This window comes from Streptomyces sp. NPDC026673 (genome assembly GCF_040638135.1).
Classification (GTDB): Bacteria; Actinomycetota; Actinomycetes; order Streptomycetales; family Streptomycetaceae; genus Actinacidiphila.
This window is the reverse complement of the sequence record NZ_JBEZXR010000004.1, coordinates 1-112,364: the sequence shown is the minus strand read 5'-3', so window position 1 is coordinate 112,364 and position 112,364 is coordinate 1. Positions and strand designations below refer to the sequence as shown.

General features: G+C 71.4%; 102 protein-coding genes and 2 pseudogenes (1 of these 104 running past the window's edge). 46 read left to right on the top strand and 58 right to left on the bottom strand.

The features are described 5' to 3' along the window. A protein-coding gene (locus tag AB0F62_RS04935; protein ID WP_361792485.1) for an IS5 family transposase occupies window positions 1–622 on the top strand; the annotation gives its coding sequence in 2 pieces (ribosomal slippage) (window positions 1–84 and window positions 84–622; 885 coding nt in all) (it extends 262 nt beyond the left edge of the window). A 9-nt stretch (window positions 623–631) separates the two neighbouring features. Here AB0F62_RS04935 and AB0F62_RS04930 read toward each other — a convergent pair. Then, window positions 632–1,060, bottom strand: coding sequence for a DUF6210 family protein (locus AB0F62_RS04930; RefSeq protein ID WP_361792242.1), 429 nt, complete (start codon window positions 1,058–1,060; stop codon window positions 632–634). A 75-nt stretch (window positions 1,061–1,135) separates the two neighbouring features. Continuing rightward, window positions 1,136–1,855, bottom strand: coding sequence for a hypothetical protein (locus AB0F62_RS04925; protein WP_361792240.1), 720 nt, complete (start codon window positions 1,853–1,855; stop codon window positions 1,136–1,138). 673 nt (window positions 1,856–2,528) lie between these two features. Here AB0F62_RS04925 and AB0F62_RS04920 point away from each other — a divergent pair. Continuing rightward, window positions 2,529–2,936 (top strand): YciI family protein, encoded by a 408-nt coding sequence (locus AB0F62_RS04920; protein WP_361792238.1) that lies wholly within the window; start codon window positions 2,529–2,531, stop codon window positions 2,934–2,936. Between the two features lie 8 nt (window positions 2,937–2,944). Then, the gene (locus tag AB0F62_RS04915) at window positions 2,945–4,099 is read left to right on the top strand and encodes a DUF6596 domain-containing protein (RefSeq protein WP_361792483.1); all 1,155 of its coding nucleotides are present in this window, start codon (window positions 2,945–2,947) and stop codon (window positions 4,097–4,099) included. Between the two features lie 165 nt (window positions 4,100–4,264). Here AB0F62_RS04915 and AB0F62_RS04910 read toward each other — a convergent pair whose 3' ends face one another. Beyond that, window positions 4,265–4,942 (bottom strand): hemerythrin domain-containing protein, encoded by a 678-nt coding sequence (locus tag AB0F62_RS04910; RefSeq protein WP_361792236.1) that lies wholly within the window; start codon window positions 4,940–4,942, stop codon window positions 4,265–4,267. Between the two features lie 72 nt (window positions 4,943–5,014). Here AB0F62_RS04910 and AB0F62_RS04905 point away from each other — a divergent pair, with 72 nt between their 5' ends. Beyond that, the gene (locus AB0F62_RS04905) at window positions 5,015–5,650 is read left to right on the top strand and encodes a TetR/AcrR family transcriptional regulator (RefSeq protein ID WP_361792234.1); all 636 of its coding nucleotides are present in this window, start codon (window positions 5,015–5,017) and stop codon (window positions 5,648–5,650) included. A 185-nt stretch (window positions 5,651–5,835) separates the two neighbouring features. Here the strand turns inward: AB0F62_RS04905 and AB0F62_RS04900 are convergent, their stop codons facing one another. After that, window positions 5,836–6,342 (bottom strand): signal peptidase II, encoded by a 507-nt coding sequence (locus tag AB0F62_RS04900; RefSeq protein WP_361792232.1) that lies wholly within the window; start codon window positions 6,340–6,342, stop codon window positions 5,836–5,838. Window positions 6,343–6,616: 274 nt separating this feature from the next. On the opposite strand from AB0F62_RS04900, the gene AB0F62_RS04895 reads away from it, so the two are divergent. Further along, window positions 6,617–7,723: a hypothetical protein gene (locus AB0F62_RS04895; RefSeq protein ID WP_361792230.1), complete on the top strand. Its 1,107-nt coding sequence runs from the start codon at window positions 6,617–6,619 to the stop codon at window positions 7,721–7,723. A 114-nt stretch (window positions 7,724–7,837) separates the two neighbouring features. Continuing rightward, the gene (locus tag AB0F62_RS04890; RefSeq protein WP_361792228.1) at window positions 7,838–9,037 is read left to right on the top strand and encodes an MFS transporter; all 1,200 of its coding nucleotides are present in this window, start codon (window positions 7,838–7,840) and stop codon (window positions 9,035–9,037) included. Window positions 9,038–9,146: 109 nt separating this feature from the next. Here AB0F62_RS04890 and ligA read toward each other — a convergent pair whose 3' ends face one another. Beyond that, window positions 9,147–11,168, bottom strand: coding sequence for an NAD-dependent DNA ligase LigA (gene ligA / locus AB0F62_RS04885; protein ID WP_361792226.1), 2,022 nt, complete (start codon window positions 11,166–11,168; stop codon window positions 9,147–9,149). Between the two features lie 225 nt (window positions 11,169–11,393). On the opposite strand from ligA, the gene AB0F62_RS04880 reads away from it, so the two are divergent. The 5 genes from AB0F62_RS04880 to AB0F62_RS04860 all read left to right on the top strand — a co-directional run bounded on the left by AB0F62_RS04880 (window position 11,394) and on the right by AB0F62_RS04860 (window position 16,678). Beyond that, a complete protein-coding gene (locus AB0F62_RS04880) occupies window positions 11,394–11,876 on the top strand; it encodes a hypothetical protein (protein ID WP_361792224.1) in 483 nt (160 codons plus the stop codon). 342 nt (window positions 11,877–12,218) lie between these two features. Beyond that, the gene (locus AB0F62_RS04875) at window positions 12,219–13,190 is read left to right on the top strand and encodes a helix-turn-helix domain-containing protein (RefSeq protein ID WP_361792222.1); all 972 of its coding nucleotides are present in this window, start codon (window positions 12,219–12,221) and stop codon (window positions 13,188–13,190) included. A gap of 210 nt (window positions 13,191–13,400) precedes the next feature. Beyond that, window positions 13,401–13,826: a hypothetical protein gene (locus AB0F62_RS04870; RefSeq protein WP_361792220.1), complete on the top strand. Its 426-nt coding sequence runs from the start codon at window positions 13,401–13,403 to the stop codon at window positions 13,824–13,826. Window positions 13,827–13,900: 74 nt separating this feature from the next. Next, a complete protein-coding gene (locus tag AB0F62_RS04865; RefSeq protein ID WP_361792218.1) occupies window positions 13,901–14,800 on the top strand; it encodes a hypothetical protein in 900 nt (299 codons plus the stop codon). Between the two features lie 237 nt (window positions 14,801–15,037). Further along, the gene (locus AB0F62_RS04860; protein ID WP_361792216.1) at window positions 15,038–16,678 is read left to right on the top strand and encodes a peptidoglycan-binding protein; all 1,641 of its coding nucleotides are present in this window, start codon (window positions 15,038–15,040) and stop codon (window positions 16,676–16,678) included. Window positions 16,679–16,759: 81 nt separating this feature from the next. On the opposite strand, the gene AB0F62_RS04855 is transcribed toward AB0F62_RS04860, so the two are convergent. Next, window positions 16,760–19,555, bottom strand: coding sequence for an FtsX-like permease family protein (locus AB0F62_RS04855; protein ID WP_361792481.1), 2,796 nt, complete (start codon window positions 19,553–19,555; stop codon window positions 16,760–16,762). A gap of 5 nt (window positions 19,556–19,560) precedes the next feature. Beyond that, entirely contained in the window at window positions 19,561–20,259 is a 699-nt protein-coding gene (locus AB0F62_RS04850) for an ABC transporter ATP-binding protein (protein ID WP_361792215.1), read from the bottom strand. A 69-nt stretch (window positions 20,260–20,328) separates the two neighbouring features. On the opposite strand from AB0F62_RS04850, the gene AB0F62_RS04845 reads away from it, so the two are divergent. Continuing rightward, window positions 20,329–20,913, top strand: coding sequence for a PadR family transcriptional regulator (locus AB0F62_RS04845; protein ID WP_361792213.1), 585 nt, complete (start codon window positions 20,329–20,331; stop codon window positions 20,911–20,913). A gap of 33 nt (window positions 20,914–20,946) precedes the next feature. On the opposite strand, the gene AB0F62_RS04840 is transcribed toward AB0F62_RS04845, so the two are convergent. Next, the gene (locus tag AB0F62_RS04840) at window positions 20,947–22,206 is read right to left on the bottom strand and encodes a hypothetical protein (protein WP_361792211.1); all 1,260 of its coding nucleotides are present in this window, start codon (window positions 22,204–22,206) and stop codon (window positions 20,947–20,949) included. 61 nt (window positions 22,207–22,267) lie between these two features. Next, on the bottom strand, window positions 22,268–22,597 hold the full coding sequence (locus AB0F62_RS04835; RefSeq protein ID WP_361792209.1) for a PadR family transcriptional regulator: 330 nt from the start codon (window positions 22,595–22,597) through the stop codon (window positions 22,268–22,270). A 213-nt stretch (window positions 22,598–22,810) separates the two neighbouring features. Here AB0F62_RS04835 and AB0F62_RS04830 point away from each other — a divergent pair, with 213 nt between their 5' ends. Both AB0F62_RS04830 and AB0F62_RS04825 read left to right on the top strand, forming a co-directional pair. Continuing rightward, on the top strand, window positions 22,811–24,043 hold the full coding sequence (locus AB0F62_RS04830; protein ID WP_361792207.1) for a HEAT repeat domain-containing protein: 1,233 nt from the start codon (window positions 22,811–22,813) through the stop codon (window positions 24,041–24,043). 847 nt (window positions 24,044–24,890) lie between these two features. Continuing rightward, entirely contained in the window at window positions 24,891–28,565 is a 3,675-nt protein-coding gene (locus AB0F62_RS04825) for a S8 family serine peptidase (protein ID WP_361792205.1), read from the top strand. Window positions 28,566–28,682: 117 nt separating this feature from the next. Here AB0F62_RS04825 and AB0F62_RS04820 read toward each other — a convergent pair whose 3' ends face one another. The 9 genes and pseudogenes from AB0F62_RS04820 to AB0F62_RS04780 all read right to left on the bottom strand — a co-directional run bounded on the left by AB0F62_RS04820 (window position 28,683) and on the right by AB0F62_RS04780 (window position 37,179). Beyond that, window positions 28,683–29,327, bottom strand: a complete 645-nt coding sequence (locus tag AB0F62_RS04820; protein ID WP_361792203.1) for a TetR family transcriptional regulator — start codon at window positions 29,325–29,327, stop codon at window positions 28,683–28,685. After that, window positions 29,324–30,271, bottom strand: coding sequence for a hypothetical protein (locus AB0F62_RS04815; protein ID WP_361792201.1), 948 nt, complete (start codon window positions 30,269–30,271; stop codon window positions 29,324–29,326). The genes AB0F62_RS04820 and AB0F62_RS04815 overlap by 4 nt, the downstream gene beginning before the upstream one ends. Then, complete coding sequence (locus AB0F62_RS04810; RefSeq protein WP_361792199.1) at window positions 30,268–30,756, bottom strand: hypothetical protein; 489 nt, start codon at window positions 30,754–30,756, stop codon at window positions 30,268–30,270. Before AB0F62_RS04810 ends, AB0F62_RS04815 begins: the two co-directional genes overlap by 4 nt. Window positions 30,757–30,759: 3 nt before the next feature. Beyond that, window positions 30,760–31,980, bottom strand: coding sequence for a macrolide family glycosyltransferase (locus AB0F62_RS04805; RefSeq protein ID WP_361792197.1), 1,221 nt, complete (start codon window positions 31,978–31,980; stop codon window positions 30,760–30,762). After that, a pseudogene (locus tag AB0F62_RS04800) lies at window positions 31,977–32,831 on the bottom strand (patatin-like phospholipase family protein); the annotation flags it as partial. The pseudogene AB0F62_RS04800 and the gene AB0F62_RS04805, both read right to left, overlap by 4 nt. 126 nt (window positions 32,832–32,957) lie before the next feature. Then, a pseudogene (locus tag AB0F62_RS04795) lies at window positions 32,958–33,854 on the bottom strand (sigma-70 family RNA polymerase sigma factor); the annotation flags it as partial. Window positions 33,855–33,946: 92 nt separating this feature from the next. Then, a complete protein-coding gene (locus tag AB0F62_RS04790; protein ID WP_361792195.1) occupies window positions 33,947–34,282 on the bottom strand; it encodes a hypothetical protein in 336 nt (111 codons plus the stop codon). 825 nt (window positions 34,283–35,107) lie between these two features. Next, window positions 35,108–35,599 (bottom strand): MarR family winged helix-turn-helix transcriptional regulator, encoded by a 492-nt coding sequence (locus AB0F62_RS04785; RefSeq protein ID WP_361792193.1) that lies wholly within the window; start codon window positions 35,597–35,599, stop codon window positions 35,108–35,110. 134 nt (window positions 35,600–35,733) lie between these two features. Further along, window positions 35,734–37,179 (bottom strand): SulP family inorganic anion transporter, encoded by a 1,446-nt coding sequence (locus AB0F62_RS04780; protein WP_361792480.1) that lies wholly within the window; start codon window positions 37,177–37,179, stop codon window positions 35,734–35,736. Between the two features lie 502 nt (window positions 37,180–37,681). Here AB0F62_RS04780 and AB0F62_RS04775 point away from each other — a divergent pair. After that, window positions 37,682–38,128: a MerR family transcriptional regulator gene (locus tag AB0F62_RS04775; RefSeq protein WP_361792191.1), complete on the top strand. Its 447-nt coding sequence runs from the start codon at window positions 37,682–37,684 to the stop codon at window positions 38,126–38,128. A 181-nt stretch (window positions 38,129–38,309) separates the two neighbouring features. Beyond that, the gene (locus AB0F62_RS04770) at window positions 38,310–40,490 is read left to right on the top strand and encodes a SpoIIE family protein phosphatase (protein ID WP_361792189.1); all 2,181 of its coding nucleotides are present in this window, start codon (window positions 38,310–38,312) and stop codon (window positions 40,488–40,490) included. Between the two features lie 152 nt (window positions 40,491–40,642). Here the strand turns inward: AB0F62_RS04770 and AB0F62_RS04765 are convergent, their stop codons facing one another. Further along, complete coding sequence (locus AB0F62_RS04765; protein ID WP_361792187.1) at window positions 40,643–42,157, bottom strand: GMC family oxidoreductase N-terminal domain-containing protein; 1,515 nt, start codon at window positions 42,155–42,157, stop codon at window positions 40,643–40,645. Between the two features lie 541 nt (window positions 42,158–42,698). Then, on the bottom strand, window positions 42,699–44,018 hold the full coding sequence (locus AB0F62_RS04760) for an epoxide hydrolase family protein (protein ID WP_361792185.1): 1,320 nt from the start codon (window positions 44,016–44,018) through the stop codon (window positions 42,699–42,701). Between the two features lie 439 nt (window positions 44,019–44,457). On the opposite strand from AB0F62_RS04760, the gene AB0F62_RS04755 reads away from it, so the two are divergent. After that, the gene (locus tag AB0F62_RS04755) at window positions 44,458–45,345 is read left to right on the top strand and encodes a DUF3626 domain-containing protein (RefSeq protein ID WP_361792183.1); all 888 of its coding nucleotides are present in this window, start codon (window positions 44,458–44,460) and stop codon (window positions 45,343–45,345) included. Between the two features lie 204 nt (window positions 45,346–45,549). On the opposite strand, the gene AB0F62_RS04750 is transcribed toward AB0F62_RS04755, so the two are convergent. The 3 genes from AB0F62_RS04750 to AB0F62_RS04740 all read right to left on the bottom strand — a co-directional run bounded on the left by AB0F62_RS04750 (window position 45,550) and on the right by AB0F62_RS04740 (window position 48,428). After that, window positions 45,550–46,083: a GNAT family N-acetyltransferase gene (locus AB0F62_RS04750; protein ID WP_361792181.1), complete on the bottom strand. Its 534-nt coding sequence runs from the start codon at window positions 46,081–46,083 to the stop codon at window positions 45,550–45,552. 105 nt (window positions 46,084–46,188) lie between these two features. After that, window positions 46,189–47,631: an NADP-dependent phosphogluconate dehydrogenase gene (gene gndA, locus AB0F62_RS04745; protein ID WP_361792179.1), complete on the bottom strand. Its 1,443-nt coding sequence runs from the start codon at window positions 47,629–47,631 to the stop codon at window positions 46,189–46,191. Window positions 47,632–48,005: 374 nt separating this feature from the next. After that, the gene (locus AB0F62_RS04740) at window positions 48,006–48,428 is read right to left on the bottom strand and encodes a hypothetical protein (RefSeq protein ID WP_361792177.1); all 423 of its coding nucleotides are present in this window, start codon (window positions 48,426–48,428) and stop codon (window positions 48,006–48,008) included. A 675-nt stretch (window positions 48,429–49,103) separates the two neighbouring features. Between AB0F62_RS04740 and AB0F62_RS04735 the strand changes: the two genes are divergently transcribed. The 4 genes from AB0F62_RS04735 to AB0F62_RS04720 all read left to right on the top strand — a co-directional run bounded on the left by AB0F62_RS04735 (window position 49,104) and on the right by AB0F62_RS04720 (window position 53,739). After that, on the top strand, window positions 49,104–50,402 hold the full coding sequence (locus tag AB0F62_RS04735; RefSeq protein ID WP_361792175.1) for an epoxide hydrolase family protein: 1,299 nt from the start codon (window positions 49,104–49,106) through the stop codon (window positions 50,400–50,402). A 218-nt stretch (window positions 50,403–50,620) separates the two neighbouring features. Continuing rightward, entirely contained in the window at window positions 50,621–51,373 is a 753-nt protein-coding gene (locus AB0F62_RS04730; protein WP_361792173.1) for an SDR family oxidoreductase, read from the top strand. 373 nt (window positions 51,374–51,746) lie between these two features. Next, window positions 51,747–52,433: a TetR/AcrR family transcriptional regulator C-terminal domain-containing protein gene (locus AB0F62_RS04725; protein WP_361792171.1), complete on the top strand. Its 687-nt coding sequence runs from the start codon at window positions 51,747–51,749 to the stop codon at window positions 52,431–52,433. A 316-nt stretch (window positions 52,434–52,749) separates the two neighbouring features. Continuing rightward, a complete protein-coding gene (locus AB0F62_RS04720) occupies window positions 52,750–53,739 on the top strand; it encodes an NAD(P)-dependent alcohol dehydrogenase (RefSeq protein ID WP_361792169.1) in 990 nt (329 codons plus the stop codon). Window positions 53,740–53,964: 225 nt separating this feature from the next. Here the strand turns inward: AB0F62_RS04720 and AB0F62_RS04715 are convergent, their stop codons facing one another. Next, on the bottom strand, window positions 53,965–54,402 hold the full coding sequence (locus AB0F62_RS04715) for a GNAT family N-acetyltransferase (RefSeq protein ID WP_361792167.1): 438 nt from the start codon (window positions 54,400–54,402) through the stop codon (window positions 53,965–53,967). A 182-nt stretch (window positions 54,403–54,584) separates the two neighbouring features. After that, entirely contained in the window at window positions 54,585–55,154 is a 570-nt protein-coding gene (locus AB0F62_RS04710) for a WHG domain-containing protein (protein ID WP_361792165.1), read from the bottom strand. A gap of 71 nt (window positions 55,155–55,225) precedes the next feature. Here AB0F62_RS04710 and AB0F62_RS04705 point away from each other — a divergent pair, with 71 nt between their 5' ends. Then, window positions 55,226–55,717 carry an FBP domain-containing protein gene (locus AB0F62_RS04705; RefSeq protein ID WP_361792163.1) on the top strand — a complete coding sequence of 164 codons (492 nt, stop codon included), beginning with the start codon at window positions 55,226–55,228 and terminating at the stop codon, window positions 55,715–55,717. A 141-nt stretch (window positions 55,718–55,858) separates the two neighbouring features. Here the strand turns inward: AB0F62_RS04705 and AB0F62_RS04700 are convergent, their stop codons facing one another. From AB0F62_RS04700 to AB0F62_RS04690, 3 genes are all read right to left on the bottom strand, one after another. Continuing rightward, window positions 55,859–59,263, bottom strand: coding sequence for a S8 family serine peptidase (locus AB0F62_RS04700; protein ID WP_361792161.1), 3,405 nt, complete (start codon window positions 59,261–59,263; stop codon window positions 55,859–55,861). A gap of 693 nt (window positions 59,264–59,956) precedes the next feature. Beyond that, entirely contained in the window at window positions 59,957–60,682 is a 726-nt protein-coding gene (locus AB0F62_RS04695; RefSeq protein WP_361792159.1) for a flavodoxin family protein, read from the bottom strand. 238 nt (window positions 60,683–60,920) lie between these two features. Next, window positions 60,921–61,565 carry an RraA family protein gene (locus AB0F62_RS04690; RefSeq protein WP_361792157.1) on the bottom strand — a complete coding sequence of 215 codons (645 nt, stop codon included), beginning with the start codon at window positions 61,563–61,565 and terminating at the stop codon, window positions 60,921–60,923. Between the two features lie 456 nt (window positions 61,566–62,021). Here AB0F62_RS04690 and AB0F62_RS04685 point away from each other — a divergent pair, with 456 nt between their 5' ends. After that, entirely contained in the window at window positions 62,022–62,504 is a 483-nt protein-coding gene (locus AB0F62_RS04685; RefSeq protein ID WP_361792155.1) for a hypothetical protein, read from the top strand. Between the two features lie 86 nt (window positions 62,505–62,590). Here the strand turns inward: AB0F62_RS04685 and AB0F62_RS04680 are convergent, their stop codons facing one another. Next, window positions 62,591–63,187 carry a hypothetical protein gene (locus AB0F62_RS04680; RefSeq protein ID WP_361792153.1) on the bottom strand — a complete coding sequence of 199 codons (597 nt, stop codon included), beginning with the start codon at window positions 63,185–63,187 and terminating at the stop codon, window positions 62,591–62,593. A 344-nt stretch (window positions 63,188–63,531) separates the two neighbouring features. Here AB0F62_RS04680 and AB0F62_RS04675 point away from each other — a divergent pair, with 344 nt between their 5' ends. After that, window positions 63,532–63,705, top strand: a complete 174-nt coding sequence (locus AB0F62_RS04675) for a hypothetical protein (protein ID WP_361792151.1) — start codon at window positions 63,532–63,534, stop codon at window positions 63,703–63,705. A gap of 163 nt (window positions 63,706–63,868) precedes the next feature. After that, window positions 63,869–64,258 carry a hypothetical protein gene (locus AB0F62_RS04670; RefSeq protein WP_361792149.1) on the top strand — a complete coding sequence of 130 codons (390 nt, stop codon included), beginning with the start codon at window positions 63,869–63,871 and terminating at the stop codon, window positions 64,256–64,258. Between the two features lie 91 nt (window positions 64,259–64,349). Here the strand turns inward: AB0F62_RS04670 and AB0F62_RS04665 are convergent, their stop codons facing one another. The 3 genes from AB0F62_RS04665 to AB0F62_RS04655 form a co-directional block, all read right to left on the bottom strand. After that, window positions 64,350–65,138, bottom strand: a complete 789-nt coding sequence (locus tag AB0F62_RS04665) for an alpha/beta hydrolase (RefSeq protein WP_361792147.1) — start codon at window positions 65,136–65,138, stop codon at window positions 64,350–64,352. Between the two features lie 80 nt (window positions 65,139–65,218). After that, window positions 65,219–67,537: an AAA family ATPase gene (locus tag AB0F62_RS04660; protein ID WP_361792145.1), complete on the bottom strand. Its 2,319-nt coding sequence runs from the start codon at window positions 67,535–67,537 to the stop codon at window positions 65,219–65,221. A 430-nt stretch (window positions 67,538–67,967) separates the two neighbouring features. Then, complete coding sequence (locus AB0F62_RS04655) at window positions 67,968–68,090, bottom strand: hypothetical protein (protein ID WP_361792143.1); 123 nt, start codon at window positions 68,088–68,090, stop codon at window positions 67,968–67,970. A 368-nt stretch (window positions 68,091–68,458) separates the two neighbouring features. On the opposite strand from AB0F62_RS04655, the gene AB0F62_RS04650 reads away from it, so the two are divergent. Further along, window positions 68,459–70,261, top strand: coding sequence for a serine hydrolase (locus tag AB0F62_RS04650; protein ID WP_361792141.1), 1,803 nt, complete (start codon window positions 68,459–68,461; stop codon window positions 70,259–70,261). 62 nt (window positions 70,262–70,323) lie between these two features. Further along, on the top strand, window positions 70,324–71,244 hold the full coding sequence (locus AB0F62_RS04645; protein WP_361792139.1) for a MurR/RpiR family transcriptional regulator: 921 nt from the start codon (window positions 70,324–70,326) through the stop codon (window positions 71,242–71,244). A 43-nt stretch (window positions 71,245–71,287) separates the two neighbouring features. On the opposite strand, the gene AB0F62_RS04640 is transcribed toward AB0F62_RS04645, so the two are convergent. Then, window positions 71,288–72,322, bottom strand: a complete 1,035-nt coding sequence (locus AB0F62_RS04640; protein WP_361792137.1) for a saccharopine dehydrogenase NADP-binding domain-containing protein — start codon at window positions 72,320–72,322, stop codon at window positions 71,288–71,290. A gap of 109 nt (window positions 72,323–72,431) precedes the next feature. Between AB0F62_RS04640 and AB0F62_RS04635 the strand changes: the two genes are divergently transcribed. Next, complete coding sequence (locus tag AB0F62_RS04635) at window positions 72,432–73,427, top strand: helix-turn-helix domain-containing protein (RefSeq protein ID WP_361792135.1); 996 nt, start codon at window positions 72,432–72,434, stop codon at window positions 73,425–73,427. Window positions 73,428–73,434: 7 nt separating this feature from the next. Here AB0F62_RS04635 and AB0F62_RS04630 read toward each other — a convergent pair whose 3' ends face one another. Further along, window positions 73,435–74,085 (bottom strand): isochorismatase family cysteine hydrolase, encoded by a 651-nt coding sequence (locus AB0F62_RS04630; protein ID WP_361792133.1) that lies wholly within the window; start codon window positions 74,083–74,085, stop codon window positions 73,435–73,437. 349 nt (window positions 74,086–74,434) lie between these two features. Here AB0F62_RS04630 and AB0F62_RS04625 point away from each other — a divergent pair, with 349 nt between their 5' ends. After that, the gene (locus AB0F62_RS04625; protein WP_361792131.1) at window positions 74,435–74,788 is read left to right on the top strand and encodes a DUF6188 family protein; all 354 of its coding nucleotides are present in this window, start codon (window positions 74,435–74,437) and stop codon (window positions 74,786–74,788) included. Between the two features lie 166 nt (window positions 74,789–74,954). Beyond that, window positions 74,955–75,392 (top strand): cytidine deaminase, encoded by a 438-nt coding sequence (locus tag AB0F62_RS04620; RefSeq protein WP_361792129.1) that lies wholly within the window; start codon window positions 74,955–74,957, stop codon window positions 75,390–75,392. Between the two features lie 170 nt (window positions 75,393–75,562). Here the strand turns inward: AB0F62_RS04620 and AB0F62_RS04615 are convergent, their stop codons facing one another. Both AB0F62_RS04615 and AB0F62_RS04610 read right to left on the bottom strand, forming a co-directional pair. Further along, on the bottom strand, window positions 75,563–75,808 hold the full coding sequence (locus AB0F62_RS04615) for a DUF2283 domain-containing protein (protein WP_361792127.1): 246 nt from the start codon (window positions 75,806–75,808) through the stop codon (window positions 75,563–75,565). A gap of 83 nt (window positions 75,809–75,891) precedes the next feature. Then, complete coding sequence (locus AB0F62_RS04610; RefSeq protein ID WP_361792125.1) at window positions 75,892–76,368, bottom strand: MarR family winged helix-turn-helix transcriptional regulator; 477 nt, start codon at window positions 76,366–76,368, stop codon at window positions 75,892–75,894. Window positions 76,369–76,646: 278 nt separating this feature from the next. Between AB0F62_RS04610 and AB0F62_RS04605 the strand changes: the two genes are divergently transcribed. Continuing rightward, window positions 76,647–77,825, top strand: a complete 1,179-nt coding sequence (locus AB0F62_RS04605; protein WP_361792123.1) for an alpha/beta hydrolase — start codon at window positions 76,647–76,649, stop codon at window positions 77,823–77,825. Between the two features lie 62 nt (window positions 77,826–77,887). On the opposite strand, the gene AB0F62_RS04600 is transcribed toward AB0F62_RS04605, so the two are convergent. Genes AB0F62_RS04600 through AB0F62_RS04550 form a run of 11 tightly spaced genes read right to left on the bottom strand, consistent with a single transcriptional unit; the run spans window position 77,888 to window position 87,944 of the window. Beyond that, a complete protein-coding gene (locus AB0F62_RS04600) occupies window positions 77,888–78,670 on the bottom strand; it encodes a helix-turn-helix domain-containing protein (protein ID WP_361792121.1) in 783 nt (260 codons plus the stop codon). Window positions 78,671–78,729: 59 nt separating this feature from the next. Beyond that, window positions 78,730–79,674 carry a DUF6282 family protein gene (locus tag AB0F62_RS04595; protein ID WP_361792119.1) on the bottom strand — a complete coding sequence of 315 codons (945 nt, stop codon included), beginning with the start codon at window positions 79,672–79,674 and terminating at the stop codon, window positions 78,730–78,732. A gap of 32 nt (window positions 79,675–79,706) precedes the next feature. Continuing rightward, the gene (locus tag AB0F62_RS04590; RefSeq protein ID WP_361792117.1) at window positions 79,707–80,705 is read right to left on the bottom strand and encodes a cyclase family protein; all 999 of its coding nucleotides are present in this window, start codon (window positions 80,703–80,705) and stop codon (window positions 79,707–79,709) included. Next, window positions 80,671–81,882 carry an MFS transporter gene (locus AB0F62_RS04585; protein ID WP_361792115.1) on the bottom strand — a complete coding sequence of 404 codons (1,212 nt, stop codon included), beginning with the start codon at window positions 81,880–81,882 and terminating at the stop codon, window positions 80,671–80,673. The genes AB0F62_RS04590 and AB0F62_RS04585 overlap by 35 nt, the downstream gene beginning before the upstream one ends. A gap of 21 nt (window positions 81,883–81,903) precedes the next feature. Further along, window positions 81,904–83,259, bottom strand: coding sequence for an MFS transporter (locus tag AB0F62_RS04580; protein ID WP_361792113.1), 1,356 nt, complete (start codon window positions 83,257–83,259; stop codon window positions 81,904–81,906). Between the two features lie 49 nt (window positions 83,260–83,308). Beyond that, a complete protein-coding gene (locus tag AB0F62_RS04575) occupies window positions 83,309–84,247 on the bottom strand; it encodes a hypothetical protein (RefSeq protein ID WP_361792111.1) in 939 nt (312 codons plus the stop codon). Further along, complete coding sequence (locus AB0F62_RS04570; protein ID WP_361792109.1) at window positions 84,244–84,636, bottom strand: Zn-ribbon domain-containing OB-fold protein; 393 nt, start codon at window positions 84,634–84,636, stop codon at window positions 84,244–84,246. The genes AB0F62_RS04575 and AB0F62_RS04570 overlap by 4 nt, the downstream gene beginning before the upstream one ends. Next, window positions 84,633–85,787, bottom strand: coding sequence for a thiolase domain-containing protein (locus tag AB0F62_RS04565; RefSeq protein ID WP_361792107.1), 1,155 nt, complete (start codon window positions 85,785–85,787; stop codon window positions 84,633–84,635). Before AB0F62_RS04565 ends, AB0F62_RS04570 begins: the two co-directional genes overlap by 4 nt. Continuing rightward, a complete protein-coding gene (locus tag AB0F62_RS04560; RefSeq protein WP_361792105.1) occupies window positions 85,784–86,443 on the bottom strand; it encodes a 3-oxoacid CoA-transferase subunit B in 660 nt (219 codons plus the stop codon). Before AB0F62_RS04560 ends, AB0F62_RS04565 begins: the two co-directional genes overlap by 4 nt. Next, the gene (locus AB0F62_RS04555) at window positions 86,440–87,171 is read right to left on the bottom strand and encodes a 3-oxoacid CoA-transferase subunit A (RefSeq protein ID WP_361792103.1); all 732 of its coding nucleotides are present in this window, start codon (window positions 87,169–87,171) and stop codon (window positions 86,440–86,442) included. Before AB0F62_RS04555 ends, AB0F62_RS04560 begins: the two co-directional genes overlap by 4 nt. Further along, on the bottom strand, window positions 87,168–87,944 hold the full coding sequence (locus tag AB0F62_RS04550; RefSeq protein WP_361792101.1) for an aldolase/citrate lyase family protein: 777 nt from the start codon (window positions 87,942–87,944) through the stop codon (window positions 87,168–87,170). The genes AB0F62_RS04555 and AB0F62_RS04550 overlap by 4 nt, the downstream gene beginning before the upstream one ends. 309 nt (window positions 87,945–88,253) lie before the next feature. Between AB0F62_RS04550 and AB0F62_RS04545 the strand changes: the two genes are divergently transcribed. Further along, window positions 88,254–88,736, top strand: coding sequence for a contact-dependent growth inhibition system immunity protein (locus AB0F62_RS04545; protein ID WP_361792099.1), 483 nt, complete (start codon window positions 88,254–88,256; stop codon window positions 88,734–88,736). 103 nt (window positions 88,737–88,839) lie between these two features. Beyond that, entirely contained in the window at window positions 88,840–89,043 is a 204-nt protein-coding gene (locus AB0F62_RS04540) for a hypothetical protein (RefSeq protein ID WP_361792097.1), read from the top strand. A gap of 82 nt (window positions 89,044–89,125) precedes the next feature. Here the strand turns inward: AB0F62_RS04540 and AB0F62_RS04535 are convergent, their stop codons facing one another. Then, window positions 89,126–89,593: a cupin domain-containing protein gene (locus AB0F62_RS04535; RefSeq protein WP_361792478.1), complete on the bottom strand. Its 468-nt coding sequence runs from the start codon at window positions 89,591–89,593 to the stop codon at window positions 89,126–89,128. A 406-nt stretch (window positions 89,594–89,999) separates the two neighbouring features. Here AB0F62_RS04535 and AB0F62_RS04530 point away from each other — a divergent pair, with 406 nt between their 5' ends. The 3 genes from AB0F62_RS04530 to AB0F62_RS04520 all read left to right on the top strand — a co-directional run bounded on the left by AB0F62_RS04530 (window position 90,000) and on the right by AB0F62_RS04520 (window position 91,647). Further along, complete coding sequence (locus AB0F62_RS04530) at window positions 90,000–90,365, top strand: S26 family signal peptidase (RefSeq protein WP_361792095.1); 366 nt, start codon at window positions 90,000–90,002, stop codon at window positions 90,363–90,365. A 148-nt stretch (window positions 90,366–90,513) separates the two neighbouring features. Beyond that, on the top strand, window positions 90,514–91,191 hold the full coding sequence (locus AB0F62_RS04525) for a VC0807 family protein (protein WP_361792093.1): 678 nt from the start codon (window positions 90,514–90,516) through the stop codon (window positions 91,189–91,191). Window positions 91,192–91,329: 138 nt separating this feature from the next. Continuing rightward, window positions 91,330–91,647 carry a DUF6221 family protein gene (locus tag AB0F62_RS04520; protein WP_361792091.1) on the top strand — a complete coding sequence of 106 codons (318 nt, stop codon included), beginning with the start codon at window positions 91,330–91,332 and terminating at the stop codon, window positions 91,645–91,647. A gap of 188 nt (window positions 91,648–91,835) precedes the next feature. Here the strand turns inward: AB0F62_RS04520 and AB0F62_RS04515 are convergent, their stop codons facing one another. Beyond that, window positions 91,836–94,199 carry a glycoside hydrolase N-terminal domain-containing protein gene (locus AB0F62_RS04515; RefSeq protein WP_361792089.1) on the bottom strand — a complete coding sequence of 788 codons (2,364 nt, stop codon included), beginning with the start codon at window positions 94,197–94,199 and terminating at the stop codon, window positions 91,836–91,838. A 548-nt stretch (window positions 94,200–94,747) separates the two neighbouring features. Between AB0F62_RS04515 and AB0F62_RS04510 the strand changes: the two genes are divergently transcribed. After that, entirely contained in the window at window positions 94,748–95,650 is a 903-nt protein-coding gene (locus tag AB0F62_RS04510) for an NAD-dependent protein deacetylase (protein WP_361792087.1), read from the top strand. 53 nt (window positions 95,651–95,703) lie between these two features. Here the strand turns inward: AB0F62_RS04510 and AB0F62_RS04505 are convergent, their stop codons facing one another. Next, a complete protein-coding gene (locus AB0F62_RS04505) occupies window positions 95,704–96,519 on the bottom strand; it encodes an alpha/beta hydrolase (protein WP_361792085.1) in 816 nt (271 codons plus the stop codon). A 157-nt stretch (window positions 96,520–96,676) separates the two neighbouring features. Further along, the gene (locus tag AB0F62_RS04500) at window positions 96,677–97,342 is read right to left on the bottom strand and encodes a DUF4097 family beta strand repeat-containing protein (RefSeq protein ID WP_361792083.1); all 666 of its coding nucleotides are present in this window, start codon (window positions 97,340–97,342) and stop codon (window positions 96,677–96,679) included. A 243-nt stretch (window positions 97,343–97,585) separates the two neighbouring features. Between AB0F62_RS04500 and AB0F62_RS04495 the strand changes: the two genes are divergently transcribed. Both AB0F62_RS04495 and AB0F62_RS04490 read left to right on the top strand, forming a co-directional pair. Further along, window positions 97,586–98,341, top strand: coding sequence for a helix-turn-helix domain-containing protein (locus AB0F62_RS04495; RefSeq protein ID WP_361792081.1), 756 nt, complete (start codon window positions 97,586–97,588; stop codon window positions 98,339–98,341). A gap of 117 nt (window positions 98,342–98,458) precedes the next feature. Further along, window positions 98,459–99,106 (top strand): nucleotidyltransferase family protein, encoded by a 648-nt coding sequence (locus AB0F62_RS04490; protein ID WP_361792079.1) that lies wholly within the window; start codon window positions 98,459–98,461, stop codon window positions 99,104–99,106. Here AB0F62_RS04490 and AB0F62_RS04485 read toward each other — a convergent pair. From AB0F62_RS04485 to AB0F62_RS04470, 4 genes are all read right to left on the bottom strand, one after another. Beyond that, the gene (locus tag AB0F62_RS04485; protein WP_361792077.1) at window positions 99,078–100,148 is read right to left on the bottom strand and encodes a HAMP domain-containing sensor histidine kinase; all 1,071 of its coding nucleotides are present in this window, start codon (window positions 100,146–100,148) and stop codon (window positions 99,078–99,080) included. The genes AB0F62_RS04490 and AB0F62_RS04485 overlap by 29 nt on opposite strands. Further along, window positions 100,141–100,857 (bottom strand): response regulator transcription factor, encoded by a 717-nt coding sequence (locus AB0F62_RS04480; RefSeq protein WP_361792075.1) that lies wholly within the window; start codon window positions 100,855–100,857, stop codon window positions 100,141–100,143. The genes AB0F62_RS04485 and AB0F62_RS04480 overlap by 8 nt, the downstream gene beginning before the upstream one ends. Window positions 100,858–100,927: 70 nt before the next feature. Then, window positions 100,928–101,635, bottom strand: coding sequence for a VanZ family protein (locus tag AB0F62_RS04475; protein ID WP_361792073.1), 708 nt, complete (start codon window positions 101,633–101,635; stop codon window positions 100,928–100,930). Between the two features lie 164 nt (window positions 101,636–101,799). Next, the gene (locus AB0F62_RS04470; protein WP_361792071.1) at window positions 101,800–102,522 is read right to left on the bottom strand and encodes a VOC family protein; all 723 of its coding nucleotides are present in this window, start codon (window positions 102,520–102,522) and stop codon (window positions 101,800–101,802) included. 262 nt (window positions 102,523–102,784) lie between these two features. Between AB0F62_RS04470 and AB0F62_RS04465 the strand changes: the two genes are divergently transcribed. From AB0F62_RS04465 to AB0F62_RS04455, 3 genes are all read left to right on the top strand, one after another. Then, window positions 102,785–102,946, top strand: a complete 162-nt coding sequence (locus tag AB0F62_RS04465) for a hypothetical protein (RefSeq protein WP_361792069.1) — start codon at window positions 102,785–102,787, stop codon at window positions 102,944–102,946. A gap of 413 nt (window positions 102,947–103,359) precedes the next feature. Then, window positions 103,360–104,853, top strand: a complete 1,494-nt coding sequence (locus AB0F62_RS04460; RefSeq protein ID WP_361792067.1) for an IMP dehydrogenase — start codon at window positions 103,360–103,362, stop codon at window positions 104,851–104,853. Between the two features lie 171 nt (window positions 104,854–105,024). Next, window positions 105,025–105,300, top strand: a complete 276-nt coding sequence (locus AB0F62_RS04455; protein WP_361792065.1) for a hypothetical protein — start codon at window positions 105,025–105,027, stop codon at window positions 105,298–105,300. A gap of 285 nt (window positions 105,301–105,585) precedes the next feature. Here the strand turns inward: AB0F62_RS04455 and legP are convergent, their stop codons facing one another. Next, window positions 105,586–107,448, bottom strand: a complete 1,863-nt coding sequence (gene legP, locus AB0F62_RS04450) for a Dot/Icm T4SS effector Zinc-dependent metalloprotease LegP (protein ID WP_361792063.1) — start codon at window positions 107,446–107,448, stop codon at window positions 105,586–105,588. Window positions 107,449–107,545: 97 nt separating this feature from the next. On the opposite strand from legP, the gene AB0F62_RS04445 reads away from it, so the two are divergent. Then, entirely contained in the window at window positions 107,546–107,902 is a 357-nt protein-coding gene (locus AB0F62_RS04445) for a hypothetical protein (protein WP_361792061.1), read from the top strand. A 102-nt stretch (window positions 107,903–108,004) separates the two neighbouring features. Here AB0F62_RS04445 and AB0F62_RS04440 read toward each other — a convergent pair whose 3' ends face one another. Beyond that, a complete protein-coding gene (locus tag AB0F62_RS04440) occupies window positions 108,005–108,439 on the bottom strand; it encodes a nuclear transport factor 2 family protein (RefSeq protein WP_361792059.1) in 435 nt (144 codons plus the stop codon). 212 nt (window positions 108,440–108,651) lie between these two features. Between AB0F62_RS04440 and AB0F62_RS04435 the strand changes: the two genes are divergently transcribed. The 3 genes from AB0F62_RS04435 (at window position 108,652) to AB0F62_RS04425 (ending at window position 111,558) form a co-directional block, all read left to right on the top strand. Further along, window positions 108,652–109,509: a helix-turn-helix transcriptional regulator gene (locus tag AB0F62_RS04435; protein ID WP_361792057.1), complete on the top strand. Its 858-nt coding sequence runs from the start codon at window positions 108,652–108,654 to the stop codon at window positions 109,507–109,509. Window positions 109,510–109,767: 258 nt separating this feature from the next. Further along, window positions 109,768–110,214, top strand: a complete 447-nt coding sequence (locus tag AB0F62_RS04430) for a DUF6174 domain-containing protein (protein WP_361792055.1) — start codon at window positions 109,768–109,770, stop codon at window positions 110,212–110,214. A gap of 99 nt (window positions 110,215–110,313) precedes the next feature. Further along, entirely contained in the window at window positions 110,314–111,558 is a 1,245-nt protein-coding gene (locus AB0F62_RS04425) for a hypothetical protein (RefSeq protein ID WP_361792053.1), read from the top strand. A 252-nt stretch (window positions 111,559–111,810) separates the two neighbouring features. Here the strand turns inward: AB0F62_RS04425 and AB0F62_RS04420 are convergent. Then, window positions 111,811–112,364 (bottom strand): tRNA-dihydrouridine synthase (locus tag AB0F62_RS04420; protein WP_361792051.1); only part of this gene is annotated, 554 nt, incomplete at its 5' end.

Sequence of the window (112,364 nt, the reverse complement as noted above, 5' to 3'; positions counted from 1 at the left end):
CGGGCGCCGTGGAGTGGACGGTCTCGATCGACTCCACGGTCGCCCGGGCGCATCAGCATGCAGCGGGCGCCCGCAAAAAGGGGCTGAAGGTGGGGACGAATCAGAAGATCCGGCAGCTGTCGCGCGTCGCGAGGCGCTCGGCCGGTCCCGGGGCGGGCTGACGACCAAGGTCCACATGGCGGTGGACGGCCGGGGGCTGCCTCTGTCGATCGTGCTCAGCACCGGGAACACGGCAGAGTGCACCATGTTCCCCGCTGTGCTGGAGGCAATCCGCATTCCGCGGACCGGCCTCGGATGCCCGCGCACGAAGCCCGACCGGGTGGTGGCGGACAAAGCATATTCGTCCCGGAAGATTCGCCACCTGTTGCGGCGCCGCGGCATCAAGGCGACCATCCCCGAGCGCCGGGACCAGGTCGCCAACCGAGCTCGCCGTGCGGGCAGGGGTGGCCGGCCACCGGCCTTCGACAGGACCGCCTACCGGGGGCGGAACGTCGTCGAGCGGTGCTTCGCCCGGTTGAAGCAGTTCCGTGCCGTGGCAACCCGGTTCGACAAATTGGCGGCCCGTTACCAGGCCGGGGTCGTCATCGCGGCACTGGTCCTCTGGCTCAGGGCAGACGGCTGATCACCGTGTTCAGTCCGAGTTGAACCACACCAGCACTCCCGGGCCGTCCGGGGTGATCACCCGCACCCAGGCCTCATCGGCCTCACGGATACGGCTCTCATCCAGTCGGAGAGCATGTGGCTCCTCGGTGGCCCCATCAGATGCCCAGTAGCGAATGGCTTCGATGATCTCGCGGAGCTTGTCCAGCTCGTCATCTGGCCACGCGTAGTTCCAGGTGCCGGCACCACGGAAGTCCTTCTCAAACAGCTGACGCAAGGCGTCCAGCTCATCAGGGCCGAACAACGGCACCAGGAAACCTTCGACCTGCCCCTGCCGACAAGCCGTTCCGCCGTACTGCTGCTGATAGACAACCCCGGTCTTCGCCTCGACAACCACATGCAGCCAGTCGCCGGCACTGATGCCGTCAGGGTCGAGGAAGACGAAGCGTCGAGAGCTCATGGCGACAGTCTTCCGGGCTGTCGACCACGAGCTCAACGACATATCACCCCTGCAAGATCAATTACGAGACACGACCTAGCACGGCGGGCGGCGGCCGGTGAGGCACTGCCATTGGTCCCGGGCGGCGTCGAGTCGGGCGAGCGCCGCGGCGAGTACCGTGTCGCGGCTCTGACGGGCCGTCACCGTGTTCAGTCGGCGGCGGGCTTGTTCCGTGGAGCGGGTGTCCGCCTGCACCGAGGTGAGTTCGTCCTCGGCCTTCTTGACCGACGCGGTGAGCTCCGTGCGGAACCCGTCCTCTTTGGCGACCTGGTTCTCGATGCGGACACTGAAGCCGCGCACGCTCTCCTCGGTGTGCCGGGCCGTCGCATAGGACTCCAGATGCACCCCGTCCGGCCGCCTGAGGTAGATGTGGTGGCCCACCGGGCTGTGCTCGAACCGCACCTGCATCCCGTCCAGGGGCAGTGCCTTCGGCTTCGGCCCGGATATGACGATCGCGTGCTCGTACAGGGATACCTTCCCCAGCAGCGAGATGAAGCGGCCGTTGCCGGGCTGCCGCAGCCGCGCGATTCTCCGCGCGGCGTTGTCCACCCTGCGCCGATGGGAACGATCGGCTCGCGCCACGTGCCTCCGGGCCGTCGCCAGTTCCCGTCGCGCCTGGCCCCGCAGGTGCCGAACGGCCCGCCGCGCGCGGTCCAGGGCCTCCCTGTCCTCGTGGTGACGGTCGGAGAACGCGAAGCTCCAGCCGCCGGGATACCGGCGGAGCCGCCACCCCACCCCCGCGAGGGAGAGGGCCACGACGATCAAGATCGCCTGAACTATGCCCACATGCCCACCCCACCCAGTGACAACCGCCACGGCGCCGATGCGCACGAGGCGGCGGAACCAGCCGAAGGTGCCGACCATGCCTAATATGCGTAGATATGCCCAGCCTGGTCGCCCTGGATGCGTCAGGGGCGGCACGAATGTGCGCACCGCGCCCGGCGGCATCAACGCGCCTCCGGGGAACCGCGGCGCGACTGGTTCGCCGCGTACCCCGACCCGTGGCGGCCCGGGCCGCCACGGGTCGCGGTACGGACCGCGGGAGACCGGACCGCGCAAGGGCCCGGCGGCAACGGGTTCGCCCCGGCCGTCCACCGTGCTCACCTCGTGAACCCTCGTGAGGAGCGCGGCCGGAGCGGTGGTGGTGCTGGTGGAGGTGCCCGTGGGGGCGGCCGGCACCGCTGACGGGCCTCGCGCCGGCGCGTACCGGCGGGGCGCCCGCCGGCAGCCGGACCCGCCGGGTCAGGCGGGGCCCACGTCACGCGGCAGGCTCTCCACGACCGGCGGCGACCGCCGGGCGGCGGCTCGTCCGGGCCCCTCCACGAGAACCGGGAAGAATCTTCGCCGACGATGTCGAGAACCCGTGGCCGGCTCCGTCCCCGTGGTGAACGCGACCACAATGGGCGCACCAGCACCGAGGAGACACACCATGGCCAAGTACCTGCTGCTCAAGCACTACCGCGGGGCTCCCGCCGCGGTCAACGACGTGCCGATGGACCAGTGGACGCCGGAGGAGATCTCGGACCACATGCGGTACATGCACGAGTTCGCGGCCCGGCTCGAGCAGACCGGCGAGTTCGTCGACGGTCAGGCGCTCGCCCCCGAGGGGACGTTCGTCCGGTACGACGGCGAGGGCCGGCCCCCGGTCACCGACGGCCCGTTCGCCGAGACCAAGGACCTCATCGCCGGGTGGATGGTGATCGACGTGGACAGCTACGAGCGCGCCGTCGAACTGGCCGGGGAGCTGTCGGCCGCCCCCGGCGCGGGCGGGAAGCCGATCCACGAGTGGCTGGAGCTGCGCCCGTTCCTCGCGGCGCCGCCCACCATCACCGAGTGACCTGCTCCATGGACGAGGCACTGCTCCGGAGCCTCACACCGGGCGTGCTCGGGATCCTCGTCCGCCGCGGAGCCGACTTCGCGGCGGCCGAGGACGCCGTTCAGGACGCGCTGGTCGAGGCGGTCCGTGTCTGGCCGGCCGACCCTCCGCGGGATCCGAAGGCCTGGCTGGTCACCGTGGCCTGGCGCCGGTTCCTCGACGCGACCCGGGCGGACGCCGCCCGCCGCCGGCGTGAGGACCTCGTCGAGGAGGAGCCCACACCCGGACCCGCGCCCGCGATGGACGACACGCTCCGGCTCTACTTCCTGTGCGCCCACCCGTCGCTGACCCCGTCGTCCGCGGTCGCGCTCACCCTGCGCGCCGTCGGCGGATTGACCACCCGGCAGATCGCCCGGGCCTACCTGGTGCCCGAGGCGACCATGGCGCAGCGCATCAGCCGGGCCAAGCGCACGGTCTCCGGCGTACGGTTCGACCAGCCCGGCGACGTCGCCACCGTGCTGCGCGTCCTCTACCTGGTCTTCAACGAGGGCTACTCCGGCGACGTCGACCTCGCCACCGAGGCCATTCGGCTCACCCGGCAGCTCGCCGCCGCGATCGACCACCCGGAGGCGGCGGGGCTGCTCGCCCTCATGCTGCTCCACCACGCCCGGCGCGGCGCCCGGACCGCGCCCGACGGCAGCCTGGTGCCGCTCGCCGAGCAGGACCGCGGCCGGTGGGACACCGGGGCGATCGCCGAAGGCGTCGGGATCCTGCAGGCGGCCCTCGCCCGCGACCGGCTGGGCGAGTTCCAGGCCCAGGCCGCCATCGCGGCGCTGCACGCCGACGCGCCCGCCGCCGAGGAGACCGACTGGGTGCAGATCGTCGAATGGTACGACGAGCTGACGCGCCTGACCGACAGCCCGGTCGTCCGGCTCAACCGGGCGGTGGCCGTCGGCGAGGCCGACGGAGCGCGCGCCGGTCTGGCGGCGCTTGCCGAGGTGGACGATTCGCTGCCGCGCCACGCCGCGGTGGCGGCATACCTCCACGAGCGCGACGGGGACCTGGCGACGGCGGCACGGCTGTACGCCGAGGCGGCCCGCAAGGCGTCCAACCTCGCCGAGCGCGACCACCTGACGCGCCAGGCCGCCCGGCTCAACGCCCGACGGCTCCGGCGCGACAGGTGACACCGTCATCGGCGCCCGTGCCGTTGATCGGGCGGCGACCGCCGGGGTCTTCGGAGGAGTCGCGCGAGAGCACGGATCTCCCGGGGCGCGGCGGCGGCCGTCAGGGCGCCGCCGCTGCCGACCGGCGCGACCCCGATCGCCACCGGACGGCGGCGGTGGCGCCGGTCAGGAGCCGGACCCGCGCAGGACGCGCAGGTCCTCGGCGGCCTGCAGGCGCAGGGCGGGGATGAGCGGGTGCAGCGGCTCGGGCAGCGCCGCGAGCATCTGTGCCACCTCCGCCGGGGTGCCGACCTCATCGAGGAAGCCGATCATGAGGTGCCCGGCCACGGGCGGGGTGGTGGCGATGACCTTCTGCGAGAAGTCCTGCCACTGCTCGGGGCTGACGTGGTCGCGCAGCGCGGGGAAGAGGATCGGCTCCTCGTGGCCGAGGTGGTCGTGGATCGCGTCGCGTACGGCGGCGGCCGCACCGTGCAGCGCCGCGCGGACCTCGTCATCCGCGGTGCCCGCGCCCGCGGGCGTGCTGTCGTCGCCGATGGCCACGGCGGCGAGCCGGTCCAGCGCGGCGTCGAGTCGCACGTGTTCCTCGCTGAGGGCGTCCAGGCCCTGGGCGGCGGCCGGTGACGCCGCCACGATCCGCGGCCACAGGTCGTGGTCCTCGGTTTCGTGGTGATGACGCAGGTTCTCCACCAGGAAGTCACGGAGCTGCGCCAGGGCCCCCAGCGGGACCGAGGGGCGCGGTGCGGCCTCGGCCAGCAACGTCGTGGCCGTCCGGTGGACGCCGTGGGCGAGCCGGGTCTCGAGGACGGCCATGGGCTCGTCGGCGTGGGGAAGTGCAGTGGTCATGTATTCGAACGTATTCATTAGAACTCTTTATTGTCAATATAGTGACTTACCGTGGCGGGCTACAATGCGTCGGTGACCACCCGGAAGTACCACTCGCCCCGCCGCGCCCATTCGGCGGCCGCCACCCGCGAAGCGATCCTGAGCAGCGCGCACACGCTCTTCCTGGCCCGCGGATACGCCGGGGTGACCATCGGGGACATCGCCGAGGCGGCGAGCGTGGCCGTCCCCACCGTCTACAGCAGCGTGGGGAACAAGCCCGGCATCCTCACCGCCCTGCTCGAGCCGGCCCTCACGGACCCCGCCATCGACGACACCCTGACCGCGGTCCAGGCGAGCGACGACCCGTGCGCCGTCATCGAACTGACCGCCCAGGGCACCCGGCTGACCCACGAACGCCACTGGGATCTCGTCTACGGCCTGTTCTACCGCGACCCGCCGGGGGAACCCGCCGTCAAGGCCGTGCTCGACAAGGGGACGGACGGCTACGTCCAGCAGCTCACGGGCGTGGCCGACCGTCTCGTGGCACTCGACGCACTCCGACCGGACCTCAGCCGTACCGATGCCACCGACCTGCTGTGGTTCCACCTCGGCCCGCACGCCTGGATCACCCTGGTCGGCGAACGCGCCTGGTCGTTCGACCGCGCCCAGGACTGGATCACCCACGCGGCCCGCCGCGCCCTGCTCAAGGAGCCCGGCGCCCGGGCGTAGGCACACGGCGGACGGTCACCGACGGCACTCCGGCAGGCTCAGCGGTGCCCGCCACGCGGCGGGGTCGGGTGGTCGGGGGGAGCCGCGGAAGGTCCGGGTGCCGGCCTGGCGGCGCGGGCGGTCGTCGTCGTACGGAGGAGGGGGAAGGACGAGCGTTCCGGGCCGGGCGGCACGGACGTCGCGCGTCACCGCTCCAGGGCGCGACTTCCGATGCCGCCCGTGACGGCGGCGCGCATGGGGACACCGCGGAAGGTCTGGATGAGGACGACCGCCGCACCCGCTGTCACGCACTGGTCGGCGAGGTTGAAGATCCCCGAGTCCCCGATCTGGATGAAGTCCAGCACGGCGCCACGGCCGAATCCCGGGGTGCGGAAGATGCGGTCGGTGAGGTTGCCGCCGGCGCCCGCGAAGATCAGTCCGAGGCCGATCGCCCAGCCCGTGGACCGTATGGAGCGGGAGACCCGCGCGATGAGGAAGAGGACGACGATCGCCACGAGGGTGAAGGCCAGGGTCGCGCGGGGCGCGAAGGAGCCGGCGGCCCCGGAGTTCCGGAAGGCGACGAAGGTCACCGCGCCGCCCAGGACGTCACGGGGTTCGTGCCCCTCGACGGCAACCGCGGCGATCGCCTTGGTGATCTGGTCCACGGCGAGTCCTGCCGCCGCGATGGTCCACAGCAGATGCGTTCGCCGCACCGCCCACCTCCTGATCGCCGACCGTTCCGCACCGAGCGTACGCGCAGCTCCCGGCGGCTGAGCAGGCGCCCGGAGCGTCGGCGCACGCCGCGCGCGAGGGCCGGGGCACGGCCGCGGTCGGCCCCGCGCGGCGCTCCGATCGCCGTCCGGTCACCGACGTCTCCGGACACGCGGGTGGAGTGACGGGTGACCGGCTTTCCCGGCCCCTTCCGGAAACCGATGGGCGGGCCGCCGCCGAACTGCGATGATGTCCCCGTTTCCCAGCGGAGGACGTTTGTTCGTTTTCGTGTGTGCGGGGTGCGGCGCCGAGCTGACCGTCCCGTTGTCCCAGGTCGCCCTGCCGGTCCACGCCCGCCACAAGTACGGGAACGGGCTCCAGCTCCCGGTGCTCATGGAACCGGGCACGTTCGCCGTCGATCCCGAGCCCTGGGGGCCGCCGTGGCGGCGATGGGACGAGATCGATCCGGACGAGGCGGCCGCCCGCGGTGTCCATGGACCCGTCCACGCCCTGTCCGATGGCGCGCCCGGTGCGGTCGTCATCGCCCCCGGAGACGCTCGCGGCACTGTGCTGATCCCGGAGATGGGCGGTGGTTACTGCTGCGGACTCGACGGGGGTGACGGCCCCAACATGGCCTGCGAGGCGTGCGGCCTGCCCGTGGCGAGCCGGATCGACGACTGCTCCCTCTGGCAGGCGGTGTGGCTCGCCCCGGACGCCGTTCGCCGTCACCCCGTCGGTGGTGCCGGCACCGAACCGCTCTCCTGGGCGCAGGTGATGGCGGAGGGGAAGGCGACGCGCCCGGTCGCGCCGATGACCAGGTGGGGGGCGTGGGGTGACGGTGACTATCGGTGGTCCTGGAGTCCCGAGTGGGAGGTCGCGGCCGGCCGGGCGCTCGCCCACCTGCTGGTGGCCTCGGAGGGCCGGTGGGTGACGGTGCCGGACGGCCTGGTCGCGGAAGTCTTCCAACGTGCCCTGGACGCCCTCCTGCCCGCGGGTCCACCGGTGCGGCGCGCCGTGGTGGCCGGCCCGGGGTTGCCCGCTCCCGACGAGGACGCCGCCATCCTCCTCGTACCGGCCCATCCGCAGACGGGGGAGGCCTGGGCCCCGGCCGGTCGGGCCGCCTCGGCGTACCCGGTGCCGCTGCCGTTCGGGGTGTGGCTCTGGCTGGTCTCGCCCGAGCCGGACCTGCCCGTCCCCACGTCGGGCGGCCTGCCCGACGGAGCCCTCCGCGACGATCCTCCCGTGCGGCGCCCCCATCGCCCGTTCTGGATCGACCTGGAAGCGTTCCGGTACGCCCTGGTCCGGCTGCCGGCCGTCCGCAGCCCGTGGCTGCGCGAGATGCTCGACACCATCCTGGAGCACCGCCGGGGCGGCCTTCTCTAGTCCCGCCGTCACGCCGTGGGCGGGAGCGCCGAGGTCCGGTCCGGGCCCTGGGGACACGCCCGGTGGGCTCCGCGGGCGATCGGGCTGATGGGGCGTCAGGCTAGATTTGTGGATGTGATCAAGCCGGCCGCCGGGAATCGTGGTGCCCGGGGCGCGTACATCGCGGCTGCGGCCGTCTTCGCGGTCGGCATGGCGGGGACGACGCTGCCGACACCGCTGTACGGGCTCTACCGGGAGGAGATCGGGTTCTCCGAACTGGTCGTCACCGTGGTCTTCGCGGTCTACGCGATCGGCGTGATCGCCGCGCTGCTGATCGCCGGCGACTTCTCCGACGTACTCGGCCGGAAGCCGGTGCTGCTGTCCGCACTGGGACTGTCGCTGCTGAGCGCGGTGTGCTTCCTCTTCCAGAACGGGCTGCCGCTGCTGTTCGTCGGACGGCTGCTCTCGGGATTCTCCGCGGGTCTGCTCAGCGGGGCCGCGACGGCCGCCGTACTCGAGCTGGCGCCCCCCGCCCTGCGCGCACGGGCGGGACTCGCGGCCACCGCCGCGAACATGGGCGGCCTCGGATGCGGACCGCTGCTGTCGGGACTGCTGGCGCAGTACGCACCATGGCCCCTTCGGCTGCCGTTCCTGGTGCACATCGTCCTCCTGGTGGCGGCCTTCGCCGTCACCCGTGTGCTGCCCGAGACGGTGGCGGCCGGTACTCCGCGCCCCCCGTTGCGCCCTCAGGGCATGGTCGTGCCGCCGCAGACGCGCTCGGCGTTCGTGCCGGCCGGGCTGGCGGCGTTCGCCGGCTTCTCCCTGCTCGGACTGTTCACCGCGGTGGCGCCGAGCTTCCTCGCGCAGACACTGGGGGAGCACAACCTGGCCGCCACCGGCCTGGTCGTCTTCTCCGTGTTCTGCTCCTCCACCGCGGGGCAGATGGTGATGGGCCGTCTGGGCGTGCGGCGGGCGCTGCCGTTCGGCTGCCTGGTCCTGACGGCCGGTATGGCCGTCGTGGCGTTCTCGCTGGTGGTCGAGTCCCTCCCGGTGCTGGTCGTGGGCGCCCTGGTCGGCGGCCTCGGCCAGGGCATGTCGTTCCGCGCGGGCCTCACCAGCGTGAGCGCGGTGGCTCCCGACGAGCACCGCGGCGCGACGATCTCGGCCTTCTTCGTCGTCGCCTACGTCGGGATCTCCGTGCCGGTGGTCGGCGTCGGCGCTCTCACCCTCGTTCTGGGGCTGCGGGGCGCCGGCGTGGTCTTCGCGATGTACGTGATCCTGGTGTCGGCCGCCGTAGGGGCGTTCCTCCTGCGCCGGCCCCCGCGCGCGGACTGAGCACGGCGGTGGCGGGGCCCGACCCGCCCCCGGAGAGACGGTGCCGCCTGTCCGACCCGGCCGCGGCCCCCGCCCCGGTGACGAGGACCGAGGGCCGGCTCCCGGACGTTCAGGCCGGCTGGTCGGCGATCAGATCCGCGAACTCGTTCTCGGTGAGGACCCTGGTGCCCAGTTCCCGGGCCTTGGCGAGCTTGGAACCGGCACCCTCGCCCGCGACCAGGATGGTGGTCTTCTTCGACACGCTGCCCGAGGAGGATCCGCCGGCCCGCGTGACGAGCTCGTTCATCTCGGTGCGGTTCCGGCCGGCGAGCGGGCCGTGCATGCCGCCGGTGATCACCACGATCTCCCCCGACAGGGGACCGCCCTCGACCGCCGCGGGAAGCGAGGGTTCGCTCATGTTCACGCCCGCGGCGACCAGCTTGTCGATGACCGGGCCGAGTGCGGCGATGTGCGCGCCGATCCTCGGGGCGTTGGCACCGGGGAGCTTCGGGACCGCTGTCAGGGCATCGGCGTCGGCGGCCCGGATGGCGTCCATGGTGCCGAAGTGGCGGGCGATCTCCCGGGAGAGCGTGCGGCCGGTGCGGACGATTCCGAGGGCGCAGAAGACCCGGTTGAGGGGCTTGGCCCTGGCCGCCGTTATCTGCGCGAGGACGGTGTCCGCCCGCTTCTCGCTCCGCGTCGCGTCGACCAGTTGCTCACGGGTGAGGGAGAACAGGTCGCCGACGTCGGCGACCGCGCCGCTGTCGACCAGGGCCTCCAGGTAGGTGACACCGAGGCCGTCGATGTCGAGCTGGTCGCGGCCGACCGCGTAGCGCAGGGCCGCGAGCAGCCCGCATCCGCCGCCGGTGCCGCCCGCGCACTCCCATCGCTCACCGGAGGTGTCGATCTCACCGCCGCACTTCGGGCAGGCCTCGGGCAGCGCGATCGGCGTCTCGGCGCCGGTGCGGAGCTCCACGACCGGGGCTTCCACGCGGGGGATGATGTCTCCCGCCTTGAAGACGCCGACGGTGTCGCCGATCATCAGGCCGCTGTCGCGGATGAACCTCGGGTTGTGCAGGGTCGCGTACCGCACGACGCTGCCGTCGACCTCCACCGGCTCCAGCACGGCCCGCGGGGCGACCACGCCGGTGCGGCCGACGTTCCACTCCACCGCGAGGAGCTGCGTCCGCCGGACGGACGCGGGCAGCTTGTACGCAGTCGCCCAGTGCGGGTGGCGCGTCGCGAAGCCGGCCTCCTCCTGCTCGGCGACCGCGTTCGCCTTGATGACCACACCGTCGATGCCGAACGGCAGTTCCGCTCGCAAGGCGGCGATCTCCTCGACCCGGCGCCGGACCTCCTCCACCGTGGCATACACGCGCAGGCCCGCCGGTGTGGCGGCCGTGGTCTGCACCCCGGCAGCGGCGACCGCGGCCATCATCTCCTCGTGCGTCGCACCGGGCAGACCGATCACGCCGTACGCGAAGAAGGTCGTCTCGATCACATACGGGCGGTCCTTGGCGCGCAGCGTCCCGGCGGTGCCGTTGCGCGGGTTGGAGAAGACCTTCGCGCCGTGGGCCTGCCGGATCGCGTTGGCCCGCTCGAACTGGTCCCGGGTGAGGAGGACTTCACCGCGCACTTCGAACGTCGCCGGCGTGGCCAGCCGCAGGGGGAGACCGGCGATCGATCCGATCGCGTGGGAGATGTCCTCGCCCAGGACGCCGTCGCCCCGGGTGACGAGCTGCGCCAGGCGTCCGTCGACGTAGCGGGCCGCGATGGCCGCCCCGTCGAGTTTGGGCTCGGCGACGTATCCGCCCTCCACCGGCCCGCCCAGCCGGCGGGCCAAGGACGCGTCCCACTTGGCGAGTTCCTCGGCACTGAAGACGTTGTCGAGCGACAGCATGGGAACGCTGTGCGCGACGTCGCCCGTCGGGGCCGCGCCACCGCCCACCTTGCCGGTGGGGGAGTCGGGTCTCACGTCCTCCGGATGCGCCAGCTCGTAGCCGCGGATCCGGTCGGCCAGCAGGTCGTAGGAGGCGTCGTCGAGCGCGCTCGTCCCGTCACCGTAGTAGGCGGCGCACGCGGCCAGGGCCGTGTCCACGGCGGAGTGGTAGTCCTCGCGGGAGGCCGGCGTGTCAGCGGTAACTGTCGTCATGTGCCGCATCTTGGACCACGGGTCTGACACTGCCGCCTGGGCGCCGCACAGCGCGGTGGGGCCGGCACGCGTGACGGACGGCGTGTTCGTCCGCATGACGGGTGCCGGACGACGGACGTCGAACCGCCGTCGGCCGCCCACTGAACGGACTTCGCGATTCCCGTCGCGGGACGGGGCGCGACTGTGTGAAGATCACCGCGGCCGTTTCAAGGTGGGGTGGTACTGATGCGCAAGCGCACGCTCGTGATCGGCGGGTTGCTGGTGGCCGTCGCAGGCATCGCGTTCGGGATCCGGACGGTGTTCTTCCCGGCGCCCTACGCGCTCGCCGACTCGCCGGCGGTCGACGTGACGGTCCGGGCCGAGCGATCGGAGTATCCGGACGTGGCGGAGACGGCCGACGAGGTGGAACCCCTCATCAAGGTGTACGTACAGCGGCTCAAGGCGGGAGATGCCCGGGCGCTGGAGGAGTTGTCGGGTCCGGCGTACCAACAGCCGCGCGAGGACGCCGAGAAGTTCGTACGCGAGTACTCCGACGGGGCCGGTGGCCATGTCGAGGCCACGGTGCTCGAAGGCTCGGTCCCGTACTTCAACGACATCGTCCTGAGCTACGACAAGACCGGGCAGAAGCAGGAACTGGTCCTGGTCAAGGTCGACGGGACCTGGTGGGTGGGGCTTGGCGACGGCGATCCGGCCGCGGGCAACGCATAGCCGATCCGGTCGGGGGAGCACGCTGCCCCCGCTCGGGAAAGCATCCGCCGGCCGGAGGCCCGCGTTCCGCCGCTTGCGCGAGAAGTGCGTGTGCCGTGCGCGGCGATGGACGGTGATGGACGGCCCTCCGCGCATGCGCCCGCGGCGTCCCAGGGCGGTCACGGATGCCCAGATCAGAGGCGCGGAATCGTTCCGGTGTCCCGGAATCCCCGGATGCGGTTGTGGCCGCGGGCGGGGTGCGTGAAAGCTGTCCCCGTCCTCGGCCGGGGCGGCCGCCTACGGGAGGACTTGACATGCACATGATTTTCCGCCATGACCGGATCGTTCCTTGGGGGCAGGGGAATGGAAACCAGGCTCAGCACACGTGTCTTACCGTGCCACGAACGCTTCGACCTCTGGCAGGACATGGTCGAGCGGATCGTGGCACCCTTCGAGATCCACACCGACCACACAGCCGACTTCGACGCGACCATCCACGCGGTCGAGGCAGGTCCCCTGCAGGTGGCGTTCTTCGACCAGCCCGCCCTCGAGGCCCGGCGCACCGCGCGGCTGATCCGCCGGTCTGACCCCGACGTCCACCACCTGGGGCTGGTCACACGGGGGACGGCCTGCCTGACGCTGGGAGACCGTTCCGCCGTGGTGCCGGCCGGGACCATGGTGCTCGTCGACTCCTCGCGTCCGCACACCAACGTGCTCCGGGCCGAGTCCGGCAACGCGCAGGGCCTGACCCTGACCATCCCGCGCGGGCTGCTGCCGCTGCCGGCGGCGGACGTGGGGTCCCTGCTGGCCACGCCGATGTGCGGGCGGACGGGGACCGGCGCGCTGGTCGCGGCCCACCTGCGCGGCCTCCTCGCCCACGCGGGGCAGTACGGCCCCCTGGACGCCGCCCGTCTGGCCACCGTCACCCTGGACCTGGTCACGGCCCTCCTCGCCCAGCGCCTGGACCCCGGCCGAACCGCTCGGGCCGAGGACTCCGGGGTGCTCTTCGAACGCGTCCTCGCCTTCGTCCAGCACCACCTCGCCGACCCCGGCCTCACCCCCGGGTACATCGCCGCGGCACATCACATCTCCCCGCGTACGCTGGAGCGTCTCTTCCGGCCCCACGGCACCGCCCCCGCCGCGTGGATCCGCGCCCGCCGGCTCGACCGCTGCCGACGCGACCTCGCCGACCCCCGGTTGCGGGAACGGCCCATCCACGCCACGGCCGCCCGTTGGGGGTTCGCCAGCCCGGCCCACTTCACGCGCACCTTCCGCGCCGCCTACGGCATCAGCCCCCGGGAGCTTCAGGAGCTCACAGCGGCCCCCGAGGCATGACGCGAACCGTCAAGCCCCTGCCGCCACAGGGCAATGCCTCCGCGCTCCGCACCGGGCAGGGTTGAACCCGCCACCGCACCTCGGGGACACGCCAGGGCACGCCGGACACCGGCGGCCACGGTTGAGGGGCAGCCGTCCCGGAGGCGCATCACAGCCCACCGGTGTGGGCGGACGACGCCCACCGAAGACAGCACTCGATTTGGGGGATCCATGAACCGAGCCATCGTCTCCGGCGCGCTTGCGCTGGTCTCCGCCGCGACCGGCCTTGCCCTCGCTCCCGCGGCATCGGCCGCCCCGCAGGCCTGTGTGACCTCGACGCTCAACACCGGATACGAGACCCAGGGCAGCATCACCGCCGTGAAGTCGTCGTCGAGTTCGTGCGGCGACCTCAACCTCACCTACTCCGACGACACGACGTCGTCCGGCTACGACTACTACGCCGGCCGTCTGCGCCGCTCCTCGGACGGCAGCTGGTTCACCTGCTCCCGGGGGTACAAGACCGACTTCCCGATCTACGACGGAAACCACAGCATCAACGACTCCAGGTACTGGCTGTGCACCGATGTCTCGGGCGGCACCCGGTTCGGGGTCGCGAGCTGGCTGGACGGCGGCGACACGGTCAAGATCACCCACTGACCCCGATCCCGCGTTCCACCGGGGGCCGTCGCGAGGCGGCGGCCCCCGGCCGCGGGAGGAGAGGAGCGATCCGGATGATCCGTCCGGCGAACCCGTACCGATGCGTGGTCGGCGTCGCCGCCGCGGCGGCCGTCGGCCTGTCGGCCGTCGCCTGCTCGGCCGGCCCCGGCCCGTCGAACAGCGCTCCGGTCGCCCACGCGGCCCCCGCCGGCCTCACTCACACCCTGCCGGACGATCCCGTGCGCATGCTCTTCCCCGCGACCGGCGCCGAAACCCGCTGGATCCAGGGCCTGGACGTCCTCCGGCAGCAGGTGTCGCGCTCCGTCACGGCCTCCTGCGCGCGCGCCGCCGGGATCGGCCTGCCCGAACAGGTTCCGGTCGCCTTCATCCCGTTCTCCGACATCCCTGACCTGGACTTCATCGACCGGCACGGCTTCGGCCGGAGTGCCGAGGTTCCCGACCCCGCGGCCAGCCCTCTTCGGGCCCGCTCCGGCGACCCCGCACCCACCCGGTCCGCCGACCCCGCGGACGTACGCCGCTGTGCCGACGAGGGCGCCTCGGCCGCCCGCCGGAGCCGCGGCGCCTACGCCCCGCTCCAGGGGCAGTGGTTCCGCGCACTGGCCACGCTGCGCCGCGATCCCGCCGTGGTGCGCGCCCTGGGCACCCTGCCCGACTGCTTCGCCGGACACGGCTTCCACGTCCGCGACGAGGACGCGTTCTTCGGGCTCGCCGACTCCCGGCTGCTCTCCGCCGGCACCGCCGAGCTCCCACGCGTCAACCGCGAACTCGGCCATGCCTACGCCTCCTGCATGCGCCCGGTCGAGGCCGTCCGCGAACCGGCGCGTCTGCGGCTGCGCACACGCTTCGTCGACGAGCACGCCGACCGGATCCGTGAACTGCGAAGGACGTTGGTTCCCGCACTCCACCGCACCGAGGAAGAGTACGGACTGCGCCTGTCCTTTCCCGCGCCCTGATCGCGCCCGCCGTGCGCGCGGCCCGCGCGTGTCCGACTACGGGCCGCCCGGCGCCCATCGAATCCGGCCAGTTGTGCGGCACGGCATTGTGCGCACGCGCGCGAGATGTCACCGTCGTGCGCGCCTGGCACGCCCGATCCTCCGTGCACGAAGCAGCCCGGCGCCCCGCGCGGCCCGGGTTGCCCGATCAGTCCGACCGGAGTTCCGGAAATCCGTCCAAGGAGATTCTTCGCAGTCATGAGAAGCGCATTACGTGTTCCCGCCGGCGAATCCCACGCGCGGCGCCGGGGCGTCATGGACGCGAGGCCGGGCCGGAGCGCCCGGATCGTGGTGTTCGCCGCGATCACGGCGGTCCTGTCGGCGGCCACGCTGATCGGGGCCGGTCCTGCGGCGGCGGCCCCGGCACCGATCAGGCTGACCTCCACGTCCTGTCCCGCGGAGATCGTGCAGGGTCAGGTGAGCGGCTGCGTCACCGAACTGCAGAACCTGCTCAACGCCCACGGCGCCGGCCTGACGGTCGACGGCGAGTTCGGGCCGGGCACGCTGTACGCGGTCCGCACGTACCAGTCCGCCACCGCGATCGCCGTGGACGGGCGGGTGGGGCCCCAGACCAAGGCCAAGCTGTACGCGACCGGGGGCTCGGCACCGGCGCCGATCACCCTCACGTCCTCCTCGTGCCCCGCGAACATCGTCCAGGGCGACAAGGGCGGATGCGTCACCGAACTCCAGCGCCTGCTCCGCCACCACGGGTACGCGGTCGACGTCGACGGCGATTTCGGTCCGGGGACGGCGAGTGCGGTTCGGAGCTTCCAGTCCGCGCACGGGCTGTCGGTCGACGGCCAGGTCGGATCGAACACCAAGCGGGAGCTCTACGACACCGACGAGTCCCCGTCCACGGGCCTGGACCTGCGGTCGTCGTCCTGCCCGTCGGAGATCGTGGAGGGGCAGAGCGGCGGCTGCGTCGCGACGCTGCAGGCCCTGCTCAACGGCAAGGGTCAGCATCTGAGCGTCGACGCGGAGTTCGGGCCCCTGACGCTGGCGGCGGTGAAGTCGTTCCAGTCCGCGAGCGGCCTGTCGGCCGACGGCCGGGTCGGCCCGAACACCAAGGCCGCGCTGTACGCCAACATCGGCGGCGGCGGTGGCAGCGGCGCACCGGCGCCGGTCAACCTGAACTCCGGCGCGTGCCCGAACGAGATCGTGCAGGGCCAGCGCAGCGGCTGCGTCACCGAGTTGCAGAGCCTGCTCAACCACCACGGCGCCGACCTCGCGGTCGACGGCGAGTTCGGGCCGCTGACGGACAGCGCGGTGCGGGACTTCCAGGCCGAGAAGGGCCTCACGGCAGACGGCAGGGTCGGCCCGAACACCAAGGCCGCCCTGTACGGCGTGGTCACCCCGCCGACGTCACCTCCGCCCGGCGGCGGGTACGGCAAGATCCTCGAGGTGGCCGCGGCCGAGGTCGGCACGGTCGAGGGCAGCGCCCGGGCGAACAGCTACGGGGCGTCCGTGGGCCTCTCCCTGTCCACCGACAACTACGCCTGGTGCGCGGTCTTCGTGAGCTGGGTGGCCAAGCAGACCGGGGCCACCTCCTACCGCAACAGCTACGTCTCGGGCTGGGTCAGGCAGGCACGGGCCGGCAACTACCACCTCTCGGTGACGTCCAGCCCGCAGCCCGGCGACATCGTGGCCTTCGACTGGAACGGCGGCAGCGACTTCGACGACGGGCAGGAGCACATCGGCATCGTCAGAACGGTGAGCGGCTCCACCTTCACCACCGTCGAGGGCAACACCGGCAACCCCAACGGAGGGAAGGACGGCGTCTACATCAAGAACCGCGGCACGAACAACGGATACGACGTGGTCTTCATCCGGGTCCGCTGACCGGTCGCCGCACGGCCGGTCAGCGCCTCCGCCACCGGGGACGCCGCGATTCGGCGGCGTCCCCACCGGACCCGGCCCCCGTCAGCCCACCGCCAGCAGGTGGGCGGGGGCGATGCGGGACTGGACGCGGACCGGGAAGGCCAACGCGGCGCAGACGAGGGCCATGGCGGCCAGGGTGGCGAGCAGCGCGGCCCCGGCCACGGCCGGAAGGCGTCCGTCCAGGGTGCCCCACCCGATCGCCAGGACCGTCGCGAGCCCGGCGACCGCGCCGGTGAGGCCGCCCAGGAGGGCGAGCAGAGCGCCCTCGTGGTAGCTGAGCCGGGCGAGTTCGCGCGTCGTCCAGCCGGTGGCGCGCAGGACGGCGAGATCGGCGGCGCGTTCGCGCATGGACAGGACCAGGACGTCCACGGCGCCGGCCGCTCCGAGCAGCAGCGACAGGGCGACGCTCAGGTAGTCCGCGGTGCGGGCCTGTGCCACGACGGCGTTGCCCAGCAGCGAGCCGGCCACCTCGCCGCGGAAGCCCAGGGTGAGGGCGAGCAGGACGGTGAAGGCCGCCACCGCGAGCGCCAGTCCCGCCGCGCCGAGCGCGGTACGGCCGGGCACCCGCAGCAGGTTGCGTACGGCGAGTCCGAGCACCGAGCGGACGGGCGCCGCGCGTCCGGTGGCGGTCACCGGGGGCGTGATCGCGTCCAGTGGCCGCAGCCGGGTGGCGCGCCAGGCCGGGAACAGCCCGGCGGTGACCGCGAGCAGCAGCGCGACGGGCGGTACGAGTGCCGCCCTGGCGCCCGCGTCGGGCAGTTTCAGCACCAGGCCCAGGACGTAGGCGAGCGCGGCGCCCGCGGCGCCCGCGCCCAGGCCGATGGCCACGAGTTCGCCGAGGATGAGCCGGAGGATCTCCGGCGGGCTCCAGCCCAGGCAGCGGAGGGTGCCGATCTCGGTGCGGCGTGAACGCACCGAGGCGAGGGCGGCCTGGGCGAGGAAGAGCGCGCAGACGACGAGGACCAGCACGAACAGCACGGCGCTCTTGGCGTCGACGGCCTTGAGGATACGCAGGGCCACGCCCTTGGCGGTCCAGTTCTCGACGACGTCGGCGCCGGGCAGCGCGATGGTCTGCGGTGCCGGGGAGCTGCCGATGGTGATGTCGACCTGGAGACCGGGGTACGCGGTGCGGATCCGGCCCGCGACGGCGTTGACCCGGGCCTGGGAGGCGGGGTCGACTCCGGTGACGCCGGCGACCCGGATGCGGATGGCGCTGATGGGGGCCTTGTCCTGTGCGGTCGGCTGCCTGCGGCTCTTGGTGAGGACGGAGAGCGAGTCCAGGGAGGTGAGCATGGTGGGCGGCGCGGTGAGGTATCCGCCCAGGTTGCGGTCGGGACGCAGCGGGTGGTCGCGCAGTGCCTTCCGTCCGGCCTCGTCGGCGCCGGTGACCTGGGGCGCGCGGTAGGTCTCCAGCGGCACCTCGGAGAGCGAGGAGAAACCGGTGAGCTTGGTGGCGTCGTAGCGGCCGACCGGGTTGAGATACGGGACCGGTGTCCTGCCGTAGTCCGCGTCCGTGCACGTCCGGGTGCCCCAGCAGGCGGTTCCGGGATGGCTGACGACCTCGCGGAACTGGGTGCCGGTGTTCTCCTCGGGCACGAACTCGACGAACTGGCGGTCCGCGTTGGTGCGCCACACCTCGGGGGACTGGTCCGCGTGGGTGCGCGGGGCCAGGGCGGCCTCGGCGCGGCGGTAGTCGACGGGGCCGACCGTCCAGTAGCTGTCGGCCTGCGGGGCGAAGAGGGACTTACCGGGGAAGCCCCGCTCCAGGTCGGCGCCGACTCGTCCCACCGGTGTTCCGCGCAGGTTGTTGACGAAGTCGTGGGCGGCGGGGCTGCCGAGCTTCGCACGCAGGGTCGCGGGGTCGCCGGTGTCCAGCCGTTCCACGGTGGCGTTCACGGTCCCGGAGGTCAGGGTCTGGTCGCTCAGCACCATCGGGACCGTCCAGTAGGACTCGTTCGACCAGCCCTCCTTGCGGCCCCAGACGGGCTGGTCCCGGCCGGTGAGCATACGGCCGGAGGTGACGGCGCGTCCGAGACCGACGAGCCGGTCCTCGGCGGCGGGGTCCACCGCGGACAGGAGCACCGGGTAGGAGACCGGGATCTCGGCGACCGCCTTGTCCCGTCCCGACCGGCAGGTGAGCCAGGTGTTCATGTCGGGGTCGAACGGCGACTCCTCGCGGCGGTCCTCACGGATGAGATTGGGCTTGAGGGGCCCGAATCCGCCGTCGTCGGTGTGCTCGATGTGGACGTCGGTCTTGTTGTGGTTGTAGTACCAGCACACCGGATAGGTCCGATGGTCCGCGTGCTCCTCGAGCAGGCCCGGGAACGTGGAGTCGGAGAGGGTCGTGGACGGCTCGATGGGGTTGCGGCTCAGGTACACATACTGGTCGGCGGTGCGATAGCGGCCCAGCCCGGCGGTCAGGGTCGGCTTGATGCGCAGCATCTGGGCGGGAGCGTCGCCGTCGAGGAAGGACGACACGTCGACCTTCAGCGTGCCCGGCACCATCAGATAGCCGACGTTGGCGACCGGCGCGGCGACCTCCACCCCGGGCATCGTCTTGATGCGGCCGTACTGGCCCAGGTCGATGCCGCCGAAGATCCCGGACAGGAAGTTCGCCTCGACCAGTCCGTCGCCGCGCTCGACGGCGGTCCGGCTTCCGTGCGGGCGCACCAGGACGTCGTACGCCGAGCGGGCGTTCTTCCGCACGGTCTCGGTGGTCCGCGCCTGACTGGTGGTCACCGTCGAGGTGAGCAGGGTGAAGCTGGTGGCGGCCACGAGGATCCCGGCGGCCAGCGCCAGCGCGCGGGCCCGATGGCGCCGCAGCTGGGAGAGGATCATGGCGATCACGGGCGGAGTCCCCCGAGCCGGTCGAGTACGTCGGCGGCGGGCGTGACCCGTTCGTCGGCCACGATCCGGCCGTCGTGCAGGCGCACGATCCGGTCGCAGCTCGCGGCGACCTCCACGTCGTGCGTGGCGACGAGCAGTGTCATCCCGTACTGCTCGGTCAGCGAGAGCAGCAGGTCGATGATCTCCCGGCCGGTCGCGCTGTCCAGGTTGCCGGTCGGCTCGTCCGCGAGCAGCAGACCGGGCCGGTTGATCAGCGCCCGGGCGACCGCCACTCGCTGCTGCTGACCACCCGACAGCTCCGAGGGCAGCGCCCCGGCCCGCTGCGCCAGGCCCACGGCGTCCAGCAGTTCCATGGCGCGGGCCCGCCGGTCGAAGTCCACCCGACGGGGGAGCACCGGCGCGAGGACGTTGTCCAGCACGGTCAGGGCGGGCAGGAGGTGGAAGCGCTGGAAGACGAAGCCGATCCGGCGGCGATGGGCGTCCAGGCCACCCGGTGTCAGGGCGGTGCCGTCGACCTCCACCGTGCCGGAGTCCGGCAGGTCCATGCCGCCGACCACGTGCAGCACGGTCGACTTGCCGGCGCCGGACGGGCCGGTGAGGGCGACGGATTCGCCGTCCCCGATCTCCAGGTCGACGCCGTCCAGCGCCACGACCCCCGGGTGCCGGCGGGTCACGTCCCGCAAGGCCACGCTCATGGTTCTGACCACCCCTCCTGCATTGCGGCAATGCAGGGGTACATTGTCACAACACAGAGGGGACGCCAAATGCCACTGCACCACGCGGTGCTCGCGCTGCTGTCCGAGGGGCCGAGTCACGGCTACGAGCTCAAGAGCCGTTTCGAGGAGGCGATCGGCCCGCAGTGGGGCGGCCTCAACATCGGGCACCTCTACCAGATCCTGGACCGGCTGGTGCGCGACGGCCATGTCACCCGGTCCCAAGTGGCGCAGTCCGACCGCCCCGACAAGACGCGCTACACCCTCACGCCGCACGGGCAGGACGAGTTGCGCACCTGGGCGACGACGGCGTGGGTCCGCACCGGCGGCTTCCGCGACGAGTTGTTCCTCAAGCTGTTCGGCGCCGCCTCACTCGGCTCCGATGCCGTGCGGGCCCTGGCGGAGAGCCAGCGCCAGACCTACCTCTCCGAACTCGCCGGCCTCACCCGTCTGCGGCGCGGCCATACGGACGACCCGCTGGTGGCCCTGCTCATTGACGCGGCCATCGCCCACACCAAGGCGGATCTGGAACTGGTGGACAGTGCCGCCCAACGGCTCGAGCCGCTCGCGCGACGCGGTGTCACATCACATGAAGCGCCGGAGGAACCCGAAGCCCGCGAGCGCGGGGCGATGTAGGCGGCCGCGCGATGATGTCCCGGCGGAGCACCGTCAGCGGTGCGCCGCCGTGGGAAGACCGCCGGAGGCGCGGGTGCGATGACGTGCGAGCACCGCGCCCAGGGCCGCGCCGCCGGCCGTGGCCGTCGCCCAGAAGACGATCATGCCGACGATGAACTCCGGGCGCAGCACATCGAGTACCGCCGACTGCCACGTCGGGGGCACGGCGTCACCGGTGCTCAGATAACCGGCCTGCCGGTTCGTCCAGACCACGGCCTCGGGAACACCCACGGCGACCACCGCCACCAGGGCGGCGAGCCCCGCCAGGGCTGCCGCGCGCAGCCCCGCGCCGAAGGAACGGGTACGCCAGGCGGCGGCCAGCGCGACCGCGAACAGCAGGAGGCTCGGGAAGGCCATCCAGAAGTCGAGCACGCCGCCCCGGTCGTGCGTCAGCGACCAGCGAGACGCCGCGTACGATCCGCCCGCCACGATGAGCGCCACTCCGCCCGCCCCGACCCACGTGCCGCGCGGCGGCGCCGACCGTAGCGCGGTCCACACCCCGCCGAGTGCGAATCCGCGACGCTCCGCGGGCGGTTCGATGGCGGCGAGCTCGGACCGCAGCGCCACGCCCCAGGCCGCCCGGTGCTCGGGCAGGTCGGCGGTGGCCAGGTCGAGCAGGAGCTGCCAGATGTCGCGTGGCGCGTGCCGGTCCCCCGCGGTCGCGCCGCGGCTGCCGAGCGCCGCTCCCAGGACGGGCCATGGCAGGGCCCAGATCAGCGCGGCGAGGAACACCTCGAACGGCACCAGAAGGTCGCCGTCGGCGATGTTCGCGACGGCGGGGAACCTGCCGGGATCGGCCAGATAGCCGGCGCGCAACGGCAGATGGGCGGACGCGGTGCCGGCGGCGACCGCGACCAGGGTGAGCAGCCCGGCGACGGTTCCCGCCCCGAATCCGCGCGCACGGGTCACGGCGGCCGCGGCCAGGCCGCACAGCGCGGCGCACATCACCGCCGCGAGCAGTCCGAGCACGATCGCCAGCAGGACCACGTCGAAGCCCCAGCCGGGGCCCTTCGTGACCGTGGCGAGATACCCGCGTTCCAGGCCGAAGGTGAGCAGGGCGGCGCCCACCAGGACAGCGATCAGCCCCGGCCACACAGGGCGTGCGGTGCCGTACCGCCACGCGGCGCCGGTACGCGTGGCGAGGGTGCGCACACCGCCCCGGCGCGCGGCGTCACGTACGCGGCCCGCGAGCACCACCGTGGCGAGCAGGGGCGCCGGTGCGAGCACCACCACGAAGAGGAGGAATCCGAGCATCGAGGGCCTCCGAAGGCAGGGCGGGCCGGGGTCGGGCGGTCGAGGGACAGGCGGTCGAGGGTCAGGCGGTGCCGGGCGAGAGCCGGGCCGAACCGGGCGCGGCCGCGGGCGCGCCGGCGCGCCCCGGGACGGCGACGGTGCGCGCGAGTTCGGCACCCGCGCTGGTGAGCCGGTACAGGTGCCGGGCCGGTCGCCCGCGCGGCGGGTCGGACTCCCAGGAGGTCTCCACCTGCCCCCGCTCGGCGAGGCGGATGAGGATCGGGTAGACCGTGCCCGCCCTCAGGCCGAGGGCGCGGCACAGGTCGTAGCCGTGACACCAGCCCGCACCTGCCTCGGCGAGGGCGATGAGCACGGCCGCGGTCTGCGGTGAGGGACGTCGTGCACGAGGCATGCCGTCAATATCTACCTAGATAGAGTTAGTGCGCAAGCCCCTCCGCGGTCACGAGCGCGGCCATGTCGCCTCGTTGTTGGGCCCAGTTGGGTGGTCGCCGGTCGCCGGTCGCCGGTCGCCGGTCGCCGGTCCCCCGGAACCCGGTTGTCGGCCACAGTGTCGGTGCCCGCCGCTACCGTTCGGCCGTCAACGATCTCCAGGGAGGACGGCTCGATGAGTGCCAGCGGGTGGAACGACGTCGGTGACGACCCTCTGACCGGCTTGGACGATGTGCCCTGGGCCGAGCTGCAGCACTCCTACGGCATGGCCGACGACGTTCCCGGACACCTCCGGGCGATGCGGTCGGGGGCGTGGGAGGGCCGGTACCCGCCGGATGTGCGGCTCGCGGACCACATCGTGCACCAGGGGACACGATCGCAGGCCGCGGTGTACACCGTTCCGTTCCTTGTGCGGATGGCACTCGACCCGAGACTGGTCAACAGGCATCGGTTCGTCGGTCTGCTGGTCGCCATCGCGATCGGTCTGGACAACAACCATCTGCCGAACGGCTATGACCCTCGGGAAGACCGTGCCTACCTGGCGAATCTACGCGGCGAAGCCGACAAGTGGGCTCAGTGGATCGGCGAAGCGGCGGACGATGAGCAGCGCAAACAGCGCGAGGAGAGCTGGGCGCAGGTGCTCATCGACGCTGAAGCGGTGGTGCGTTGCCATGACGCCGTCCGGGAAGCACTTCCCGAACTCGCCGTCCTGCTGACCTCGGACAGCCCCGAACTGCGCGCCGGGACGGCGAACTTGCTGGCGTGGTTCCCCGAGTCCTCGGGGACGTCGATTCCGCTCCTGAAGGCGTTTGTCGCCGATGAGGAATCGCCTGGCGCCGCCGCGACGGGAGTGGTCACGCTCGGTCTGCTCGGCGATCCGGCGACCGTGCCCTTTGTCGCGCGCTACCTGGACAGCCCCATCGTCGAACTGCGCTGGGCCTCCGCCTTCGCGTTGACCCGGTTCGGCATCGCCGGTCCGGCCGTCGTCGACGTGCTGACGGAGGTCGTCGCCCACCCGCCCGCAAAGACCGGGACCATGTCGTTTCTGAGCGGCTCGTACAGCGGCCTCGCGGCGATGGCCCTGGCCGGAACGTCCGAGGCCACGACGCTCCGGGCGGTCGATGCCATGCTGGCCGGCCTGGCCGACTGCACGGGCGTCGAAGGGTTTGACGACGGGTACTACATGGCGCAAACACTGTTCACGCTGATTTTCCCTGGCGATCCTGACGAACCGCCCCAGTCCTTCGCCGACCTGAACAGCGCGCAGCAGTGTGTTGTGCGCTTCGTCGCCGACCGGGAAGAGGCTGCCTGGCCATCCGACGCGATGGACGCTCTCCAGCGATGGAAGGTCCCGACCCGGCATGCAGACCTGCGCGTCTACACCGGGATCGCCGAGGCCGGCCAATAGGCCGGCAGTGACGCCCCGCCACATCTTGGCGGACCCGGCCGAGGGCGAGTGGTGACGGCCGGAGCGTCCGCCGAGGGCAAGGCGGCCGAGATCCGCGCGGCCGCGCGCTGGCGGCGGCGGCGCCGCTCGGACGTGCGGATCAGAGGGCCGGTGGCGGTGAGCCGCGTTGGGGCAGGGAGAGAGAGATCCCGCCAGGCCTCGGATACGGCGTTTCGGCGGCTTCACCGCATTGCCCGAATACGTGCCGGGAGCCGGGTGCGGCCGGCCGCTGCCATTTTCCGCGGCGGAGGATCTCGCGGTCCGGCTTCGGGCGCTTCCGCTTTCCGTCTCCTCGGACCGTACGGAATCGCGGATCGCTGTGCTGTTTCCCGCGTGTAAAAACCTCGTGATTCCGTCCGAATGCCAGAACAGGCGGACGGGTGGGCGCGGGCGTTTCGGCGAGCCTGGCCGGTTACCGGTGGCTGCGCGTTGTTCGGTGTGTGACGCGGCAGTTGGGGTCGGAAGGTGAAGACATGTCCACTCTTGGGATGTTCATGGGGGAGTGCCTTCCTTTCCGGAAGGAGGGCAAACGGGCTGCACGCTACAGTCGGGAAGTAATTAGTTCAAGTACTTTACATTTCCTCTCCGGGGGTGGTCGGATTCGCTCAATCGCGAATCTGGAGGCAATGTGTCACGGCCCTTCGTCCGAAGATCTGCAGCGTCGGTCGCCGCAGCTCTTGTCGCCACCCTGATCACCCCTGCGGCGGCCCACGGTGACGGTCCCTCCGCACCTCACCCGTTCGCCTCGGCCGGACACGGGACCGCTCAGCGGGCGCCCGTGACGGTGACACTCATTACCGGTGACAAGGTGACGATCAGTCAGGGAAGCGCCACGGTCCCCTCGGTGGACGTCGAGCGCGCGCCCGGAGCCAAGGGATCGGTGCGCGTCGCCACCGAGGGCGGTGACACCTTCGTGTACCCCGACGAGGCCATGGCCTACATCGCGACCGGACGGCTCGACAAACAACTCTTCAACGTCACGCAGCTCGTGGCCCAGGGCTACGACGACGCGCACACCAGCGCGCTCCCGTTGATCGTCACCTACTCCGGGAGTTCGTCCCCGTTCGAACCCGGCGCCTCGAAGACCTCGGCCGTCCGGCCGTCCGCCACCGCGCTGCCGGGGGCGGAGACCGCTTTGGATCTCCCGTCCGTCCGCGGGGGAGCCGTTCGCGCCAAGCGGTCGAAGGCCGCCGCGTTCTGGGCCGCCCTCACCGGCGCCGGTCGGCAGGACTCCCGGCGGTCCCGGGCGCAGTCCGACGCGGCCCCGGATGACGCGGCGGCACCCTCCTTCGCCGCCGGTGTCGACAAGGTGTGGCTGGACGGCAAGGCGAAGGCGGCACTCGCCGACACCACGGCGCAGATCGGCGCCCCCGCGGCCTGGGCCGCGGGAGGCACCGGCACCGGGGTCCGGGTCGCGGTACTGGACTCCGGAGTGGACACCACCCATCCCGACCTCGCCCAACGCATCGTGGCGACCCGCAGTTTCGTCCCGGGCGAGGACGTCGTCGACCGGAACGGCCACGGGACCCACACCGCCTCCACCGTGGCCGGGACGGGCGCCGCCTCCGGCGGCAAGGAGCGGGGAGTCGCCCCCGGTGCCGACCTCCTGGTCGGCAAGGTCCTCGGCGACAACGGCTCGGGCCCGATATCCGGGATCATCGCGGGCATGGAGTGGGCGGCACGGACCGAACACGCCAAGGTGGTCAACATGAGCCTGGGCACGCCGGCGTGGCACACCCAGGACGATCCGCTGAGCCAGGCGGTCAACCGGCTGAGCGCCGAGACGGGTGCCCTCTTCGTCATCGCCGCGGGCAACACCGGCAACACCCCCTACAGCGTGACCGCGCCGGGAACCGCGGACGCCGCGCTCACCGTCGGCGCGGTGGACGGTTCGGACCACCTCGCCGACTTCTCCAGCGCCGGGCCCCGCCTGAACGACGACGCCCTCAAGCCGGACCTGACCGCTCCCGGTGTGGACGTACTGGCGGCGCGCTCCCAGCACATGAACGACGGGGGCGAGGGCTACTACCGCTCGGACAGCGGCACCTCCATGGCGGCGCCCCACGTCGCCGGTGCGGCGGTCCTGCTGGCCCAGAAGCACCCGAAGTGGACCGGGCGGCAGATCAAGGACGCGTTGATGAGCACCAGCGCGCCCACCCCCGACTACAGTCCCTACCAGGCCGGCGCCGGCCGGCTGAACGTCGCCGCCGCCTACCGTCAGGACCAGGTCGTCGCGACCGGATCCGTGGACGCGGGACTCGTGCGCTGGTCGCCCGGCACGCGGCGAACGCCGATCAAGCGGGAGATCACCTACTCCAACACCACCGACCGGCCCATCACCCTGGACCTCTCCGCCGACCCCGGCGACTCACCCGCCGGAGTGTTCACGCCGGCCGCCCGCCGCGTCACCGTGCCGGCGCGAGGCACCGCGCGGGTCGGCGTCGTGATCGACCCGAAGGGGCTGGCCCCGGGCCGGTACGCCGCCCAGGTCACCGCGCGCCACGGGGCCGGCACGGTGCACACGGCCCTGGGGGTCTCCGTCGAGTCGGAGAAGTACGACCTCACCATCCGCCTGAAGGACCAGGCAGGCAGGCCCGTGAGCGGCGAGGCCGAGATCACGGGCGCCGACGGGAAGACCACCGTCATGTGGGTCCCGGACGGCAAGCTCACCAGCCGCTGGGCCCCCGGTTCCTACACGGTCGTCTCCACGGCGGACGTGGCAGGCCGCCACGGCCCCCACTCCCTCGGATTCGCGGTGCTGACCCTTCCCGAGATCGACCTCAGGGCCGACCGGGAGGTTGAGCTCGACGCCTCGCGCGTGCGCCGGGTCAAGGTGGCGACGGCCAAGCCGACCACCGTCGCCACGGCCAGGATCGACCTCTACCGCTCCTTCACCTCGAGCGAGCCCACACCGGACGACGACCGCGCCCTGCACCAGATCATGATGCCCTCCCCCGCCTACGACAGCCTGTGGGCCCTGCCCACCAAGGGCAAGGTGAAGAAGGGCAGTTTCGTCTTCACCACCCGGATCCGCGCGAAGCAGGCTCCGCTGAGGATCACCTTCGGCGGACGCAGCCTGGACGACACCCTGCTGGTGCAGCCCGGTTCCCGGCTGCTCCCGGACGGCACGACCCGCGTGAACGCCGTCTTCGCCGGCAACGGCGCGCGTGCCGACTACACCGGCCTATCCGTACGCGGCAAGGCCGTGGTCGTGCGCAGCGCCGCCGCGGTGGCGCCCACCGATCAGGCGGCCGCGGCGCGCGCCGCGGGTGCGGCGATGCTCCTGGTCGTCAACGACGGCGACGGCCGCAAGAGCGACTGGTACGGCGACCCGGACGGCCTGACGACCGGGCCGGTCCCGGTGGCCTCGCTCACCATGGACGAGGGAGAGGCGCTGATCCGGTCGATCAAGAGCGCGGGCAGGAGCGGGGCGAAGCTGGCGGTCGAGGCGCACCCCGCGCCGAAGTACCTCTACGACCTCGTCGACTACCACCGCGGAGGGGTGCCCGCCGATCCCTCCGCGGCGACGGACCCCGGCAGTCTCGCCCGCATCGACCTGGACTTCGCCCCGCCCGCGGGCAAGCGGGTCGTGGAGAGCCGGGAGGACAGCCCGTCGTACGAGCACTGGCCGGCCGCCTACCCGTACGCCGGGTACGGGATGGTGCGGGTCCCGCCGTTCCCGAAGGAACTGGTCGCTCCGGGGCGGCGTACCGACTGGGTCTCCGCCGGACCCGGCGTCAAGTGGCAGCAGTACGCGAGCATCGAGGGCTGGGCCACCTTCACCGACGTCGTGGGTTACCGGCCGGGCAGTGTGCAGAAGGACCGCTGGTTCGGTCCCATCACACGGCCGCGCATGGTCGGCGCCGAGATCCCGTTCCGGGTCGAGAACGGGATGGGCGGGATCGTGGCGGGATTCGGCGACGGGGGGTCGGCGCACAGCGGTGACACCGGGCTGATGTCGCGGAGGTTCGCGCTCTACCAGGGCGACAAACTGCTGGTGCAGAACGGGCCCTGGCCCCAGTACGGGGTGGGCGACCTGGCTCCGGAGAAGCTCCCGTACCGGCTGGTGGTCGACACGGAGGGGAACAGCGAGCTGACCCCCTACTCGGCCATCACGCACACCGAGTGGAGGTTCGTCTCCGGCGCCGCCGAGGGCCTGCAGGCCGTCCCGCTGGTCCAACTCGACTACGGAACCGAACTCGACCTCGCGGGGCGGGCGAAGCGCACGTCGGCCTTCTCCGTCACGCCCGCCGTGCTCGGCGGGGACTCCGCCCGGGACGCGGTCTCCGCGCTGAAGCTGGAGGTCTCCTACGACGACGGGGCGTCCTGGCGGCGGCTGGGGCTGAAGGAGCGGAAGGGCACCTGGCAGGCGTCGCTGAACGCCCCGTCACGGGCACGGTACGTCTCCATCCGGGTCACCGCCGAGCAGCGCAACGGCGGCGGCGTCACCCAGACCGTCACCCGGGCCTTCGGCCTCAAGTGACCTCTCGAGCGGCCGGTGTCCCGCGCTTCCGGCGTGCGGGGCACCGGCCGTTCCGTGCGGTGGCGCCCCAGCAGCGGTCCGGTACCGCAGGCCTGCGCGTCGAGGTCGTGAAAGGCCTCACCATCCCTCGGGTCCGGTCCGTGCGCAGCGTGCGCACGGGCCGCCCCCGATGGCGAGGGCCGGCGACCGCATCAGTTCCTCGAAGTCGAGCGAGGCCAGCGGCTCCACCGGGAAGACATAGCGCAGCATGACGATCCCGGTCAGCTGCGCGAACGCCAGGGAAGTGAACGCCGCCGTCCGGTCGGTCTCCTCACGGACGGCGTGGCCCAGGTACGACGTGAAGGCCTCCTCGACGCGGTCACGGAGCCTCTTGCCGATCGCCTCCTGCGACAGGCCGGATCGATAGACGGCGACCAGCGCCGGGCGGGTCCACTCGTTCTCCCAGACGGAGAGGAACGTCCGCGCGATCCACTTCCCGCGGTTCCCCCGCCCGGGTTCGGGTTCCTCGTCCGCGGGGGAACCGAAGAGGGTGGAGGGGTCGATCCGGGAGGAGACCGCGAGCTGGAAGAGCCCGCTCTTGTTGCCGAAGAAGTGGTAGATCATCGCCGGGTCCACTTGCGCCTGTTCTGCGATGCCGCGCGTCGTGGTGCCGGAATAGCCGTTGGCGGCGAAGAGTTCGAGCGCCGCGGTGAGGATCCGGGTCCTGGTGCTGCTCGGTCCGCGGGCGGCCGGGTGGTTCGGGTGGTCGGTTCCGTCGGTCATCGCACGCCCTCCTCGGTCGCTCCGGCGATAACGGTCGCGCCGTGGTGGGCGCGGATGAGTGCGATCACGGTGTCGGCTGTGCGGTCGAGGTGGCTGCGGCCGTCCGGCAGCTCGGCCGTCGGGCTGATGTAGCTGCGCGGCCCCACGTGCGTGGCCGGGTCCAGGCGATGGGTGGTGATCTTCCCCGCTCGGTCGGCCCGGTTCCATGCGCTGCCGCGGAACAGCCGCCAGCGCTGAGGGAAGATCCACGTGCCGAGTCGTTCGATCCGGTCGCTCGTACTGGTCAGCCGATGCAGGTGATCGGCATGGGTGAGGTCGTTGGCGCCGTTGTGGAACCCGCCCAGCGTGATCAGCAGCAGCGGGGAACGCAGTTGGCGGTGCAGCTCGGCGACCGCGCCGCCGGCGACCTGGGCGCCGCCGCTGTAGCTGAGCAGCACCACGGGGACACCGCTGTCGGGCCGGTAGCCGGCGAGCCGCAGCTGGGTGGCGATCTGGGAGCCGACGGCCCGGTTGTACAGGGGCCGGTACCTGTGGTCGGCGGCGACGAAGATCTGCACGACATTGTGGAGGAACAGCAGCAGTCCGATGCGGCGGCGCAGCCACTTCCACACGGGACGGTCGGCCAGTGGGTCGGCCAGGGGCGAGTAGGGCTGCACCTGACCGAGCACGCGCAGCTCCGGCGCTCCGGCGAGCAGGGCCTTGACCAGTTGGCCGCCGTCCCGGCTGTCGCGGACGCGGCGTTTGCCGATGCCGTCCAGGTAGACGAGATAGGCGGCCGGGGGGCTGTCGGGGGCCGCGCCCCGGGCGTAGGGCACACCCGGCGGGAGGTCGGTGAGGGGGGTCCGCCAGCGCGCGCCGTAGGCCAGTACCTCGTAGCGCGCGAGCAGGGCTTCGGCGAGCAGCACCGGCCCGACCGCGAAGGCCCAGAGCAGGAAGTCGTTCATGCGATCGCCTCCCGTACCTCGGTCGCGCTGAGCCGCACGACCAGACGACGGATGGCCTCGACGGCCAGACCCAGCCCGGTCCCGGCGAGGGCCACGCAACCGGCGGCGGCCCACCAGCCCAGACCGGTCGCCGTGGCGAGCGGACCGGCCAGACCGGCCCCGACCCCCAGGAAGAGCACCAGGTGGAGCAGGGGCCCGAGCCAGGGGAACGCGAGGACACCGGCGAGCAGGAGCGGCGCGGCCAGGCCCGGCGTCCACACCAACTGCGCGCCTGCCGGCGGAGCGGACAGCACCAGCTCGGCCAGGGTCCAGGTGGTCAGCGGCCACAGGGCGAACACGGTGCCCTCGACGAGGCCACCGGTCAGCAGCAATCCGGCCACCGCGGTCCGCGACATGCCGGGTCGTTGTGCCGCCATGGGCACGATGCGTCCGGCCGCCTCCGACACCCCGGCGAACATCAGAAGGACGACGACGATGGGTGACATCACTCAGCCTCGCAGTGAGGAGTCGACGGGAGCGGGTGGCGCGGTGGAGTCGCCGCGCAGGTAGTGCTCGAGTTCGTCGGCGGCACGCCGGTATCCGCCCGCGTCGCGCTGGGCGGCCTGCAGGATGGCGGCGTTCACACGGAACCGGGGGTCGTCGAGCAGCCGCCGGGCGAGGGCGTGCACGGAGTCGGCGGTGACGTCCTGCGTGCGGATCGACAGGCCGGTGCCGAGCTCGGTGACGCGGTGCGCCACCATCGGCTGGTCGGCGCCCTGGGGGACCACCAGCATCGGGACCCCGGCGTACATGGCCTCATTGACGCTGTTCATCCCGCCGTGGGTCACGAACAGCGCCGCGCGGGACAGCACTTCCGGTTGCGGGACGAAACGGCGGGCGATCACGTTGGCCGGCAGCGGACCCAGCGCGGCGGGATCGGTCTGCCCGGTGGAGACGATCACGGTGCCGCCCAGCGGGGCGAGCGCGGTGACGAACGTGCGCAGCAACCGCGGATCGGCGTTGAACACCGTGCCCAGTGACGCGTACAGCACCGGGTCGGGCAGCCGGTCGGCGGGGAACGACGGGTCGGCCGGGCGGGCGCCGATGCTCGGACCGACGAACCGGTAGGACCCGTCGAAGTCCCCGACGGCGGGCTGGAACGCGCTTGAGGTGTAGACGAGATTGAGCGGCTGGCGGATGTTCCCCACGTCGACCAGGGGCAGTCCGCTGGTGTCGAAGCGGCGGCGCAGCCCCCAGCGCGACCGCAGGTAGCCCCGGAGGCTGCTCGGTCGGGCCGCCGCCGCGGCCAGCAGCTCCCACGAGCCACGGGTGGGGCTCGGTACCTGCCGGTTGAACGCGAACGTCGTGACCGAAGCCGCTGCCCGCACCTTGAGCTCGGCGGCGGCGACCGCGCCCCACGGACAGGCGTTGTCGTGGACGATCAGCTCGGGCCGGGTGCGGCGCAGATCGGTGAGCACGCTGGGCAGCAAGTGCTCGGCCGTGCGCGCGAGTCCCTCCATCAGCGTGATCGGCGTCGGCGGGTCGGGGAGCGGCTGGTCGCCCCCCGGGTAGAGGTATACCGTCGCGCCGGCCGCTTCGATCTCCTCACGGAACGCGGGCGAGGTGTGGTACGTGACGGAGTGGCCGCGCCGGACGAGCTCGGCCACCACCGGAAGCGTCGGATTGACGCGCCCGTGCATGGCGATGTTGAGGAAGGCGATGGTGCTCATCGGGCCACCCCCCACACGGGGGTGCCCGGTGTCCCGAACACGGCCGATGGCGTCGCAGGACCGTCGGCCCGGTACAGCCCCGGCCCGTTGACGCGCATTCCGTCGAGGAAGCGCCCGGCCGACTTGTGCGCGGTGCTGATCAGCCGTTGGGCGTGGCGGAAGTTCCACGGGGAGGGCCAGTTCTCGATGCCGGTCGGCAGCACGACGGTGGGTATCTGCCGGGACACCTCGTGCAGATCCCGTTCGATCTGATGACGCATCAGGAGTTGTCCCGCCCTGGCGGCGATCGCGCCGGCCCGTCGACGGGGGACGGCCGGACGCAACGGCGAACCCTCCGGCCCCGTCGACAGCACGACCACGCTCGCCGCTCCGGCCTGCAGGGCCGCCAGCACCGGGACATAGGCGATCACGCCGCCGTCGACGAGCGTCCTGCCGTCACGGTCCACGGGGGGCAGGATTCCGGGCACGGCGGAGCTGGCCAGCAGTGCGGACTCGAGGTCCCCGTGGTCGAGCAACGCAGGGTCGCCGGTGTCCAGGTCCATGGCCACCGCGGTGAACGGCACGGCGAGCTCCTCGATCCGCGACGGCAGGCCGGAGCGGGCGACCAGCCGCCGCAGGCCGCTGTTGGTGAAGATGCTGGCCCGTGAGGACGGGTAGCCGATCGGATACACCTCACGGCGGCGCAATCGGGTCCACACATCGTCAAGCCACGCCGCGGAGCCGCCGGGGTGCGCGGCGGCGATGGCCCCCATGAGGGCGCCCACCGAGGTCCCGACGATCATGTCCGGGACGAAACCGCGCTCCTCCAGCGCGTACCCGGCACCGACATGGGCCGCTCCGAGCACGCCACCGGCGCCCACGACCACTGCCACGGGGCGGGGCAGGCCGCGCAGGCCCGCCGCGACACCGTCCCCGGAAGGCCGCCTCGACGGCAGGAGGCGCGTCGGCCGGTCGCCCGTCGTGTGGAAGGCGGTGCAGCGGGAACGCGAATCGAGGAACGCGGCGATCTTGCTCGGGGTGAACACCCACATCAACTGGTGGACGCCCTTCTTGGTGGCGGCGATCACCAGGAGCACGGCGGGTTCGCCGTCGCGATGGATCAGCAGGCCGGTACGGCCGTTGGCCTCGACCGGACGGGGGTCCGCCTCCCGCCAGAACCGCCGAGTGGCGGTCGCGAGGTTGGCCACCCGCGCCCGGCCCCGTACCGGTACGCGAGCGGCGCCCCGGAGCCCGTTGCCGTCGGACAGACTGACGGCGTCCTCGGTGAGCAGGGCCTCCAGCGAGGCCACATCCCCCGTCCGGGCAGCCGAGACGAAGACGTCCACCAGGCGCCGGTGTTCCGCCGGATCCACGCTCTCCCGGTGTTCGGCCGACACGCGCTTGCGGGCGCGACTCACGATCTTGCGCGCATTGCCGGGCGTGACCTGAAGGATCTCGGCGATCTCGGGATAGCTGTAGTCGAACGCCTCACGCAGCACGTACGCGGCGCGTTCGGTGGGGCCGAGCTTCTCCAGCACCAGCAGCAGGGCCAGTTCCAGAGCCTCCGCGCGCTGCGCGCCCACCTGCGGGTCCGCACTCGTGTCGATCGGTTCGGGCAGCCAGGGTCCGACGTAGGTCTCCCGGCGCAGGCGCGCGGACTGGGAGACGTTGATGGCCAAGCGGGTCGTGGCGGTCGCGAGAAAGGCCACCGGGTTCAGCACGGCGGAGCGGTCGGTCTTCTGCCACCGCAGCCATACTTCCTGGACCACGTCCTCCGCCTCGACCACGCTGCCGAGCACGCGATAGGCGATTCCGAAGAGGCACGGCCGATGCTCCGTAAAGACGGAAACGGCTTCTTCAAGGCCACTTGTCGTGGGGGACGGCTCGAAATGCATGTTTCTCCGGTCTCCTTCCTCCGTTTGCGGCTGTCCGGTGATGTGGCGCCGGCCGGCGCCTGGAATCGGGCGATTCCGATGAGCGGTCTTCGCTAACGACTGGCGAATGCGACCGTCTCGTCGAGCTGCGCCCGGCCCGTGCGGGTGGGACGCACCGTGTCGTCCTCGGACCGGATCGACATGCCGCGGAAGAGGATGAGCTCGCTCGGGGGCGACGCGACCTTCGCGACGTTCTTGTGGTGGGTCGCGGCAGCGGCCCTCTCGCGCGCCTGGTGCTCCGGCTCGTCGCCGGAGTCGCCCGAGGTCAGGCGTTCGCCGACGCGCTCGCCGAGCTCGGCCGGCGGCCCGCCGGCAGGCGCGTGGGCGTGCCCCGGCTGAAGGTTCGACGCGGACGGCGCCCCGGCGGCGGGGAGCGAACGCTCCGGCACCTCGCCCGGGACATACCGGTCGGTGCATCCGCGCACCGCCCGTCGGCTTGTGGCCGTCTGGGAGACGTCCAAGATCCGTTACCGCCTGTCCTCTCGGCGCGCCGAACATCGTTACATCCGAGATGGTATCACTCAATACCATCTCGAGTGCAACTACCACGGAGTCCGAATCCTGAATTCCGTGGTTCTCCGTGCCAGACATCACCAGGTGGGGAATGCCCCTGCCGCGGTACTCCGCGCCGACTCGTCCGCATATTCCGGGGAGGCGGCCCTTGTGTCGCCGGTTCGCCCGCCGCGTTCCTCGCGTATCGGGCCCGAGAGGACCCTGAGCCCATGGGTGCCGACCCCATCGGGGACCCGGTGTGAACCTTGGTCCCGTCCGCCCTCGGGGCGTGGCCGGACCGGGTGGCCGTGTTCGGCCGCGGCGTCCGGCATCGGTGGCAGCGGTGGCGATGGCCGCCCCGGGCGGAGGGGGCCGCGCGGCGCCGGTGCGGACCGCGTGGTGGTGGTGAGTCCCGGATCTCGTCTTGTCCGTCCCGGAACGTGCGGCGGCCGCGCAATCCGTTCCCGCCGGACGGCCGTCCTGTGGCGCCGTCCGCGGGCGCGCGCCTGTGCGCAGGCCGACGAGGGTGGGATCACGCACGGCCCCGGAATGCCGTGCGACGTCCGGCCACCGGTTTCAGCCGTGGCTCTGGGATCTGAGCGGTGACGGTGGTGCGCCGGCCTCGGGGCCGGTGCGCGGGGCCCGGAGGGCGGGCCCGCCCAGGCCGCAGGCCCGAGTGGGCCCGCCCGGGGGCCGTTCGTGCCGCGCGGGCGCGGGGGTGCCTACGCCTCGCCGTCCGCGGGATAGGCGAACCGGGTCAGCAGATCCGTCAGCTGCTCGGCCTCGCCGGGTCCCAAGTCGGCGACCAGACGCTCGGCCAGGGGCTCCGCCGCCAGGTGGGCCGCGTCGAAGAGCTCGACGCCCTTGGGCGTGATCTCCACCGCCCGCACCCGCCGGTCTCCCGGAACGGTCTTCCGTACCGCCAGCCCCTTGCGCTCCAGGTCGTCCACGACCCGCATGATCCCCGCCTTGTCGGACCCGGTCGCGGCGGCCAGGTCCCGCTGCACCGTGGGTCCGCGTTCGACCAGCACGATCATCACCGCGAAGTGCCGAATCTCGATGCCGAGCGGGCGCAGCGCCTCCGTCATCACCGTGACCGCGCGCCAATGCGCCTGGCGCAGCAGGAGCCCGAGGGCGAAAGGCGAGGTGTCCCCGGGGTGTTCGGTCGCCCGTGCGGTGGCGGTGGCGGTGGGGAGTGGAGCGTCGGCGGTCATGAGCGCATATTACAGCGTTCCATTCATTCGAGACAGTATCGTTTGAAACCAAATGGGGCGATGTCTGCGGCTGTCCCGAGGATCACGCGGGGAGGGGGCCGAGACCCGCAGTCCCCGGTGTGGTCACGATGTGGTCAGCGGCCGGTGAGTTCGCCGCTGAGCTTGCCGTGGAGAGCGGCGCTGGGCTGGTTCAGTCCGATGATCTCGACGGTCTTGCCGCGTTGGGCGTACTTGTTCTCGATGGCGTCGAGTGCGGCGACGGAGGAGGCGTCCCAGACGTGGGCGGCGGACAGGTCGATGACGACCTTGTCGGGGTCGGTGGCGTAGTGGAAACGCGTGATCAGGTCGTTGGACGAGGCGAAGAACAGCTCCCCGGTGACCGCGTAGACGACGCTGCTGCCGTCGGGATCGGTGACCGCGGTGACGTCGGCGAGGCGGGCGACGCGCCTGGCGAAGATGACCATCGCGGTGACGGAGCCGACGACCACCCCGATGGCCAGGTTGGAGGTGGCGACCACGACCGCGACGGTGACGGCCATCACGGCGATCTCCCCGGCGGGCATGCGCCGGAGAGTCCTCGGGGCGATGGAGTGCCAGTCGAAGGTCGCGAACGACACCATCACCATCACCGCGACCAGGGCGGCCATCGGGATGTCGGAGACGACCGGACCGAAGACGATGCACAGGACCATCAGGAACACGCCGGCCAGGAAGGTCGACAGGCGAGTGCGGGCACCGGACACCTTGACGTTGATCATCGTCTGGCCGATCATCGCGCAGCCGCCCATGCCTCCGAAGAAGCCGGTGACGATGTTGGCGATGCCCTGCCCGATGGACTCGCGGGTCTTGGAGGAGCGGGTGTCGGTGATGTCGTCGACCAGTTTGGCGGTCATGAGCGACTCCATCAGCCCGACCAGCGCCATCGCGAGCGCGTAGGGGGCGATGGTGGTCAGGGTGTCCAGGGTGAACGGCACGTCCGGCAGTCCGGGGACGGGAAGCGAGGACGGCAGCGCGCCCTTGTCCCCGACCGTCGGCACCGCGATGCCGGCGGCGACAGTGATCACGGTCAGGACGACGATGGAGACCAGCGGTGCCGGGACCACGGTGGTCAACTTCGGGAAGAACACCATCAACACCAGGCCCGCGGTGATGAGCGGGTAGACCGCCCACGGCACGTCGTGCATCTCCGGGATCTGGGCCATGAAGATCAGGATGGCGAGGGCGTTGACGAAGCCCACCATCACCGAGCGCGGCACGAACCGCATCAGCTTCGCAACGCCGAGCGCGCCGAGAACGATTTGGAAGACGCCTGCCAGGATGACCGCGGCGATCAGGTAGGCCAGGCCGTGCTCACGGTTGAGTGGGCCGGTGACCAGCGCGACCGCGCCGGTGGCCGCCGAGATCATCGCCCGGCGTCCGCCGACGACGGAGATGGTCACGGCCATCGTGAAGGAGGCGAACAGTCCGATCGCAGGATCGACCCCGGCGATGATCGAGAACGAGATCGCCTCGGGGATCAGCGCGAGGGCGACCACCAGGCCGGCCAGCACCTCGGTCCGCCACACCTTCGGATCGGACATCCAGTCGGGGCGCAGGCCGCGCAGCCGAGCGGCGGGGGACAGGGCGGCGGGGGACAGGGCGGAGGAAGGCAAGAGAACGGGAACCTGTCGTGCTCGGGCACAGTCCCGCCGACAGGCGGGACGTGCGAGAAGGGTGCGGGGTCCGGAGCGGCGCCTCGCGGACGGCCGCCGGGCGGGCGGGAGTCGCGGACGGGAACAGGGGCGGTACGTGGGTACGGCCCGGTTCGCGTCAGAGGCGGCGCCTCATGGCGGACAGACGGCGGTGCCGGGCGCCGTGGACTCGCGCACGGGGTTCTCCTGCGAGGATCGGAAGCGTTGCCGGGAGCGGCATCGGCCCCGGTGTGGCAGCGGGGGACTGTGAGGTCCACACCGCACGCGGCTGAGGAGGGCCGTAGGCCCTACGCTCGGCACCGGCAACTCTACCCTAACGTTAGAGTAGGTATAGGCAGGGCGGCCGGCCTGGGAGGCGCGGCGGCAAGCCTCGGAAGAAGGGCCAAGGGGCGTGGAGAGCGGGCACATGCAGATCGGCGAGGTCGCCGCGCGGACCGAGCTGTCCCTGCGCACCATCCGGCACTACGAGGAAACCGGCCTGGTCACGCCGTCCGCCCGCTCGCAGGGCGGATTCCGGCTCTATACAGAGGCGGACGTCGCACGCCTCATGGCCATCCGCAGGATGAAACCGCTCGGCTTCACCCTCGACCAGATGCGCGACCTGCTCGACGCGACCGACCGCCTCGACGCCGCGGACCTGCCGGAAGGCGAGGAGCGCGACGCGCTTCTGGAGCGCGTGCGCACCTACGAGCGGGATGCCGCCCGCAAGATCGAGGACCTGCGCGTCCAGCTGGCCCGCGCCGAAGATTTCGCCGCCACCCTCCGCACCCACCTGGGACCCGTCGACGGGATCGGCCCGGCGGCCGGCGAGCCGGGCGGCGAGGCCCGTCCGCGCTAGAGCCTGTCGTCACATGGCTGCCGAGCACTCCGCGGAGCGGGTCTCGGCCGGCGCCCGGTCGGCGAGACCGCTGCGTGCGTTCCACCGTGCTGTGGTCACCGGCCGGTACGGACCGTCGGCACCTGAGCCGCTGGTCCGGTCCGGCGGGCAGCGCGGACCGGACCGGACGTACGGTGGTCCTATGCGCGCCACACCGGACTACGGTGCTGCTCAGCCGTACGGGAGCGCTCCATCCGACGCCGCGGGGTCGGCATGGCGGGCGGAACTGGACCGGTTGCTGGACCTCGCCGTGCGCGACGTGGGCGCGCATGCGGGCGCGGTCTTCCTGGTGGCGCCCGAGGGCCGCGCGCTGCGGCTCGAGGTGACCACGGGGATGCCGGCGGAGTACTTGGCGCCCTGGTTCGGGGTGGGGCTGTCGACCCATGTACCGGTGGCCGACGCGGTGCGCGAGCGACGGCTGGTGTGGCTCGGCAAGCCCCAGGAACTCGCCTGTCGCTATCCCCGCACGGCGATCGCCATGCCGTACCGGTTCGCGGTGGCGGCGGCCCCGATCCTCGCCGGCTCCACGGCCTGGGGCGCGCTGCTGCTGTTCTGGCCCTGCTGTGACGTCGCCGAACCCGTGGGCGCGGGCCGGGAGCGGATCCGTGCCGCCTGCCGGAGCATCGGGCGATGCCTCCAGGACGCCGCCGACACCGGGCGCCCGGTCACTCCCACGGCGGCCCCGCGCACCCTGAGTCCTTCGCCCACCCCGGACTTGGAGCCGTCCGAGGCGCTCGCCGCGGCGCAATTCGCCGCACGTCTTCCGGGGGGCAGTTGCACCCTCGACCTCGACGGCAGATTCACCTACGTCAGCGTCGCCGCCGCCGACCTGATGGGCGGCAGCGTTCCCGCTCTTCTCGGCAGACGGCCCTGGCAGGCCCTGTCCTGGTCCACGGACCCCGCCTTCGAGGACCGCTTCCGCGCCGCCGTGGTCAGCCGGATGCCGGAATTCTTCACCGCCGTCGTCCCGCCGGGACGGTGGCTCGCCTTCGAGCTCTACCCCGACGCCTCGGGGGTGAGCGTCCGCATCTCGCCCACCCGTCCGGGCGGGACCCCGAAAACCGTGCCCGCCGGGACGGTGGCGCCCCGGGGCAGGCCGATCGCCCTGGGTGAGCTCTACCAGGTGCTGCACGTGGCCGCCGCCCTCTCCGAAGCCGTCGGCGTGGGCGACGTGGTCGACATCGTCGCGGAGGAGATGCTCCCCACCTTCAGAGCCCAGACCCTCGCCCTGGCCCTGTTCGCATCCGAGGACGGCGCCCTGCGGCTCATCGGTTGCCGGGGCCACAACCCCCGTCCGGCGGAGATCGTCAAGGGAGCGAGGTTCGTCTCCCCGGCCGCGGTCGGGACCCTCGCCGACGGCGCGCCGAGCTTCTTTCCCACCGTCGAGGAACTGCTGCGCGCGTACCCGAACGCCCTTCGCCACGACGAGCTCCACGCCTGGGCCTATCTGCCGCTGATCGTCTCGGGGCGGCCGATTGGCGTCTGCGCGCTCGCCTTCGATCGGCCGCAGTCCTTCCCGGACAATCAGCGGACCGTCCTCACCGCGCTGGCCGGGTTGATCGCGCAGGCGCTGGAACGGGCGCGGCTGTACGACACCAACAAGGAGCTCGCACAGACCCTGCAAGCGGCCATGCTGCCCGACTCGCTGCCCGACCTTCCCGGACTGGATGTGGCCGCCCGCTACCTGCCCAGCGTCCACGGCATGGACATCGGCGGCGACTTCTACGACCTGGTCCGCGTGGACGACACCACCGCGGCCGCCGTCATCGGCGACGTCCAGGGCCACAATGTCACCGCCGCCGGGCTCATGGGCCGGATCCGCCCCGCCATCCGCTCCCACGCGGCTGCCGGAGCCACACCGGCCCAAGCGCTCGCCCAGGCCAATCGCCAACTGGTCGACCTGGACCCGGGACGCTTCGTCAGCTGCCTCTACATCCGCCTCGATCTCGCCCGGCGCCGGGCCGTTCTGGCCACCGCGGGACACCCTCCGCCGGTCCTGTGCCATCCGAGCGGGCACACGGAAGTCCTCGACGTGCCGCCAGGGCTGCTGCTCGGTATCGACCCCGACGCGGACTACCCCTCCATGGAGATCCCGATCGAGCCCGGTATGGTCCTCGCCCTGTACACCGACGGTCTGGTCGAGACCCCCGGGGTCGACCTGGACGAGGCCATGGCCGGGCTCGCCGACCGGCTCACCGGGGCCCGGCCCCGGTCCCGGTCCATGGACCGGCTCGCCACGGACCTGATCGACCACGCACGGCAGACCGCCCCGCGCACGGACGACATCGCGCTGCTCCTGATCAGATTCGTCTGCGCCCTGTAGTGCGCGAGCGGCCGGCCGTACGGTGGCGGGCTCTTGTCGTCCCGTCACGGCCTTCGCCATCGACCCCGTTTCCCACGATCGGGGGCAGAACCCCTGTCCTGCAGGCGTGTTCGGTAAGCCTGGGCCCTGGTGGGGTCAAGGGGGGAGCCCCATCAGGGCCGCAGCAGCTCGGCGGCCCTTTCGGCGATGGCGTAGACGGTGGCGTTGGTGTTGGCCGAGGGGATCGACGGGATGACGGAGCCGTCGGCGACGCGCAGGCCGCCGACGCCGCGCACGCGCAGGGTGGCGTCGACGACCGACAGCGCGTCGTCGCCCATCCGGCAGGTGCCGACGGGGTGGTGGTACGCGGCCAGGGTTTTGAGCGCGTACTCCCGCAGGGCGGAGTCGTCCGTCGCCTTCGGACCCGGCTGGGACTCGCGCCCGCACCATTCGCGGAGCGCCGGCGCCCGCCCGATCTCCCGTGCCAGGACCAGCCCCCGGACGACCGCGGTGACGTCCCGCTCGTCGCCGTAGTAGTTCGGGTCCACGAGCGGCGGGACGCCGGGGTCCGCGCTCGCGAGGCGGACGCTCCCGCGGCTGTGGGGCCGTATCGGGGAGACGCCGATGGTGTAGCCGTGCCCCATGTCGGGCACGTCGGCCGCGGGTATGTGGCCCGGGGCGTCGACGAAGAGCAATTGGAGGTCGGGGCCGTCGAGCCCGGGTTCGCTGCGCACCAGGCCGAAGGCCTCGCCGTGGTTGTTCGCTCCCGCCGGGACCGGACGCGCCGCCTGGTAGACGAGGTTGGCGATCGGATGGTCGTGCAGATTCGCCCCGACACCCGGCAGGTCCACCAGGACGTCGACACCCGTGCGGCGCAGCTGTTCCTCGGGGCCGACACCGGAGAGCATCAGCAGCTGGGCCGAACCGATGGTGCCCGCGGCGAGGACCACTTCGCCGGTGCAGCCGACCGAGAAGGCGCCGGTCGCGGTGGTGTACTCCACTCCGGTGCACCGTTCGCCGCGGATGTGCAGCCGGTGCACGAGGGCGCCGGTCACCACGGTCAGATGGGGGCGGTGCAGGGCGGGGGCCAGATAGGCGTCGGCGGCGCTCTGCCGCCTGCCGTCGACGATGTTCAGGTCGGACCACCCGAACCCCTCCTCCACTCCGCCGCTGATGTCCGCCGCGCGCGGATGCCCGGTCTGGGCCGCCGCCTCGAGCAGTGCCGCCACGACGGGATGCGGGGGGTCGGCGGGTCCCACGGCAAGGGGACCGTCGACTCCGCGCAGCGCGGGATCGCGTCCGGTGGTGTGCTCGCTGCGCTTGAAGTAGGGCAGTAGGCCGTCGAATCCCCACTCCCTGAGGCCGTCCCTCGCCCACGCGTCGTAGCTGGAGCGGTGGCCGCGAACGAAGTTCATCGCGTTGATCGCGGATCCTCCGCCGAGTGCGCGTCCGCGCGCGAGAGGGACGGTGGTGCCGGTGGCACGCTGCGGGACCGTGACGTCCCCCCAGTTCGCCGCCGTGTGCAGCAGGGTCGGCCAGGCTGGGGGGGTGGTCATGGCGGTCGAGGTCTCCGCCGTGCCGGCCTCCAGCAGCAGGACGCGCGGGCCGTCGTGCTCGGACAGCCGTGCGGCGATCACGCTGCCGGCCGTCCCGCCTCCGACGACGATGTAGTCATAGCTGTCGGTCATCGATTTCATGGCTGTTCCGAATCCGTTGATCGGTTCGAGGTTCCGCCGCTGGCACCCGCGCGGGCACTGCGGCTCGCGCCGTCAGGGGGTGACGGGGCACGCGGCGCCCTGTGTCGCGCGGGTGTGGCGGCCTACGAAAAGAAGCGTAGCGCCGATAACGGAAAATGTGCAATAGGTGATAACGTTCCGGCATTGAAGGTATTAGCGGTTGATATGGGCTGATGTCCCGCATGCGACGACCCCGGTGCCGGAGCGCATGCTCGCGTGCGGTGCCGGAGTCGCGCCGGACCGGCGCCGCTGGGGCGGTGCAGCCGAAGTGGCGCCCGGACAGTCGGCCCGGGCGCCACGTGTCGTCGCCGCAGGAGCCGACGCGACCGTTCACCGCCACGCCGAGGGGCAGGCAGAGGCCGGGCACGCCCGCGACGTGCCCGGCCGGCGCCGTCGCAGCGGGGTGCCGCAGGGCGGGGCGCGACGGGTCCCGGATCGAGGGCCGGGGCGGGCCGGTACCGCGCCCGCCCCGGCCGGGTGAGGGCCAGCGCCGCTACTTGCCGGGGGTTCCGGGGTTGCGCAGCGCGGAGAACGCGGCCCGGAGTTCCTTGGTGAAGATGTCCGGGACTTCCCAGGCCGCGAAGTGACCGCCGCGGGGTGCCTTGTTGTAGTAGATGAGATCGTGGTAGCTCTGCTTGGCCCAGCTCAGCGGCGCTTGGTAGATCTCGCCGGGGAACACGGTGATGGCGGCGGGGAGGGAGATCGACACGGCGTTGAAGTTGTTGGCGTTGTTCTCCCAGTACAGACGGGAGGAGGAGACCGCGGTGTTGGTGAGCCAGTAGAGGCTGATGTCGTTGAGGATCTCGTCCTTGGTGAGCACCCGCTGCGGGTCGCCGTCGCTGTCGGTCCAGGCGGCGATCTTGTCGTACATCCAGGCGGCGAGCCCGGCGGGGGAGTCCGTCAGCCCGTATCCCTCGGTCTGCGGGCGGGTGACCATCATCGCGGAGTAGCCCGAGCCGGTCTTGTAGAAGGCGTTCAGCTTGTCGTAGGCGGCCTTCTCGTCGGGGGACAGGCCGGGCGGGGTCGGGTCGCCGCAGGCGAGCTTCTTCGCGATGTCCGGTGGCACGGTCGCCGGCATGTTGACGTGGATGCCGATCAGACCGGGGGGCTTCTGCGCCGCCATCTTGTCCGAGACCACCGCGCCCCAGTCGCCGCCCTGGGATACGTAGCGCGTGTACCCCAGACGCTGCATCAGCACGGCCCAGGCGCGCGCGATGCGGCTGGGGTTCCAGCCGGTGGTGGTGGGCCTCTCCGAGAAGCCGTAACCGGGCATCGACGGGATGACGAGGTGGAACGCGTCCTGAGCGCGGCCGCCGTGCGCGGTGGGGTTGGTGAGCGGGTCGATCACCTTGAGGAATTCCAGGACCGAGCCCGGCCAGCCGTGGGTCAGGATCATCGGCAGAGCGTCCTGGTGGCGGGACCGGACGTGGATGAAGTGGATGTCGAGCCCGTCGATCCTGGTCTTGAACTGCGGCAGGGAGTTGAGTTTCCCCTCGATCTTCCGCCAGTCGTAGTCGTTCCCCCAGTAGCGCGCGAGCGCCTGCATCGTCGCCAGCTGGACTCCCTGGGACTGGTCGGGGACGGTCTCGCGGTCGGGCCACCGCGTCGCCTTGACACGCCGGCGGAGCTCGGCGAGATCCGCTTCCGGGATGTCGACGCGGAAAGGACGGATGCCCGCGGCTTCCTCCCCCTTGCCCGGCGCCTCCGGTGTCCGGGAGATCACGCCGAAGGCCCCCGTGGTCGCCGCGGTCATCGCGACGCCGGAGCTGAGGAGGAGCTTGCGCCGGGACAGCAGATGGGAAATATCGGGCATGGCAGATCTCCGGTCGTCCCGTGTTTTCCGGGAGGGAATCGTCGGTTCGCGTGCACATTCCTCATCGGTGGCGGCCGGAATGCGTGGCGGGAATTCCGCGAGCCGGCGGTGCCGATGTCCATGGGTAAGGCATTGCAGTGAAATGAGACGTTATGTGACGTTCCATCACCTCGCAACCGGGGGTCCGTCCCCGGGACCCCGATGCCGTTCGTGCCGTCGCCTGCCGCCCGCCCCGGCGATCCCGCCACCGGCCCGCTCGGCGTTCCCGGAGCAGGTCGCGGGTCCGAATTGCTCCCCGGCGATGGTCATCCGCCGTCCGAAGGCGAACGTGCCGCCGAACGCGGAGGAAGACACCCGCCGACCTGACGATCACCGCGCGCCGCGCGCCGACCGGCAAAATCGGATGCCCCGATCGAGGTGGCTCCAGCACACTGCGAGGATGTTCGCTGGCACCCCTGATACACCTCAGCGCGCGGCCCTGGAGCACGTGGCGGCCCTGTCGTCCGGCTGCCCACTGGCTCCCGGGCTCAAGCTCACGATGAACTTCCACCCCGACCGCCTGGCGGGCGACCGGCTCCTTCTGCTCCGGATGGCGGAAGACGGCGCGTATTACTCGCAGTTCGCGACCGGAACCGGCAACGGCGGATTGACCGCCTATCCGGGCGGAGACCGGTGGCGCTGGGAGAGCCGCATTTTCGGCGGCGCATATGATCACGTCAGCGCTCACGAGCGCCCGGTCTACGCCGCCCTGAACTACCGCGACTCACCCGTCGGCGGGGCGCCCAGGTTCGGTTCCTCGTACTTCCGCCTCACCGATGACACCCTCGGGCGCGCGACCTTCTGCTATCCGGACAGCTCGGCGGAGCCCACGGCCTTTGCCGTGGCCGCCCGATTCGGTCTCATCGACGTGGCCGAGGCCGACGGTCTCGACGCCCTGGACGGTCACATCGAGGCCCAGGTGCATGGGACCGTCAGATTCGACCGGGATGTCGAGGCCCTGGTCCTGGATCCCAGCTACCGGGGTACGTGCGTGGAGGAGGCGGCCCGCCTGCTCCCGTGCCCGGTGGAGTGGCACGCGGGATTCCGGCTGACGGTGGAGCGGCTGCGGCGGCACCCCGGCTATCGCGGCCCGGAATACGTCGACCTGGGTGCCGAGATCGCGGTCGACGGACGGCTTGACCCATGGATCATCGGCAAGGCCGCTCGCACGGGACGTTACGACGCGCAGGCGCTCAAGAAGGTCTGGCATTGCCTGGCACGCTTCGGCGCCCCGACCCCGGCCGAGGGCCCGCCGCCCGGGAACGCGCGTGGTCAGCGGATCTCGTAGGGGCGGACCTCACCACGCTGCCCTGGTCGGCCCGGTCCGCCGAGTGGTGCACCGCATGCACCGCATGCGGCGGAGGGGCGCGGGAGAGGTGCCCCCGGTGCGTGAGCACCGGATCGCGGTCGCGACGATGAACGGCTACCGGTCGCGGGCGGTGCCGTCGGCCGGTCGCGAGCGACCACGGTCACGGCCGTTCCGTGACCCTCGCTACGCGCACCGGACGCCGAACCACTGCTCGGCGCCGTACTCCTCGAACCGCTCCACTTCGGTGAACCCCAGCTTCGCGGCGAGGCGCATCGAGCGGTCGTTGGCCGTCCGGGTGCAGAGCACCACCGGCTCGCCGGGAAGCACTTCGGCGAACCAGCCGAGTGCCGCCGCGCACGCCTCGGCGGCGTATCCGCGTCCCCACGCGACGGGCAGGAACAGGTAGCCGAGTTCGGCCTCCCCGGCATCCGGACGGACGTGACCCGGGCGGTCCGCGTCGCGCCGATCGAGCGTGATCATGCCGATCATCACTCCGTCCAGATCGACCACGAAACGGCCGGGGCGTCGCCCGGGCACCTCGGGCACCGCGTGCTCGAGCTCTTCACGCGGTCGAGGGCCACCGATGTAGGCGCCCACCTCCGGCGAGGCGAACAGTTCGATGAACGCCGAGCGGTCCCGGGCCTGGGACTCGCGGAGCACGAGTCGCTCGGTCCTGATCGGGGCGGGTGGCCAGGGGACGGAGCCGAACTCGGTCATGGCGTGCAACGTATCGCACGCCTGCCGGGCGGGAGCCGCGGAGGGCCGATGGCGGCAGCGGCTTCCGGTCCGGCGGCTCCGTCCCCGCCGATCGGCGACACCGTGTCAGGCGGTGGGTTCCTCGGTGCGGTCGGTGTCCCAACGGGTGTGGTAGGTGCCGGGGCGGTCGGTGCGGCGGTAGGTGTGGGCGCCGAAGTAGTCGCGCTGGGCCTGGGTGAGGGCCGCGGGCAGGCGGGGAGTGCGCAGGGTGTCGTAGTGGGCGAGGGCGGCGGCGAACGCGGGGACGGGGACGCCGTCGCGGGTGGCGTGGGAGACGACCAGGCGCCAGGGCAGTTGGGCGTCGCCGACCTCATGGGCGAAGCCGGGGTCGGCCAGGAGGCTGGGAAGGGCGGGGTCGGCGGTGTAGGCGTCGCGGACGCGGTCGAGAAAGGCGGCGCGGATGATGCAGCCGGCGCGCCACACCGAGGCGACGGTGGCGAGGTCGGTGTTCCAGTCGTAGGTGTCGGCGGCGGCCTGGATCTGGTGGAGGCCCTGGGCGTAGGAGACGACCTTGGAGGCGTACAGGGCCTGTTCGACCTGGTCGGTGAAGCGTGCGGCGTCGCGTTCGCCGAGGAGGGTGGGGGTGGGGCCCGGCAGGGCGGCGCCGGTGGCGCGCAGGGCGTGGTGTCCGGACAGGGAGCGGGCGAAGACGGCTTCCGCGATGCCGGAGATGGGGATGCCGAGGTCGAGGGCGGTCTGCACGGTCCAGCGTCCGGTGCCCTTCTGCTCGGCGGCGTCGGCGATGACGTCGACGAAGGGCAGGCCGGTGTCGGGGTCGTGGTGGGCGAGCACTTCGGCGGTGATCTCGATGAGGTAGGAGTTCAGGCGGCCGGTGTTCCAGTGGCGGAAGACCTCGGCGATCCGCGCGGGTTCCCATCCGGTGGCGTGCCGGAGCAGGTGGTAGGCCTCGGCGATGAGTTGCATGTCGGCGTACTCGATGCCGTTGTGGACCATCTTGACGAAGTGGCCGGCGCCGTCGGGTCCGAGGTGGGCGACGGCGGGGGTGCCGTCGGGGGTGGTGGCGGCGATGTCGGTGAGCACGGGGGCCAGGAGCCGGTAGGCCTCTCGGGAGCCGCCGGGCATGATGCTGGGTCCGTTCAGGGCGCCTTCCTCGCCGCCGGAGATGCCGGTGCCGAGGAAGTGGATGCCGCGTTCTCGCAGGGTGGCTTCGCGGCGGCGGGTGTCGGCGAAGTGCGCGTTGCCGCCGTCGACGATCACGTCGCCGGGGTCGAGCAGCGGCGCGTACTCGGCGATCACATCGTCGGTGGGCCGGCCGGCCTGCACCATGATGATCAGGCGCCGGGGGCGTTTCAGGGCGGCGACCATCTCCTTCGCGGAGTCCGCCGCGATGAAGGTGCCCTCGTGGCCGAAGTCGGTGACCAGGGCCCGGGTGCGGGCGGGGGTGCGGTTGTGGACGGCGACGGTGTGGCCGTGCCGGGCCAGATTCCGGGCGAGGTTGCGTCCCATGACGGCGAGGCCGGTGACGCCGATGTGTGCGGTGAGGGACATGGGTCGTCCTTAAGGTGTCTACTCGAGAGTGTGCCGGTGGTACGGGGCGAGGCGATCGGCCGCCGCGGGTCGGCGGCAGGTACGGGCCCTGCGGGGAGTTGTCGTTGACGTCACGCATCTCGTCCGGCACGCGGTGCCGGCACGGGCGCGGGGCATCGGGGCCGACCGGAGAGTGTGGCCGGCCGCCGGCGCACGTGGTGACCGGTGGCGGTCACAGCCGGTGCCGAACGCGAGCGTGTGAGCGCATCCCCCGGGCGATGTGAAGAGGGCCGCGGTGCCGGGAGTCAGACCCCGCGGCGCCCACGCGGAGCAGGCGATCGCCATGCGTCGACCCGCACTCGGGAAGCGTGTTCGGGCCCTCTCCACAGAAGTGCTCAGGCGTATTGCCGCGGCGGCAGGAAGGCGCCGGCAGTCTTCGGGTCGGGCCACGGTGTGACGGTCTCCCCGGCGACAAGCCAGCCGTAGGCGCCGCCGCGCTGCAGGCGCAGTTCGTAGAGGAAGGGGGCCGCGACGTCACTCATGCGACGGTAGAGAAGCGCTGTCGCGTGGTCCCCCTGGTTCTCGGCGTGCAGGATCTTGTATTCCGTGGACAGGGGCGCCTCGCCTGCCCTGCCGCGAGCGGCGAACTCCGCGAAGACCTCCTTGCGCGGGGCCGCGGCGATCGTTCCGTCCTGGGTCGGGAAGAGTATCGCCATGTCGTCGGTGTAGAGCTCCTCCATGGCATCCATGCGGTAGTTGCTCCCGTCGTGCACGACACGGGAGATGAACTCCTGCATCTCCGCGGTGATGTCGCTCATGAGATTTCTCCTTCTGCTGTGGGGTGAGGTGTGCTCCGGGAGTGACTCCCGGCAGGGGATCGGCAGTCGGAAGCCGCGCGAGGTGGTTTCTCACGACGCTCCGCCCCATGGCGGGGCGAGAGTTCGGACCGATCCCGGGCCCGCGGTCCGGCCATCGGCGGACTCCGCGGTGTGTACGGCGAAAACAACCGTTCGACGTATGCCGAACAACGTAACACGGCCGGCTTGGTTCCGAAGGCTGCGGCCGCGAGTGACGGCGATCTCACTGTCGTGCGCACATGGTGTCACCAAGGGTGGGGATGGTGGTGCGTGAGCTATGCCACCTTCACAACATTCCCCGATCGGCGATCCGGTGTTATCGTCGCAAGTGACGTTCGATGGCTGGCGAACATGGGTGATTGAGTTCACCACCGGTATTCGCGCGTCGAATGAGTCCCCTCCCCGGGGGATATGGCACCGCATGCCCGCAAGTGCTGTGCGGGAAAATCGATCCCCTTACGGGCGAAGCGCCGATACGACCATTCCTTGAAGCGTATGGCTCCCCGTGCGGGCGGCGAGGCGCATGCCGCCGGCCGGCGTATCTCCGTTCGGTCCGCAATCTCCGAGCACGCGTCAGGCGGAACATTCCACCGAAATCCCGCGGCGTTGAAACAGGCTTACTGGAGTTGGTAGAGCATGAAGAGTGAATCCGGACATCTCAGCCGTCGGCGACTGCTGTACGCCATGGGCGCGCTGGGCGCGGGCACCGCGGCGTCGGCGATGACATCCGGGGTCGCCGAGGCTGTCGCGGGACCGGGCGCCGCGACGGCAGGGCTGTCCATGCCGACGCCGGCGAACGGAGCGGTCGTGCCCATGAGACTGCACGTACCGGAGGGCATGCTGCGGGATTTGCGACGGCGGTTGGAGATGACGCGGTGGCCGGACGGGGAACTCGTCGACGACTGGACCCAGGGAGCTCCGCTGTGGCGGGTCAAGCGCCTCGTGAACCACTGGCAGCGGCACTATGACTGGCGCAGGGTGGAGGCGCTGCTCAACGGGTTCGGCCAGTACCGCACCGTGATCGACGGCGTGGGTATCCACTTCCTGCACGCCAGGTCCCCGCACCGCAACGCGATGCCCATCATGCTCACACACGGCTGGCCAGGCTCGATCCTGGAATTCCGCAAGGTGATCCGCCGCCTGACGCACCCGACCGAGTTCGGTGGATCCGCCCGGGACGCCTTCCACGTGGTCACCCCCTCTCTTCCGGGTTTCGGCTTCTCCGATCAGCCGGACGCATTGGGCTGGGGTCGCGTGAGGACGGCGAAGGCCTGGGCCCAGATCATGCCCCGCCTCGGTTACGATCACTATCTTTCCCAGGGAGGGGACTGGGGTGCGGCGGTCAATGTCCAACTGGGAGTGCTGCGCCCCAAGGGGTTGCTGGGCATCCACTTGAATTTTCCCCAGATCGTTCCCCCCGATCTGGATCTCAACCACCTGACTCCCGAGGAGCGGGTCGCGATGAGCCAGCTGAACGCGCAGCAGAAGAGCGAGATCGGCTATCAGCTGGAAATGATGACCAGGCCCCAGACGGTGTCCTATTCTCTGGCCGATTCCCCTGTCGGTCAGGCCGCCTGGATCTACGAGAAATTCGGAGTCTGGACCGACAGCGGAAAGAATCCCGAGTCGATCCTCACCTTGGACGAGATGCTGGACGACATCACCTTGTACTGGCTGACGAATACGGCGGAGTCCGCGGCGCGCTTCTACTGGGAGAACTCCGACATCACCATGAACGCTGTGAAGATCGACGTTCCCATGGGTGTCACACTGTTCCCCAAGGAGTTCTACACGCCGCCTCGCGCCTGGGCCGAAAAGGCGTTCTCGAACCTGGTCTACTGGAACAAGGCGAGCAAGGGCGGGCACTTCGCGGCATTCGAGCAGCCGAAGATCTTCGCGGAGGAAGTGCGCAGGTTCGGTCGGCTGTTCCGCTGATCGGCCTCGGGGTTCGACGGTCCCATCGTGGATGGGTTGACCGTTCCCGCGTGCCGGTGACCCCTCCGTCCGGGCGCCGGGGCGCCGGCTTCCGCACCGCCCGAGACGTTGTGCGGTCCCGGACGGTGTTCACAGTGGGTCGCTCCGTGCGGCATTCGCATACATCTGTTACGTTCGTAGTTCATCGAACGTCGAACATCAACCATCGAGAGTGAATCATGAACGACCATTTCATCGACCGCGTCGTGATCGTCACGGGTGCCGGTTCGGGCATCGGAGCGGCGTCCGCCGTGAAGTTCGCGGAGGCCGGAGCGCACGTCCTGGCCGTGGGGCGACGCGTGGAACCCCTGCGGCAGACGGCCGGCCGGCACCCCCGTATCGAGGCGTTCGTGGCGGACGTCTGCGCCGAAGGCGCCCCCGAGGGCATCATCCGGAAAGCGCACGAGGAGTGGGGACGGGTGGACGTGCTGGTGAACAACGCCGGCGTGTTCGCCGGCATGGATCTGGAGAAGGCGACCAGTGAAGGCATCGAGCGCATCTGGGCGACCAACGTCACGGCTCCGAGCCTGCTGTCGGCCGCGGCCGTGCCCCACCTGCGGGAGCAGCGCGGGGCGATCATCAACCTGAGCAGCACCTTCGGCCACCGGCCCCTGGCGCACGCCTCCCACTACGGGGCTTCGAAGGCGGCCATCGAGCACCTCACGCGCAGCTGGGCCCTGGAACTGGCCTCCGACGGCATCCGCGTCAACGCGATCGCACCGGGGCCCACCGAGAGCGAGGCGCTGGCCAGCGGGGGCCTGTCCCCGGATCAGGTCGCCGAGGTCAAGGCCGCGGAGGCGGCCCGCATCCCCATGGGGCGCCGCGGCGAACCGGAGGAGCTGGCCGAGTGGATCGTGCGCATGGCCGACCCGCGGAGCGCATGGATGACCGGGCAGGTCCTCACCGTGGACGGCGGCCTCGAACTCACCTGACCCCATCTCCGCGGTCGTGCCCGGAGTTCGGCGTTCCGCCCGGACAGGCGCCGAACTCCGCGCCCGCGCCCCGGAGCACACCACGAAGAACTGCCCGGTGGGCCAGGCGCTGGGTGCCGCGTCCGGCTTCCGGCGTCCGTGCGGACGGACCGACGGCTGACGCCCCGCAGCGATCGACGCAGGCCGGTATCGGGTCGGGTGGGGGTGGCCGGGCGGGTGGGCGCGTGGGGGAGGATGGGGACGGCGCGGGGGCCGGTCCCTCGGCGCCCCGTGCGGGCGTGAGCGGTGGCCCGGGCGTGATCGTGTGTCGTGTCCGGTGTCGGTGGGGAGCCGTGTGGGCCCTCGCTGCGAGTGGGGGATGGTGGAGAACGCCATGCAGGTCGATGCCGCGGCGCGGCCCCGTGTGCCGTTGAGCAGGGCGCGGATTCTGGTTGCCGCCGTGGCTCTGGCCGATGACGGCGGGATCGCCGCGTTGAGCATGCGCAGGATCGCCGGGGAGCTCGGCGTGGTGCCGATGGCGCTGTACAAGCACGTGGCGAACAAGGACGAGTTGCTGGACGGCATGATCGACGTCCTCGTCGGCGAGATCGACCCGCCCGTCGGCGGGATCGACTGGAAGGACGGGGTGCGCCGACGGGTGCTGTCGGCGCGCCGGATGCTGCTGCGTCATCCGTGGGCCTCGGTGGTCATCCAGTCCCGGATGAAGGCACGCACGACTCCGACGCCTGCGGTGCTCGCATACCTGGACTCCATGATCGGGATCTTCAGGGCCGGGGGGTTCTCGGTGGACCTGGTCCATCACGCGATGCATGTCATGGGCAGTCGTCTGCTCGGCTTCTCCGAGGAGCTGTTCGAGGACACCGCGGGCCGTGAGCCGGATCCGGATGCGATGCCGCCCGAGGAGATGGCCGCCCGCTACCCGCATCTCACCGAACTGGCCATGGCGGTGGCTCATGACGAGCAGTCGGTCGTCGGAGCCGGCTGCGACGACCAGCTGGAGTTCGAGTTCGCCTTGGATCTGATGCTGGACGGACTGGAGCGGCTCCGCGAAGCCGCCTGACGTGGCAACAGATGTGCTGTCGGTAAGTCCTGTTGGGGCGGCGCTTGGGCTCGCCGTGGGAATCCGGCGTGGTCTTCGTCCCCGACCTTCCCCTCGTGATCGCCGCTTCGGGCGCACCCCGCGATGACGTGACCGTCGGTTCCCTTTACGTCCTGACGGATTCTCATCCTGCCCTTGACGGGTGTACGCCGTACACCTACCGTGCGTGACAAGGGCATAACGGCGCGCACCACCCGTACTCGCTCCGGTCGGCCGGCGGTTTCCGCGGCTGCGCGGGCGGATGGTGACCGCTGCTCACGACGTGATGGGGGGTTCCATGAAAGCGATCGTTCAGAGGCGGTTCGGCCCGCCGGAGATTCTGCGCCTGGAGGACGTCGACCGGCCCGAGGTCGGGCCCGGCCAGGTGCTGGTGCGGGTGCACGCGGCCGCCCTCAACCCCTATGACTGGCACATGATGCGCGGCGACCCCTATGTCGCACGGCTGATGGGAGGCATGGGGGTCAGCCGGCCGAAGGTCCTGGTGGCGGGCATCGACGCGGCCGGCCGGGTGGAGGCGGTCGGCGCCGAGGTGCGTGGCCTCGAGCCCGGCGACGCGGTGCTGGGCTTCTGCCCGGGGGCGTTCGCCGAATACGCCCGCACGACCCCGGACTTGCTGGTCCCCAAGCCCGAGGGGTTGACGTTCGAGCAGGCCGCGGCCGTGCCGATGGGGGCGGTGACCGCGCTGCGCGGCATCCGCGGTGTCGGCCGGGCGCAGGCCGGGCAACGCGTGCTCGTCAACGGGGCCGCCGGAGGCGTGGGCGCCTTCGCCGTGCAGATCGCCGCAGCCCTGGACGCGGAGGTCACCGCGGTGTGCAGCACCCGCAACGTGGACCTGGCGCGCTCCTTGGGCGCCGCGCACGTCATCGACTACACCCGGCGGGACTTCACCGAAGAGGGCACGCGCTATGACCTGATCCTGGACAACGTCGGCAACCACTCGCTCGGGCGACTGCGCGGCGCGCTCACCCCGGCAGGCACCCTGGTGGCCAACGGCGGCGGAGCGCCCGGCCGCATGGTCGGGGCGGTGGGCTCCATGCTGCGACTGATCGCGGCCAACGCGTTCGTCCGGCAGCGACTCCGCGTCATCCTCCCGGCGGCCCCGGCCGGACCCACCCATGAGGACCTTCTCGCCGTCACCGAGCTGATCGACGCCGGTCGGCTCACGCCCGTGGTCGACCGGACGTACCCGCTGGCGGATGCGGCCGAGGGCATGCGCCATGTGGAGCGGGGCCACGCCCGCGGCAAGGCAGTGGTCACCGTCCTCTGACCCGATTCCGCAGTGTCCGCGATGGCCGTCCGTAGGGGTGTGACGCGGGCGCCGGCCTGCGTCACGGCGGTGAGCAGCGTTGCCGCCGTGGCGGTGTCGGCGTGGAGTCCGGCGCGAGCCTCTCGACGCCAGGGAAAGGGGGCGGCGGCGATGCGCACCCGCCCTGTGCCCCGGACCAACGAGCAACGGGGGTGCGTGACTGTCACGTCACCGGCCGTACGGCTGCTACTCCCGCAGGGCGTAGCGGAAGACCCGGGAGTCCCGCACCTGGAATCCGAGCCGCTCGTAGAGGCGGTTCGCCGCCTGCCGCGACGGGCGCGAGGTGAGGTCGACCGTGCGGGCCCCCGCCGCGTCCGCCAGGCGTAGCGCTTCCTCGGTGAGGGCGGCGCCGACGCCGTAGCCCCGGGCTGCCCCGTCGACCACCACGTCCTCGACCCAGGCCCGCAGCCCGGTCGGCAGGGGGAACATCACCAGCGTGAGCGTCCCGACGACGCGGCCGTCGACCCGGGCCACCAGCACCGTGTTGGCGTCGGCGGCGAGCAGTCGCCGCAGCGAGTCGTGGTCCAGCGGGACGGCACTGCTCGACAACTGGGGCAGAAGGCGGGCGAACGCCTCGACCATCTCCTCGTCCGCCTCGCGGACGACGGCAACCTCAAGGCTCATGATTCCGTCCCGACCCTCTTCCGTGCGTCACGGCACCGGACTTCGTCGTCGGTGCCCGGGGGTGCGGCCCGCGGGGGGCTGCCGCGACCAGTCTTCGCAGCGGCCGGGCGGCAGGCCACCCCTGCTGGTCCAGACGGTGGACGGGCTCCGCGGTGTGTCTCCCGGACCCCGGACCAACCCGGTTACGACGTGGAGCGATTCCGCAGCAGAGCGTCGAGGGAATCCAGGACCCAGGCCCAGGACGCCTGTGAGTCGACGGCGGTGTGGCTGAAGCCTCCGGCCATCTCCAGGCTGACGTAACCGTGGAAGACGCTGCCGAGCATCCGGACCGCGTGCGTCTGGTCCGGCTCCGCCAGGTCGTAGCCGCGCAGGATCGCCCGCGTCATCTGTGCGTGCCGGACGCCGGCGCTTGCCGCCGCCGTCTCCGGGTCGAGCCTGAGCCGGGCGGCGTCGTAGCGGCCGGGGTGTTCGCGGGCGTAGTCGCGGTAGGCGTCGGCGAAGGCGACCAGGGCGTCCTTGCCCGCGCGCCCGGCCAGTGCCGCGGCGACCCGGTCGGCGAGTTCCTCCAGTGCGAACAGGGCGATCCGGGTCTTGAGGTCCTGGGAGCTCTTCACGTGCGAGTACAGGCTCGCGACCTTGACGTCGAACCGCCGGGCGAGCGCCGAGACGGTCACCTGGTCGAAGCCGACCTCGTCGGCCAGTTCCGCCCCCGCCCGCGTCAGGCGCTCCGGAGTCAGCCCCACTCGAACCATAACGTTCCTCCTATCCAGCGAAAGTCAGTATGCATTTGCCTAATAGCTTTAGGCAAATTAGCCTGCCGCTCATGAAGCCGTTGACCGAGCAAGAGATCCGTACCGCGTTCGTGAACTGCACCAAGGGCGAGGCCAGACGCCTGTCCGTGCCCCGTGACCTGGCCGAGCGGCCCTGGGAGGACCTCGACTTCCTCGGCTGGCGCGACCCCCAGGCGCCCGACCGGGCCTACCTCGTCACCGAGCTGGACGGCCGCCCGGTGGCGCTCGCCCTGCGCTCGTCGGGCTCCGCTTCCTGGCAGACGCGGCTCAGCATGTGCTCGATGTGCCTGACCACCCACTCCGGGGGCGTCTCGCTGATGGTCGCCGCGAGGGCCGGCAAGGCCGGGCAGCAGGGCAACACCGTGGGCGCCTACATGTGCGACGACCTCGCGTGCTCCCTGTACGTGCGCGGCAAGAAGGACGCGGGCGTCGGAGCGCGGCTCCACGAGACGCTCACCCTCGAGGAGAAGATCCAGCGGACCGTCGCCAACCTCACCGCGTTCCTCGCCAAGGTCACGGGGTGAGGCATCCGGCCGCGCGGCCCCCGTGCCGTTGTCGCGTCCTCGGGCCGCTGCCGGTTCCCCTGGTGGCAACCGGAGCGGCGAGGGCGGCCTCCGCCGACGGCCGGGAAGCCGTCGGCGGAGGCCGCCAGGGGGTGCGGTGCCCTATCGCCCGGAGGTCACCCGGAAGGAGCGGATGACGGTCTGGTCGACGCTGTTGCCCGACGCGTCCCCGGCCGTGAGCCGGATCGAGGCGTAACCGCCGGCCGAGGGCAGCGCCAGCTTCGCGATGCCGCGGTCGCCCACGCGCCGGACCTTGACGGACTTCCAGCTCTTGCCGTCGTCGAAGGAGACCCGCAGCCCCAGCGAGGTGGTGGGCGCCTTGCCGCCGCGCTCGGCCGTCACGGTGAAGAGATACGTACGTCCGCCCGCGACGGCGCTGGAGGTGTTCACCGGGCCGCCGAGCCGGACGTTCATCAGCGGCAGTTCCGCCGGCCCCTGGCCGGACGGGCGACCGGAGGTGAAGGTCCAGGTGGCGGAGGCCTTGCTGCCCAGGTTCGACCAGCCGACCTTGCGGGTGCCGGACGACGTCAGGGTGTAGGTGGCCGCCTCGTACGGAACGGCGGTCTGCAGCCGGCCCAGGGAGTCCAGCGACGCGATCTTCACTCCGTCGCGGTACAGGGTCGAGGACCCCGCGGTGTCCCGGGCCTCGCCGGAGTGGGTCGCGGTGTTCTCGGCGGCCGTGGAGAACAGGCCGGGGGTGAGGAGGAGCTGATCCTCATGGCGCAGGGCTTCCAACGACCGGGCACGCAGGGGCGCCTGGTTCCACCGGCGGGTGGTGGACTCGCCCGGCCGGAAACGCGTGGTGCCCGCGAACTGGATCTCGTCGTAGCCCATGGTGCCCTGCGCGCGCATGCCGAGGGTACGGTCCCAGACGATCGCGGGGTCGTCGCTGTAGAACCGGGTCTGCCGTCCGGGGACCGGGACCTGGCCGCCGTCCACGAAGGTGATGGCGCCGTAGGTCGGGACGGGCGTGTCGATCCGGACCCCGAGCGGCTTGCCGCCCTGGTCGGCGTAGGTCTCCTCGACCCGGCCGAGCTTGTCGTCGTGGAGCGCGCGGGTCAGGGTGGCGGGGATGCCGCCCTTGGTGTTGACGGCCAGGTTGTAGGCGTAGCTCCAGGCCGGCTTGTCGGCGCTCTCGGGGACCGTGCCGCTCCACCGCTGGGTCGCCAGGAACCAGAACGGGTGGCTGGTCACCTTGCCGGTCGGGGTGGCGTAGACCCGGCTGCCCGGGAAGCCCATCACGAACTTCTGGGTGCCGTAACGGCCGTCGGCGCTGATGGACGTCGTGCTGGCGAAGATGCCGTCGTTCTGGGCCTTGCGCTGATCGACGGTGAGGTTGACCTGCTTCGCGGTACGGCCGTCGAGGAGGACCGGGGTGTCGCGGGTGAGGTCGACGCCGGGTTCGGAGTAGAGGACCGAGGTCTGCGCCACGGGGTCGAACTTGTTCGCCGAGATGTCGTACTCGCTCTGCGGCAGTCGCATCGACGCCTTGCCGTCGGCGTCGGTGGGGACGCTGTACTGCAGGCCGGTGCGGATGTCGAAGGCGGAGACATAGGTGTCCGGGCCCACGGGCTTCCCGTCGAGACCGAGGACGGTCAACGACAGGTCGTGGGTGAGGGGTTCGGCGTACACGCCGAAGGCGCTGCGGACCGTGACGGCGCCGTTGTCGGCGGTCGCGACGATCGAGCCGCCGTACGCGCCCGCCATCGCGTCGTCGACCGTGCCGGTCAGGGTGGCGGACGCGGTCCCGCCGGCCGGGACGGTCAGGGTGCCGGCCGACAGGGCGAAGGCCCCCACGGGTGCGGCCTGCCCCCTGGGCCCGTACGCGTCGACGGACAGTTGGAGCGTGACGTCGGTGGCGCCGTCGTTGGTGTAGGTGACGGTGCCGGTCCGGGTGACGTCCGGGTGCGGGAAGTCGGCCTTGCCCAGGCTGATGCTGCCGGACGTGGCACGTATGGTCTGCGCACTGGCCCGGGCGACGTCCAGCCGGCCGCTGCCCTGGTCGTAGGCGGTCAGCCCGGGCAGGCCCTTGGCGGCGCTGGTCAGGGCCGACTTGAAGTCGGCGGCCTTCCAGTCCGGGTGCTGCTGGGCCAGCAGCGCCACCGCCCCGGTGACGTGCGGGGTCGCCATCGAGGTGCCGGAAGCGGTGACGTACGAGGGACCGACGGGGTCGCCCATCGTGGTGCCCGCCGCGCGGGCCGCGGTGATGTCCTGGCCGGGGGCGACGATGTCGGGCTTCACGGCGAAGTCACCGATCCGCGGGCCGCGGCTGGAGAAGGTGCTGAGGGTGTCCTGCTTGGTGGTGCTGCCCACGGTGAGCGCGGAGTCGGCGATGCCGGGGGAACCCACGGTGCCGCCGAAGTAGTCGGCCGACGGCGCGCCTTCGTTGCCCGCCGCGATCACGAACAGGGTGCCGTTCTCGGCGGTCAGCTTCTCGACCGCCTCGGTGAGCGGGTCGGACTGCGCGTACGGGGGCGCGCCCAGGCTGAGGTTGACGGCCTTGGCGCCCGCTTCCGACGCCCAGGTCATGCCGTTGATGACGGCGTCGTCGGGGCAGGAGCCGTCGTCGGTGCAGACCTTGCCGATCAGCAGTTCGGCGTCGGGGGCGACGCCCTTGTAGGTGCCGGCCGAGGCCGCGCCGGTGCCCGCGATGGTGGACGCGGTGTGGGTGCCGTGGCCGTTGCCGTCCACCACCGAGCCGCTGCCGGTGAAGTCCATGGTCCGGCCGGCGGCGGCCTTGCCCGTGAGATCGGGGTGGGTGGGGTCGTAGCCGGTGTCGAGGTCGGCGACGACGACGTCCTTGCCGGTGATGTGCGCACCGGTGGAGTCGACGCTGTCCCAGACCTTGGGGGCGCCGATGATGCCGGTGCTCTCGGCGAGCGCGACCCGGCTGACGCCGTTGAGCCACACCTTGTCCAGCGGGCCGCGGAGCCCCTGCGTTCCGCTGACGAACTTCCAGAACGCGCCGGCGTCGCGCTTGGCCGGGGCGAGACTGCCACCGCGCAGGACGTCCAGGATCCGGGTGATCCTGGCGCCGTGCTGCCGGATCGCGTCCCGTGCGGTGGCGGACTTGCCGCTGCGGCTGGCGTAGATGAGCCGCAGCGAGTCACTGGAGGCGTCGTCGTAGCCGGCGTCGAGTTGCTCGGTGACGTCGAACAGGCGCGGGTCGAGCTTGCCGGCGGTCAACAGTGACCGTGCGTCGGACGGGACCACCGAGATGTGGTGGTCGGCGCCGTGCCACTGGTGCGACACCTCGAACCCGATGCGTGTGCGGCCGGGTCCGGGCCGCACGCCGACGCCGGGAGTGCCACTGGCGCCGCGGGTGACGGTGACCTTGTCACCGGTGATCAGGGTGACGGTGCGGACCGCTCTGCCGTCGGGCGACGCGACGGCCGGGCCCGGTGTGGCCGCGGTGGTGCCCGGCGAGGCTTGTGCGGCGCCGGGTACGGCGCCCGCGAGGAGGCCGGCCAGTGCCGGCAGCAGGGCCCATCGGACGTGTATGTGCATGTATGAGTACCTTCGAGCCGCCCGGGAGACCTGTGCGCGGACGGCGGACAGTTGGGGGCCCGGCGGTCGCCGGACACCCGCTACCCGGTCCGGGAGCCCGGCGTCGGGGGTGCCGCTGTCCCGATCGGCTCGAACTCCAGACCGAGTCTTTGGTCACGAGCGATGAGAAAACCACATTTGATCAAGGTTGCCTAGCGTTACGGGGTCCGTGCCGGACGAAAACCCCCCGCCCCGGAGATCTGAGGCCCCGTACCCCTGCGGTCCCTGACACCCCGACGGAGGCGCCGGGGCCGTGCCCGCGGTTGTGCGAGGCGACCGGCGGAACGTCAACTGTCCCTCGCCGACCGTGTTCCACGGTGCCCGTGAGGGGCGGCCCTTGTCGGCACGAAATGATCGGCCTGCGGGGGAACCGGCTTCGAGGCCGACGGTATGGGTGCGGGAACCCTGGTCCCGACTCCGGTCGGGGACCCGGCGGCGCGTGGTTCGACACGAGGCCATGGAAGAGGTGACGACACCGCGCGGGCGTCAGCTCACCGGCGCGGTTCCGCTACTGCCGTCGGCGACGGGCAGCCGACGGGCAGCTCGCCGGGCCCGTGGCCGGCGAGGGCGGCTGCGCCGGACAGGCCCCCCATGGCTGCCTGCGCCGACATGCCGCGCGGCCGACGCCATCGCCGGCCCGGCCGCGGGCGGGGGTCAACGGTGCTCGGGGTTGGGGAAGTCGGGGCGGCAGCCGGCGTCCCACTCGGTGCGCTGGTTGCCGTAGGCGGGGATTCCTCCGGCGCGTCGGAGCATGCCCGCCAGATGCAGGAGGTTGTAGGTCATGAACGTCGTGTTGCGGTTGGTGAAGTCGTTCTCCGGGCCGCCGGAGCCCGGGTCGAGGTAGGAGGGGCCGGGTCCGGCCTCGCCGATCCATCCGGCATCGGCCTGCGGCGGAATCGTGTACCCGAGATGCTGCAGACTGTAGAGAACGTTCATGGCGCAGTGCTTGATCCCGTCCTCGTTACCGGTGATCAGGCAGCCGCCGACGCGCCCGTAGTAGGCATACTGGCCCGCGTCGTTGAGCAGGCTCGAGCAACCGTAGAGCCGTTCGATGACCCGTTTCATCACCGAACTGTTGTCGCCGAGCCAGATGGGACCGCACAGCACGAGGATGTCGGAGGCCATGACCCGCTCGAGCAGTTCGGGCCAGGCGTCACTGGACCATCCGTGTTCGGTCATGTCCGGCCACACGCCGGTCGCGATGTCGTGGTCGACGGCGCGGACCGTCTCCACGTGGACGCCGTGCCCGCGCATGATGCCGGCACTGAGGTCGATGAGTCCCTCGGTGTTGCTGACCTCGGGCGACCGCTTCAGCGTCGCGTTGACGAACAGCGCACGGAGCCCGTCGAAGTGCGGCCTCTGCCCAACGGGTGCGGTCATCAGGTGTTCCTCCCGGCTTGTCCTGTCCGAAGGCCGCCCGCTCCTGGACGAGGTCCTTTCGTCCTCGAGGTTCACCCACGCACCATGCGCGGGCAACCTGAATGCCGACCGGTCGGGCATGGTCCGGCCCGAGGCGACTCCACCCGTACGCGTTGACGGCACCGGATGGTCGCTCGGCGGTGCCTCCGATCCCGCCCTTTGGAGTGTCCCCGGCGTCGGGCCGGGAGCCCTGGCGCTGTTACGCGGGTGGGCGTTCCCTCGCGACCCGGGCAGCGAAATCGGCGTCTTCGGCTTCGACTCTGTCCGCTTCCTGCAACACCCGCTCAAGACTGGCGTGCGGGATGACCACGGCTCCCGTCCTGTCGGCGTAGACGTAATCACCGGGAACAACGCACACACCGGCGACTTCCACGGCGACGCCGGCCGCGTACGGCATGACGGTGTCGCCGCCCCAGTGTGTCGCCTCTCCCCGGCACCAGGTCGCGAACCCGTGGTCGCGCAGTTCGGCGAAGTCCCTCAGTCTGCCGTCCGCCAGGACACCGGCCAGCCCGTGGTGGGCGATACGGGACAGTTTTACGCCGCCGCCGTGTGAGGCGTCTCGATAACCCCCGCTGGAGAGGACCAAAACCTTCCCGCCCGGGTCGTCACCGACCGCCTGGTAGAAGAATTCGCCGAAGTCCGTCTTCGACTGGGGCAAGTCGTCCCGGTGGGGCAGGAAGGCCACGGTGGCGGCCGGGCCGAAGAGCGGCCTGGTGGGATCGGGGCTGGACAGAGCGAGGATGTGCGCGCGGTGGCCGTGGAGCCTGCCCATGGCATCCACCAGCGCCGCACACCCCAACCGTGCCGCCCAGGCCGCCTGATCCGCGCCGTCATGACTGCTCATGATTCTCCTTCTGACTCACCCGTAATCCGTCCGTGGTCGCGCCGCGCCGCCTTCGGCGTGGATTCCGGGCGGGTTCAGCCCCGCTGCGGGGCTATTGCCGACGGCCACAGGAGGGATACCTCGACATACCGGGGAAGAATCCAAAGACCTCGATCTCGGCCGCAGGATTGGACCGTATGCGGTACACGGATTTCCGGCGACCGCTCGGCATCCGCCACAACCGGTGCCCGGGATCAGGCGCGAAGCGGGTACGGCCGGGCTCGCGCTCGGGCCGGCCGTGCACAGCGCCCTTGAGCACGTGGTGGGAGACATTCAGTGACACAGCGGTGGGCTGCCGTAAGTGGCAGGGGGTCGCAGTGGTCATGTGGAGACCACATGGTTGCTGTGCGCGAGGTGAATTCAGAAGTCGTTTCTTCTGGTGGTTCTTTGGAGTCCGAGCTCTGCAGGGATACTGCTGTGGTGCTGTTGACGTGGATTGCTGAGGTGGCGGACGAGCCCCTGGTGCTGGAGCCGGCTGACCGGCAGGTGGAGTGGGAGACCAACACCTGGTCGCTGGAGGCGACGGATGAGGACAGGAGGTCGTTGTCCGCCGCCGAGGTGGTGGCTGCCTTCGAACGGACTGCTTACGCCATCCGGTTACGCACGCGCGAGCTGGGCTTTCACGGGGTGGCGACGTTCTATGTGTGGCACGACGAGCAGGCCGGGCAGCTCCGGTGCTCGACAGGTTCTGTGCCCCCGGATGCGTTGCCGTTCAACGGTGCTCATGTGGCTTCCGACGACCTCGGTCCGGTCGTCGAGGGGTCTCTGGGCGACAGCGAGCCCGGCGTCGTCGCCTGGTCGGGCCTGGACGATCTCCAGAGCCACGCGGAGCAGACCGAGACCGAACCGGAGGCCATGCCCTTCCGTGTCTGGGTCTGCAGCGTCGGAACCCCACACTGACTGGTCCTGCCCGTTCACACGGACGAGCCGACGACGACAGATGAGCACTGCGGCTGTGCCGATCAAGGCGAGCAAGACGTCGCTTCTTATGGCTGCGGTGAGGACTGGACGGCTTCCGGGAAGCCCAGTTCATCCAGCAGCGCGTCGAACAACTCCTCCACGAAGGTCTCCCGTGCACGGAGCAGTTCCTCGATCCGAGACTGCCGCGCTGCCGTCTGGACATCAGCCGCTGAGGCCCACACGAGAGCGCCTTCGGCGTCGGCCGGCACCTCCGCGTCGAGTTCCGCGCGCTTGCGCTTGATGGCCTCGTCGAACTCCGGGGTGGTCACCCACAGGCTCACGTCGTCCACGTCCTCGGGTTCTTCGACGAGGAGAGCCGCGGCGTTGTCCAGGTTGAGCCACGCCTGCCAGCGCCGCCCGCTGGTGTCCAGGCCGGTCACGAGGGCGACGCTGCTGTCGGAGACGTCGGCGACACAAGCCGGTGCACCAGTCCATTCGACCAGGGCGAACAGGTGCTCGTCCTCCCAGACGCCTTGATTCAACTGCAGGGTCTGCCAGCCGCCCGGTCGGGGCCGCCACTCGTGCACGTCGTCCCCCAGCCCTGGATCGGTGCCGCCGAACAGCGGTGCTTCCAGCAGTGGGCGCTTGCTCCGCGCAAAGACCAGGTGACCGGAAAAGCCCATGGAACCTCCTCGTCGAAAACCACCGCATCCTATGAGCTGTCACTGACAGCACCGGTCTTGGCCTTCCGGCGAACCATTCCGCCGACGACGAGCACGCACGCGGCGAACCGACGCCGATACCGTGCCCGCGGCGGGGTCCCGGGCCGGGTGACGGCTCGCACCGCACTTTTCGCCCTTGGCGTCAAGCCCCGACCTTTCGGGACGCGACGCGGTCCGTCGATCGCCCTAGCGTGACAGGCAAGTCCAGCACGACGCAGTCGTGGCCGGCACCCTCGGAAAGGAGGCCGCTCATGCGCCTCGACAGCCCACGCAATGACGTACCGGGTCCCCTTGTGGTGACAGCGGTGGCAGTGCTTTTCGCCTGCAGCGCGGTCTTGCAGTCCGTCGTCGCCTACAAGGCGAACACCGTGGCGTCCACGCTCCTGGCCGCCGTCGCGGCGACGCTGGCTGTCGTCGCTCTCGGGGCGACCACCTATACCGCCGTCGCCGCCCACCAACGACGTGGCATCCCTCGGTAGGCCCGCAGCCGCGCGCAATCCCGTCCCGGTCGGGACGCTGTGACCGACGATGGCCCGCTCCGGCCGGGCCCCGCCGACCTCCGGAACGACGACCGGAACATCGTGCCATCATGATCCCCGCCGGTCCGGCGGAACGTCTCAGGACCGCGGGGAGGGGGACGACATGCGCCGACGGGCCGGTGTGGCCGCCGCGGCACTCCTGTTGACCGGCGCCTGGTCGTTGGCGGGCGACGGCCACGAACGGTCGGTGACCGTCGAGGGCCATGTCTCCATTCTCCGCGCCACACCGCTCAACAACTGTGTCAGCGAAGCCCAGTGGTACCTCCGCATGCGCTGGAACCTGATCGTCGACGGACCGGACGAACGACAGGAAGAGCTGCTCAGTGGATGGGAGCGGACGCCCGCCCGGGACGACCCCGCCGTCGTCGTCTACGAGACCTACGCCGAAGCGGCCCCCGCCGACCTCCTCCGGGGCGCCGGCCCGGACGAGCTCATGGCGCAGAGGAGTCCGGGCATCCGCGCTCTGTGCGAGGAACTGCTGCGCCGTTCGTAGAAGTCCGGACCCTCTGCCCAACGTCCGTTGCCTCCCACGGGATCCGTCCCGCCGCTCAGGGCGCGCGGGGGACGGCGCACCGTACAGCGACTCACGTCAGGAGGCGGGCGACCTCCGCGGGATGGGCGAGATGCGGGAAGTGGCCGCCACCGGGCAGGACGGCGATCGCGACGTCGGGCAGGGCGCGGCGGAGCCAGCCGCGGTACTCCGGGGCGGGCTCCGCGCCGGTGATGAAGAGGTAGGGCGTGCCCTGGGACGCGATGCGTTCCAGGCGTTCGGCGTTCCGCTCCTCCACTGCGGCCGGCGGGGACGTCAGCAGCTCGTCCCAGTAGGTGAGCAGCAGTTCCCGCGCGGGAACCGCGTCGGGCCGGGCGAGGGCGCGGACCTCGGGCGGCAGGGTGTCGATGCCCATGCGGCCGATGAGGGCGTTCCAGATCGTGCCGTGGTCGGGGCCGCGCAGCACATGGGCGTTGCGCTGCAGCAGGTCCGCGAAGCCTCCGACGCGCAGCGGTTGGTCGATGTTGACGACGCCGTGCACCGGACGGGTCGCGGCGTAGGCGGTGACGATGGCGCCGCTGATGGAGTGCCCCACCATGACGGGCCGGGTCAGACCTGCCTCGGTGACCGCCTGGTGCACCGCCGTGGCGACGTCGTCCAGCCCGTGCCGGTCCAGCGGGGGCGACTGCCCGTGTCCGGGCAGGTCGAGGACGAGGACGTTCCGTCCCGGGTCGGCGGACTCCAGTTCGCGCAGGAGCGGCCCCCACCGGTGACGGTCGTAGCCGAGTCCGTGCAGCAGGACGAGCGGGGGCCGTCCGTCCGGCTCGCCGTGGCGTTCCGCCCGCAGACCCGCGTACGTCAGGGGTGCTCCGCCGGTGCTCATGTGAGGTGTCCTTCCTGGGGTCCGTGCCGTGCACCACAGGAGGCGTAACACCGAGGGGAACACATCGTTCGTGGCGGGCGTCACACCTGCCAGCGTCCGGGACCGCCCGGGGCCGGCTGGTAGCGCATGAGGCGGCCCGTCCGCAGGGACGCCCGCAGATGGGCCCCGGCGAGGGGCGCCGCGGCCTCGATGCGCCGGACGGTTCCCCACAGCGCCCGCGTCGCGCCGACGCGGGCCCGTTCGGCCTCGTTGCCGTGGGTACGGGGGCGGCCGGCGACCCCGGTGGCCCGCCGGAGCTCCGCGAGGAGGGCGCCGCGCTCCGCCTGGACGGCCGCCGCGGCGTCCACGTCACCGGCCCGGTCGGCGGCGTCGAGGCGTTCCTCGAGCGTGGTGAGCCGTCGGCGGTACGCGGCGCGGGCCGCGTCGTCCAGCAGCGGATCGGCCGGCGGGACGGCCAGCCCGGCGCCGCCCGCGACCAGGTCGAGGGCGGGAATCTCCCGGCCGGGCGCCGCAAGCAGCGTGCGCAGATAGCGGGGGCCGCGCCCGTCGGGCACCCGTGCCGTCTCCTCGTCGGCCTCCAGCCGCCAGTCGGCCCCGTCGAGCACCCAGCGCCACTGACCGGCGGGCGCGACCGGCGGAACGGCCGGTGGCAGGGTGGCGAGGAGACCGCTCATGCCGAGCCGTTCGGCGATCGACCGGGCCTGCGCGACGTCCTCCGTCGCTCGTTCCCGGTCATCGGTGCGGCCGCGCCGGTGCAGGACCTCCGCGCGGGCCGCCAGCGTCCGCGCGAGCCAGGGGAGGGCGCCGAGCCGACGGGACAGCTCCGCGGCCGCGTCCAGGTGGCCGAGAGCCGCCTCCGTCCGGTCCAGGCGTGCCGCGAGACGGCCCAGGTAGTCGTCGACGGGGCCGGTGACGGTGTTGGCGCCGCCCCACACCACCAGCCGTCCCCGGTAGGGCAGCAGCGTGTCGTAGAGGTCGGTGGCGGCCGCCGGGCCGCCGGTGCGCGAGGCGACGGCCGCGAGGTCGGCCAGCGCGCCGATCCAGCGAGGGCCGGTGCCGGTGAGGACCGCCGGCAGCAGCCGTTCCAGTTCCAGACCGGCCTCGAAGTCGCGTCCGGACTCCAGCATCGCGCGGGCGGCCGTGGCCTCGAAGAAGTGGCCGGGCAGCCTGCGGGCCATGGTCTGCCAGGGTGCGACGGCGGGCTCGGTGCGGCCTCGTACGACGGCCAGCTGATGGCGCACCGAACCGGCCAGCCGCTCGGTGTCGCTCACGCCCGCCTTGCGGCCGGCGACCAGCACCTGGTCCGCCAGTTCCTCGGCTTCGTCGAACCGGCCGCGGATGGTGGCGAGTACCGCCTGCCGGGCGAGCGCCACCACGGGGGCCTCGGTGTGCCCGGCCTGTTCCGCGGCGCGGGCGTACACGCCGAGCGCCACCTCGGCCGCCGCCAGGTCCCCCTCTTCGGCGAGCGCCACGAAACGCCAGAACAGGCCGCGGCACTCGGCCGCCGCGTCGCCCGCCCGGCGCGACAGTGCGACGATCTCCTCCGCCGTGGTCAGTCGTTCGGTGGTGGCGGCCGGGTCCCACAGCGCGTGCAGCCGGCTGTCCAGGACCTCGGCGACCGTGCCCGCGTCGCCGGACGCGCGGGCCATGGCGAGTGCCGTGTCCGCCAGATCGCGGCGGCGCGCCGCGGCCGTGGTGTCGGCCAGCAGCTCGCGTGCGAGACGCGCCAGGACGCGGGCGCGGACCGCCGGGGTGAGAGGCCGCTCGGCGGCCGCCTCCAGCAGCCGTAGGAGCCCGAGGTCGAGTTCGAGGAACTGGGCCCGGGAGGGGGCCACCAGCGCGAGGTGTGCGACCGGGTCGGCGTCCCCGTCCAGGCCCCGGAGCCGCTCGGACAAGGAGAGCGCCGGACCGGGCAGCCCACCGGAGGCCAGCCACAGGGCGTGGACGGCATCGGGCGGCAGGCCGGGCACGAGTGCGGCGAACTCGGCGCCCGACAGTCCGCCCAGCCTCACCTCGGTGCCGTCTCCGGTGTGCTCCCGCGCGGCGACCAGGAGCGCGCGCGGCCCGGGTGGCTCCCCGGCATCGGGGGCCTCGGAACCGGGATGCCCGGGGCCGGGATCCTCGGGGCCGGGACCCTCGGCGGTGCCCGCGTCGGACAGCAGCAGCACGGGGTCACCCGGTGCGTGCGGCCGAGCGGGGGGTACGGAGGGTGCGCGGCCGCCGATGTGCTCGACGCGGATCCCGCGTTCGGCGGCGAGCCCCGCGGCTGCGGCCAGGAGAGCGGACTTGCCCGCCCCCGGAGGTCCGGTGACCACCACGCGCTCGCCGACCCCGGCGCGCAGCCGGTCGAGGAGGACCCCGAGCGCGTAGAGCTCCCGGTCACGGCCGATGAGGGACACGCACCAGCCTAACCGGATGGCGAGTCGTGGCCCGCGTGGAGCCTGCCCGGGCCGTCGGGGTGCCCCCACGCCGAGCCCCGCCGGGGCCGTGGGCGGCGGCGGGCGCTCCTCCCGGCGGCCGGGGCCCGGCACCGACGGCGGCGGCGGTGCCCCGCGTCGCGCCTCTGTCCGCGTTCGGGGCACCCGGGCCCACTCCTCGTGATCACCGGCAGGCGATCGAAGGGGATGTCCCACCGGCCTCGACGACCGTCCGCACACGTCCCGCACACGTCCCGCACACGTCCCGCACACGTCCCGCACACGTCCCGCACACGTCCGGTACCCGTACCGGTCCACGCCACCGCCCGCCGTCCCGGGTCGTCACACCGGGACAGCGGGCGGGTCGCGCCCGGTTCGCGCCCGGTTCGCGCCGAGGCGGCGAACCGCCCCGCTACGGCACGATCACGGCCTTGAGCGGCTCGCCGCGTCCCACCGCGTCAAGGGCGTCCTGCGCCTGCTCGAGCGAGAAGCGGTGCGTGACCATCTCCGCGAGCGGGAACCGCTGATGGCACATCCGGGTGATCCGGATCGTCTCGTACGACGCATGGATTCCCGCCCTCACCCGCGCCCTTCGGCCACGGAGGGGTGACCCCCGTGCCCGGAGCCGACGGGGCGTCAGGTCGTAGCGGTGCGCGCGCCGGGCGGAGTAGGGGGTCCCGCGGTCGGCGACCGAACCGTCCGGATGCCCGCACCGGTCGGGATGTTGACCACCCTGGGTTTGGTTACTAACTTACGAACATCGCTCCAAGTTGGTTAATGAGTTTCGGCCTCAGGGGGCCGGACCTCCCTGCCGACGTGCCGAGTGACCACGACTCCGCCCCCTGAAGGCCGGACCGGAGACGTGCCGCACAGCGAAACCAACTCCTCACCAACGAGGTACACATGCGGATTCCTGTACTCGCACTCACCGCGGCGTCGGCCATGGTGGCCGCCCTCGCCCTGCCGGCCGGAGCCACGGCGGCCACGGCCACGGCAGCCACGGGCACCGCGTCGGCCGCGGCCGGGACCGACGGCGGCGGCCGCCGCTTCGACCAGCCGTACACCGGGTTCGCACCCGCGGGCACCGTGCTGCGGTCGGCCTCCCCCCGGGCCGCCGGGCTCGCCCCGGACCCGATCGCCGCCTTCGAGCAGCAGGTCGCCGCATGGGCGGACCCGGCGAGCGGCGCCGGCTACCTCTTCCCCGGCGCCACCAGCCTGATGGTCCACGAAGGCAAGATCGTCGAGCGCGGCGCCACCGGCTACGCGACGCGGTACTCGGCCCCCCAGGCCGAGCTGCCCAGGGACCAGTGGACACCCGCGCGCACCGACACCATCTACGATCTGGCCTCGCTGTCGAAGCTGTTCACCTCCCTGGTGGCCGTACAGCAGCTGGAATCCGGAAGGATCCGGCTCGACAGCCCGGTCGCCGACTACCTGCCCGAATTCGCGGTGAACGGCAAGGGCGCCATCACCATCAGGCAGTTGCTCACCCACACCTCCGGGCTCGCACCCGACCCCGAGCCGGCGCTGTGGCAGGGCTATCCCGACATCCCGTCACGGGTGAAGGCCATCCTGGACACCACGCCGGTCAACCCGGCCGGGACCACCTACACCTACTCCGACCTCAACATGCTCACCCTCCAGTTGGTCCTGGAGAAGGTGACCGGCCGGAGCCTCGACACCCTCGTCCGCGAGGACGTCACGAGGCCGCTGCACATGACGGACACCGGATACAACCCACCTGCCGCGAAGCTGTCGCGGATCGCCGCGACCGAGTACGAGGCCACCCCCGCACGGGGCCTGGTGCACGGTGAGGTGCACGACGAGAACGCCTGGGCCATGGGTGGCGTCGCCGGGCACGCGGGCGTCTTCTCCACCGTCGACGACCTCGCCGTACTGGCCCAGGCCATCCTCAACGGCGGGACCTACCGGGGTCACCGGATCCTCAGCCGGCACGGTGTCTCGCTGCTGGAGGAGAACTTCAACCAGGCCTTCCCCGGCGACTCCCACGGCCTCGGCTTCGAGCTGGACCAGATCTGGTACATGGGCGGTCTGTCCGGCCCGCGCACGCTGGGCCACACCGGCTTCACCGGCACCTCCCTGGTCATCGACCCCGCGTCGCGGTCGTTCGCCGTCCTGCTGACCAACCGGGTCCACGCCACGCGCGCCACCCCCTCCACCAACCCCGCACGGCGCGGTATCGCCGGTGCCCTCGCCCAGGCGATGCCGGTCAAGGCGCCGGGCGGCGGCCGCTCCTGGTTCTCGGGACAGGGCGGTGGTACCACCAGCACCCTGACCACCGGTCCCCTGAACGCCTCCGGGACGGTCGGCATCGACTTCAGATCCTTCGTCAACACCGAAGCGACGGACCGCCTCCGTGTCGAGGCCAGCTCCGACGGCGGTGCCACCTGGCAGCCCCTGACGCTCCACGTCACCGGTACCGGTGCGCCCGCCGACGGCGTCACCTCGTTGTCCGGACAGGCCGTACGCGCCTGGTGGCGGGTGCACGCCGAAGTCCCGAACACGGCGTCCGGTCTCCAACTGCGCTGGCGCTACACCACCGACTCGGTCTACGAGGGGCGCGGTGTGAACCTCAGCGGGCTGCGGGTCACCGACGGCACGCATGTCCTGCTCGACGGCGACAAGCCGGGCGCCCCGCTGACCCCGGCCGGTTGGCGGGAACTTCCGGCGGGCGGAGCGCACTGACGTCCGCGCCGGGGCGGCGGCTCCACGTTGACCTGCGGCAAGGCCCTCAGTAGGTTTCCCGCGTGGTGAACCGGAACACGGCCGACGACCTGCAGGACAGCGCCCTCCTGGTGCGCATCCGCTCGCTCCTGCCCGGACTCGCCCGGGCGGAGCAGCGGGTCGCCCGGGCGGTGCTGGACAGTCCCGCCCAGACGGCCCGCCGGAGCATCTCCGAGGCGGCCGCGGCGGCGGGCACCAGCGAGACCACGGTGATCCGGTTCTGCAAGTCGATCGGTCTGGACGGCTATCCCGCACTGCGGATCGCGATGGCCGCCGAGGCGGCGCGCGCCGGGACGCGCGCCGAGGGCCACCTGGGCGACGACATCACCTCCGCCGACGACCTGGCCGGCATCGTCGGCAAGGTCGCCTTCGCCGACGCCCGGGCGGTGGAGGAGACCGGCGCGCAACTGGACGTGGCGGTGCTCGGCGACGTGGTCGACGCGATGGCGGGCGCGGGACGCATCGACGTGTACGGGGTCGGCGCGAGCGCCTTCGTGGCGGCCGACTTCCAGCAGAAGCTGCACCGGATCGGACGGGTCGGCTTCGCCTGGAGCGACACGCAGATCATGCTGACGTCGGCGGCCGTGCTGCGCGCCGGGGACGTGGCCTTCGGGCTCTCCCACACCGGCGCCACCGCCGACACCGTCGAGGCACTGCGTGTGGCCCGGCGGCACGGGGCGACCACGGTGTCCCTGACCAACTTTCCCCGCTCGCCCATCACCGAGGTCTCCGATCTCGTGCTGACCACCGCGGCGCGCGAGACCACGTTCCGGTCCGGCGCGATGGCCAGCCGCATCGCGCAGCTGACCGTCATCGACTGCCTGTTCATCGGTGTCGCCCAACGCCACCCGGAACAGTCCGGGAAGGCCCTGGCGGCGACGTACGAGGCCGTGAGCGGGCAGCGTCTCGGCCCTCGACCGGCCGGAGGCAGGCGGCCGAGCTGAACCGTCACGGACCCGCTCGCAGTGAGGCGTGACGGTTCGCGCGCTACGAGTGGAGTTCCAGGGACAGGTGCGAGGACAGCGCGCGGAGGAAGTCGGGCGCGTCGAAGATCGCGCCGGCCGAGGCCACACCGTCCCTCCTCGTCCGCCCCGTGAGGATGCGGTCGACCGCTTCGACGACGAGCGGCGCGGTGACGGCGTAGATGTCCCGGCCCCTCGCCACCGCGCGGCGTTCGACGCCGCCCGAGCGTACGACGACGTCGACGAGGAAGGTCTGCTCGGACCGCCCGTGTTCGTCGGCCGGGGCCGGCGGCGGTGTGTCCGGGGACGACAGGTCCCTGGCCGCCTCGACGGTCATATAGGTGCGCACCTCGGGGACGGACAGGTGGCTGGGAACGGTGACGACGTCGGCCATCGAGAACTCCCCGATGACGGCCCTGGGGCCCACCGGATCGGGGAAGGGCCAGGTGAGGGTGGGCGCTTCGTCCTGGCGGTACTCCAGCCGCCCGTTCGCGTAGCGGACGCGCCGGCCGTCCCGCCGCTGCCGGGAGACCGCGCCCGCGGCACGCGTCCCGGCGGTCGGGTGCCAACCGCTCAGTCCGTAGGCGATGTGCGCCTCGTCCGCCGTCGTCCAGTCGCCCATCGCGGCGGTGGCCAGCAGATCGCCGAGGCCGCCGTAGAAGGCCATCGCGGGGACGACCACCGCGCCCGCCGCCTCGGCGCGGTCCGCGTAGCGCGCGAACGTGTCGGCGTTGGCCTCGATCTCGGCGGCCACATCCAGGTACGGGATACCGGCGCGCAGCGCCGCCTCGATCACGGGGGCCGCCGTCGTGGCGAAGGGCCCGGCGCAGTTGATCACGGCAGCCGCACCGGCCAGTGCGCGATCCAGCGATTCCGGGTCGTCGACCGACGCCGGCCGGGTGTCGTCCAGGCCGGGGCCGGACACCGACAGCGCCTTCAGCTTGTCGGGGTCGCGTCCCGAGAGGACCGGGACGAACCCGCGATCCCGCAGTTCTGCCACCACAAAGCGGCCGGTGTGTCCGTACGCGCCGAACACGGCAACCTTGAGCCCCGTTTCCATGGCTTCTCCCGTACTCGCGTCATCTGTTGTGATCAGCAGGGAACATCCTGCCGAGGGCTCGCACTCGACCGTGAGTGTCGGGAACGCCATGACCCATACAATTCCGGACATGGGCACTGTCGCGCTGGCCGTCACCGACGGGATGCTGCACTTCGAACTCTCCGTCGCCTACGAGGTCTTCGGCTCCGCCCCGGACGACGTGCCGGGGCCTTGGTACGACCTCGTCGTCTGCGGTCCGGGCGCCGTGCGGGCCGGCCGATTCCGGCTGGAGCCCGACCACGGCCTCGACCGGCTGCCGGACGCCGACACCGTGATCGTCCCGGGCTGGGCCGACATCGACCAGGAGCCGCCCGCCGAACTCGTCGACGCCGTACGCGCGGCCCACGAGGCGGGCGCGCGGGTGGCCTCCCTGTGCACGGGCGCGTTCGTACTGGCGGCCGCGGGGCTGCTCGACGGAAGGCGCGCGACCACGCACTGGGCGCACACCCACGTCCTGGCCGCCCGCTACCCCCAGGTGACGGTGGACCCGGACGTCCTCTACGTCGACAACGGCAGCGTCCTCACCTCCGCCGGCAAGGCCGCCGCCATGGACCTGTGCCTGCACATCGTCCGGCTGGACCACGGCTCGTCGGTCACCAACGCCGCGGCCCGCCGCCTGGTCGTACCGCCGCACCGGGACGGCGGCCAGGCCCAGTTCGTCACCACCCCGGCGCCCGCCCCGGAAAGCCATCCGCTCGCCGAACTGTTCCCCTGGGTGATCGAACGCCTGGACCAGCCCATGACCGTGGAGGACCTGGCCCGCCAGGCGCGGATGAGCTCACGCAACCTGGGCCGCCACTTCCGGTCGGTGACCGGTACCACTCCGCTGCAGTGGCTGGTGACCCAGCGGATACGCCACGCACAGGCGTTGCTGGAGACGACCGACGACAGCGTCGACGCCATCGCGGCGGCCACCGGCATGGGGACGGCCACCACGCTGCGCCGGCACTTCCATCGCACGGTCGGTGTGCCCCCGGACGCCTACCGCCGCACTTTCCGCTCCCGAGTCCGCCCCGGCCCGGACGGCGGCCCGCCAGGAGCAGGGCCGGCGGCGGAGCGTCCGTGACGCGACGTCACATGGCCATCGGCTGGGGCTGCTTGCCCACGATGCTCAGGAATTCGTCGGTGGTGAGGATGGCGTGCGCGTAGGCGGGCCCGTTGATGTCGAACGTCGCCTTCATCTCGTCCCAGTCGAAAGCGCCGATGGCGTCGCGGATGAGCGTCACGTGGTAGCCGAGTTCCTGGCCGAAGCGCGCGGTGGTGTCGACGCAGGTGTTGGCCTTCATGCCGATGAAGATGACCCTCTGGACGCGGTGTTGCTTGAGCAGCATGTCCAGGTCGGTGTTGGCGAAGCCGCTGGAAGCCCAGTGCTGGCGCATGACCAGCTCTCCCTCGCGCGGCACGAAGTCGGGGTGCCACTCGGCTCCCCAGCTGCCGGCGGCGAAGGTCTGCCCCTTGAGGACGCGCTGCTGGGTGGGGGACAGGTGGTCCCACGTGCGGTAGTCGTCGGGCGTCGTCTGGTGGTGGGGCACGATGAAGACATGGAAGCCGAGCTCGCGTGCCGCGGCGAGCATCGCGCGCATGTGGTCGAGCAGGTCGATGCCCTCCGCCACCTCCTTGGCGGCCGGCCAGAGCTTGCCGCCCTCGGACAGGAAGTCGTTGTACGGGTCGATGATCAGCAGGGCTGTCTCGTGCGGGGGGTAGGCGCTCGCGTGGTCGCTCATGGTCTCCTCGTTCCTGTCTCGTCGTGGACGCCGGCATCGGCACCATGACCGGCATGCGGCTACCGCGAGCCGGATCGCACCGCTGATGGAGCGGTTCTTCGATTCATGACGAGGTGAATAGCGTTAATGCGATTAAAACGCCTCATTTCCCGACGTGCGAACGGGGCTACATGGCGGAGGTCCGGCGCCGAAGTCACCCGGTCTCACATGTCGGACGATGCGTCTGGCGAGGGTTGAGGAAATGGATGGATGATCGATATCATCCAGTATTCAGGGTAAGACAACGTTGTCATGGGCGGGCCGCTCCCCGGGAACACCCGCCCGTCCGTCGAACGGATGGGGAAATGGCGTGGTGAAGGTCATCAGGGAACTGGTCGGCAGCCGGGTGCGGGACACCTCATACGACGACCGGGTGCGGATCCGCCTCGCCGCTCCAGGCACGGGAGGGACGGAAGGCGCCGCCACGGATCTGGTTCTGGAAACGGAGTTCCGCCTTCGGGTCGCGGATGGCCAGTACCTCGACATGCTCCCCGGCACGGGTTCGGAGCTGGCCCCGGTGCTCGATCTGTTCGGCCAGGTGGTCACCGCTGTCGAACGGGCCGCCGACGGTTCGTTCGTCATCGCCTTCGACGCCGGTTCGCTGCTGTGGATCGCCTCGGACGCGCGGTTCGGCCTGTCGCCCGTGCCGCGTGCGCGCGGCTGATCGCCACGGCGAGCCCGAGTGCGCCGGGCCGTCGCACGGGCGACACGCCATCGGCCCGGGCTGCGTCCGGCCCGAGCCCCGGCGGCCGGCGCTCGTTCCGCTCGACCGGGCTTATGGCAGGCTGAACGCGGCGGCAGACGCCTGACACCGGTATGGGGGAGAGAAGATGACCACGCACAGCGGCGGTGTCGACCACGAGCTGATCCGCGCAGCGGCACACGTCGCCGCCACCCGTTGCAGGGGTGACAACCACACCATGGCGGCTGCGGCCCGCGCCCGAGACGGCCGGATCGTCACCGCGGTGAACGCCTACCACTTCACCGGAGGTCCCTGCGCCGAGCTGGTCCTCATCGGCACCGCTGCCGCCCAGGGCGTCTACGACCTGGACACCGTGGTCGCCGTGGGTGACCGTGACCGGGGCGTCGTGCCTCCTTGCGGCCGCTGCCGCCAGGTCCTCCTCGACTACTTCCCCGAACTCGACGTCATCGTCGGCACGAACGACGGCCTCCGAACGGTGCGCGTCACCGACCTGCTTCCCGAAAGCTATATCTGGGCGGATCACCAGATCGACGCCGGGGAGAGCACGCGACTCGGCGCGAATTGACGGTCCGGTCGGTCACCGGTACCCAGGTCTCGTCCGTCCCGCGGATCCCACGTTCATCCAGCCCCAAGGCGTGCGGCTGCAACTCGCCTCTGGGGAGTGGAAATTCGCGCGGTGCCGGTGCCGGCTGCCGTCGTCGGATCGGTGGCGTGGCGGTGCCGTGCTCCGCATGCTCACTCCGCCTCGGTGTCCAGGCGCTCCGCCGACCGCAGCACGTACTCGGGCAGTTTTGAACTGGCCGCCAGTACCTCGATGCCGATGAGGCGGCCGTGTTCGTCGAAGTCGAGGTTGATCATGCCGTCGACGTCCACCGGATCGCAGGGGTACATACGAGCTGATGTCACGCTGACCTGTGGATCGGTGAAGTACAGGTACGCCGCGTTCACGGTTTTGTCGTAGGTGACTCTCATGTCTGCCATGTGATGTGACTTCCTTGGCGTCGTTGATGTGCCACCCCTGACGCCGAACGGCGGTGGTGGGCGAAGCGGCGACGACGCCGGCGTCAGTCTCCGGCCGTGGCGGGCCGCCTGCGAGGCGTCGTGGAGTCGTCGAAGTGGTCTGCCTGGAGGGCGGTGATCCGCTGGAAGGCGGCCTTGAAGCGTGCGTACTCCTGCGTGCCGATCTCCTCGGCGTGACGCTGCTCGATGGCGGCCATGATGGCGTCGGACTTGCGCATCTGGTCGCGCCCCATCGCGGTGGGCACGATGAGTTTCGCGCGCCGGTCGCTCGGATCCGGGTGGCGCTCCACGTAGTCGAGGGCTTCGAGTTCGTCGATCAGATTGCCGATGACCTGTTTGTGCGTTCCCGACAGCCGGGACAACTCGGTCGCCCGGCTGCCCTCTTCGTCGATGTATCCCAGCACGGCGCCGTGCTGGGGGCGGAGCGCGGGATGGCCCTGCTCGGCGAGCTTCTCGAAGAGTTCCTTCTGGACCGAGAAGAGCAGGCGTGCGGACATGATCCCGATATCGGGATCCGTCACTTTCCGTTCACTGCGCCGCACGGCCGGCCACCCCTCTGTGCCTCGTGTTCGTCACCGTGCTCGATCGTAGTGGGCGGACGGCGCGGGTCGGCGCAGGTCGGCCGGGCGCCGTATCCGGCCGTATGGGCGTGGATCGCGTATCCGCGGGGCGCGGCCGGGTGGGGTGGGTGTTCGAGCTTGCCGCCGTCGGCGCGGCCGCCTAGGGTTATAGTCAAGATTAGTGACTATCAAGTCTGCTTATTAAATGTGTTCCGTGTGTCACCCGTCAGGAGCTGAGGATGTCTGTGATCGAGCTGACCACGTTTGTCGTCGCGCCGGAGAGGAGTTCGGACATGCTCTCGGCGCGGTCCGGCATGCTGTCCGGGTTCCGCAAGGACCGCAGGGGGTTCATCGACGCACGTCTGGTGCGCGTCGCCGAGGACACCTGGCTGGACGTCGTCGAATGGGCGGATGCGGCGGCCTACGACGCGTCACGCGAGAAGGGGGGCAACCTCCCGGAGATCGCCGCGTTCTTCGCCACGATCGACCGGCTCGTCGGCGCCGAGAGCGGTGTGCGGTACGACGACGCGGCCGACGGCCACCGAGCCGTGCGGACCATCGCCTACGGACCCGAGCCGTCCCAGGTCGGAGAGCTGTATCTCCCCGAGGGCGACGGACCGTTCCCCGTCGTGGTCCTGATGCACGGCGGATGGTGGACGGCCCTGTTCGACCGTCGGCAGTCCGTACCGCTCGCCGAGGACCTTGTGTCACGCGGCTATGCCGTCTGGAACGTGGAGTACCGCAGGCTCGGTGAACCCGGAGGCGGGTGGCCGGGGACGTTCGACGACGTGTCGGCCGCCGTGGACGCCGTCGCGTCCCTCGACCCGGCGGTCGACCCCGGCCGCGTACTGGTCGTCGGGCACTCGGCGGGCGGGCACCTGGCGACCTGGATCGCGCACCGGTCCGCGCAGCCGGACGATGCTCCGGGAGCGCACCCCACGATCAAGCCCGTCGGTGTGGTGTCACTGGCCGGCGTGCTGGATCTGGTCCACGCCGACAAGGCGGCGCTCGGCAGCGACCTGTCGGACCCCGGCGCCGACGTGACGCCCCACGCGCCGCTGCCGTCGCGCCCCGACCTGTGGCCGGCGGTGGCCGCCCGGGCCGGGAACGGCATCACCCGACTGCTGCTCGGCGGGAGCGTCGAGGAGTACGGGGACCGGTACGCCCTGGCCTCCCCCGTCGAACTCGCGGACGGCGGCGTCCCGGTACTGGTCGTCCATGGCCTGGCCGACGACGTGATCCCGCCGGCCTACGGGGAGGCCTACGCCCGAGCCGCCGAGGCCAAGGGCGCGGACGTCACGCTCGTCATGTCACCCCGAGCGGACCACTTCGACGTGATCGACCCGAAGGGGCACGCCTGGGGCGTGGCGCGTGCCTGGCTGGACGAGCGGCTGCGGCAGGCGACATCCGGGAGCTGAGGCGGACGCCATGCGGTGCTCCGGATCTGACGGAGCACGCGCGGGCAGCGGGCGAGGCCGGCTCAGACGGCGGGGTCGGTGAGGGCGCCGGCGCGGGTGTCGGTGCCGCCCAGTTCCTCCGTGATGGCGGCGGCGGTCCGCAGCAGCGCCGACTCCATCTCCGTCGCGTGCTCCGGCAGCGAGGACGTGGTGCCCACCAATGCCACGGTGGCCGCGACATCGTGTTCGTCGAAGACGGCCGCGGCCAGCACCACGCCGTCGATCGAGGGCACCCGGATCCGGCTGAGGCCACGGGATCGGCACGGCTCCAGTTGGCTCTCGAGCTTCTCCCGCGCCTCGTCCGGAATCCGGGCCAGGTACCTCTTCGCCCGCTCCTCGTCCCCGGACAGCGCGACGAACAGCCGGGTCTGCGCCGAGTCGGGCCCCAGCGTCGAGCCGATCCGGACGGTGATCAGGATCGGATGGGTGCCCGCCTCCGAGACGAGCGAGACCACCGGACCGGACGCGCCCCACAGGGACAGCACCACGGACCGGCCGGTCTCCACCGACAGCGCGTCCATGTGACGCGGGGCGATGTCCAGCACCCGCCGCTGGCCCTGGGCGACGGCACCGAGCTGCAGCAGCAGCCGCCCGGGCATGTACGCCGTCGCGTCGTCCGGGGCGCGTTCCAGGATCTCGTCGAGCACCATCGAGGTGAAGTAGCGGTGCACGGTGGTCCGGTTGAGGCCGATCCGGGCGGCGGCCTCGGCCACGGTGACCTTCGGCTTGTTGAGGGTGAACAACCGCAGGATCTCCGCGACGCGGTGCACCGCCTGGATGTCCCCGGTGCCGCCGCCGCTGGTCAAGCCCACTCCTCACGTCGCTTGCACGCCGAACGGACTCTACCGACGGACCGGCGCGCGGTTCAAATGGACAGGAGCCGGGCGGCGTTTCCTCCCGTCATCGACCTGATGTCGGCGGGTGCCACGCCCTCGTCCAGCAGCACACGGACCATTCTGCGGTACGCCGTGACCGGCAGCGGGTTGCCCTTCTGTCCGAGGTCGGAGGAGATGATCGTCCGGCCGGGTCCGGCCGCCCGGTAGAACGCGGCGATCCGCTCGAACGGCTCGGGCTTCGGTTCCCGGCCGACCAGCATCGCCAGGCAGTGCTCCACGAAGGCGCCCTTGCGGCACCAGTCGCCGATGCTCGAGGGCGAGGCGCCGAGGACGAAGTCGGGGTGACTGACCACGATCCGCGTCACGCCCGCCTCGAGCGCGCCCGGGATCAGCACGTCGATCTCGGCGGCCGGCAGATGCCCGCAGTTCAGGATGGCGGACTCGGCCGCGATCACGTCGAGGATGTCGCGGGTGGCGGCGTTGAGTCTGCCCGACTCGTCGAGCACGCTGATCGGCTCGTTCTCCCGCAGCGGCACGCCCGCGACCGGGAATCCGCTGTGGTGGTGCGCGTGGAACTCCAGGTGCGCCCGCGAGGCGATGGTCGGGAACCACACGACCTTGCCGCCCATGCGCAGGGCCAGTTCGACGGCGTACGGGTTGAGCCCGCCGACCGTGTGGTTGAGCGCGACGCCCCCGTAGACCTTGACCGGGATGTCCTGGAGGCCGGCCTGTTCCAGCGCCAGGACGTCCGTCTGCATGCTGTGGTGGTGCGACTTGGCCACCAGGGCGCGGAACCCGAGGGAGGTGGCGTCGGTGGCGGCGTCCATGATGGACATCCGGCGGGGGAACGGGCTGGGGCCGGGGTGGGTGTGCAGGTCGACGGCGCCGACGAGCAGTTCGTCCACCTCGGGGTCGGCCCGCAGCCGGTCGGCGTCCAGCGTCGGGTCCCACAGTTCGTTCACGGTCTGCGTCATGCGTTCTTCCTTGTCGTGTGTTCGGGGCAGGGCTACTTGACGGCCAGGGCGTTGGGCGGTGATCCGACCCCGCCCAGGAGGTTGAGCGGCTTGGCGGTCAGCAGGAACTCGTAGACCCCGTCCGCGGCGCAGTCCTCGGCCAGTTCGCCGAGCTTCCACAGCTCGCCGATGATCAGGCCGAGCAGCGCGATCAGCGGGCGGTGCATCATGCCGTTGTGGGACGGGCCGCGCGGGGGCGGCGGTTCGTCCGGGTCCACCCAGCCGGAGCCCGGATCGACCGGGAACGACTCCAGCCCGCCGTTGTCCGAGGCGGCGAGGGAGATCCGGTGGTCCCACAGCCACGCGAGCATCTCCTCCGACTGGTGCAGGCCCGGGCTCCCGGTGCGGGCCGCACGCTGCTCCGGCGTGGAGCCGAGCCAGTGCTCGGCCCATCCGGTGTGGAGCAGCAGGATGTCGCCCGGGCGGAACTCGACGCCGAAGTGCAGGGCCATGGCGTCGAGGTCGGACGGTGTGATGCCGCGGGGCGCGTTGGGCGCCAGCGGCTCGCCGACGCTGTCGAACCAGCGCACGGCGTCGAGCAGGACGCCCCGGCCCACGATGCCCTTCTCGGCGAGGAGCTGGATGCCCAGTGAGGGGGTGCCCACGTCGATGTCGGCCTCCTCGACGCCCCCGTAGAAGCCGTGCCGGGGGTGGCGGATGTGCCGCAGCCCGTCCACTTGGGAGGTGGACTGCAGATAGAACGAGTCCAGCCAGTCGTCCCGGTGGTGGGGGTTGTTGGCGAAGATGTGGTGTGCGGTCGGCGGCCGTGTGCCGGCCAGGCTGGGCACGAACGTGTTCAGCGGATAGTCCAGGTTGAACACCCGGCCGCGCTTGACCAGCGCGGCGCCGTCGAGGGCCGTGCGCGGGGTGAGGAAGTTCAGCGTGCCGAGCTGGTCGCCCGGGCCGAACACGTGCCACGACGAGCCGGGCGGGGCGTCGGTGCGGCGCAGCAGCTCCTCATATCGAGGAACGGTCAGGGTGCCGGAGTTCATCGGTTCTCCAGGGTCGGGGTCGGGGCGTGCGCATCCACGGCAGCAGGAAGGGCACCGCCACCGCGTTGAGCACGAACAAGGCGAGGTACGCGAGGACGTAGTCCCGTGTGGTCGAGTAGATCTGGCCGAGGAGCAGCGGCCCGGCCGCGGAGCCCAGGCTGGTCCACGTCTGGAACCGGGCGAACTTCCCGGCGAAGTCGTCGATCCCGAACAGCTCCACGATCACCTGAGACCGGATCAGGATGGTGATGCCCAGGCTCTGCCCGATCAGCACGGCCCCCAGGAACAGCACCCACCCGTACGGCGCCACCCCGACCAGGGCGACCCCGACGGCCTGCGCGCAGAAGCTGGCCGTCGTCCAGCGACGCAGGCCCAGCCGCCGGATGCCGGCACTGCCGATCCACCGCGAGGCGACCGCCGCGGCGGTCGCGACCGAGACCGCCAGGCCCGCGCCGGTGAAGTCCCGGGACAGCCCGGTCGCCACGATGTACGAGGTCGAGCCCAGTTGCGAGGCGCTGACGAGGCTGAAGGCCGCGATCAACGGCCAGTGCCGGCGCAGCGGGACCGGACTCGCCGGGACGGCGGGCGGAGGCGCCGGCGAAGTCCGTGCCGTCGCCCAGGAGCCGAGTGCCAGCGCGCCGCAGCCGACCACCAGGAATCCCGCCGCGATCGCCAGGAAGGAGCGGGTGACGGCCGCCTGGGTGGTCAGCAGCAGCGCCAGTACCGGTGAGACCAGGATGCCGCCCGCCGAGGAGCCGGAGGTCGCCAGTGCCATCCCGGCCGTGGGTCTGCCGTCGAAGACCCGCACCAGCACGATCGTCCCCACCACGACGAGTCCGCCGCTGAAGACGGCACCCAGCGTCGAGAACGCGGCGATGACGACGATCGTGGTGGGACGGACGGCCATCGCCGTGATGGCCGCCGTCCCGCCCATTACCGCGCCCAGCATCACCAGGTTGGGCCTGCGCCGGCCGAGCCGGGCGAACAGCGGCCCGGTCAGGGCGCCCACCACGAAGAACCCGGTACTCGCCAGGGACAGCCCGGCCGCGCTCACCGTGCCGGAGCGGAGGAACGCCGCGATGTAGATCGGGATGCCGTACACCGCGACGCCGCTCCCCGCGGTCTGCAGGACGAACACGGCTACGGCGACGGGCGTGGCTTTCCTGTCCGGGCGCATACCTGGCCTTCGTGGGGAGTGTCATGCCGTGGCGCCGGCTCGTTCGCCCACCGTGTTCAGGTCGACCCCGCGGGTCTCCGGTCCTGCCGAGACGGCCGCCAGGATGATCAGCCCGCCGAACGCGGCGAGGATCCCCGCGGTGTAGTGGAAGGGAACGAGATGGGCCAGCCACAGCTGGTAGTAGGAGAAGAAGGCGGGGATGACGACCGCGGTGCTGTAGGCGACTCCCCAGCCCGACGACCGGACAGCGGTGGCGAAGCGTTCGTTGATGTAGGCCGGCAGGACGCCCAGCGAGCCGACGATGAACACGTTGGTCAGCGAGGCCAGGGCGGTCAGCCCGAGCCAGCTGTGCACGGTTCCGCTGCCCATCAGGGTGAGGGTGACCGGTGTCAGCAGGACCGTGGTCGACGCGGCGATGTAGAGCGCCCGCTTGCGGCCGATCCGGTCGCTCAGCCAGCCGTAGAAGAGGTAGGTCGCCATGCCCGGCCACGCGTTGATCAGCTGGGTGTGCGCGAGGTCGGACGCGGTGTAGCCCTCGTTGGACAGCAGCAGTTGCGGCATGACGCTGCCGAGCATGTTCACCGCGAAGAAGACGCCGGTCATGATGAGGTAGGACTGCAGGAACGCCCGGCCGGACGAGCCCTTGAGCATGTCGCGCAGCGGCGACTTGGACCGTGCCGTCTCCTTGTAGACGTCCGAGTCCTCGACCCGGCGGCGCAGGAACCACGCGACCCCCCAGGAGAGCAGGGCGCCGATGAGGAACGGGATCCGCCAGCCCCACTGGACGTACGGCGAGTGCAGCCCGGCGTTCGGCGCGAACAGCAGGACGATCGTGGTGAGCACGGCCACGAAGAACGGGCCGCCGCTGGCCGAGCACTGGATCAGCGCCCCGGTGAATCCCCGGCGCCCTGGGGGCGCGTACTCCAGAGCCATCGGGGTGGCGGCGGTGTACTCCCCGCCGAGGAAGATGCCCTCGATGAAGCGCAGCCCGATCAGCAGGGTGGTGGCCAGCGTGGGGCCGACCACCTCGGCGCCCGGCAGCAGCGCGATGAGCAGGGAGATCGTGCCGAACCCGTAGATGGTGACCGAACCGACCTTGCGCCGGCCGATCCGGTCCGCGAAGTGACCGAACAGCAGGGCGCCGATCGGCCGGCCGATCAGCGTCGCGGCGAAGGTCATGCCGACGAACACTGAGAGCTGGCTGGGGGAGAGGTTGGACTGGAAGTAGACCATGGCGGGCAGCAGGGCCGTCGACGCCACGTAGATGGAGTAGGAGTCGACGGCGAAGCCGGCCCAGGCGCTGGTGATCGCGCGCCGTCTGCGGGCCCGTAGGTCGGAGTCGGTCGGTCTGGCCTGGACTTCGGTGGTGGAGGACATGGCGAGGGGTCCCTTCGGCGCTGAAGGCACGGTGTCTGGTGGGTGGGGGTCAGTTGGCCGGGGCGGGGTACTCGTCGGCGTTGAGCACCCACCCGGGTTGTGCGGAGAAGTCGCGGCGCGGGCCGGCGAAGATGTCGATCAGGTGGTTGACGCCGGAGCCGATGGCCTGCGAGGTGTGCACGGTGGGCGGCGGGATGATGGCGACCGAGGGGCTGCCGACGCGGGCGTGGTCCTCCGGCCGCCAGGCCGTGGCGTCGGGGCCCCACGGCGTCTGGATGTGGTGGATGTAGGTGCCCGCGACGACGAGGCTGCACTGTTCGAAGTCGTCGTGGGTGTGCGGCGAGAGCCTGCGCGGATCACGTGGACCGTCGCCCGGCTTGAAGAACCCGACCATGAAGGCGCGGGTGCGGAAGATCCGGCCGAAGCGCCGGGGGTCCTCCGGCACGTCGGCCATCAGGTAGGTGCGCCAGCGGTAGCCGCCGACCGGCTCCGGCCACGGCTCCAGCGGTGCGACCCGCGGGTGCGGCTCGGCGTACCGCTCCGCGTTGACCGCCCGCTTCGCCCACTCGACCTCGTCGGACTGGATCAGCTGGACGATGGGTCCGGTGCCCGTGCTGACGATCTCGCTGGGACCGGGCGGGACGACGACCAGCGCCGGCCCGGTGACCGCGTGCTCCTCGCCCGATCCGGAGCCGCGCAGGGAGCTGTGCTCGTCGATCAGCAGCACGACCTGTTCGGATTCCAGCTCGGCGGAGAAGATCGTGTCGCCGGGTTCCGGCTGGGTGTGGATCAGCACGAAGTTCTGGCCCCGCACGATCCACTGCCGGCTGCCCGCCTCGGTGACGGCGTCGGGGGCGGTGACGGAGAAGTCGAGGAATTCCGGTGCGGCGATCGCCTCGCCGGAGCGCTGGGGTGTCTTCGCGGACGTCGCCGAGGTCGCCGAGGTCGCCGACAGCGCGGACCGCGGGTCGTCCTGGGTGTAGGTCACGGGTTCTCCTCGAGGTGCTCGAAACGCAGGTGCAGGCGTCCTTCCTGGTCCAGCCCCCGGCTGAGCCGCACGGGCGCTCCGACGCGCAGCGAGTCCGGGTCGGCGTCCAGGTGGGAGAGGACACGGGGGCCTTCGGTCAGTTCGACGTAGGCGATGGCGAAGGGGCTCTTTCCGGCGTGGTCGCCCTGACCGCGGTGGTTGACGGTGTAGGAGTGGACGGTGCCGGTGCCGGAGAGCGCCCCCCAGGCGAGGTCGCCCGACATGCAGTGCGGGCAGCGGGCGCGCGGGTACCAGATGAGCGTGCCGCAGTCGGTGCAGCGGGGAAGTTCCAGCCGGCCCTCGGCCAGCCCTTCCTCCAGGCGGGTCAGGACCGGGTCGTGCGGGGTCATGCGTCCTCCGATCCGAGCAGCAGGGTGGCGGCGGCGGAGCGGAGGCCGAGGTTGCCGCCGTGGCCCTGGACCAGGGCGATCCGGCAGTCCGGCACCTGGACCTCGGGCGCCGCCTCACCGCGCAGTTGGCGGACGGCCTCGATGGTGCGGATCATGCCGCCGCGGGAGTCCGGATGGTTGTTGCACAGGCCGCCGCCGTCGGTGTTGAACGGCAGCCGGCCGTCCGCGCGCAGGGTGCCGTCGGTGACGAAGGCGCCGCCTTTGCCCTTCTCGCAGAAACCGAGGTCCTCCAGGCTCATCAGCACGGTGATGGTGAAGGAGTCGTAGATCGAGACGTAGTCGACGTCCCGAGGCGTCAGTCCCGCCTCGGCGAACGCGCGGGGTCCGGACACCGCGGCGCCGGTGTGGGTGAGGTCGATCCGGCCGTTCGCGCTGTGCTTCACCGTCTCTCCGTGTCCCAGGATCTTGACCGTGCGACGGGGGAGTGTGCGGGCGATCTCCTCGGAGACGACGACCAGTGCGCCGCCGCCGTCGGTGGTCACGCAGCAGTCCAGCCGGTGCAACGGGTCCGAGATCATCGGCGAGTCGACGACGTCCTCGATGGTGACCGGCTTGCGCAGCAACGCGTGCGGGTTGTACTGCGCGTGGTGGGCGGCCGCCACCTTGATCTCCGCGAGCTGTTCGGAGGTGGTGCCGTACTCGTGCATGTGCCGCCGGGCCGCCAGGGCGTATCCGGCGGGCACGGTGATGCCGTAGCCCGCCTCGTAGGGATGCTCGGGACCGCGGGCGCCGCCGGTGGTTCCCCCGCCGTTCAACGGGAGCCCGGCCATCGCGACCAGGGCCACCCGGCACTTGCCGGCCGCCACGGCGGCCGCGGCGTGTCCCACGTGCATGGGGTAGGAGGCGCCGCCGGCCTCCGTGACGTCCACATGGGAAAGTTCCGTCAGTCCCAGGTGGTCGGCCATCGCGATAGAGCCGAGCCCGGGGACCTCCGAGCAGAAGAAGCCGTCGACGTCCGCGAGGCCGAGCCCGGCGTCGGCGAGCGCGCCGTAGGCGACCTCGGCGATCACCTGCGGCACGGTGCGGTCGGGGATCCTGCGCAAGGGATGTTCGAAGGCCCCGGCTATGCGCGCGGACACCTGCCTGGTCATGCGGAGACTCCTCGCAGATCGACGGTGTAGGTCGCCTCGGTGACCGCGGCGATGTCGTCCGGGGTGATGCCCGGGGCGCACTCGCGCAGCGTCAGGACGCCGTCCACGAACTCGAAGACGGCCAGGTCGGTGTAGACGCGGTCGACCACGCCGGGACCGGTGAGCGGGAAGCTGCATCGTTCGCGCAGCTTGGGTCCGCCGTGCTTGTCGACGTGGGTCATCATCACCCAGACCCGGCGGGCGCCCGCGACCAGGTCCATCGCGCCGCCCACCCCGGGATTGCCGCCGGGGACCAGCCAGTTCGCCAGGTCGCCGTTCTCGCCGACCTGCAGCGCGCCGAGTACGCACAGGTCCAGCCGGCCGCTCCTGGCGATGGCGAAGGACAGCGAGGAGTCGAACGACGCGGCGCCCTCGAGGAGCGTGACGGGGTTCTTTCCCGCGTCGGTGACATCCGGGTCCGGCTCGCCATCGGGGGCCGGGCCGACGCCGAGCAGGCCGTGTTCGCAGTGGTAGATGATCTCCCTGCCGGGCGTTGCCTGTTCCGGCAGGAGCAGCGGGGCACCGATGCCCACGTTCACGCACCAGCCGTCCACCAGGTCGCCGGCCACGCGGCGGGCGAGTTCCGTCCTGGTAAGGCCCTGCTGTGTGGTGGTCATCGGACCGGCTCCCCCAGGGTTTCGACGACATGGTCCACGAACGGACCCGGCAGGTGGACGTCATCGGGCGCCAGGGATCCGACGCGTTCGACGTGGTCGGCCTGCACGATCGTCAGGCGGGCGGCCATCGCGGCCAGCGGGTTGAAATTGCGGGCGCCGAGCCGGAACCGCAGGTTGCCGTAGCGGTCGGCCCGGTGGGCCTTGACCAGGGCGACATCCGGTCGCAACGGCGACTCGAACACGTAGGTGCGGCCGTCGATGACCCGGCTCTCCTTCTCCGCCAGGACCTCCTGCGCCGCGCCGCCCTCGCCGTACCGGACCACGAACCCGCCGTCGGCGAGCAGGGTCCCGGCCGCGGTCGGGGTGAAGAACCCGCCGAGCCCCGAGCCGCCGGCACGCAGCCGTTCCGCCAGGGTGCCCTGCGGTACGAGTTCGATCTCGACGCGGCCGGCGAAGTACCGCCGGAAGAACTCGGGGTTGATCGGGAAGGAGCAGGAGAACCTGCGTACCCGGTCCTCCTTGAGGAGCCTGCCGATTCCACGTTCGCCCGGCAGGCCCCGGCCGCCGTTGTTGGCGATGACGTGCAGATCGCGTACATCGCGGTCGCAGAGCGCGTCGATCAGGTCAGCCGGCACTCCGGTCTGGCCGAACCCGCCGATGACGACGGACGCTCCACTGCGGACCGCGGACAGGGAGGCCGCGGCGCTGGGCCGTATCTTGCCGATCATCGGACGGCCACCGGCAGGGCCGCCCGGGTCTGCGACAGCGTCCGCCGGGCCGCTCCGTTGATCATCCCGGTGTCGTTGCCGACCAGGAGGAACCGGCAGCCCTGCTCGGCCCGCAGGCGGATCTGCTCCTCGCCCTGCACCACCGTGCCGACCGGGACGCCGGCGTGTACGGCGGCCTCGATCGATCTGGACACGGCGTCGTGGACGGCCGGTGAGCCGGTGGGCACCCCCAGGCTGAGCGAGAGGTCACCGGGTCCGATGAACACGGCGTCCACACCGGACACGGCGAGGATCGCCTCGATGTCCTCGACCGCCTCCCGCTCCTCGATCATCGCGATCCGTGCGACCTCCTCCTGACCGGCGCGTACGTACTCGGCCGGCCCGCCGCTGATGCCGCCCCACAATCCGGCCCGCGCCGCCAGTCCCATTCCCCGCGAACCGGCGGGAGGGAAGAGGAACTGCCTCATCGTCGCCTCGGCCTGCGCGGCGTTGGAGACATGCGGGACGAGGATCCCGGCCGCTCCCGCGTCGAGGTAGCGCTGGGCGTCGCCGTAGCCGTGGTCGGTGATCCTGACCAGCGGCGCGACGTTCATCCGCGAGTAGAGCACCACCAGGGAGTACACGTCGCGGACCGAGAGCAGAGCGTGCTCTGTGTCGATCACGACGAAGTCGAAGCCCGCCGCGCCGATGATCTCGGCGATCTCCAGGGAGGGAATCTTGACGAACGTGCCGACCACGGGCGGGCCGGCCGACTTCAACAACTGCTGGAACATGATCACGATCTCCGTTGATGAGCGGTACCAGGGGGAGTTCGGGATGCGAACAAGCTGTTCGCGATACGCAGCATGGCACCGGTCGTCCGGCCGGGCAAGAGGCGGGAAGCGGATCGGAGAAGTTCCGTGCGCCCCGCGACCGCGCGGACAGGTCGAGCGGCGACCGATGCGTTCGCGAGGGCGAGTTGACGGCGCGGACGCGACGGGCGGAGTGCGACGACGGCGGTGCCGGTGGGCCCGGCCGGGACACGGAGCGCCGCACGTCACAGCGGACACGGGTGACATGACGCCCCGTCGGGTTCCTTCGCGATGGCCGGTGGGTTGTCCATGGCACCGGGACTGTGTGATCGCCGATGTGAGACCGCAGGTGAGATCCGGTCGTGGGACGATCGCTCGGTGACGCGCCCCTTGGATCGTGACCGATCCCTCGAAGAGCTTGCACGTGACCGCTGGCCGGCTCCGTCAGCCGACGCCACCCGTCTCATCACTACCGCACACGCCTTGCGGCATCGGCCGATCGGCGAGCTGACCGTCGAGGACATGCGCTTGCTGATCGGGCAGGACATCGGCCTGCCCTACCTGCTGCCCCTGGCAGTGGAGGTGCTGCGGGAGAACCCGATGGCGGAGGGGCACATGTACGAAGGTGATCTGCTGTCCGCGGTCCTCACCAGGAGCCCGTCGCTCTGGGCCGAGTTCCCCGAACTCGGCCGTGAACTGCGCGGGATCGTCTCGAAGTCGACCGGCCTGCCCACCGACCTGCGCCGGAAGGTCGAGCGCTTCCTGATCGCATAGAGCACCGCCGCGGGAGGTTCCCCGTGGAAGGGACGGTACGCGCGCTTGCGGAACGTCTCGCGGGAGCGATCACGGGCCGGGACGCGTGGCCGATCGGCCACGGGTGAGTCGTTCGCCGAGCCTGCGCGACCGGCATCGACCTCAGCCCCGGGATGCCGGAGGTGGTGCCTTCACCGCGGGCGGCTTCCGGATCTCCGTCATCAGCGAGCCGCAGCCCGTCCCGGCCGTCCGCGAGCTGTTCCGCGACGAATTCCACACCCTGTCCGCCAGGACGGGCTTCCCGTTCCTCGTCCTGGAAACCACCTGATGACACCGCACGGCCAACGGCGGGCCGATCCGGTGCTCTCATCCCGATCGGCGATTGCACTACGCCCCGTTATGCGCGGCCCTCAGGTCGACGGATCGTCGACCCTGAGCTCATCCCCTGTATTGCTGACGAAAACGACCAGCAACTGCGCCGGCTCGGTGCGGCTCGCGTTCTCCGACAACACGTGATGGGCGCCGGGCGGCTCGATCCAGTATTCGCCCTTGCGATAGGTGCGGACGGGCTCGCCGACGAGCTGGCTGCGCACGGTTCCCTTGAGGACGTAGGCGTAGACGAAGGCGTCCCCGTGCCGGTGCGGGGGCGTACGCCCATCAGGGGGATAGTCGACGATCGCCGAGGTGAACGTCTTGCCCTTGATATTCGGAAGCGCTTGCTCGAACTGGACGGAGAACTTGTCGGACGGCCTCATGGACGATTCCGAAGTGACGGCGGCGGCCGGCGCCTCGCCATTGACGTCCTGTCCTGCGGTGCCGCACGCGGTCACGGCCGCCAGAGTGAGGGCAGTGGCGAGAAGGCCACGAGGGAACGCCATTCGGGTCACGAGGGCTCTCCTATCCGGTACGAATTCTCCGATGCGCGGCGCACACAGCGGACCAGAGGGTTGCGGACAGCGTCCGGAATTCCCTTCCGGGCCTCGGCAGGGATTCCGCCGCGATGTCGCGACGGTCGCCATCGGCCTTCGAGGCGCATTCGGTCTCCGACATGCCGCGCCGGGTCGTCACATGGATCCGGGCTGCGCATTCGTTCCGGCAGCCGGGACCCATCGAGGATCCTAAAGCGGAATCAGCCCGAGCGCCCGGGCTGGCCGCGGCCGCCGATCCGACGGGCCGGAGGACGGCGCATGCGCACCGGGTCCTCGTGCCGCATCAGGCGACGCTCGCCTGGGCCCGGAAAGAAATTCGGTGGGCCGGATCGGCCGAATCTGCCACGCTCACCCGATGGGCGCATTGGACGCGGTGGCAGCCAGGGTCGCCGGGGGTGACACCGTCGAGTTCCGGCCGAGCGGTTCGTCGATGGTTCCGTTGATACGCAGCCGGCAACTGGTGGCCGTCGCTCCGGTCGACCCGTCGAAACTCGCGGTCGGGGACATCGTCCTCGCCCGGGTCGCCGGCACCGTGTACCTGCATCTGGTGTCGGCCCTCGATCCGGCGAGGAAGCGGGTGCAGATCGGCAACAACCGGGGCCACGTCAACGGCTGGACCGGCCACGACCGCGTGTTCGGGATCTGTGTGGCGGTCGACGGGGTCTCCCGGCCCGGTGCCGCGGGCAAGGTCCGCACGGCCGAGCCCGACGACCGGCCCTGAGCGGCGCCGGGGTCTGCCGCAGTCCGCGCGGCACCGGGCAGTCTCCGGGTGGCGCCTCAACCCTCGAGTCCGGTCGCAGCCCTGGCCCGGATGGCGGCGCCGCACTTATCCTCCCGTGCGGCATCGGTCGTCATTACGGGGGGAAACCGTGTCCACAACGTCACGCCTGTCGTCCGCGCTCGGCTGGGCGCTCACCATCGGCTGCAACATCGTCCTGCCCGTCGTGACCTACCACCAACTGACCCAGGCCGGCTGGAAGGAATTCCCCGCACTCCTGGTGTCGGGCGTGTGGCCGGTGCTGGAGTGCGCGATCACGCTCGCCTGGCGCCGCAGGATCGACGAGTTCGCCGTCATCACGGTGGCCTTCCTGGCGGTGAGCGCCGTCGCCGCGGTCGTCATCACGGCCACCGGCCCGCACTCGGCGCGGCTGCTGCTCGTCAAGGACTCCGCCGTCACCGGCCTGTTCGGGCTGTTGTGCCTGGCCAGCCTCGCCGCGCCGCGCCCGCTGATGTTCTACTTCGGCCGCAGGTTCGCCACCGACGGCAGCAAGGAGGACGCCGAGGTGTACAACGGCATGTGGCGATACGAGGGATTCCGGCGCACCCTGCGCGTCATGACCACGGTCTGGGGACTCGGTTACGTCATCGAGGCCCTGACGCGTATAGGTCTGTCGTACACGCTCTCCACCGCCACGATGGTGACGCTCAACTCCGTGCTCTCCTACGCCGTCCTGGGCGCCCTTGTCGTCTGGACCATCCGTTACGGGCGCCGCGCGGCCGCCCGTGGCCGCGAGCAGGAGGCGGCGGCAGCGGAGCAGGGGGCTTGAGCCTCCGCCGCCGGTCCGGGCGGGGCCGCATCGCCAGGATGCTCGACGACGCAGTCCCGCGCGTCTCTTCGACGCCGTGATCACGCCGGCCGCCGCAAGATCGTTTCACGTGGGTGGTGCACCATTGAGAATGGACCCATGACGGAAGAACTGGTGAGGTTCCTCGAGGCGCGGCTGGACGAGGAGGCCGACCTGGCGCGGAGTTGCGACGGTGACGGATGCGGCGAGTGGTCTGCCCACGGGCACACGGTCGACTTCTGTCAGGTCGACCTCCCCGGTTTCCACCCCACGATCGCCCGGCATGTGGCTCTGCACGACCCGGCCCGTGTTCTGCGCGAGATCGCGGCCAAACGGCGCATCCTGGCCCGGCATGCCCGCGATCCCTGGCCGTGCCACGACTTGCGGGATCTTGCGTCGCCCTACACCGGTCATCCCGACTTCCCCGCACGGGCCTGAAGCGGCGGAGCCCGGCGGACGGCCCGACAGGGGCGGCGCCGCACACCCGCGGACCGGGCCGAAGTCCGGTGTGGCGGACGGGTCGTGATCGTGGAGCAGGTGAGGTCCCCGGTGGGGTCCGCCGAGCGGGAGCCCTGACCACCGGAGACCTCGTCGCCACGCCGTCCTGACCGGATCCGCCCTCGGCGTCAGGAGATCCGGACCGTCACGGACTTGCCGGGCTTGAGGGTGAGCTGCTTGCGGAAGTCGCCCGCGCGCAGCTCGGTCGTGGTCCCGCCCGTGCTCCGGACGGTCGCCTCGGTCACCTTGCCGTTCCGCCAGGACAGATCCACTTCGAAGCCGCCGCGGGCGCCGACGCCGGTCACGGAACCCCTGGCGGCCCAGGCACCGGGGAGCGCCGGCAGGAGCTCGATGACGCCCGGCCGCGAGTAGAGGATCATCTCGAGCGCGGCCGTGGCACCGCCCAGGTTCGCGTCGATCTGGAAGATCGTGTAGCTGCCCTGGCTGTACATGTCGAACCAGTTGGCCGAGGTGCCGTTCCCGTTGCTGATGGACGGCCGGAGGACGGTCAGGTAGAGCTGGTAGGCCTTCTCCGCGTCCTTCAGCCGGGACCAGCACAGTGAGCGCCATGCGCACGCCCAGCCGAAGCTGTCCATGCCGCGGGCGGTGAGCAGCTCACGGACCCCCTCGAGCAGTTCCGGCGGGCTGGTGTCGGCGGCGATCCGGTCGCCCGGGTAGAAGCCGATCAACGGGGACAGGTGCCGGTGGGTGGTCTCGCCGAGGTTGTCGGGGGTCATCCACTCCTCGAGCCAGCCGGTCTTCGGGCTGACCCGGGGCAGGTGGAGCCTGTCCTGCATCGCGCTCAGTTCGGCGGCCAGTTCGGTGTCCCGGTGGAGGACGCGGGAGGCGGTCGTGAACTCTTCGAAGAGCTCCCAGGCCAGTTCCTGTCCGTAGGTGTTGCCCTTCCGGTCCGGCCCGTGCTCGGGCGACCAGGAGGTGTCGTCGATCAGGACCTGTCGTGATGTCCCGTCGGGACCTGTCACGGTGGTGCTGATCAGGCGCGCCTGCCAGAACTCCGCCGCCCCCTTGAGGACCGGATAGATCAGCTCCAAGTAGGCGCGGTCCTGGCTGTACTCGTAGTGCCGCCACAGTGAGTTGCACAGCCAGGCGTTGCCCGAGGGGTGCCAGGCCCAGCCGCTGCCGCCGTGGATGTTGGTGGAGAACGCGACCGCCCAGCCGGCGATCTTCCCGGTGCTGTTGCGGAAGCGGTTGCGGTCGTCGTTGTACAGGCGTTTGGTGACGTCGGTCCAGACCGGCAGTTGGGACACGCAGTACCTTGCGAGGGCGTACGAGTTCTCGCCCAGGCCGGCCGGGTCGGCCAGCCAGTAGTTCATCTGGACGTTGATGTCGGTGTGGTAGTCGGCGTACCAGTCCGGGTTGTTGTTGTGCACCCATATGCCCTGGAGGTTCATCGGCAGCCAGTCGCGGGAGCCGGTGATGGTCAGGTAGCGGCCGTACTGGACGTACGCGGCCTCCAGTTCCGGGTCCGGCGTGGTCGCGTCGGTGTACCGCACGGCGATGCGCGACCAGGAGTCCAGGGACCGCTGCAGTGCCGACGACTCACCCAGATCGATGGTGAACCGGTTGTAGAGCCGGTGGTAGTCGGAGACGTGGGTCTTGAGCAGCTCGTCGCCGGAGACCTTCGCCGCGGCGGCGATCTTGGCGCGGGCCACGGCGAGGGGGTCGGTGCCCGGTTCGCGGAAGTGCTTCGCGGCGTCGGGGGAGTAGTCCGTACCGCCGCACACCACGATCGTCAGCTCGCGGCACCCGGCGAAGGACAGCTTGTCGCCGTCGACGCCGACCCGGCCCGAGGTGCTGACCGCGGTCACCGCCGCCGCGTAGCGCAGACCGTTCTTCAGCGTCCCGGCGAACGAGAGGTGGCCGTTGCCGCCCGCGGTGGTCTCGCCGTGCGTGCCGGCCAGCGAGATCGTGCCGGTGTGCGGGCCGCCGGTGAGCCGGATGACGACCACGTCGTCCGGGTGGCTGGCGTAGACCTCGCGGCGGTGGAGGTCGCCCTCGTGCACGTACGTCGCAGAGACCACGCCATTGCTCAGGTCGAGCCGGCGACGGTACTTGCTCACCGCCGTGCCGGAGTGCCCGGGCAGGGCGATCCGGAGCTTGGCCAGGAGCCCGAAGCTGCCGAAGTCGTCCGGGCCGTAGGGGAGCTGGCCGTCGTCGGTCAGGGTGTCGTTGCCGCCGCCGGTCCAGAAGGCGCCGTCGGTCAGATAGAGGAAGTCGTCCGCCGGATCGCAACCGACCAGTGCGCCCAGCCGGCCGTTGCCGACCGGCAGGGCCTCTTGGATGATGCGTGCCTCGTCGGCGGGTGTGCGGTACCAGATCGTCGTGGCCTTGCCCTCGGGGACGATGTCCACGCTGGACGGGCGGGCGGGAGCGGCATGTGCGGCGAACGGGTAGAGGCCGCCCGAGAGGGCGAGGCCACCGCCGGCGGCGCCGGCGAGACGGAGGAAGTCACGGCGGGAGGAAGCGGGCACGGCAAGGGGTCCTTTCCCAGGGTTACAGGAGCCCACAAGAAGTATTCATAAATAATCAACTTGTTTCAGCCATGTCAACGACTCGCGCCAAATCAACCCGACCTTTCTTCTCGTCCCAGTCGAACTTATGGGCTTTTGGCTACCATTTTCCCCATCGAACGGGCGGAGTCGGCGGCCCGTCGATGCGAGGAGATCGGATGTCTGACGGGGCGGGCGTGAACGCGGAAGCGTGGCGCTCCTGCCGTCTGGTGACGCCCCGCTCATCCGGCGGGACCGTCACCATCCGCGATCGGCCACTCCCGCGCGATGCGGGGACGACGGCGGCAGCGGCCGGCAGGAGCGAGAGCCGTGACATGGGGCACGGGTCGAGCCGGCACCGCAGGCCGCGGCGTAGTCACGGTCCCGCCACCGTACGTGAGGGTGGGCGGGGGTGGTCGTGCCGCAGCGGCTGCGGGGTGGCAGGCCGGGTTGCCCCACCGGCACGGTGCGGCAACCTGCCGATCGGGGGAGATCGACTGAAGGCACGGCCCGTTCCGTACCCTGGCGGCATGCGCATGCGTCCCACTTTGAGCTGGACCCCCGTCGAGGACCTGCCGCCGGCCACCACGGATCTGGCGCCGGTCGCCGATGCGCTGGGCGCGGGCGGTGTGCTGGTGCTGAGCGGGGCGGGCATCTCCACGGAGTCGGGCATCCCCGACTACCGGGGCGAGGGCGGCAGCCTGAGCCGCCACACGCCGATGACCTACCAGGACTTCACCGGCAGCGCCCATGCCCGGCGCCGTTACTGGGCGCGCAGCCACCTCGGCTGGCGCACCTTCGGCCGGGCCCGCTCCAACGCCGGGCACCGTGCCGTGGCCGCGTTCGGGCGCCACGGCCTGCTCTCGGGTGTGATCACCCAGAACGTCGACGGCCTGCACCAGGACGCCGGCAGCGAGGGCGTCGTGGAACTCCACGGAAGCCTGGCCCGGGTCGTGTGCCTTACCTGCGGCGACCTCAGCCCGCGCCGCGAACTCGCGCGGCGGCTGGAGGAGGCCAACGCGGGCTTCGCGCCGGTGGCCGCCGGAATCAACCCGGACGGTGACGCCGACCTGACCGACGAACAGGTCGGGGACTTCTCCGTCGTACCCTGCACGGTCTGCGGCGGCGTTCTCAAACCGGACGTGGTGTTCTTCGGCGAGGCCGTTCCCCCGGACCGGGTCGAGCACTGCCGCGACCTGGTCCGGGAGGCGGCCTCGCTGCTGGTCCTGGGCTCCTCGCTGACGGTGATGTCCGGGCTCCGGTTCGTCCGTCAGGCGGCCCGGGCCGGGAAGCCGGTGGTGATCGTGAACCGGGACCCGACCCGGGGCGACCGGGAAGCCCTCACCCGGGTCGCGCTTCCGCTGGGCACAGCGCTCACCTCCGTGGCCGGCCGGCTGGGAATCCCCGTCGACGACCACACGGTGGCCGGGTGAGGTGCTGACGGCGGTGAGGGCGTCCGGTCGCCGCCGGCCGGCCGGTCGTGCCGTCAGCGCGTGCCGTCGTCAGGGGCGGCGACGTCGCGTACGGCCTCGGCGATGGCCGGGAAGTCCTTCTTGAGGATCGAGCCGTGGTTGCCGGCGACCTTCGCGCCGAGCCGGATGTTCGGGTTGCGGGTGATCACGGCATCGAGGCCGGTGCGGATGCGTTCCTGCTCGTCACCCCGGCTTCCCAGGGACGTCCCCGAAGCGACCACGTACCGCACAGGGACGGTGATGCCGTCCAGCACGGGACCCAGCTCGCGCTCGCGGGAGAGCCTGCCGAGCTCGATGTTGCTGGCCGCCATCTGGTCAGCGGTCATCCGCGGGGCCAGGCCCGTCGGGCGCACCAGCGGCAGGAACCAGCTCATCCGCCGGAACAGCTTCCGGATCCGCCGCTCCATGGCCTCGTCGAGCCAGTCGTACGGGAAGGCGCCGTCGACCAGGACCGCGCCCATGGCACGCTCCGGGTTCCGGCCTGCCCAGTGCGCCGCGACGACCGCCCCGTAGGACCAGCCCACCAGCAGCGCCCGGTCCACACCCCTCGCCGCGAGCACGGCGTCGACGTCCCGGACGGCGACCTCGAACGAGTAGTCCGCCGAACGCCTCGACCTGCCGCGGGCACGCTCGTCGTAGGTGATGTGCCGCCACTGCGGCCCCAGTTCGGCGATGACCCGCCGCCAGTACCCCTGGGTGGCGAATTGGCCGTTGAGGTAGACCACCGGGATGCCGGGACCGCCGGTGTCGGTGACGGCCAGGGCCGTGTCGTCGACCGGCACCATGCCGGTCCACCGGGAGCCGGTCGAGGTGGTGCTTTTCTGTGTCATGTGGTCCCCCTGGTCGTGTGAGAGCGTTCGGTACGTCATGTCCGGGCCCCGTGTGTGGGTCGCGGGGCCCCGTGCGGGCGGACGGCCGGGCCCGCTGTGGCGACCGGCGGGATCCCGATCGCGATGGGCCCGGCCGGGCCGTCCTGGTGTCGTTCCCTCAGAGGCTGCGGGCGGTGATGTCGCCCTGTGAGGTGGTGGCGCGGATGTCGAGTTCGGTGGTGCCGTCGTTCTTGAGGGCGTTGCTGATGCGGCCGTGGCCGGTACCGGCGTCCAGGGCGGCCGAGACACCGGCTGCGGCGCCGACCGAGATGTCGCCGGACCGGGTGCGGAGCACGACGGTGCCGGCCACGGCCTCGGCGATCCGGATGTCGCCGCGTTCGGTGCTGATCTCCGCGGGGCCGCCCAGCCGGCCGACCTCGACGTCGCCGTCGATCGCGGTGAGGCGAAGGCTCGCGGCCTCGTCGACCTTGATGTGGCGGTACGCGCCGTCGAAGGCGATGTCGCCGAGCCGTCCGACGCCGCGGAGTTCGGCGCCGGCCGACGTGGCGTCGACGCGGGAGCCGGTGGGGAGTTGGACGGTCACCTCGACGGATCCGGAGGGTCCGAGGATCCGGCGCGCGGCCTCCGGGGCCGCGATCCGCAGGACGCCGCCGTCGTAGCTGACCTCGATCTGCTCCGCCGCCTTCACGTCGCGGCTCTTGGCGGCGTCCGCGGGCAGGATCTCGACCGTCGTGTCGGCTCGGTCGGCCGCGATGAACCGGATGCGTCCCGCGGGGATGTCGAGGACGGCGGTCACTTCGGCCGGGGTGTCGAACTTCTGCATGGTGCTCTCCTTCGTCCGTACCGTGAGGCCCTGCGGCCCTCGGTTTCTGATGACGGAAACGCTACGTTGCGTTCATAAGGGTGGCAACTGCTTCGTTGCGCAAATCTGCCGTTACTGCAGGCTGTTGCAGGGAAATTGTTGCAATGACTGTAAAGTCAATGCAACTGCTCCACTGGGGATCGTTGCATTGGCGTGAAGGTGAACGCTATAGTGCGGGCACCACGGAACACGAAGGAGATCGCGATGCCGGGAGGCCGACTCACCCAGCAGGAGCGCCAGCAGATCGCGCTGGGGCTGGCCGACGGACTCGCCTACGCGGAGATCGCCAGACGCCTCGACCGCCCGACCTCGACCGTCACCCGCGAGGTCATGCGCAACGGCGGCCCCACCGGCTACCGCGCCGACCTCGCCCACCGCGCCACCCAGCACCGCGCCCACCGCCGCCGGCAGACCGCGCCGAGGGACCCGAACACACCCCCGCAGCCCCACGGACGCGACGCCGAGGCGGTACGCGCGTACGAGGAGACGTTCACGACCCTCCTCATGCATCAGGGCCTGCCCAGGATGACGGCCCGGGTGCAGGCGTGCCTCTACACCACCGACGCGGGCAGCCTCACCGCGGCCGAACTCGTCCAGCGCCTCCAGGTCAGCCCGGCGACCATCTCCAAAGCGATCGCGTTCCTCGACAGCCAGGGCCTCATCCGCCGGGAACGCGACGAACGCCGCCGTGAGCGCTACGTCGTGGACGACGACGTCATGTACCAGTCGACGATGGCCAGCGCCCGCGGCACCGCCCTGCTCGCGGCGACGGCACGGGAGGGCGTCGGCATCCTGGGCGCCGGCACCCCGGCCGGCACCCGGCTCGAAAACATCGCCCGTTTCGTCGACTTCGTCTCCGAGAGCATCGCCCGCGCCGCGGAGCAGGCCCGCGACGTCCTGCACAGCCAGCCCCCGGCAGCCTCGGACGACAGCGCCCCATCACGTCCGGACCACGGATAGCCGTTCGCGGTGGCGCGCGCAGGTCGTCCCGGTGACCGGTCGTCGAGTGGGGTTCGGATCAAGGGGGTTGGTGAGTCCGACGGCCATGGAGAGCGTGTGGCGTGGTAGGCATGGGTGATGACGGGTCGCCTTCCCCTGGACGAACAACTCGCCTCCCTGCAGTCGGTGCTCTCCCGCAACGAGGTGCTGCTGGAGGTGCTGGGCCGAACGGCGAAGATGGAGTTGCCCGGCTGGTACGTCACGGCGGGCTGTCTGTTCCAGACCGTGTGGAACGTCGTCACGGACAGGCACCCCGAGCACGGGATCAAGGACTACGACGTCTTCTACTTCGACGACGGCGACCTGTCGTGGGAGGCGGAGGACGCTGTGATCAGTAAGGGGAAGGAGATCTTCGACGGTCTGCCGGCCGAGGTCGAGATCCGCAACGAGGCCCGGGTCCACCTCTGGTACGAGCAGAAGTTCGGGGTTCCCTGCGCTCCGCACGAGTCCACCGAATCGGCCATCGACTGCTTCGCCGCCACCACCTGTTGCCTGGGGGTACGCCTGGAGCCCGGGGGGCGTTGGCGGATCTACGCACCCCACGGCCTTTCCGACGTGTTCAACCTCGTCGTACGCCCCAATCCGGTGCTCGCCCCGCGAGAGGTCTACGAGGCCAAGTCGGCCCGCTGGCAAAGGCAGTGGCCCGAGCTGACGGTGCTGGACTGGCCATCGGCGCCCGTGCCGCGAGGCGTTCCCTCTACGCCGTGCCGGGAAGCCGGACCGTGACGAGGAGACCGCCCGCGGGGCGGGGGACGAGGTGCAGGGTCCCGTTGTGGGCGCGGACGATGCTGCGCACGATGGCCAGACCGAGGCCGACGCCCGCGTGTTCGTCGGTGCGGACGCGTTCCGTTCCGCGCTGAAAGGGTTCGACGAGGGTCGGCACCAGTTCCGGTGGGAGCCGGCGGCCGGTGTTCTCCACCCGGAGCACGCTCGTGTCGCCGTGCGCCTCGGTGTGGACCGTCACGGTGCCGTCGCCGGGCAGGTTGTGCACGATGGCGTTCTGGACGAGGTTCGTCACCAGCCGCTCCGCGGAGCCGCTGGACCGGGCCGGGCCGCCGGTGACGTCGAGCGTGGTCCCGCGCTGCTCGGCGAGGGGGAACAGCGTCTCGGCGGCCTCCTCGGCGATGAGGGAGAGGTCGACGCTCTCGCGGGTGAAGTGACCGCGGTCGCCGCGGCTGAGCAGCAGCAGGGCCTCGGTGAGGCCGATCGCCCGCGTATTGACGGCGTGCAGGCGTTCGACGAGTTCGCCCGGGTCCCGCGCGGGGTCCTTGCGGGCGACGTCCAGGAGCGTCCGTGAGATCGCCAGCGGGGTGCGCAGTTCGTGGGAGGCGTTCGCGGCGAACCTGCGCTGCTCGGCGACATGGGACTCGAGTTGCTCGAGCATCGCGTCGAACGCGTCGGAGAGTTCGCGGAATTCGTCCCGGCGGCCCCTCATGCGGATCCGGTGGGACAGCGACCCGCTCCCGGCGAGCCGTGCCGCGTCCGTGATCCGCGTGAGGGGCGCGAGCATGTGACCGGCGAGGATCCATCCCCCCAGGAGGCCGAACAGGAGCAGGAACACCATCGCCGCGGCCGCGGCGGGGGCGAAGGTGTGCACCAGGAGGTAGCGGTTGGGCGATATCCCGAGCAGGCCTTGGGAGTTGTCGGGTACGTAGCGCAGCAGGAAGCCCCACACCACGGCCAGCAGGAGTGCGCCGGCGACGGCGAGGAACCCGGCATAGCTGAGGGTGAGCTTCAGCCGGGCACTGAGCCCTGGGCGTCTACGCATGCGTACGGCCGGGGTCGCCGGCGTCCTCGCCGAGGGCGATGGGGTCCCTACGGGTGTCGATCCGGTAGCCGACGCCGGGCACCGTGGCGATGATCCATGGTTCGCCGAGCCGTTTGCGCAGTGCGGAGACGGTGATGCGCACCGCGTTGGTGAGGGGGTCGGCGTTCTCGTCCCAGGCCCGTTCCAGCAGGTGTTCGGCGCTGACGACCCCGCCCTCGGCGGCGACGAGGACTTCCAGCACGGCGAACTGCTTGCGGGTGAGGGCGACGTGGCGCCCGTCGCGGAAGACCTCCCTGCGGAAGGGGTCGAGCCGAAGGCCGGCGATCTCGCGGACCGGGGGCCGGGCGTAGGCGCGTCTGCGGTCGAGTGCCCTCAGCCGCAGGACGAGCTCGCGCAGGTCGAACGGTTTGGTGAGGTAGTCGTCGGCGCCGAGTCCGAACCCGGAGGCCTTGTCGTCGATCCGGTCGGCGGCGGTGAGCATGAGGATCGGGATGCCGCTGCCGGAGGCGACGATGCGCCGGGCGACCTCGTCGCCGGAGGGGCCGGGGATGTCGCGGTCGAGGACCGCGAGGTCATAGGAGTTGACGCTGAGCAGTTCCAGGGCGGAGTCACCGTCGCCCGCGACGTCGGCGGCGATCGCCTCCAGCCGCAGACCGTCACGGACGGCCTCGGCCAGGTAGGGCTCGTCCTCCACGATCAGTACGCGCATGTCCGAAGCTTAGGCAGCACGGCATGTCGCGGACGTATGCGAAGGCGTGGGCACGCACCGGACACGCGGCTCAGCCCGCCGGTGCGTGCGCCGGCGCGGGGCGGGGCCGGTCCGAGGGCGCCGCCGCAGTGCGCCACCAGCGGCGCGAGGCCAGCGCGGCCAGCACGGCGCCGGCGGCGTTGACCAGCAGGTCGTCCACGGAGGACACCCGGTCCAGCCGCAGGACGTACTGTGCGGTTTCGACCAGGACCGAGCAGCCCGCCCCCAGCGCCAGGATCCGCGGCACGGACGCCAGGGCCGCGAACCGCATCGGGGCGAAGAACCCCAGCGCCGCGAAGACCAGCAGGTTGCCGGCGATCCCGAGCGGCCCCATCGTGACCAGGTCCCGCAGCGGCACCAGGCTCACCCGTGCGGGGGCGACGCCGGCCCCGCCGCCCGGCATCATGGTCAGCCACAGGAACGGCACCGTCCCGTGGACCATGCCCACCTCGGCCAGCGACATCCGCCACGCCGATGTGCCGTCGCCGGCCCGCCGCACGCGCGCCAGGGCCCCCACCACCAGCAGGGCCAACGGCACCGCGACCAGCGTCATGAGCACCACACCGTTGAATGTGTCGAGGCAGCCGTGCCACCGCCCGGCCATGCACATCGGAGCGGACATCATCAGCGGCCGCCGCACGAGGAACGTCGCACCGGCCAGACCGAGGATCACCAGGCCGAGGAGCACGATCCTGCGCGTGAGGCGGGGCGGTGCCGACAGGGAAGCGTCGTGGTTCATGAGCCCATTGGAGACGGAGGGCCGTTGCGATGGCGTATGCGATTCTCGATACGCTCGCGATACACGAAGGCCCCGGCATCAAGGAACCGGCGCACCGGCGTCGAGATGCTCCCGGTGTCCTCGCGCGGCCCGGCAGGTCGGCGGGATCGCCTCAGCGGGACGAACTACCGGGTCTTGCGCACGAAGAACTCGTTGCCGTCGGGGTCGAGCATCAGCACCCGGCCGCTGTCCCCCTCGCCGATGTCGGTGCACCTGGCGCCGAGCGAGATCAGGCGCTCCACCTCCGCGTTCCAGTCGGCGTCCGCGGGGAGCGCCAGCTCGAAGCAGATCCTGTTCGTACCGGTCTTCGGCGCCACCGGGGGACCACCCCACGTGATCTTCGTGCCGCCGTTCGGCGACTGGATCGCGGTCTCCTGGTCCTGATCCCAGACCAGCGGCCACCGCAGCGCCTTGCTCCAGAAGTAGCCGACCTCCTGGGTGCCGTCACAGGCGAGCGCACCGATGAAGCCGGTGCCGGCGAGGAACTTGTTGCCCGCCTCGATGACGCAGAACTCGTTGCCGTCCGGGTCGGCGAGCACCACATGCCCCTCTTCCGGGAGCTGGCCCACGTCGATGTGCCTCCCGCCGAGTTCCAGTGCCCTGGCCACCGTCTGCCGCTGGTCCTCCGGGGAGGCGCTCGTCAGGTCGAAGTGCGCCCGGTTCTGGCCGGTCTTCGTATCCCGGCCCGGCAGGAAGCGGATGCGGAACCCGGCGGGATCGGGGTGCAGGAGCGCGACGTCGTCGTCCGGACCGTCCGCCACCTCCCAGCCGAGGAGTCCGGACCAGAACATCGCCAGGCGCGACGGCCGGGACGCGTGGAAGCAGATGGCGAACAGTCGACTGGTCATACCCTGTGCATCTCCGTTCCACCGACGGTCGGTGCGACACTCGCTGTGCACCCGCGAGCGCAGCCTAGGGGGCGGCCGTCCGCACCCGCATCCGGGTTTCTCCGTCGCGCGGGAGGACCTGGGCTGTGCCACCGCCCGTGAATACCTCGGTCCACGGCGCCGCGTGCCCCGCGCTCGCATTGCCTGATGACGTGGGCCCCGCGGGAGGGCAGAATGAGGCCACTGCTGTTCCTCGGCAGTACGGCACTCATGGGGGATCGACATGTTCTACCTTCTGGCAGCCCTGGTCGTGGTCGCGATCATCGTGACACTGCTGATCGTTCTCAACCGCCGCAACAACTCCGCCGCGCGGGTGATCCCGGGAGAGTCGGGCACGCCCGAGAGGTTCGGCCTGGGGCATCCCCACCAGGACCGGAACCTGTGACCGTTTGAGGGACGTTCACCCGCGGCGGATCGCGCCGCGGGGCCGCGGAGGCCGACGGCCCCGACCACCGAGGTCCGCCGGTCCGGGTGTGCGCGGTGGACGCGCGGCGGCAGCTGGGCGAGGCCAAACAGGCGCGCTGCCGCCCAGGTTGGAACGGTGCGGTGCGGTACGATGCCGCATGGCGTCATGGAAGTCAGCGCCTGTGCAGCACCGCGCGGATTCGGGTCTGTCGCGCCTTCGCCGCCGATTCGGCCGCGCGTGCGAGCACCGCCCCGCCGGGTGTGCCCGCTCTGGGGATGTCCAGAGCGCATTCTTCCGATGGTGCGCTACCGGGCGGCGTCGATCCGCACTGCCCGTATGAGCCTCGCCCATTCGTCGCCGATCGTTGCGCAGGCTCCATTTCTGGAGACGACGTGAAAATCCTCCCCGAGATCTCTCGCACGCTGAGCGAGTACCTCCTCATTCCGGGCCTGACCACGGAAGACTGCACCCCGGACACCGTGGATCTCGGGGCGTCCCTGGTGCGTCACCGCGTCGGCGAGGAGCCGGGAATCCGGGTCGCCACTCCCATGGTGAGCGCCATCATGCAGGCGGTGTCGTCGCCGACGCTGGCGGTGGCGCTGGCGCAGGTCGGCGGGCTGGCGTTCATCCACCAGAATCAGCTGGTCGAGGATCAGGCCGCTGAGGTGCTGGCGGTGAAGCGGCACAAGGCCGGCTTCCGGACCTGTGACGTCACCGTGGCGCCGCAGACGCCTCTCGGCGAGGTCGCCCGGCAGTTGGCCGACACCGAGCAGGGCGTGGCCGTGGTCACGGACAGTGGCGAAGCGGACGGGGAGTTCCTCGGGATCATCAGCCTCGACGACTTCCACCTGGGACGTCACGGAGCCTCCGAGGCCGTCCGGAGCCGGATGCGGGGCCGTGACGGTCTGGTCACCGCACCGGCCTCGGTTTCGCTGTCCGAGGCGAACGAGCTGATCTGGCATCACCACCTGGACGTCCTGCCGGTGCTGGAGGACGGACGGGTCGTCTCCCTGGTCCTCAAGAGGGACTACCAGGCCCACAAGACGTATCACCGCGCGACCGTGGACGGCGACAAGCGGCTGCGTGTGGGCGCGGGCATCAACTCCCGTGATTTCAAGGACCGTATTCCGGCCCTGGTGGAGGCCGGTGCGGACGTTCTGTGCCTGGACTCCTCCGACGGCTATTCCGTATACCAGGCGAAGACCCTCGAATTCGCCCGGGAGACGTACGGGGACGACGTTTTCGTCGGTGCGGGGAATGTCGTCGACGGCCGGGCCTTTCGCTATCTGGCCGATGCGGGCGCGGCGTTCGTGAAGGTCGGGATCGGCGGCGGGGCCATCTGCACCACCAGGGCGCAGAAGGGCATCGGGCGCGGGCAGGCCTCCGCGCTGCTCGATGTGGTCGAGGCGCGTGATGCCTACGCCCGGGAGACCGGGGTGTACGTGCCGCTGTGCTGCGACGGGGGCCTGCTCAACGACTCGCACATGGCGATGGCGCTGGCGATGGGGGCGGACTTCGTCATGCTCGGCCGCTACTTCGCCCGGCTCGACGAGAGCCCGTCGCGGAAGCTTCAGATCAGCGGCCAGTGGTACAAGGAGTACTGGGGTGAGGGTTCGCGGCGCGCCCAGAACGCGGCCCGCTACGGCCAGCGCGGCCAGATGGTCTTCGAGGAGGGCGTCGACGGCTATGTGCCCTACGCCGGCAGCCTGTACGACAACGTGGAGCGGACCCGGGCGAAGCTCACCTCGACGATGATCAGTTGCGGGTCGACGAACCTGCGGGACTTCCACCGCGACGCGGTGCTCGTTCCGGTGTCCGCGGAGTCGTTCAAGCAGACCGGCGCCGAGGTGCAGTTGCGCCGGCCGACCGTCGACTCCGGGGAGTGATCTGACCGGCCCGGCTTCCGGCATGGCCGAGGCGGCCCCGTGCCCCGGCCCCGGTGAGGGCCGTGCGGCGCGGGGCCGTGCGCCGTCCGAGGGCGATGTCGTGCCGGGCATCGGAAGGGGTGCTATCTTCTCGCACGCCCATTCGACAGCGAGTAGTGGAAGTACAAGGACATGCGCGATCTCCTCCAGGAAGGCCCGAGGCGGGGCCTGTTCGGTCAGATAAGCAGCCTCCCTGTGTGGCAGGCCCTGCTCGCGATCCTGCCGTTCGCGCTGTTGTTCGGAGGTGCGATCGGCAGTGCCCTCGGAGCAGTGGGGGCGGTGACCAATCTGAAGCTCGCCCGCACGTCGCTGGCGCCCGTACTGAAGGCGTTGTGCATGGTGGGCGTCGCCCTCGGCTCGGCGGTCGTCTACCTCGCGTTCGCGGTCGTCTTGGAGTTGGTTCTGTAGACGGCGCCTGGCCGGTGGGCCTGCTGGACGACCCGGCGCCGGACCGGCTTCGGCGCGGGTGCGCGCGTCAGCGGCTCATTCAGCCGGCTTCGATGCGCCGAGGTCGTCGCCCGCCGCCCGCCGCTCGCCGACGGGCAGGCGCCGCCGGCGTTCGGGCGACGCACCTGCCGGCCTCCACCCACGAGTGGAGGCCGGCTGGTTTCCATGCCGTACCCCGGGGTTCGGTTCCGCGCACGCATGATCCGTCACGAGTCCGTCTGCGCCGCGCGCACGGACACGGGCCGATCAGCCGTTGAATTCGGTGAGAACTCCGCCGAGGGACTCCCAATTCCTGATGCCGGGTCCCCAGGCGTTCCCGTCCCACCACTTGTGGTGGAGCGCGTGGTCCGTCCCCGTCACGAACACGTCCAGGCGGTCCGGCTCCCAGGAGACGGCGAACGGCGCACCGGTGCAGACGCCGCCGAGCGATTCCCACTCCTTGATGCCGGGTCCCCAGGCGTTGCCGTCCCACCACTTGTGGTGCAGTGCCGAGTCCGTGCCGACCACGAACACATCGAGCCTGTTCGCGCCCCAGGACACCGCCGCCGGGGTGCCCAGGCATGTTCCGCCGAGGGATTCCCAGCCCTTGAGGCTCGGTCCCCAGGCGTTGCCGTCCCACCACTTGTGGTGGAGGGCGGAGTCGGTGCCGATCACGAACAGGTCGAGACGGTTCACACCCCAGGACACGGCCACCGGGGTCCCGAAGCAGACCCCGCCGAGGGACTCCCAGCCCTTGAGGCTCGGTCCCCAGGCGTTGCCGTCCCACCACTTGTGGTACAGGGCGGAGTCGGTGCCGATCACGAACACATCGAGCCTGTTCGCGCCCCAGGACACCGCCACCGGCCGGCTCGCACAGATCCCGCCGAGCGACTCCCAGCCCGGAACGCTCGGGCCCCAACGGCTCCCGTCCCACCATTTGTGGTACAGCGCCGAGTCCGTGCCCGTCACGAACAGGTCCAGGCGCTCCGGCCCCCAGGAGACCGCCTCGGGCGGGCTCGCGCACACCCCGCCGAGGGACTCCCAGTCCTTCACGCCCGGGCCCCAGCTGTTCCCGTCCCACCACTTGTGCCGCAGGGCCAGGTCCGTGCCGACGGCGAACACGTCCAGCCGGTCGTGTGCCCAGGCCAGCGACGTCGGCCGGCCGGTGAACGTCCCGCCGAGGGACTCCCAGTCCTTCACACCCGGGCCCCAACCGCCGCCGTCCCACCACTTGTGGAACAGCTCGGAGTTTGTGCCGACGCCGAAGACGTCGAGGCGCGCGGACTCCCACGTCGTGACGGGTCCCGCGGCCGGGGACGGCCCGTACAGCGCGTGGACCGCGGCGATGTCGTCGGAGCTGAGCCCCGTCCGCTGGCCGATGCCGACGCCCGCCACCGTCGGCACGACGGTGTCCTGGCCGTTCTTGGAGAAGGCGTCCCGCGGGTAGTGCATGATCGACCCGTAGTCGTACGCTCCGATGTCGTCGCCGTCGGAGATGTGCTGGTCGAAGTTGTGCTCCAGGCCGGCCTGGATGTTCGCCCAGACGATCGACACGAACCTGTCGCGGTCCTCGCGGCTCTGCTCGTGCCACAGTCCGACCGTGTGGCCGATCTCGTGGATGCAGTTGCCGGTGCTGCAGCCGGAGCCGAGCGTGATGTTCTGACGACCGCCCTGACGGCCCACCGCCGAAGAGCAGCCCCCGCCGGACACGAACCGCACGAAGTCCGGGAACTGCGCCGCGTTGGCGGACGTCCGCCGGACGAAGCGGATCCGGGTCCGCGCCTCCCAGTGCGCGATCGCGTCGGTCACCCGCTGCTGATTCGGCAGCGCCCCGTCGATCTCGTACGGCACCAGCGCGTTCCTCCACCGGAACTGGCGGCCGGTGATCGCCACGTCCGACTCGGGAAGCTTTCCTTCCGTCTCCGCCTGGAGTTCCTGCGTGCGGCGTTCCACCTCCGCAGCGGTGCCGAGGACGATGTCGCCCTCGAATACCGCGAGGCCGTCGATCTCGACGTACTGCACCGGCCGTCCAGCGAAGGACATTCCGTCGATCAAAGCGGTCTTCACCGCGGGCGCCGAACGGAATTCCCCGTGCCCCTCACCTGTAACACCGGACTCGGTTTCGGACATCATTCCCCCTGGTTCGCGGACCCCGCCCACACCTGCCGGGCGCTATTTTGTGGAAAGTAGTGGGAGAGAAATTCGCGAACAAGGCTCGGGGGAGCGTATGCCAAGCGTAGAAATCGCCGTAGACCTCGCTCCGGGCGTCGAGGCCCCACCCGGCCCCGTCACGCTCCGCGGACAGGTCGAGGAGGTCACGGCATCCGACGCGCCCGCGCACGTCGTGGCTCGGGCCGTACTGCGGGACGTCGTCCTCACCCGCGGAGCGACCTTGACCGTCGACGTGCCCTCACCCGACCCGCGGTCCCGGTACACCGTGCGCGTCCACGCCGACTGCGACGGCTCGGGCGACGTCGCACCGGAAGACCTGGTGTCGACGCAGGCAAGCCCGGTGCTGACGCAAGGCCACCCGGACGCCGTGGAGGTGAGGCTGTTCCCCGCCTCACCGCGGTGGACGCCCTGATGCCCGCCGCGGTCGAGGCCGCGCCCACGGACCGGCCGGGAGCCGTGCGAGTCGCTCGCGCCGCGGCGGGAGGACTCGGCCGGTCCGTGCCGGCTGCGTTCGTCAGCGGATGCCCGCCTCGGCCCGTGCGTAGAACGCGGCGAGCTCCTGCGGGTCCTTGGTGTAGACGTCGATCTTGCGCACCGCGCCGTCCTCGACCTGGTGGAGCTCCACCATGGTCAGCGGGAACTCCTCACCGGTGGTGTGGGCCGTCAGCGTTCCGGTGAGCGTGCCGACGACTCCGGCCGCCCCTTCGTACACCTCGGCAGCGGTGATGGTGACGGCGGCGTAACCCGTCATCGCGCCGAGGACCGTCTGCGCGAACACCTCGCGGCCCTGGTGCACACCGCCGTACGGGAGCTGTCGCGGCTCGTCGACCATCACCTCGGGGGCGAGCCTTGCCAGGACACCCGGTACGTCGCCCCTGATCAGCGCGGCGTACAGCGCTCGCACGACATCCGCGGGGCTCTGCGTCGCCGTCTCGGTCGGGTTGCTCATGGTGTGCGTCCTCTCGGTCGTGTACGGGTGCGGGGGGGTGCGGCCCACGGGGGCCGCGCGACCGGGGCGCCGCGTCCGTCCTCGCACCGATCGGGCCCCGGGGACCGGGGCAGGCACCATGCAACGCCGGGCGGCCGGGACGGGGGAGCCCCTGCCGTGAGGGGTACCGCCAGGGACCCCCACGCCGCGCGCGGCCTGCCTACCCTGTCCCCATGGACAACCGGGCCGCCGTCAGCGCCTTCCTCCGCTCCAGACGCGAGAAGATCACCCCCGAGCAGGCGGGTCTGCCGAGCTACGGTCAGCGGAGGGTGCCCGGACTGCGCAGGGGTGAGGTGGCCACGCTCGCCGGGGTGAGCGTCGAGTACTACACGCGTCTGGAGCGCGGCAACCTCAAAGGAGTCTCCGACGGCGTCCTGGACGCCATCGCCCGGGCACTGCGCCTCGACGACACCGAGCGCATGCATCTGTACGACCTCGCCCGTGCCGCGGGACCGGCGCCGGCGGCACGAGCACGGCGTCAGACGCGGCCGGCGGTGCGGCCGAGCGTCGCGCGGATCGTCGACGGGATGCCGCGGATGCCGGCGTTCGTGATGAACAACCGCCTCGACACGCTGACCGCCAACCCCCTGGGCCGGGCCTTGTACACGGAGATGTACGCCGATCCGACCTGCGGAGCGAACGTCGCCCGGTTCGCGTTCCTCCATCCCTCGGCCGGGCGGTTCTACACCGACTGGGAACGCATGGCCCGCTTCGCCGTGGGCGCGCTGCGCGTCGAGGCGGGAAAGCACCCCCACGACCGGGAACTGACCCACCTGATCGGTGAACTGTCCACCCGTAGCGACGCCTTCCGCGTGCTGTGGGGCTCCCACGACGTGCATGTCTTCCGCGAGAGCAGAAAGCGCCTCAACCATCCGCTCGTGGGCGACCTGGAACTCGATCAGGAGACCATGAGCCTGCCCGACGAAAGCGGCCTGAGCGTGGTCGTCTACAGCGCGCCCCCCGGAACCGCCTCCGAGGACGCCTTGAGAATCCTCGCCGACCGGTCCGCCACGGCCGGACCGGGGCGGTAGACGCGACACCGACGATCCGCCCGCCGGCCCGACGGGCAACGCGAGGGCCGGCACGCCGCGATGCGGGGCGGCGCGGCCGGGGCCGGGTGTCCTGCCGGGGCCCGCACGTCGTGCGCGGCCGTGGAATGCCGCTGCCGCACCCTCGAACTCCGGTGGCCGGCCGCCGCGGCTGTCGCGATGACGGCGGTGCCGTTCGGCGGGGAACCGGATGGCCGACCGCCGCGTCGGAGCGATACCCGACCACGGAAAGGCACGCCCATGCCAAGACTTCGCGCCCTCCTGCTCGTCGCCGTGTCAGCTCTCGCGCTCCCCGCGACAACCGGCTGCGGCTCCGATGGCGATGCGGCTGCCGAGGCCGTGCCCCGATGGGTCCAACCGGAGCGCTACTCCTTCACGCTGGTCTCCGAGGGCGGCGAGCGCAGGGGGATCGGGACATTCCGGATCACCGTGGCAGACGGGAAGGTCGTCGAGGCGGTCGGCCTCGACGAGTCGGCCCGACTGGCCGTCGCCGGCGGGACACGGGACCTGTGGACCCTCGAGGATCTCCTGGCCGAACTCCGGCAGGCCCGGGCCGACGAGGCCGATGTCGCGGACGCGGTGTTCGCTCCCGACGGGCACCCCACCGAGATCCACATCGACGGGGAGACCAACTCCGTCGACGACGAGGCCGACTACCGGATCACCGAGTACCGCGTGCACCCCTGAGGAGCGTCCCTGATCCACCACACGACCGCCCCAGTGGGAAAGGAACCTCCTCGACCACCCTGCTTCCTGCTCCTCCCGCGCGGGTTCTAGTCTGCCCGCATGCCACTCGACGACGCCTTGACGGTCCGGATGACCGAGCCGGATTTCTGGCCGGTGTACTTTTTCGACGACGAGGCACCCGATGCCTACGACGAGGACGCCGACGAGCAGGAGTCCTTCGGCACGCGCTTCCGGCTCGGCGAAGCTTTCGCGCTCGTTCTGGACTTCACGCCCGGGCTGGAGTACGTGGACCTCGCGCTGGAGGCGCCCGGTCTTCCGGAGCCGACGACCGTGGGCTGGGACGACCAGGCCCACTTCCATCCGCACGTGATGCCGTGGCAGGAGTTGGACCTCCTGTGCCGCGCGGTGGCCCTCGACGACCCGGAACTGCGTCATCCCGGGCCGATGCTGGCACTGCTGAGCCGCTTCGCGTTCCTGGCGGACCACGACGACCTGGACCGCGTGACACCGCTGTTGGACGGCGCGTTCGTGGTGATGAGGCCCGGCGCAGGCAGGGAGCGGATACGGCCGGAGACGCGCGCCTGGTTCGATCTTCGGAATCTCGCCGGCACCGGCCTCACATGGTCCACCCGTCCCGACGGCCACGACGCCGTCGACCAGCTCGGCACGGACGGGCTGTCGCTCTACAGCCTCCGTACACCGGACTCGGAGGAGTTCCCGTTCGCGGCCTGGTCCGCACTGCTCACGCAGGCGCGGGAATCCGTGGCCGGCGTCGCCACGGATCCCGCCCTGGCAGGCCCGGCGGTGCGACAGGCACTCGACCGGTGCACCGCCCCGGACGGGTACGAACACCTGCCCGCCCTGGCCGATGCTCTGCTCGCCGCCGGATACACCCACCCTGTTCTGACGCGGGCGGTAGCGCGTCCTGTTCACCGGGCGGAGGCGTGCTGGGCCGTGGAGGCGATGAGCGGGCTGCCGCAAGGGGAGCTGGTGTCCCGCTGGTTCGGTACGAGCCCGCTGTCGGGTTCCGAGACCTGGCGTCTGTCACTCCACGTCTCGGAACTCGGGCGCCCGCCGCGGTTCGGGCATCAGATCGCCGAGGCGCTCGACGCGGTCCTGCGGCAGGCCGATCTCGGCCGGGCGGAGGCCGGCGGCACCGCGCTGCGGCCGGAGAACGGCACCTACGTCCACGTGTCGACCAGCCTCCATGTGCTGATCCGCGACGACTTCACGCGTGGCGTCGGGGTCATCTCGCGAGTTCTCCACGACCACGACGCCGCGGAGACCGCCACGCTCCATCCTCGCGGAGATCGTGACGTCATCCCCTTGCACCCGCGGACGTGACCGCTGTCTCGTCGACCGTGGCGCTGTCATCCCATTGCCGTTCTGGGCGACCGGTATGTCGCCCCCTTCATCACGAAGGGCGGGGCCGGTGACGCCGCCCACCGTGACATCTGCATCCCCCGCCTGACCGACCGCGACGGGCCGCGGGAAGGCCCCGCCAGTGGGTGATTCCCGGGGGAGTGCGGGTGGCGCCGACGGCACGCGCGCCGTCCCCGCCGCATACGGTTCGACGGGGACGGGGCGCGATGCCGGTCAGGAACGGTGGTACTGGACGGGGGCTGCGACCTGCCCGCCGAGCGTGGTGGCGGCGTGGCGGGCCCAGTAGGGGTCGCGGAGCAGTTCTCGGCCGAGGAGGACGGCATCGGCCTTGCCGGAGGTGACGATGGCCTGCGCCTGGTCGGGCTCGGTGATGAGGCCGACGGCGGCGACGGGCATGCCGGTCTCGTTGCGGACGCGTTCGGCGAAGGGCACCTGGTAGTCGGGTGCGACGTCGATTTTGGCGTCGAGCGCGATGCCGCCTGTGGAGACGTCCATCAGGTCGACGCCGCGGGCCTGGAGTTCCTTGGCGAGGCGGACGGTGTCGTCGGCGGTCCAGCCTTCGCGGGGGTCGTCGGTGTTCTCGGTCAGCCAGTCGGTGGCGGAGATGCGGAAGAAGACCGGCAGGTCCTGCGGCCATACGGCGCGGACGGCGTCGACGACTTCGAGTGCGATGCGGGTGCGTCCTTCGAAGTCGCCGCCGTAGGCGTCGGTGCGGTGGTTGCTGTGCGGGGAGAGGAACTGGTTGATGAGGTAGCCGTGGGCTCCGT

Excerpts from the sequence above, each read along its gene's own strand:
- AB0F62_RS04930 (WP_361792242.1), bottom strand. The coding sequence starts at position 1,060 with ATGAGCTCTCGACGCTTCGTCTTCCTCGACCCTGACGGCATCAGTGCC.
- AB0F62_RS04920 (WP_361792238.1), top strand. The coding sequence starts at position 2,529 with ATGGCCAAGTACCTGCTGCTCAAGCACTACCGCGGGGCTCCCGCCGCG.
- AB0F62_RS04915 (WP_361792483.1), top strand. The coding sequence starts at position 2,945 with ATGGACGAGGCACTGCTCCGGAGCCTCACACCGGGCGTGCTCGGGATC.
- AB0F62_RS04910 (WP_361792236.1), bottom strand. The coding sequence starts at position 4,942 with ATGACCACTGCACTTCCCCACGCCGACGAGCCCATGGCCGTCCTCGAG.
- ligA (WP_361792226.1), bottom strand. The coding sequence starts at position 11,168 with ATGACGACAGTTACCGCTGACACGCCGGCCTCCCGCGAGGACTACCAC.
- AB0F62_RS04880 (WP_361792224.1), top strand. The coding sequence starts at position 11,394 with ATGCGCAAGCGCACGCTCGTGATCGGCGGGTTGCTGGTGGCCGTCGCA.
- AB0F62_RS04875 (WP_361792222.1), top strand. The coding sequence starts at position 12,219 with ATGGAAACCAGGCTCAGCACACGTGTCTTACCGTGCCACGAACGCTTC.
- AB0F62_RS04870 (WP_361792220.1), top strand. The coding sequence starts at position 13,401 with ATGAACCGAGCCATCGTCTCCGGCGCGCTTGCGCTGGTCTCCGCCGCG.
- AB0F62_RS04865 (WP_361792218.1), top strand. The coding sequence starts at position 13,901 with ATGATCCGTCCGGCGAACCCGTACCGATGCGTGGTCGGCGTCGCCGCC.
- AB0F62_RS04860 (WP_361792216.1), top strand. The coding sequence starts at position 15,038 with ATGAGAAGCGCATTACGTGTTCCCGCCGGCGAATCCCACGCGCGGCGC.
- AB0F62_RS04855 (WP_361792481.1), bottom strand. The coding sequence starts at position 19,555 with ATGATCCTCTCCCAGCTGCGGCGCCATCGGGCCCGCGCGCTGGCGCTG.
- AB0F62_RS04850 (WP_361792215.1), bottom strand. The coding sequence starts at position 20,259 with ATGAGCGTGGCCTTGCGGGACGTGACCCGCCGGCACCCGGGGGTCGTG.
- AB0F62_RS04845 (WP_361792213.1), top strand. The coding sequence starts at position 20,329 with ATGCCACTGCACCACGCGGTGCTCGCGCTGCTGTCCGAGGGGCCGAGT.
- AB0F62_RS04840 (WP_361792211.1), bottom strand. The coding sequence starts at position 22,206 with ATGCTCGGATTCCTCCTCTTCGTGGTGGTGCTCGCACCGGCGCCCCTG.
- AB0F62_RS04835 (WP_361792209.1), bottom strand. The coding sequence starts at position 22,597 with ATGCCTCGTGCACGACGTCCCTCACCGCAGACCGCGGCCGTGCTCATC.
- AB0F62_RS04830 (WP_361792207.1), top strand. The coding sequence starts at position 22,811 with ATGAGTGCCAGCGGGTGGAACGACGTCGGTGACGACCCTCTGACCGGC.
- AB0F62_RS04820 (WP_361792203.1), bottom strand. The coding sequence starts at position 29,327 with ATGACCGACGGAACCGACCACCCGAACCACCCGGCCGCCCGCGGACCG.
- AB0F62_RS04815 (WP_361792201.1), bottom strand. The coding sequence starts at position 30,271 with ATGAACGACTTCCTGCTCTGGGCCTTCGCGGTCGGGCCGGTGCTGCTC.
- AB0F62_RS04810 (WP_361792199.1), bottom strand. The coding sequence starts at position 30,756 with ATGTCACCCATCGTCGTCGTCCTTCTGATGTTCGCCGGGGTGTCGGAG.
- AB0F62_RS04805 (WP_361792197.1), bottom strand. The coding sequence starts at position 31,980 with ATGAGCACCATCGCCTTCCTCAACATCGCCATGCACGGGCGCGTCAAT.
- AB0F62_RS04785 (WP_361792193.1), bottom strand. The coding sequence starts at position 35,599 with ATGACCGCCGACGCTCCACTCCCCACCGCCACCGCCACCGCACGGGCG.
- AB0F62_RS04780 (WP_361792480.1), bottom strand. The coding sequence starts at position 37,179 with ATGTCCGATCCGAAGGTGTGGCGGACCGAGGTGCTGGCCGGCCTGGTG.
- AB0F62_RS04770 (WP_361792189.1), top strand. The coding sequence starts at position 38,310 with ATGCGCGCCACACCGGACTACGGTGCTGCTCAGCCGTACGGGAGCGCT.
- AB0F62_RS04765 (WP_361792187.1), bottom strand. The coding sequence starts at position 42,157 with ATGACCGACAGCTATGACTACATCGTCGTCGGAGGCGGGACGGCCGGC.
- AB0F62_RS04760 (WP_361792185.1), bottom strand. The coding sequence starts at position 44,018 with ATGCCCGATATTTCCCATCTGCTGTCCCGGCGCAAGCTCCTCCTCAGC.
- AB0F62_RS04755 (WP_361792183.1), top strand. The coding sequence starts at position 44,458 with ATGTTCGCTGGCACCCCTGATACACCTCAGCGCGCGGCCCTGGAGCAC.
- AB0F62_RS04750 (WP_361792181.1), bottom strand. The coding sequence starts at position 46,083 with ATGACCGAGTTCGGCTCCGTCCCCTGGCCACCCGCCCCGATCAGGACC.
- gndA (WP_361792179.1), bottom strand. The coding sequence starts at position 47,631 with ATGTCCCTCACCGCACACATCGGCGTCACCGGCCTCGCCGTCATGGGA.
- AB0F62_RS04740 (WP_361792177.1), bottom strand. The coding sequence starts at position 48,428 with ATGAGCGACATCACCGCGGAGATGCAGGAGTTCATCTCCCGTGTCGTG.
- AB0F62_RS04735 (WP_361792175.1), top strand. The coding sequence starts at position 49,104 with ATGAAGAGTGAATCCGGACATCTCAGCCGTCGGCGACTGCTGTACGCC.
- AB0F62_RS04730 (WP_361792173.1), top strand. The coding sequence starts at position 50,621 with ATGAACGACCATTTCATCGACCGCGTCGTGATCGTCACGGGTGCCGGT.
- AB0F62_RS04725 (WP_361792171.1), top strand. The coding sequence starts at position 51,747 with ATGCAGGTCGATGCCGCGGCGCGGCCCCGTGTGCCGTTGAGCAGGGCG.
- AB0F62_RS04720 (WP_361792169.1), top strand. The coding sequence starts at position 52,750 with ATGAAAGCGATCGTTCAGAGGCGGTTCGGCCCGCCGGAGATTCTGCGC.
- AB0F62_RS04715 (WP_361792167.1), bottom strand. The coding sequence starts at position 54,402 with ATGAGCCTTGAGGTTGCCGTCGTCCGCGAGGCGGACGAGGAGATGGTC.
- AB0F62_RS04710 (WP_361792165.1), bottom strand. The coding sequence starts at position 55,154 with ATGGTTCGAGTGGGGCTGACTCCGGAGCGCCTGACGCGGGCGGGGGCG.
- AB0F62_RS04705 (WP_361792163.1), top strand. The coding sequence starts at position 55,226 with ATGAAGCCGTTGACCGAGCAAGAGATCCGTACCGCGTTCGTGAACTGC.
- AB0F62_RS04700 (WP_361792161.1), bottom strand. The coding sequence starts at position 59,263 with ATGCACATACACGTCCGATGGGCCCTGCTGCCGGCACTGGCCGGCCTC.
- AB0F62_RS04695 (WP_361792159.1), bottom strand. The coding sequence starts at position 60,682 with ATGACCGCACCCGTTGGGCAGAGGCCGCACTTCGACGGGCTCCGTGCG.
- AB0F62_RS04690 (WP_361792157.1), bottom strand. The coding sequence starts at position 61,565 with ATGAGCAGTCATGACGGCGCGGATCAGGCGGCCTGGGCGGCACGGTTG.
- AB0F62_RS04680 (WP_361792153.1), bottom strand. The coding sequence starts at position 63,187 with ATGGGCTTTTCCGGTCACCTGGTCTTTGCGCGGAGCAAGCGCCCACTG.
- AB0F62_RS04670 (WP_361792149.1), top strand. The coding sequence starts at position 63,869 with ATGCGCCGACGGGCCGGTGTGGCCGCCGCGGCACTCCTGTTGACCGGC.
- AB0F62_RS04665 (WP_361792147.1), bottom strand. The coding sequence starts at position 65,138 with ATGAGCACCGGCGGAGCACCCCTGACGTACGCGGGTCTGCGGGCGGAA.
- AB0F62_RS04655 (WP_361792143.1), bottom strand. The coding sequence starts at position 68,090 with ATGTGCCATCAGCGGTTCCCGCTCGCGGAGATGGTCACGCACCGCTTC.
- AB0F62_RS04650 (WP_361792141.1), top strand. The coding sequence starts at position 68,459 with ATGCGGATTCCTGTACTCGCACTCACCGCGGCGTCGGCCATGGTGGCC.
- AB0F62_RS04640 (WP_361792137.1), bottom strand. The coding sequence starts at position 72,322 with ATGGAAACGGGGCTCAAGGTTGCCGTGTTCGGCGCGTACGGACACACC.
- AB0F62_RS04635 (WP_361792135.1), top strand. The coding sequence starts at position 72,432 with ATGGGCACTGTCGCGCTGGCCGTCACCGACGGGATGCTGCACTTCGAA.
- AB0F62_RS04630 (WP_361792133.1), bottom strand. The coding sequence starts at position 74,085 with ATGAGCGACCACGCGAGCGCCTACCCCCCGCACGAGACAGCCCTGCTG.
- AB0F62_RS04620 (WP_361792129.1), top strand. The coding sequence starts at position 74,955 with ATGACCACGCACAGCGGCGGTGTCGACCACGAGCTGATCCGCGCAGCG.
- AB0F62_RS04615 (WP_361792127.1), bottom strand. The coding sequence starts at position 75,808 with ATGGCAGACATGAGAGTCACCTACGACAAAACCGTGAACGCGGCGTAC.
- AB0F62_RS04605 (WP_361792123.1), top strand. The coding sequence starts at position 76,647 with ATGTCTGTGATCGAGCTGACCACGTTTGTCGTCGCGCCGGAGAGGAGT.
- AB0F62_RS04595 (WP_361792119.1), bottom strand. The coding sequence starts at position 79,674 with ATGACGCAGACCGTGAACGAACTGTGGGACCCGACGCTGGACGCCGAC.
- AB0F62_RS04590 (WP_361792117.1), bottom strand. The coding sequence starts at position 80,705 with ATGAACTCCGGCACCCTGACCGTTCCTCGATATGAGGAGCTGCTGCGC.
- AB0F62_RS04585 (WP_361792115.1), bottom strand. The coding sequence starts at position 81,882 with ATGCGCCCGGACAGGAAAGCCACGCCCGTCGCCGTAGCCGTGTTCGTC.
- AB0F62_RS04580 (WP_361792113.1), bottom strand. The coding sequence starts at position 83,259 with ATGTCCTCCACCACCGAAGTCCAGGCCAGACCGACCGACTCCGACCTA.
- AB0F62_RS04570 (WP_361792109.1), bottom strand. The coding sequence starts at position 84,636 with ATGACCCCGCACGACCCGGTCCTGACCCGCCTGGAGGAAGGGCTGGCC.
- AB0F62_RS04565 (WP_361792107.1), bottom strand. The coding sequence starts at position 85,787 with ATGACCAGGCAGGTGTCCGCGCGCATAGCCGGGGCCTTCGAACATCCC.
- AB0F62_RS04560 (WP_361792105.1), bottom strand. The coding sequence starts at position 86,443 with ATGACCACCACACAGCAGGGCCTTACCAGGACGGAACTCGCCCGCCGC.
- AB0F62_RS04555 (WP_361792103.1), bottom strand. The coding sequence starts at position 87,171 with ATGATCGGCAAGATACGGCCCAGCGCCGCGGCCTCCCTGTCCGCGGTC.
- AB0F62_RS04550 (WP_361792101.1), bottom strand. The coding sequence starts at position 87,944 with ATGTTCCAGCAGTTGTTGAAGTCGGCCGGCCCGCCCGTGGTCGGCACG.
- AB0F62_RS04545 (WP_361792099.1), top strand. The coding sequence starts at position 88,254 with ATGGCCGGTGGGTTGTCCATGGCACCGGGACTGTGTGATCGCCGATGT.
- AB0F62_RS04535 (WP_361792478.1), bottom strand. The coding sequence starts at position 89,593 with ATGGCGTTCCCTCGTGGCCTTCTCGCCACTGCCCTCACTCTGGCGGCC.
- AB0F62_RS04530 (WP_361792095.1), top strand. The coding sequence starts at position 90,000 with ATGGGCGCATTGGACGCGGTGGCAGCCAGGGTCGCCGGGGGTGACACC.
- AB0F62_RS04520 (WP_361792091.1), top strand. The coding sequence starts at position 91,330 with ATGACGGAAGAACTGGTGAGGTTCCTCGAGGCGCGGCTGGACGAGGAG.
- AB0F62_RS04510 (WP_361792087.1), top strand. The coding sequence starts at position 94,748 with ATGCGCATGCGTCCCACTTTGAGCTGGACCCCCGTCGAGGACCTGCCG.
- AB0F62_RS04505 (WP_361792085.1), bottom strand. The coding sequence starts at position 96,519 with ATGACACAGAAAAGCACCACCTCGACCGGCTCCCGGTGGACCGGCATG.
- AB0F62_RS04500 (WP_361792083.1), bottom strand. The coding sequence starts at position 97,342 with ATGCAGAAGTTCGACACCCCGGCCGAAGTGACCGCCGTCCTCGACATC.
- AB0F62_RS04495 (WP_361792081.1), top strand. The coding sequence starts at position 97,586 with ATGCCGGGAGGCCGACTCACCCAGCAGGAGCGCCAGCAGATCGCGCTG.
- AB0F62_RS04490 (WP_361792079.1), top strand. The coding sequence starts at position 98,459 with ATGACGGGTCGCCTTCCCCTGGACGAACAACTCGCCTCCCTGCAGTCG.
- AB0F62_RS04485 (WP_361792077.1), bottom strand. The coding sequence starts at position 100,148 with ATGCGTAGACGCCCAGGGCTCAGTGCCCGGCTGAAGCTCACCCTCAGC.
- AB0F62_RS04480 (WP_361792075.1), bottom strand. The coding sequence starts at position 100,857 with ATGCGCGTACTGATCGTGGAGGACGAGCCCTACCTGGCCGAGGCCGTC.
- AB0F62_RS04475 (WP_361792073.1), bottom strand. The coding sequence starts at position 101,635 with ATGAACCACGACGCTTCCCTGTCGGCACCGCCCCGCCTCACGCGCAGG.
- AB0F62_RS04470 (WP_361792071.1), bottom strand. The coding sequence starts at position 102,522 with ATGACCAGTCGACTGTTCGCCATCTGCTTCCACGCGTCCCGGCCGTCG.
- AB0F62_RS04465 (WP_361792069.1), top strand. The coding sequence starts at position 102,785 with ATGTTCTACCTTCTGGCAGCCCTGGTCGTGGTCGCGATCATCGTGACA.
- AB0F62_RS04455 (WP_361792065.1), top strand. The coding sequence starts at position 105,025 with ATGCGCGATCTCCTCCAGGAAGGCCCGAGGCGGGGCCTGTTCGGTCAG.
- legP (WP_361792063.1), bottom strand. The coding sequence starts at position 107,448 with ATGTCCGAAACCGAGTCCGGTGTTACAGGTGAGGGGCACGGGGAATTC.
- AB0F62_RS04445 (WP_361792061.1), top strand. The coding sequence starts at position 107,546 with ATGCCAAGCGTAGAAATCGCCGTAGACCTCGCTCCGGGCGTCGAGGCC.
- AB0F62_RS04440 (WP_361792059.1), bottom strand. The coding sequence starts at position 108,439 with ATGAGCAACCCGACCGAGACGGCGACGCAGAGCCCCGCGGATGTCGTG.
- AB0F62_RS04435 (WP_361792057.1), top strand. The coding sequence starts at position 108,652 with ATGGACAACCGGGCCGCCGTCAGCGCCTTCCTCCGCTCCAGACGCGAG.
- AB0F62_RS04430 (WP_361792055.1), top strand. The coding sequence starts at position 109,768 with ATGCCAAGACTTCGCGCCCTCCTGCTCGTCGCCGTGTCAGCTCTCGCG.
- AB0F62_RS04425 (WP_361792053.1), top strand. The coding sequence starts at position 110,314 with ATGCCACTCGACGACGCCTTGACGGTCCGGATGACCGAGCCGGATTTC.